This window comes from Mycobacterium sp. PTI7, from assembly GCF_056679845.1.
Genome location: NZ_CM155252.1, coordinates 2,330,325 through 2,444,883, shown reverse-complemented (window position 1 = coordinate 2,444,883; position 114,559 = coordinate 2,330,325). Strand labels below are relative to the sequence as shown.

General features: G+C 70.7%; 106 protein-coding genes, 1 tRNA gene and 1 riboswitch (2 of these 108 only partly in view). Of the genes, 71 read left to right on the top strand and 36 right to left on the bottom strand.

Annotation, left to right across the window (positions count from 1 at the left end):
- Both AC1MEY_RS11795 and sucB read right to left on the bottom strand, forming a co-directional pair.
- A protein-coding gene (locus AC1MEY_RS11795; RefSeq protein ID WP_480231436.1) for a TIGR01777 family oxidoreductase crosses the window boundary here: on the bottom strand, positions 1–235 show its 5' portion. 635 nt of this gene lie to the left of the window's left edge; the window shows 235 of its 870 coding nt (coding positions 1–235); the start codon lies at positions 233–235; the stop codon falls past the left edge of the window.
- Positions 236–272: 37 nt separating this feature from the next.
- Complete coding sequence (sucB, locus tag AC1MEY_RS11790) at positions 273–2,123, bottom strand: 2-oxoglutarate dehydrogenase, E2 component, dihydrolipoamide succinyltransferase (RefSeq protein WP_480230803.1); 1,851 nt, start codon at positions 2,121–2,123, stop codon at positions 273–275.
- 158 nt (positions 2,124–2,281) lie between these two features.
- Here sucB and AC1MEY_RS11785 point away from each other — a divergent pair, with 158 nt between their 5' ends.
- Positions 2,282–2,635 carry an oxidoreductase gene (locus AC1MEY_RS11785; protein WP_480230802.1) on the top strand — a complete coding sequence of 118 codons (354 nt, stop codon included), beginning with the start codon at positions 2,282–2,284 and terminating at the stop codon, positions 2,633–2,635.
- Complete coding sequence (locus AC1MEY_RS11780) at positions 2,632–4,404, top strand: SDR family oxidoreductase (RefSeq protein WP_480230801.1); 1,773 nt, start codon at positions 2,632–2,634, stop codon at positions 4,402–4,404. Before AC1MEY_RS11785 ends, AC1MEY_RS11780 begins: the two co-directional genes overlap by 4 nt.
- 4 nt (positions 4,405–4,408) lie before the next feature.
- Here the strand turns inward: AC1MEY_RS11780 and AC1MEY_RS11775 are convergent, their stop codons facing one another.
- Positions 4,409–5,920 (bottom strand): leucyl aminopeptidase, encoded by a 1,512-nt coding sequence (locus AC1MEY_RS11775; RefSeq protein WP_480230800.1) that lies wholly within the window; start codon positions 5,918–5,920, stop codon positions 4,409–4,411.
- Between the two features lie 28 nt (positions 5,921–5,948).
- On the opposite strand from AC1MEY_RS11775, the gene gcvT reads away from it, so the two are divergent.
- From gcvT to AC1MEY_RS11760, 3 genes are all read left to right on the top strand, one after another.
- Positions 5,949–7,046 carry a glycine cleavage system aminomethyltransferase GcvT gene (gene gcvT / locus AC1MEY_RS11770; RefSeq protein WP_480230799.1) on the top strand — a complete coding sequence of 366 codons (1,098 nt, stop codon included), beginning with the start codon at positions 5,949–5,951 and terminating at the stop codon, positions 7,044–7,046.
- Positions 7,047–7,068: 22 nt separating this feature from the next.
- Positions 7,069–8,175 carry a branched-chain amino acid aminotransferase gene (locus AC1MEY_RS11765; protein ID WP_480230798.1) on the top strand — a complete coding sequence of 369 codons (1,107 nt, stop codon included), beginning with the start codon at positions 7,069–7,071 and terminating at the stop codon, positions 8,173–8,175.
- Positions 8,176–8,180: 5 nt separating this feature from the next.
- A riboswitch (guanidine-III (ykkC-III) riboswitch) is annotated at positions 8,181–8,245 on the top strand.
- A gap of 13 nt (positions 8,246–8,258) precedes the next feature.
- Positions 8,259–8,576, top strand: coding sequence for a DMT family transporter (locus AC1MEY_RS11760; protein ID WP_480230797.1), 318 nt, complete (start codon positions 8,259–8,261; stop codon positions 8,574–8,576).
- Between the two features lie 3 nt (positions 8,577–8,579).
- Here AC1MEY_RS11760 and AC1MEY_RS11755 read toward each other — a convergent pair whose 3' ends face one another.
- The 4 genes from AC1MEY_RS11755 to AC1MEY_RS11740 are packed head-to-tail and all read right to left on the bottom strand — an operon-like array spanning position 8,580 to position 11,588.
- Positions 8,580–9,305, bottom strand: a complete 726-nt coding sequence (locus AC1MEY_RS11755; protein WP_480230796.1) for an adenosylcobinamide-GDP ribazoletransferase — start codon at positions 9,303–9,305, stop codon at positions 8,580–8,582.
- Positions 9,302–10,366: a nicotinate-nucleotide--dimethylbenzimidazole phosphoribosyltransferase gene (gene cobT, locus AC1MEY_RS11750; RefSeq protein WP_480230795.1), complete on the bottom strand. Its 1,065-nt coding sequence runs from the start codon at positions 10,364–10,366 to the stop codon at positions 9,302–9,304. Before cobT ends, AC1MEY_RS11755 begins: the two co-directional genes overlap by 4 nt.
- A complete protein-coding gene (locus AC1MEY_RS11745) occupies positions 10,363–10,905 on the bottom strand; it encodes a bifunctional adenosylcobinamide kinase/adenosylcobinamide-phosphate guanylyltransferase (protein WP_480230794.1) in 543 nt (180 codons plus the stop codon). The genes cobT and AC1MEY_RS11745 overlap by 4 nt, the downstream gene beginning before the upstream one ends.
- Before the next feature lie 5 nt (positions 10,906–10,910).
- Positions 10,911–11,588 carry a DUF3043 domain-containing protein gene (locus AC1MEY_RS11740; RefSeq protein ID WP_480230793.1) on the bottom strand — a complete coding sequence of 226 codons (678 nt, stop codon included), beginning with the start codon at positions 11,586–11,588 and terminating at the stop codon, positions 10,911–10,913.
- Positions 11,589–11,611: 23 nt separating this feature from the next.
- Between AC1MEY_RS11740 and AC1MEY_RS11735 the strand changes: the two genes are divergently transcribed.
- A complete protein-coding gene (locus AC1MEY_RS11735; protein ID WP_480230792.1) occupies positions 11,612–12,676 on the top strand; it encodes a glycerate kinase family protein in 1,065 nt (354 codons plus the stop codon).
- A 58-nt stretch (positions 12,677–12,734) separates the two neighbouring features.
- Positions 12,735–13,091, top strand: a complete 357-nt coding sequence (locus AC1MEY_RS11730; protein WP_480230791.1) for an iron-sulfur cluster assembly accessory protein — start codon at positions 12,735–12,737, stop codon at positions 13,089–13,091.
- Between the two features lie 22 nt (positions 13,092–13,113).
- On the opposite strand, the gene AC1MEY_RS11725 is transcribed toward AC1MEY_RS11730, so the two are convergent.
- Positions 13,114–13,767, bottom strand: a complete 654-nt coding sequence (locus tag AC1MEY_RS11725; RefSeq protein WP_480230790.1) for an Rv0361 family membrane protein — start codon at positions 13,765–13,767, stop codon at positions 13,114–13,116.
- A gap of 106 nt (positions 13,768–13,873) precedes the next feature.
- Here AC1MEY_RS11725 and AC1MEY_RS11720 point away from each other — a divergent pair, with 106 nt between their 5' ends.
- Positions 13,874–14,848, top strand: coding sequence for a carbohydrate kinase family protein (locus AC1MEY_RS11720; protein ID WP_480230789.1), 975 nt, complete (start codon positions 13,874–13,876; stop codon positions 14,846–14,848).
- A gap of 1 nt (position 14,849) precedes the next feature.
- Here the strand turns inward: AC1MEY_RS11720 and asnB are convergent, their stop codons facing one another.
- Positions 14,850–16,805, bottom strand: coding sequence for an asparagine synthase (glutamine-hydrolyzing) (gene asnB / locus AC1MEY_RS11715; RefSeq protein WP_480230788.1), 1,956 nt, complete (start codon positions 16,803–16,805; stop codon positions 14,850–14,852).
- Positions 16,806–16,962: 157 nt separating this feature from the next.
- On the opposite strand from asnB, the gene ctaC reads away from it, so the two are divergent.
- The 4 genes from ctaC to AC1MEY_RS11695 all read left to right on the top strand — a co-directional run bounded on the left by ctaC (position 16,963) and on the right by AC1MEY_RS11695 (position 20,082).
- A complete protein-coding gene (ctaC, locus tag AC1MEY_RS11710; RefSeq protein ID WP_480230787.1) occupies positions 16,963–17,991 on the top strand; it encodes an aa3-type cytochrome oxidase subunit II in 1,029 nt (342 codons plus the stop codon).
- 16 nt (positions 17,992–18,007) lie between these two features.
- Positions 18,008–18,427, top strand: coding sequence for a cytochrome c oxidase subunit 4 (locus AC1MEY_RS11705; RefSeq protein WP_480230786.1), 420 nt, complete (start codon positions 18,008–18,010; stop codon positions 18,425–18,427).
- Between the two features lie 162 nt (positions 18,428–18,589).
- Complete coding sequence (locus tag AC1MEY_RS11700; protein ID WP_480230785.1) at positions 18,590–19,420, top strand: MmpS family transport accessory protein; 831 nt, start codon at positions 18,590–18,592, stop codon at positions 19,418–19,420.
- The gene (locus AC1MEY_RS11695) at positions 19,420–20,082 is read left to right on the top strand and encodes a DUF2561 family protein (protein ID WP_480230784.1); all 663 of its coding nucleotides are present in this window, start codon (positions 19,420–19,422) and stop codon (positions 20,080–20,082) included. The genes AC1MEY_RS11700 and AC1MEY_RS11695 overlap by 1 nt, the downstream gene beginning before the upstream one ends.
- A 242-nt stretch (positions 20,083–20,324) precedes the next feature.
- Here the strand turns inward: AC1MEY_RS11695 and qcrB are convergent, their stop codons facing one another.
- The 4 genes from qcrB to ctaE form a co-directional block, all read right to left on the bottom strand.
- Positions 20,325–22,073, bottom strand: coding sequence for a cytochrome bc1 complex cytochrome b subunit (gene qcrB, locus AC1MEY_RS11690; RefSeq protein ID WP_480230783.1), 1,749 nt, complete (start codon positions 22,071–22,073; stop codon positions 20,325–20,327).
- Positions 22,070–23,188, bottom strand: a complete 1,119-nt coding sequence (gene qcrA, locus AC1MEY_RS11685; RefSeq protein WP_480231435.1) for a cytochrome bc1 complex Rieske iron-sulfur subunit — start codon at positions 23,186–23,188, stop codon at positions 22,070–22,072. The genes qcrB and qcrA overlap by 4 nt, the downstream gene beginning before the upstream one ends.
- A gap of 140 nt (positions 23,189–23,328) precedes the next feature.
- Positions 23,329–24,156 (bottom strand): cytochrome bc1 complex diheme cytochrome c subunit, encoded by an 828-nt coding sequence (qcrC, locus tag AC1MEY_RS11680; RefSeq protein WP_480230782.1) that lies wholly within the window; start codon positions 24,154–24,156, stop codon positions 23,329–23,331.
- 31 nt (positions 24,157–24,187) lie between these two features.
- A complete protein-coding gene (ctaE, locus tag AC1MEY_RS11675) occupies positions 24,188–24,799 on the bottom strand; it encodes an aa3-type cytochrome oxidase subunit III (protein ID WP_480230781.1) in 612 nt (203 codons plus the stop codon).
- Between the two features lie 150 nt (positions 24,800–24,949).
- Between ctaE and trpD the strand changes: the two genes are divergently transcribed.
- Entirely contained in the window at positions 24,950–26,008 is a 1,059-nt protein-coding gene (gene trpD, locus AC1MEY_RS11670) for an anthranilate phosphoribosyltransferase (protein ID WP_480230780.1), read from the top strand.
- 5 nt (positions 26,009–26,013) lie between these two features.
- On the opposite strand, the gene AC1MEY_RS11665 is transcribed toward trpD, so the two are convergent.
- Positions 26,014–27,813, bottom strand: a complete 1,800-nt coding sequence (locus AC1MEY_RS11665) for a DEDD exonuclease domain-containing protein (protein WP_480231434.1) — start codon at positions 27,811–27,813, stop codon at positions 26,014–26,016.
- Between the two features lie 168 nt (positions 27,814–27,981).
- Between AC1MEY_RS11665 and AC1MEY_RS11660 the strand changes: the two genes are divergently transcribed.
- The 4 genes from AC1MEY_RS11660 to AC1MEY_RS11645 all read left to right on the top strand — a co-directional run bounded on the left by AC1MEY_RS11660 (position 27,982) and on the right by AC1MEY_RS11645 (position 31,501).
- Positions 27,982–28,242: a hypothetical protein gene (locus AC1MEY_RS11660; protein ID WP_480231433.1), complete on the top strand. Its 261-nt coding sequence runs from the start codon at positions 27,982–27,984 to the stop codon at positions 28,240–28,242.
- A gap of 171 nt (positions 28,243–28,413) precedes the next feature.
- A complete protein-coding gene (gene ripC / locus AC1MEY_RS11655; RefSeq protein ID WP_480230779.1) occupies positions 28,414–29,541 on the top strand; it encodes a peptidoglycan hydrolase RipC in 1,128 nt (375 codons plus the stop codon).
- A 31-nt stretch (positions 29,542–29,572) separates the two neighbouring features.
- Complete coding sequence (locus tag AC1MEY_RS11650; protein WP_480231432.1) at positions 29,573–30,349, top strand: peptidase; 777 nt, start codon at positions 29,573–29,575, stop codon at positions 30,347–30,349.
- Positions 30,350–30,358: 9 nt separating this feature from the next.
- Positions 30,359–31,501 carry a glycosyltransferase family 4 protein gene (locus tag AC1MEY_RS11645; RefSeq protein WP_480230778.1) on the top strand — a complete coding sequence of 381 codons (1,143 nt, stop codon included), beginning with the start codon at positions 30,359–30,361 and terminating at the stop codon, positions 31,499–31,501.
- Here the strand turns inward: AC1MEY_RS11645 and AC1MEY_RS11640 are convergent.
- Complete coding sequence (locus AC1MEY_RS11640) at positions 31,498–33,306, bottom strand: AMP-dependent synthetase/ligase (protein ID WP_480230777.1); 1,809 nt, start codon at positions 33,304–33,306, stop codon at positions 31,498–31,500. The two genes, AC1MEY_RS11645 and AC1MEY_RS11640, sit on opposite strands and share 4 nt — an antisense overlap.
- 105 nt (positions 33,307–33,411) lie before the next feature.
- Between AC1MEY_RS11640 and AC1MEY_RS11635 the strand changes: the two genes are divergently transcribed.
- From AC1MEY_RS11635 to AC1MEY_RS11615, 5 genes are all read left to right on the top strand, one after another.
- Positions 33,412–33,801 (top strand): polyketide cyclase / dehydrase and lipid transport, encoded by a 390-nt coding sequence (locus AC1MEY_RS11635; protein WP_480230776.1) that lies wholly within the window; start codon positions 33,412–33,414, stop codon positions 33,799–33,801.
- A gap of 83 nt (positions 33,802–33,884) precedes the next feature.
- Positions 33,885–34,322 carry an SRPBCC family protein gene (locus AC1MEY_RS11630; protein WP_480230775.1) on the top strand — a complete coding sequence of 146 codons (438 nt, stop codon included), beginning with the start codon at positions 33,885–33,887 and terminating at the stop codon, positions 34,320–34,322.
- Positions 34,319–35,587 carry an ArsA family ATPase gene (locus AC1MEY_RS11625; protein ID WP_480230774.1) on the top strand — a complete coding sequence of 423 codons (1,269 nt, stop codon included), beginning with the start codon at positions 34,319–34,321 and terminating at the stop codon, positions 35,585–35,587. The genes AC1MEY_RS11630 and AC1MEY_RS11625 overlap by 4 nt, the downstream gene beginning before the upstream one ends.
- A complete protein-coding gene (locus AC1MEY_RS11620) occupies positions 35,584–35,955 on the top strand; it encodes a hypothetical protein (RefSeq protein WP_480230773.1) in 372 nt (123 codons plus the stop codon). The genes AC1MEY_RS11625 and AC1MEY_RS11620 overlap by 4 nt, the downstream gene beginning before the upstream one ends.
- 98 nt (positions 35,956–36,053) lie before the next feature.
- Positions 36,054–36,779: a lysophospholipid acyltransferase family protein gene (locus AC1MEY_RS11615; RefSeq protein ID WP_480230772.1), complete on the top strand. Its 726-nt coding sequence runs from the start codon at positions 36,054–36,056 to the stop codon at positions 36,777–36,779.
- On the opposite strand, the gene AC1MEY_RS11610 is transcribed toward AC1MEY_RS11615, so the two are convergent.
- On the bottom strand, positions 36,776–38,107 hold the full coding sequence (locus AC1MEY_RS11610; RefSeq protein ID WP_480230771.1) for a glycosyltransferase 87 family protein: 1,332 nt from the start codon (positions 38,105–38,107) through the stop codon (positions 36,776–36,778). The genes AC1MEY_RS11615 and AC1MEY_RS11610 overlap by 4 nt on opposite strands.
- A gap of 103 nt (positions 38,108–38,210) precedes the next feature.
- On the opposite strand from AC1MEY_RS11610, the gene AC1MEY_RS11605 reads away from it, so the two are divergent.
- Genes AC1MEY_RS11605 through AC1MEY_RS11595 form a run of 3 tightly spaced genes read left to right on the top strand, consistent with a single transcriptional unit; the run spans position 38,211 to position 41,047 of the window.
- Positions 38,211–39,095: a hypothetical protein gene (locus tag AC1MEY_RS11605; RefSeq protein WP_480230770.1), complete on the top strand. Its 885-nt coding sequence runs from the start codon at positions 38,211–38,213 to the stop codon at positions 39,093–39,095.
- A 4-nt stretch (positions 39,096–39,099) separates the two neighbouring features.
- Positions 39,100–39,606, top strand: a complete 507-nt coding sequence (locus AC1MEY_RS11600) for a polyadenylate-specific 3'-exoribonuclease AS (protein ID WP_480230769.1) — start codon at positions 39,100–39,102, stop codon at positions 39,604–39,606.
- A gap of 52 nt (positions 39,607–39,658) precedes the next feature.
- Complete coding sequence (locus tag AC1MEY_RS11595) at positions 39,659–41,047, top strand: class II 3-deoxy-7-phosphoheptulonate synthase (RefSeq protein ID WP_480230768.1); 1,389 nt, start codon at positions 39,659–39,661, stop codon at positions 41,045–41,047.
- A 9-nt stretch (positions 41,048–41,056) separates the two neighbouring features.
- Here the strand turns inward: AC1MEY_RS11595 and AC1MEY_RS11590 are convergent, their stop codons facing one another.
- Positions 41,057–42,262, bottom strand: a complete 1,206-nt coding sequence (locus AC1MEY_RS11590; RefSeq protein ID WP_480230767.1) for a protein kinase domain-containing protein — start codon at positions 42,260–42,262, stop codon at positions 41,057–41,059.
- Positions 42,263–42,285: 23 nt separating this feature from the next.
- On the opposite strand from AC1MEY_RS11590, the gene AC1MEY_RS11585 reads away from it, so the two are divergent.
- Positions 42,286–42,690, top strand: coding sequence for an Rv2175c family DNA-binding protein (locus AC1MEY_RS11585; protein ID WP_480230766.1), 405 nt, complete (start codon positions 42,286–42,288; stop codon positions 42,688–42,690).
- On the opposite strand, the gene AC1MEY_RS11580 is transcribed toward AC1MEY_RS11585, so the two are convergent.
- From AC1MEY_RS11580 to AC1MEY_RS11565, 4 genes are all read right to left on the bottom strand, one after another.
- Positions 42,661–44,193, bottom strand: a complete 1,533-nt coding sequence (locus tag AC1MEY_RS11580; protein ID WP_480230765.1) for an alpha-(1->6)-mannopyranosyltransferase A — start codon at positions 44,191–44,193, stop codon at positions 42,661–42,663. The two genes, AC1MEY_RS11585 and AC1MEY_RS11580, sit on opposite strands and share 30 nt — an antisense overlap.
- A gap of 5 nt (positions 44,194–44,198) precedes the next feature.
- Positions 44,199–45,263, bottom strand: coding sequence for a bifunctional (2E,6E)-farnesyl/geranyl diphosphate synthase (gene idsA2, locus AC1MEY_RS11575; RefSeq protein ID WP_480231431.1), 1,065 nt, complete (start codon positions 45,261–45,263; stop codon positions 44,199–44,201).
- Positions 45,264–45,366: 103 nt separating this feature from the next.
- Positions 45,367–46,056 carry an LppM family (lipo)protein gene (locus AC1MEY_RS11570; protein ID WP_480230764.1) on the bottom strand — a complete coding sequence of 230 codons (690 nt, stop codon included), beginning with the start codon at positions 46,054–46,056 and terminating at the stop codon, positions 45,367–45,369.
- Positions 46,057–46,092: 36 nt separating this feature from the next.
- Positions 46,093–46,677: a GNAT family N-acetyltransferase gene (locus AC1MEY_RS11565; RefSeq protein ID WP_480230763.1), complete on the bottom strand. Its 585-nt coding sequence runs from the start codon at positions 46,675–46,677 to the stop codon at positions 46,093–46,095.
- Between the two features lie 269 nt (positions 46,678–46,946).
- Here AC1MEY_RS11565 and AC1MEY_RS11560 point away from each other — a divergent pair, with 269 nt between their 5' ends.
- The 19 genes from AC1MEY_RS11560 (at position 46,947) to AC1MEY_RS11470 (ending at position 68,044) form a co-directional block, all read left to right on the top strand.
- Positions 46,947–47,363 (top strand): DUF3040 domain-containing protein, encoded by a 417-nt coding sequence (locus AC1MEY_RS11560; protein WP_480230762.1) that lies wholly within the window; start codon positions 46,947–46,949, stop codon positions 47,361–47,363.
- A gap of 355 nt (positions 47,364–47,718) precedes the next feature.
- Positions 47,719–48,150 (top strand): division/cell wall cluster transcriptional repressor MraZ, encoded by a 432-nt coding sequence (mraZ, locus tag AC1MEY_RS11555; RefSeq protein ID WP_163800082.1) that lies wholly within the window; start codon positions 47,719–47,721, stop codon positions 48,148–48,150.
- Positions 48,125–49,303 carry a 16S rRNA (cytosine(1402)-N(4))-methyltransferase RsmH gene (gene rsmH, locus AC1MEY_RS11550; RefSeq protein ID WP_480230761.1) on the top strand — a complete coding sequence of 393 codons (1,179 nt, stop codon included), beginning with the start codon at positions 48,125–48,127 and terminating at the stop codon, positions 49,301–49,303. Before mraZ ends, rsmH begins: the two co-directional genes overlap by 26 nt.
- On the top strand, positions 49,303–50,373 hold the full coding sequence (gene ftsL, locus AC1MEY_RS11545) for a cell division protein FtsL (protein WP_480230760.1): 1,071 nt from the start codon (positions 49,303–49,305) through the stop codon (positions 50,371–50,373). Before rsmH ends, ftsL begins: the two co-directional genes overlap by 1 nt.
- Complete coding sequence (locus AC1MEY_RS11540; RefSeq protein WP_480230759.1) at positions 50,370–52,280, top strand: peptidoglycan D,D-transpeptidase FtsI family protein; 1,911 nt, start codon at positions 50,370–50,372, stop codon at positions 52,278–52,280. Before ftsL ends, AC1MEY_RS11540 begins: the two co-directional genes overlap by 4 nt.
- Before the next feature lie 43 nt (positions 52,281–52,323).
- Positions 52,324–53,847, top strand: coding sequence for a UDP-N-acetylmuramoyl-L-alanyl-D-glutamate--2,6-diaminopimelate ligase (locus tag AC1MEY_RS11535; protein ID WP_480230758.1), 1,524 nt, complete (start codon positions 52,324–52,326; stop codon positions 53,845–53,847).
- Positions 53,844–55,382, top strand: a complete 1,539-nt coding sequence (locus AC1MEY_RS11530) for a UDP-N-acetylmuramoyl-tripeptide--D-alanyl-D-alanine ligase (protein ID WP_480230757.1) — start codon at positions 53,844–53,846, stop codon at positions 55,380–55,382. The genes AC1MEY_RS11535 and AC1MEY_RS11530 overlap by 4 nt, the downstream gene beginning before the upstream one ends.
- Positions 55,379–56,458 (top strand): phospho-N-acetylmuramoyl-pentapeptide-transferase, encoded by a 1,080-nt coding sequence (mraY, locus tag AC1MEY_RS11525; protein WP_480230756.1) that lies wholly within the window; start codon positions 55,379–55,381, stop codon positions 56,456–56,458. The genes AC1MEY_RS11530 and mraY overlap by 4 nt, the downstream gene beginning before the upstream one ends.
- 158 nt (positions 56,459–56,616) lie before the next feature.
- Entirely contained in the window at positions 56,617–58,251 is a 1,635-nt protein-coding gene (gene ftsW / locus AC1MEY_RS11520; protein WP_480231430.1) for a putative lipid II flippase FtsW, read from the top strand.
- 83 nt (positions 58,252–58,334) lie between these two features.
- Entirely contained in the window at positions 58,335–59,399 is a 1,065-nt protein-coding gene (locus tag AC1MEY_RS11515) for a UDP-N-acetylglucosamine--N-acetylmuramyl-(pentapeptide) pyrophosphoryl-undecaprenol N-acetylglucosamine transferase (protein ID WP_480230755.1), read from the top strand.
- The gene (gene murC, locus AC1MEY_RS11510) at positions 59,396–60,817 is read left to right on the top strand and encodes a UDP-N-acetylmuramate--L-alanine ligase (protein ID WP_480230754.1); all 1,422 of its coding nucleotides are present in this window, start codon (positions 59,396–59,398) and stop codon (positions 60,815–60,817) included. Before AC1MEY_RS11515 ends, murC begins: the two co-directional genes overlap by 4 nt.
- Positions 60,814–61,773, top strand: a complete 960-nt coding sequence (locus AC1MEY_RS11505) for a cell division protein FtsQ/DivIB (protein WP_480230753.1) — start codon at positions 60,814–60,816, stop codon at positions 61,771–61,773. Before murC ends, AC1MEY_RS11505 begins: the two co-directional genes overlap by 4 nt.
- Before the next feature lie 197 nt (positions 61,774–61,970).
- On the top strand, positions 61,971–63,113 hold the full coding sequence (ftsZ, locus tag AC1MEY_RS11500) for a cell division protein FtsZ (RefSeq protein ID WP_480230752.1): 1,143 nt from the start codon (positions 61,971–61,973) through the stop codon (positions 63,111–63,113).
- Between the two features lie 26 nt (positions 63,114–63,139).
- Positions 63,140–63,844 carry a peptidoglycan editing factor PgeF gene (gene pgeF / locus AC1MEY_RS11495; protein ID WP_480230751.1) on the top strand — a complete coding sequence of 235 codons (705 nt, stop codon included), beginning with the start codon at positions 63,140–63,142 and terminating at the stop codon, positions 63,842–63,844.
- A 237-nt stretch (positions 63,845–64,081) separates the two neighbouring features.
- Positions 64,082–64,771: a cell division protein SepF gene (locus AC1MEY_RS11490; protein WP_480230750.1), complete on the top strand. Its 690-nt coding sequence runs from the start codon at positions 64,082–64,084 to the stop codon at positions 64,769–64,771.
- Between the two features lie 119 nt (positions 64,772–64,890).
- Positions 64,891–65,181, top strand: coding sequence for a YggT family protein (locus tag AC1MEY_RS11485; RefSeq protein ID WP_480230749.1), 291 nt, complete (start codon positions 64,891–64,893; stop codon positions 65,179–65,181).
- A 158-nt stretch (positions 65,182–65,339) separates the two neighbouring features.
- Positions 65,340–66,173, top strand: coding sequence for a DivIVA-like cell division protein Wag31 (wag31, locus tag AC1MEY_RS11480; RefSeq protein WP_480230748.1), 834 nt, complete (start codon positions 65,340–65,342; stop codon positions 66,171–66,173).
- 15 nt (positions 66,174–66,188) lie between these two features.
- Entirely contained in the window at positions 66,189–66,635 is a 447-nt protein-coding gene (locus AC1MEY_RS11475) for a hypothetical protein (protein ID WP_480230747.1), read from the top strand.
- Between the two features lie 56 nt (positions 66,636–66,691).
- A complete protein-coding gene (locus tag AC1MEY_RS11470; protein WP_480230746.1) occupies positions 66,692–68,044 on the top strand; it encodes a TIGR01777 family oxidoreductase in 1,353 nt (450 codons plus the stop codon).
- On the opposite strand, the gene AC1MEY_RS11465 is transcribed toward AC1MEY_RS11470, so the two are convergent.
- Genes AC1MEY_RS11465 through AC1MEY_RS11450 form a run of 4 tightly spaced genes read right to left on the bottom strand, consistent with a single transcriptional unit; the run spans position 68,026 to position 72,294 of the window.
- Positions 68,026–68,733, bottom strand: coding sequence for a type 1 glutamine amidotransferase (locus tag AC1MEY_RS11465; RefSeq protein WP_480230745.1), 708 nt, complete (start codon positions 68,731–68,733; stop codon positions 68,026–68,028). The genes AC1MEY_RS11470 and AC1MEY_RS11465 overlap by 19 nt on opposite strands.
- Before the next feature lie 25 nt (positions 68,734–68,758).
- Positions 68,759–69,985, bottom strand: a complete 1,227-nt coding sequence (locus AC1MEY_RS11460; RefSeq protein ID WP_480230744.1) for a serine hydrolase domain-containing protein — start codon at positions 69,983–69,985, stop codon at positions 68,759–68,761.
- A 22-nt stretch (positions 69,986–70,007) separates the two neighbouring features.
- Positions 70,008–70,670, bottom strand: coding sequence for a response regulator (locus tag AC1MEY_RS11455; RefSeq protein WP_480230743.1), 663 nt, complete (start codon positions 70,668–70,670; stop codon positions 70,008–70,010).
- Positions 70,663–72,294 carry a sensor histidine kinase gene (locus AC1MEY_RS11450; RefSeq protein ID WP_480230742.1) on the bottom strand — a complete coding sequence of 544 codons (1,632 nt, stop codon included), beginning with the start codon at positions 72,292–72,294 and terminating at the stop codon, positions 70,663–70,665. The genes AC1MEY_RS11455 and AC1MEY_RS11450 overlap by 8 nt, the downstream gene beginning before the upstream one ends.
- 130 nt (positions 72,295–72,424) lie before the next feature.
- Here AC1MEY_RS11450 and AC1MEY_RS11445 point away from each other — a divergent pair, with 130 nt between their 5' ends.
- The 6 genes from AC1MEY_RS11445 (at position 72,425) to AC1MEY_RS11420 (ending at position 80,234) form a co-directional block, all read left to right on the top strand.
- A complete protein-coding gene (locus AC1MEY_RS11445; RefSeq protein ID WP_480230741.1) occupies positions 72,425–73,405 on the top strand; it encodes a Bug family tripartite tricarboxylate transporter substrate binding protein in 981 nt (326 codons plus the stop codon).
- Positions 73,402–73,914: a tripartite tricarboxylate transporter TctB family protein gene (locus tag AC1MEY_RS11440; protein WP_480230740.1), complete on the top strand. Its 513-nt coding sequence runs from the start codon at positions 73,402–73,404 to the stop codon at positions 73,912–73,914. The genes AC1MEY_RS11445 and AC1MEY_RS11440 overlap by 4 nt, the downstream gene beginning before the upstream one ends.
- On the top strand, positions 73,914–75,452 hold the full coding sequence (locus tag AC1MEY_RS11435; protein WP_480230739.1) for a tripartite tricarboxylate transporter permease: 1,539 nt from the start codon (positions 73,914–73,916) through the stop codon (positions 75,450–75,452). Before AC1MEY_RS11440 ends, AC1MEY_RS11435 begins: the two co-directional genes overlap by 1 nt.
- Positions 75,449–75,838 (top strand): universal stress protein, encoded by a 390-nt coding sequence (locus tag AC1MEY_RS11430; RefSeq protein WP_480230738.1) that lies wholly within the window; start codon positions 75,449–75,451, stop codon positions 75,836–75,838. Before AC1MEY_RS11435 ends, AC1MEY_RS11430 begins: the two co-directional genes overlap by 4 nt.
- Before the next feature lie 910 nt (positions 75,839–76,748).
- The gene (locus AC1MEY_RS11425; protein WP_480230737.1) at positions 76,749–79,325 is read left to right on the top strand and encodes a beta strand repeat-containing protein; all 2,577 of its coding nucleotides are present in this window, start codon (positions 76,749–76,751) and stop codon (positions 79,323–79,325) included.
- A gap of 132 nt (positions 79,326–79,457) precedes the next feature.
- Positions 79,458–80,234: a DUF1206 domain-containing protein gene (locus AC1MEY_RS11420; protein WP_480230736.1), complete on the top strand. Its 777-nt coding sequence runs from the start codon at positions 79,458–79,460 to the stop codon at positions 80,232–80,234.
- On the opposite strand, the gene AC1MEY_RS11415 is transcribed toward AC1MEY_RS11420, so the two are convergent.
- Genes AC1MEY_RS11415 through AC1MEY_RS11405 form a run of 3 tightly spaced genes read right to left on the bottom strand, consistent with a single transcriptional unit; the run spans position 80,197 to position 83,344 of the window.
- Positions 80,197–80,529, bottom strand: coding sequence for a Rieske (2Fe-2S) protein (locus AC1MEY_RS11415; protein ID WP_480230735.1), 333 nt, complete (start codon positions 80,527–80,529; stop codon positions 80,197–80,199). The two genes, AC1MEY_RS11420 and AC1MEY_RS11415, sit on opposite strands and share 38 nt — an antisense overlap.
- Positions 80,526–82,991 (bottom strand): nitrite reductase large subunit NirB, encoded by a 2,466-nt coding sequence (gene nirB / locus AC1MEY_RS11410; protein WP_480230734.1) that lies wholly within the window; start codon positions 82,989–82,991, stop codon positions 80,526–80,528. The genes AC1MEY_RS11415 and nirB overlap by 4 nt, the downstream gene beginning before the upstream one ends.
- Complete coding sequence (locus AC1MEY_RS11405; protein ID WP_480230733.1) at positions 82,991–83,344, bottom strand: molybdopterin oxidoreductase; 354 nt, start codon at positions 83,342–83,344, stop codon at positions 82,991–82,993. Before AC1MEY_RS11405 ends, nirB begins: the two co-directional genes overlap by 1 nt.
- A gap of 164 nt (positions 83,345–83,508) precedes the next feature.
- Between AC1MEY_RS11405 and AC1MEY_RS11400 the strand changes: the two genes are divergently transcribed.
- Together AC1MEY_RS11400 and AC1MEY_RS11395 are read left to right on the top strand one after the other, a co-directional pair.
- Positions 83,509–84,927, top strand: a complete 1,419-nt coding sequence (locus tag AC1MEY_RS11400; RefSeq protein ID WP_480230732.1) for a nitrate/nitrite transporter — start codon at positions 83,509–83,511, stop codon at positions 84,925–84,927.
- 2 nt (positions 84,928–84,929) lie between these two features.
- Entirely contained in the window at positions 84,930–88,901 is a 3,972-nt protein-coding gene (locus AC1MEY_RS11395) for a bifunctional nitrate reductase/sulfite reductase flavoprotein subunit alpha (RefSeq protein WP_480230731.1), read from the top strand.
- A 19-nt stretch (positions 88,902–88,920) separates the two neighbouring features.
- Here the strand turns inward: AC1MEY_RS11395 and AC1MEY_RS11390 are convergent, their stop codons facing one another.
- Together AC1MEY_RS11390 and AC1MEY_RS11385 are read right to left on the bottom strand one after the other, a co-directional pair.
- The gene (locus AC1MEY_RS11390; RefSeq protein WP_480230730.1) at positions 88,921–89,250 is read right to left on the bottom strand and encodes a DUF732 domain-containing protein; all 330 of its coding nucleotides are present in this window, start codon (positions 89,248–89,250) and stop codon (positions 88,921–88,923) included.
- Positions 89,251–89,427: 177 nt separating this feature from the next.
- The gene (locus AC1MEY_RS11385) at positions 89,428–90,861 is read right to left on the bottom strand and encodes an HNH endonuclease signature motif containing protein (RefSeq protein WP_480230729.1); all 1,434 of its coding nucleotides are present in this window, start codon (positions 90,859–90,861) and stop codon (positions 89,428–89,430) included.
- A 189-nt stretch (positions 90,862–91,050) separates the two neighbouring features.
- Between AC1MEY_RS11385 and AC1MEY_RS11380 the strand changes: the two genes are divergently transcribed.
- Together AC1MEY_RS11380 and AC1MEY_RS11375 are read left to right on the top strand one after the other, a co-directional pair.
- A complete protein-coding gene (locus AC1MEY_RS11380) occupies positions 91,051–92,148 on the top strand; it encodes an alpha/beta hydrolase fold domain-containing protein (RefSeq protein ID WP_480230728.1) in 1,098 nt (365 codons plus the stop codon).
- Positions 92,149–92,152: 4 nt separating this feature from the next.
- On the top strand, positions 92,153–93,907 hold the full coding sequence (locus AC1MEY_RS11375) for an MOSC domain-containing protein (RefSeq protein WP_480230727.1): 1,755 nt from the start codon (positions 92,153–92,155) through the stop codon (positions 93,905–93,907).
- A 149-nt stretch (positions 93,908–94,056) separates the two neighbouring features.
- On the opposite strand, the gene AC1MEY_RS11370 is transcribed toward AC1MEY_RS11375, so the two are convergent.
- Positions 94,057–94,542, bottom strand: coding sequence for a hypothetical protein (locus AC1MEY_RS11370; RefSeq protein WP_480230726.1), 486 nt, complete (start codon positions 94,540–94,542; stop codon positions 94,057–94,059).
- Between the two features lie 519 nt (positions 94,543–95,061).
- Between AC1MEY_RS11370 and AC1MEY_RS11365 the strand changes: the two genes are divergently transcribed.
- Positions 95,062–95,313: a hypothetical protein gene (locus AC1MEY_RS11365; RefSeq protein WP_480230725.1), complete on the top strand. Its 252-nt coding sequence runs from the start codon at positions 95,062–95,064 to the stop codon at positions 95,311–95,313.
- Positions 95,314–95,541: 228 nt separating this feature from the next.
- Here the strand turns inward: AC1MEY_RS11365 and AC1MEY_RS11360 are convergent.
- Positions 95,542–95,630 (bottom strand) — tRNA-Leu (locus AC1MEY_RS11360).
- A gap of 75 nt (positions 95,631–95,705) precedes the next feature.
- On the opposite strand from AC1MEY_RS11360, the gene AC1MEY_RS11355 reads away from it, so the two are divergent.
- On the top strand, positions 95,706–97,040 hold the full coding sequence (locus AC1MEY_RS11355) for a M20/M25/M40 family metallo-hydrolase (RefSeq protein WP_480230724.1): 1,335 nt from the start codon (positions 95,706–95,708) through the stop codon (positions 97,038–97,040).
- 26 nt (positions 97,041–97,066) lie between these two features.
- The gene (locus AC1MEY_RS11350; protein ID WP_480230723.1) at positions 97,067–97,594 is read left to right on the top strand and encodes a YbhB/YbcL family Raf kinase inhibitor-like protein; all 528 of its coding nucleotides are present in this window, start codon (positions 97,067–97,069) and stop codon (positions 97,592–97,594) included.
- A gap of 1 nt (position 97,595) precedes the next feature.
- Here AC1MEY_RS11350 and AC1MEY_RS11345 read toward each other — a convergent pair whose 3' ends face one another.
- From AC1MEY_RS11345 to AC1MEY_RS11335, 3 genes are read right to left on the bottom strand one after another with little or no spacing between them, the layout of a single operon-like run.
- Positions 97,596–98,657: a quinone-dependent dihydroorotate dehydrogenase gene (locus AC1MEY_RS11345; protein WP_480230722.1), complete on the bottom strand. Its 1,062-nt coding sequence runs from the start codon at positions 98,655–98,657 to the stop codon at positions 97,596–97,598.
- Complete coding sequence (locus AC1MEY_RS11340; protein WP_480230721.1) at positions 98,657–98,890, bottom strand: DUF5703 family protein; 234 nt, start codon at positions 98,888–98,890, stop codon at positions 98,657–98,659. Before AC1MEY_RS11340 ends, AC1MEY_RS11345 begins: the two co-directional genes overlap by 1 nt.
- Before the next feature lie 17 nt (positions 98,891–98,907).
- On the bottom strand, positions 98,908–99,939 hold the full coding sequence (locus AC1MEY_RS11335; RefSeq protein ID WP_480230720.1) for a YncE family protein: 1,032 nt from the start codon (positions 99,937–99,939) through the stop codon (positions 98,908–98,910).
- A 115-nt stretch (positions 99,940–100,054) separates the two neighbouring features.
- Here AC1MEY_RS11335 and AC1MEY_RS11330 point away from each other — a divergent pair, with 115 nt between their 5' ends.
- From AC1MEY_RS11330 to AC1MEY_RS11285, 10 genes are all read left to right on the top strand, one after another.
- Positions 100,055–100,366: a hypothetical protein gene (locus AC1MEY_RS11330; protein WP_480230719.1), complete on the top strand. Its 312-nt coding sequence runs from the start codon at positions 100,055–100,057 to the stop codon at positions 100,364–100,366.
- A 46-nt stretch (positions 100,367–100,412) separates the two neighbouring features.
- Positions 100,413–101,243 (top strand): undecaprenyl-diphosphate phosphatase, encoded by an 831-nt coding sequence (locus AC1MEY_RS11325; protein ID WP_480231429.1) that lies wholly within the window; start codon positions 100,413–100,415, stop codon positions 101,241–101,243.
- The gene (locus AC1MEY_RS11320) at positions 101,240–101,929 is read left to right on the top strand and encodes a histidine phosphatase family protein (RefSeq protein WP_480230718.1); all 690 of its coding nucleotides are present in this window, start codon (positions 101,240–101,242) and stop codon (positions 101,927–101,929) included. The genes AC1MEY_RS11325 and AC1MEY_RS11320 overlap by 4 nt, the downstream gene beginning before the upstream one ends.
- A 90-nt stretch (positions 101,930–102,019) precedes the next feature.
- Positions 102,020–102,613: a DUF3090 domain-containing protein gene (locus AC1MEY_RS11315; RefSeq protein WP_480230717.1), complete on the top strand. Its 594-nt coding sequence runs from the start codon at positions 102,020–102,022 to the stop codon at positions 102,611–102,613.
- Complete coding sequence (locus AC1MEY_RS11310; RefSeq protein WP_480231428.1) at positions 102,597–103,469, top strand: SCO1664 family protein; 873 nt, start codon at positions 102,597–102,599, stop codon at positions 103,467–103,469. The genes AC1MEY_RS11315 and AC1MEY_RS11310 overlap by 17 nt, the downstream gene beginning before the upstream one ends.
- Positions 103,470–103,529: 60 nt before the next feature.
- A complete protein-coding gene (locus tag AC1MEY_RS11305; RefSeq protein WP_480230716.1) occupies positions 103,530–104,201 on the top strand; it encodes a GNAT family N-acetyltransferase in 672 nt (223 codons plus the stop codon).
- Positions 104,202–104,245: 44 nt separating this feature from the next.
- Positions 104,246–104,965 carry a 3'(2'),5'-bisphosphate nucleotidase CysQ gene (locus AC1MEY_RS11300; protein WP_480231427.1) on the top strand — a complete coding sequence of 240 codons (720 nt, stop codon included), beginning with the start codon at positions 104,246–104,248 and terminating at the stop codon, positions 104,963–104,965.
- A 114-nt stretch (positions 104,966–105,079) separates the two neighbouring features.
- Positions 105,080–106,318, top strand: coding sequence for a cysteine--1-D-myo-inosityl 2-amino-2-deoxy-alpha-D-glucopyranoside ligase (gene mshC / locus AC1MEY_RS11295; RefSeq protein ID WP_480230715.1), 1,239 nt, complete (start codon positions 105,080–105,082; stop codon positions 106,316–106,318).
- A gap of 13 nt (positions 106,319–106,331) precedes the next feature.
- Positions 106,332–107,210 carry an SDR family oxidoreductase gene (locus tag AC1MEY_RS11290; protein WP_480230714.1) on the top strand — a complete coding sequence of 293 codons (879 nt, stop codon included), beginning with the start codon at positions 106,332–106,334 and terminating at the stop codon, positions 107,208–107,210.
- Positions 107,211–107,283: 73 nt separating this feature from the next.
- Entirely contained in the window at positions 107,284–108,255 is a 972-nt protein-coding gene (locus AC1MEY_RS11285; RefSeq protein ID WP_480230713.1) for an acyl-ACP desaturase, read from the top strand.
- On the opposite strand, the gene AC1MEY_RS11280 is transcribed toward AC1MEY_RS11285, so the two are convergent.
- The gene (locus tag AC1MEY_RS11280; RefSeq protein WP_480230712.1) at positions 108,252–109,115 is read right to left on the bottom strand and encodes a PAC2 family protein; all 864 of its coding nucleotides are present in this window, start codon (positions 109,113–109,115) and stop codon (positions 108,252–108,254) included. The genes AC1MEY_RS11285 and AC1MEY_RS11280 overlap by 4 nt on opposite strands.
- Positions 109,116–109,306: 191 nt before the next feature.
- On the opposite strand from AC1MEY_RS11280, the gene metH reads away from it, so the two are divergent.
- From metH to AC1MEY_RS11265, 3 genes are all read left to right on the top strand, one after another.
- The gene (metH, locus tag AC1MEY_RS11275; RefSeq protein WP_480230711.1) at positions 109,307–113,083 is read left to right on the top strand and encodes a methionine synthase; all 3,777 of its coding nucleotides are present in this window, start codon (positions 109,307–109,309) and stop codon (positions 113,081–113,083) included.
- Between the two features lie 14 nt (positions 113,084–113,097).
- The gene (locus tag AC1MEY_RS11270) at positions 113,098–113,778 is read left to right on the top strand and encodes an HAD family hydrolase (RefSeq protein WP_480231426.1); all 681 of its coding nucleotides are present in this window, start codon (positions 113,098–113,100) and stop codon (positions 113,776–113,778) included.
- Between the two features lie 119 nt (positions 113,779–113,897).
- Positions 113,898–114,559, top strand: partial view of a sugar porter family MFS transporter gene (locus tag AC1MEY_RS11265; RefSeq protein ID WP_480230710.1) — the beginning only. Its footprint extends 811 nt past the window's final position; the window shows 662 of its 1,473 coding nt (coding positions 1–662); it begins with the start codon at positions 113,898–113,900; the stop codon falls past the right edge of the window.

Genomic DNA, 114,559 nt, shown 5'->3' with positions numbered 1-114,559 from the left:
GTTCGATCCGGCTGTCGCGCAGGCTCTGCTTGTACGCACCCGACCAGCGCTTGTCGCCGACGCCGACGCCGCACATGTTCACGACGGCGTCGACGTCGCGCAGCACGGCGGGATCGAGATCACCGGTGTCCGGATTCCAGAACACGTCGTCGGAGTGCTTCGGCGGACGCCGAACCAGCCGCAGCACACGGTGATCCGCCGCGCGCAACACCGTGACGAGCGCCGAACCGATCATCCCGGACGAACCGGCGATGGCGATGACCGACACCGGGCTACAGCCCCAGGTCGGCCTCGAAGGCTCCCTCTTCGAGACGTCGCTTGATCGTGGTCAGGAAGCGCCCGGCGTCCGCACCGTCGATGAGGCGGTGGTCGTAGGTCAGCGGCAGGTACGCCACCGACCGGACGCCGATCGACTCGTTGCCGAACTCGTCGACGATCACCCGCGGGCGCTTGACGATCGCGCCGGTCCCCAGCATCGCCGCCTGCGGCGGAACCAGGATCGGGGTGTCGAACAGGGCGCCCTGGCTGCCGATGTTCGTGATCGTGAACGTGCCACCGGACAGCTCGTCGGGCTTCAGGTTGCCCGAGCGGGCCCGCGCCGCGATGTCGCTGATCGCCCGGGCCAGTCCGCCGAGCGACAGGTCACCGGCGTTGTGCACGACCGGCGACAGCAGGCCCTGCTCGGTGTCCACCGCGAAGCCGAGGTGCTCGGCGTCGTAGTAGGTGATCTGCTTGCTGTCCTCGTCGTAGCTCGCGTTGACGTTCGGGTGCGCCTTGAGGGCGTCGACCACCGCGACGGCGAAGAACGGCAGGTACGTCAGGTTGACGCCCTCGCGCTCGGCGAAGCTCGCCTTGGCGCGGGCACGCAACGCGACGATCTTGGTGAGGTCGACCTCGTGGGTCTGGGTGAGCTGCGCCGTGGTCTGCAGCGACTCGCGCGTCTTCTTCGCCGTGATCTGGCGAATCCTGTTGGCCTTCTGCGTGGTTCCGCGCAGGTGCGACATCGACGGGGCGGGTGCCGACGGCTTGGCCGATGCGGCCGATGCGGCCGGTGCGGCGGGGGCCTCGGCCGGGGCGCTCTGTGCGGGCGCCTTCTTGGCCTCGGCTGCGGCGAGGACGTCCTGCTTGCGGACGCGTCCGCCGACGCCGGTGCCCTTCACCGACGCCAGGTCGACGCCGTGCTCGCCGGCCAGCTTCCGGACCAGGGGAGTGACGTAGGGGCTCGCGTCCGACCCCGAGTCCGAATCGCTCGCCGCGGGGGCGGGCGCTTCCTTCGGCTCGGGCTTGGGCTCGTCCTTGGGTTCGGGCTTCGGCTCCGGCTTGGGCTCGGGCTTCGGCTCCGACTTGGGTTCGGGCTTCGACTCGGGCTCGGGCTCGGGCTCGGGCTCGGGCTCGGGCTCCGGCTCGGGCTCCGGCTCCGGTTCGGGCTCGGGTTCCGGCTCGGACTCCGCGGCCGCGCCCTCGGCGCCGATCTTCGCGAGTTCGCCACCCACGGCGACGACGTCGTCCTCCTCGGCGCTGATCGCGACGAGCGTGCCCGCGACGGGCGAGGGGATCTCGGTGTCGACCTTGTCGGTGGACACCTCGACGAGCGGCTCGTCGACCTCCACGCTGTCGCCGACCTTCTTCAGCCAGCGCGTGACGGTGCCCTCGGTGACGGACTCGCCGAGTTCGGGCATCTTGACCGACGTGGCGTCGCCGCCGCCGGACGCGGCGGGCTTCGACTTCTCCGGTTCCGCGGGGGGCTCGCTCTCCTCGGCCGGCTGGGCCTCGGGCTCGGCCTCCTCGGCGGCGGGCTCCTCGGCGGGGGACTCCTCCTCGGCGGGTGCGTCGTCGGCGGCTGCGTCGTCGGAGGAGTCGTCGGACGCGTCGCCGCCGCCCTCGCCTTCCTCACCGATGAGCGCGAGGTCGCCACCGACCTCGACGGTGTCGTCCTCGTTGGCGATGATCTTGGTCAGCACGCCCGCTGCGGGCGAGGGGATCTCGGTGTCGACCTTGTCGGTGGACACCTCGAGGAGGGGTTCGTCGACTTCGACGGTGTCACCCTCTTGCTTGAGCCATCGCGTGACGGTGCCCTCTGTGACGCTCTCACCGAGTGCGGGCATCTGGACGGAGATGGCCATGTCTTGTGACTCCCTCATACGGTCGCGTGCGGCTGTCTTATCTCGCGGCACCCATCCTTCCACGTCCGTGCCCGTCGGTCGTCGTAGACCTGCGGTCTGTCTGCTCTGGCACTATCGATGGTGGTGATGGCACCGCGTGCCGGAAGGAGTCGGTCGAGTTGGGGCTGTTCGACAGGTTGCGACGACGTGGATCGCGCCGTGCGCGCGGCACCGATCCGGCGGCGGACCTCAAGTACATGAAGGAGTGGGTCGCCACCCACACCGGCGTCGAGGCGTTCATCGAACCCCAGACGACAGTCACCGAGTTCACGGCGTGTCTCGTTGCCGCCGACGGTGAGTGGACCCGACGCAGGACCAACGGTCAGGCGGGCGCGCGCCGCCTCAACGAGCAACTCGGCATCCCCGTCTACGACGTGCAGAAGGTCGGCTACCCGCAACGCATGCGCGACTACGACGAGAAGCGCCGCATCGAGCGCAAGCGCGCGGCGCGACGGGAACTCGAGGAGCGATGACCGGGGACCGCCGCGAGTTCACCGCCCGCAGCGCCGACGGCGTGACCCTCGCCTGTCGCGAGGAGGGCGACCCCGAGGGACCGACCGTCGTCCTCGTGCACGGCTGGCCCGACTCGCACGTGCTGTGGGACGGCGTGGTGCCCCTGCTCGCGGACCGCTTCCGCGTGATCCGATACGACAACCGCGGCGTCGGCGGGTCCGGCGCACCGAAGGCCACCTCGGCCCACGCGATGGCCCGCTACGCCGACGACCTCGCCGCCGTGCTCGACGCCGCCTCCCCCGAGGACCCCGTGCACGTCCTCGCCCACGACTGGGGCTCGGTCGGCGTGTGGGAATTCCTCGCCCGCCCGGAGGCGCCGGCCCGCATCGCGTCGTTCACGTCGGTGTCCGGACCGAGCACCGACCACCTCAACCGCTTCGTCATCGACGGCCTGAAGCGGCCCTACCGGCCGCGCCGGTTCGTCCGGGCGCTGACGCAACTGCTGCGGCTCACCTACATGGCCGCCTTCTCCGTACCGGTGCTCGCGCCCGCCCTCGTCCGAGTCGCCTTCCGGGCCGGTGCGATGGAGCGCGTCCTGCGCACGCGCGACGGCATCCCCGCCGACCGGATCCACCACTCCGACACGTTCGCCGCCGACGCCGCGACCAGCATGAAGGTGTACCCCGCCAACTACTTCCGCTCGCTGGCCCGCGGACGCAAGGACCATCGCGTCGACGTGCCCGTGCAGGTGATCGTCAACGCGAAGGACCCCTTCGTCCGGCCCTACCTGTACGACGACGCACAGCGCTGGTGCTCGCGGCTGTGGCGCCGCGACGTCCAGGCCGGGCACTGGGCGCCGATGTCGCACCCGCAGGTGCTCGCGACGGCCGTGGCCGAACTGGCCGACGCCCTGGGCGGCGGCGCCCCGGCCCGCACCCTGCTCCGCGCCGAGGTCGGACGCCGCCGCGGACACTTCGGCGACACGCTCGTCTCGGTCACCGGGGCGGGCAGCGGCATCGGCCGGGCGACCGCGCTGGCGTTCGCACGCGACGGTGCCGACGTGGTCGTGAGCGACATCGACGAGGCAAGCGTGCGGGCCACCGCGGCGGCCGTCGTCGCCGCGGGAGGGACGGCCTACGCGTACGCCCTCGACGTGTCCGACGCCGACGCGGTGGAGGCGTTCGCCCAGCGGGTCTGCGCCGAGCGCGGGGTGCCGGACGTCGTCGTGAACAACGCGGGCATCGGCCACGCGGGTTCGTTCCTCGACACCCCGGCCGACCAGTGGGACCGGGTGCTGGACGTCAACCTCGGCGGCGTGGTGAACGGCTGCCGTGCCTTCGCGCCGCGGCTCGTCGAACGCGGCACCGGCGGCCACGTGGTCAACGTGTCGTCGATGGCGGCCTACGCGCCGATGCAGGCGATGAACGCCTACTGCACGTCGAAGGCCGCGGTGTACATGTTCTCCGACTGCCTGCGCGCCGAATTGTCCTCCGCTGGAATCGGATTGACCACCGTGTGCCCCGGCGTCATCGACACCAACATCGTCCACACCACCCGCATCGACGCTCCGGCAGGCAAGGCGGGCCGGGTCGCGGGCCGACGCAAGCAGCTGGAGTCGATGTTCGCCGCACGGCACTACGGACCCGACAAGGTGGCGGCGGCCATCGTGTCGGCGGTGCGCAAGAACAAGCCGATCCGGCCCGTCGCCCCCGAGGCGTACCTGCTCTACGGGACGTCGCGGATCGCCCCGCAGGCCCTGCGCAGCGTCGCCCGGGCCGGCATCGTCTAGCCGATCAGCCGTTGCGGGCGATGTCCTCGATCGCGGCGAACATCGTGCGCGTCGGCACACCCGTGCCGCCCTTGCCGGTGTAGCCCCAGGGGCCGCCGGTGTTGTACGCCGGGCCCGCGACGTCGAGGTGCGCCCACTGCACGCCCTCGGCCACGAACTCGCGCAGGTAGACCCCCGCGACGAGCATGCCCGCGAAGCGCGAGCCGCTGACGTTCGCGAGGTCCGCGACGGTCGACTTCAGGTCGTCCTTCAGCTCCTCGGGCAGCGGCATCGGCCAGGCGTTCTCGCCGACCCGAGCGGACAGCTCGGCCACCCGGTCGCGGAACTCGTCGCTGCCCATCACGCCCGGGGTCCGCGCGCCGAGCGCGACGGTCTGCGCGCCGGTCAGCGTCGAGGTCTCCATCAGGTAGTCGGGGCCGTCCTCGCAGGCCCGCACGATCCCGTCGGCCAGGATGAGCCGGCCCTCGGCGTCGGTGTTCAGCACCTCGACGGTGATGCCGCCGTACTGGGTGAGCACGTCGCCGGGCCGCTGCGCGGTGGACGACGGCATGTTCTCGGCCATCGGGACGGTCGCGATCACGTCGACCGGCACCTGCTGCTTGGCGGCCAGGACGACGGTCGCGATCACCGCGGCCGCGCCGCCCATGTCGGAGGTCATCTGGTGCATGTTGAGCGCCGGCTTAATCGAGATGCCGCCGGTGTCGAACGTGATGCCCTTGCCGACGAGTGCGACCTTCTTGCCCTTGCCGCGCTTGGCCCCCCTGTAGATGAGCCGCACCAGCCGCGGGGGCCGCGACGAGCCCTTGCCGACGCCGATGATGCCGCCGTAGCCGGCCTTCTCGAGCGCCTTCTCGTCGAGCACCTCCACGTCGAGGCCCACCGACTTGCCCAGCGCGCGTGCCCGTTCGGCGAACTCGGCCGGGAACAGGTGGCTCGGCGGGGTGTTGACGAAGTCGCGGGCCGTGGCGACCGCTGTCGCGATGTCGGTGCCGCGGACGGCCTTGGCCTTCGCGTCCTTCGCGGTGGCGAGCGCCGTGATCTTCGCCAGCGCCGGCTCCTTGGGTGCGGTCTTGTCACTGCGGAAGTCGCTGAACCGGTAGGCGCCCAGGATCAGGCCCTCGACGGCCGTCTCGGTGTCCAGTTCGGCCAGCGCGGTGATCACCGACTCGGTGCCCGACAGGCTGCGCGCGGCGACGCCCGAGGCGCGACGGATGACGTCGGCGGGCCACTCGTCGCGGTTCTTGCCCAGGCCGACGGCGAGCACGCTCGCGACCGGCAGCGACGGCGCGATCACGCGGGTGACCTGCTCGCTGCCGCCCTTGGCGCCCAGCGCCTTGAGCGCGGCCTCGATCTCGCCGACCGCGACGTCGTCCAGGAACGGCGTGGGCAGCACCGTCGCGACGTCGCCGTCGCCGGTGACGACCGGGACGATCAGCACGGCCGAACCCGCTCCGCGCTTGGGCACGCTGGTGGCGACGGTGACGGTGGGGGACTGGTATCTGGGTGCGGTGCTCACGGGGATCAACCCTAGCTAGGCTGCCATCGTGACCGACAACCTGCTGCAGGGGCCGCTCGAGGACCGCCATCGCGAACTCGGCGCCAGTTTCGCCGAATTCGGGGGCTGGCTGATGCCGGTGTCCTACGCGGGCACCGTCACCGAGCACAACGCCACCCGCAACGCCGTCGGGCTGTTCGACGTCAGCCACCTCGGCAAGGCGCTCGTCAAGGGCCCGGGAGCGGCGGCCTACGTGAATTCGGCGTTCACCAACGACCTCAACCGGATCGGGGCGGGCAAGGCGCAGTACACGTTGTGCTGCAACGACTCCGGTGGCGTCATCGACGACCTGATCGCCTACTACGTCTCCGACGAGGAGGTGTTCCTCGTCCCCAACGCCTCCAACACCCCCGCGGTGGTGGCCGCGCTGCAGGAGCACGCGCCCGACGGCCTGGTGATCACCGACGAGCACCGGTCCTTCGCGGTGCTGGCGGTGCAGGGACCGAAGTCGGCCGAGGTGGTCGGCGGGCTCGGGCTGCCCACCGACATGGACTACATGGGCTACGCCGACGCCGAGTACCAGGGCGTGCCGGTCCGCGTCTGCCGCACCGGGTACACCGGCGAACAGGGCTACGAGCTGCTGCCGACGTGGGACCGCGCGGGCATCGTGTTCGACGCCCTCGTCGAGGCGGTCCGCGCCGCGGGCGGCGAACCCGCCGGGCTGGGCGCCCGCGACACGCTGCGCACCGAGATGGGCTACCCGCTGCACGGGCACGAACTGACGCTCGACGTGTCGCCGGTGCAGGCCCGCTGCGGCTGGGCCGTCGGCTGGAAGAAGGACGCGTTCTGGGGGCGCGACGCGCTGCTCGCTGAGAAGGCCGCCGGACCGGCGCGCACGCTGCGCGGCCTCAAGGCCGTGGGCCGGGGCGTGCTGCGGGCCGACATGACCGTGCTCGACGGCGACGCCGCGGTGGGCGTCACGACCTCGGGAACCTTCTCGCCGACACTCAAGGTCGGCATCGCGCTGGCCCTGATCGACACCGCGGCAGGCATCACCGACGGGCAGACGGTCGCCGTCGACGTCCGCGGCAAGCGGCTCGAGTGCGAGGTGGTCGCGCCGCCGTTCGTGACGGCGAAAACTCGCTAGCCACGGGTTATATGATCTCCCCATGACCGATGGCCCCCTCGAGTTCTCGCTTGCCCGAAACGCGACACCGGCGAGCGACGACGTACGAGGCGACATCCTGCGCGAGCCGGGCTTCGGCCGGTTCCACACCGATCACATGGTGTCGATCGACTACACCGCGGGCCGCGGCTGGCACGACGCCGCCGTGCTGCCCTACGGACCCATCGAACTCGACCCCTCGGCGGTCGTCCTGCACTACGCGCAAGAGGTGTTCGAGGGGCTGAAGGCCTACCGCTGGGCGGACGGGTCGATCGTGTCGTTCCGGCCCGACGCCAACGCCACCCGGCTGCGGACGTCCGCGCGTCGGCTCGCGATCCCCGAGCTGCCCGAGGAGGTCTTCCTCGAGTCGCTGCGGCAGCTGATCGCCGTCGACGCCGACTGGGTGCCCGCGGCAGGCGGCGAGGAGTCGCTGTATCTGCGGCCCTTCATCTTCGCCACGGAACCCGGCCTGGGCGTGCGTCCCGCAACGCAGTACCGCTACATGGTGATCGGGTCGCCGGCCGGCGCCTACTTCAAGGGCGGCATCAAGCCGGTGTCGGTGTGGCTCTCCACCGAGTACGTGCGCGCCAGCCCCGGCGGGACGGGTGCCGCCAAGTTCGGCGGCAACTACGCGGCCTCCCTGCTCGCGCAGGCCGAGGCGACCGACCACGGCTGCGACCAGGTGGTGTGGCTCGACGCGATCGAACGCCGCTACGTCGAGGAGATGGGCGGGATGAACCTGTTCTTCGTCTTCGGCAGCGGCGGGTCGGCGCGCCTGGTGACGCCCGAACTGAGCGGCTCGCTGCTGCCCGGCATCACGCGGAACTCGTTGCTGCAGTTGGCCACCGACGCCGGCTTCGCCGTCGAGGAGCGCAAGATCGACGTCGACGAGTGGCGCAAGAAGGCCGACGCCGGCGAGATCACCGAGGTGTTCGCGTGCGGTACCGCCGCCGTGATCACGCCGGTGTCGCACGTGAAGTCCGGCGACGGCGAGTTCACCATCGCCGGCGGCGAACCGGGCGAGGTCACGATGGCGTTGCGCGACACGCTGACCGGCATCCAGCGCGGCACGTTCGCCGACACCCACCGGTGGATGACCCGGCTCGGCTAACCTCGATCTCGTCCCCCTCGGGACACCGGACGAGCGGCACCGTACCCGGCCAGCGACAAGACGGCGCTCCGAGGAGGTGTGCCGTGTCGTGGGCGATCCTGTTCCTGTCCGGAGTGCTCGAGGCCGTGTGGGCCGTCGCGCTCGGCAAGTCCGAGGGGTTCTCGAAGCTCGGGCCGACCGTGGTGTTCGGGATCGGTCTGGTCCTGTCGATGGCGGGCCTGGCCGTCGCGATGCGCGAACTGCCCGTCGCCACCAGCTACGTGGTGTGGGTCGGCATCGGGGCGGTGCTGACGGCGACCTACTCGTTCATCAGCGGTGACGAGGCGGTGTCGGTCGCCAAGGTCGCACTGATCGGGGTGATCACGGCGTCGGTGGTGGGGCTCAAACTCCTGCACGGCTGAGCGTCAGCCGACGGCGAGTCCCAGCGCGGCGACGGTCGTCGTCACCTCGACCGCCGCGCCGAGCACGTCGCCGGTGATCCCGCCGAAGCGCCGCGCGCAGTGCGCGACCAGGACCGCGGCGATCAGCAGCGCGACCGCGACGGCGACCGGTCCCTGCCACGGCAGCGGCGTCGCGAGCGTGGCGGCGGCGAGGAGGGCGGCCACCCACGCCGCCACCACCCAGGTGGGCTGGGTGCCCGCCACCGCGGCGCCGAGCGTGCTGCCCTCGGCGGCGGGCACCGAGGTGCGGCACGCCATCACCGCGGCCACCCGGCCCGCGGCGACCGCCACGACGACGGCGGCGGGCGGCATCGTCGAGAAGGCGAAGGTCTGCGCCGCGACGACGACGACGATCGCGGCCACCCCGAACGGGCCGGCCGTGCCGTCGCGCATCACCGCCAGCGCCCGTGCCGGTGGGCCGTAGCAGCCCAGCCCGTCGGTGGTGTCGGACAGCCCGTCGAGGTGCAGGCCGCGCGTCGCCAGGAGCAGCGCCGTGACCGCGAGCAGCCCCGACAGCGGGCTGCCGTCGCCGAATCCCCGGTCGGCCAACCAGATCACGCCCGCGGCCAGGCCGCCCAGCGCGACGCCGACGACGGGGAGCGCCGTGACGGAACCGCGGCCGAAGGGATGGCTGCTGCGCACCGGCAGCACGGTCGAGAAGGACAGTGCCGAGGCGAGCGGCCCGATCACGGGGCGGGGGCGGCTGCGGCGCGATCGGTGACGGCGGCCTCGGCGAACGTGGCCATCGACGCCAGCGTGGCGACCGCGGCCCGCAGGATCGGCAGCGCGACGGCGGCGCCGGTGCCCTCGCCGAGTCGCATGCCGAGGTCGACGATCGGTTCGAGGCCGAGCCGGGACAGTGCGAGGGTGTGCGCCGGCTCCACCGATCGGTGTCCGGCCTGCCACCACTGCCGCGCGCCCGGCGCCATCCGGTCGGCGGCCAGCGCGGCAGCCGTCACCACGACGCCGTCGAGCAGCACCGGCGTGCGGCGGACCGCAGCCTGGGCGCAGAACCCCGCGATCGCGGCGATGTCGGCGCCGCCGCAGACCCGCAGCAGCGCAACCGGATCGGCCATGACGGGCCGGGCCCGGAACAGCGCGTCGCGGATCGCCGCGGTCTTGCGCATCCAGCCCTCGTCGTCGATCCCGGTGCCGCGGCCGACGACGGCGACGGGCTCGGTGTCGGTCAGCGCGGCGATCAACGTCGTTGCGGGCGTGGTGTTCCCGATGCCCATGTCGCCGGCGATGAGCAGATCGGCGCCGCCGTCGACCTCCTCGTCGGCGATGCGGCGGCCGGCGTGGATGGCAGCGGCGACCTCGTCCTCGGTCAGTGCGTCCTCGACGGCGATGTTGCCGCTGGCGCGCCGCACCTTGTGGGCGCCGACGGCCTCCGAGAGCGGGGTGTCGCAGTCGACGGCCACGTCCACCACCCGCACGCCGGCGCCCGCGAGGTCGGCGAGCACGCTGATCGCGGCGCCACCGGCGTCGAAGTTCGCGACCATCTGCGCCGTCACCTCCGCCGGGAACGCCGACACGCCGGCCGCCGTCACGCCGTGGTCACCGGCGAACACGACCACGCGAGCGCGGGCGAACTGGTGCGGCGGGCACTGTCCCTGGCAGGCCGCGACCCACACCGACAGGTCCTCGAGCCGGCCCAGCGAGCCGGGTGGCTTGGTCAGCGTGTCCTGGCGGGCACGGGCCGCCGCGGCGACGTCGGGATCCGGGACGGCGACCGACGGGAAGGTCGTCACGCCGGCTCCTTGAGGACCAGGGGTTGGCCGGCGACCACCAGGACCACCCGGTCGCAGGAGTGCGCCAGGCGCTGGTTGAGCGTGCCGAGTTCGTCGGTGAATAGCCGTCCCGACGCCGTCGCGGGCACCACGGTCAGTCCGACCTCGGGGCTGACCAGCGCCAGCGGGGCCTCGAACGCCCGGACCGCGTCGAGCAGCGCGTCGAGGTCGTCGGACACCGCGGACGACGGGCCGCCCGTCCAGGCCTCGTGCCGGTCGAGCAGCCACACCAGCCAGTTGCCGACGTCGTCGACGAGTGTGGGCACGGTCGGATCGGCGCGCAGCAGCGCGGTGAGGTCCTGCCCCTCGACCGTCGTCCACTCCGGTGGGCGGCGCAGCCGGTGGGCGGCGATGCGGGTCGACCAGTCCGAGTCGTCGGGTCGCAGCGCCGCGGTGGCGACGTAGCGCACCGCCCGGTCGCTGCCCGCGGCGTCCCCGATCGCGGTCTCCGCGAAGGCCGACTTGCCCGACCGGATACCGCCGAGTGCCAAGAGCCGCACTGCGGTCAGGCGATCTCGTCGCCGCGGTTGACCATGGGGCGCGGCGCCCGCATCCTGCGAATCTGCGATGCCCGGCTGGCGGCGTAGAAGCCGAGCTTCCAGCCGCTCTCGACGTTGTCCGGGTACTTGGCGTCGACGGTCTTGTTGACGCGGCGACCGACGATCACGCCGTCGATCACCATGACCACCACCAGCGCGAGCATGGCGGGCGACAGCAGCCGCTGCACCTCGACCGACGGCACGGCCAGCATGATGAACACCAGGCCGAGTGCTGCGGGCATGAACAGGCCCAGGACGTTGCGGCGGGAGTCGACGACGTCGCGGGCGAGCCGCCGGACCGGGCCCTTGTCGCGGGGCAGGAGATAGGACTCCTCGCCGGACATCATCTTCTCGCGGCGTTCACTCATCGCGGAGCGGCGTGCGGCCTTGTCGGCGCGACGCTCCTCCTTGGAGAGCTTGGGGCCGCCGATCTCCTTGCGGCGCTTGCGGGCCTCCGCGGACGTCATCGGTGCCGGCGCCACGGGCCCACGCCGGCGCGACGCGTCGCGCTTCGGGGTCGGCTTGCCCTTGGGGGCGGTGGTGCGTACGCCGTCGACGAGCACGACGTCCTGGTCGGCGGTTGCGGCGGCTGAACGTGACTCCTCCGGTCGGGAGTCGTCCTTCTTGCGGCCCAGCAGATTCACGCCTCCCAGATTACCCTGCTCGCATGCGCGTGCTGATCGCCCCGGACTGCTTCGGGGACAGCCTGACCGCAGTCGAGGCCGCCGAGTCGATCGCGGCGGGCTGGGCCGCCGCCCGCGCCGCCGACGAGGTGACGCTCGCGCCGCAGTCCGACGGTGGACCGGGGTTCGTCGAGGTCCTCGGGAGCCGGCTCGGCGGGCTGCGCACCGCGCGGGTCAGCGGGCCGCTGTCCGACGAGGTGACTGCCGAGTGGGTGCTCGACGGGTCCGGCACCGCCTACGTCGAGTGCGCGCAGGCCTGCGGGCTCGCGCTCCTCGGCGGACCGCCGACCGTCCGCACCGCGCTCGACGCGCACAGCGGGGGAGTCGGTCAGCTCGTCGGGGCGGCGCTCGACGCCGGGGCAACCCGCATCGTCGTCGGGCTCGGCGGCAGCGGGTGCACCGACGGTGGCCGCGCGCTCGTCGACGCGCTCGGCGGGCTCGCCACCGCGCGCGAACGCCTGGCGGCGGTGGACCTCGTCGTGGCCAGTGACGTCGAACACCCCCTGCTCGGACCGATGGGCGCCGCCGCGGTGTTCGGGCCGCAGAAGGGGGCCGATCCCGACACCGTCGACGTCCTGGAACGGCGACTCGCCGCGTGGGCCGACGAGCTGGCGGCGGTCGCCGGCCGGGACGTCGCCACCGAACCCGGCGCGGGCGCCGCCGGAGGCATCGGCGCGGCCCTGCTCGCGCTCGGCGGTCGGCGCGAGTCGGGAGCCGCCGTGATCGCCGACGTCACCGGACTGGCCGACGACGTGGCCGCCGCGGACCTGGTGATCACCGGCGAGGGCCGGTTCGACCACCAGTCGCTGCACGGCAAGGTGATCAGCGCGCTGACCGGGATGGCGGCCGGCGGAGACGCGTCGGTCCTGGTGCTGGCCGGCCAGGTCACGCTGTCCGACGAGGAACTGTCCGCGGCGGGCGTGCGCGCCGCGCACTCGATCACCGACCACGCCGGATCCGTCGAGCTGGCGATCGGCGACGCGGCCAACCAGCTCGTCGGCCTGAGCCGTCGGACCGCCGCGGAGTGGGACGCGACTGTCGGGGAATAGCGACCCGGCGGGGTACCGTTGAAGAGGACCGACGCATGACGATGCACAGGGAGAAGCAATGACTGTTCAGAACGAAACCGCCACCGAGACCCACGGCGCGACCCTGACCGATGCGGCAGCCGCGAAGGCCAAGGCGCTGCTCGACCAGGAAGGCCGCGACGACCTCGCGCTGCGGATCGCCGTGCAGCCGGGTGGTTGCGCCGGGCTGCGGTACAACCTCTTCTTCGACGATCGCACCCTCGACGGTGACCTGACCGCCGACTTCGGCGGCGTGGGCCTGACCGTCGACCGGATGAGCGCCCCCTACATCCAGGGCGCCACGATCGACTTCGTCGACACCATCGAGAAGCAGGGCTTCACGATCGACAACCCGAACGCCACCGGCTCCTGCGCCTGCGGCGACTCGTTCAACTGATCGGCCGCCCGCACCGGCCGGTCTAGAATTGGCCGGTGCGCGGCAGGTACGAACACACCAGGGTGTCGTCACCCTGAGTCAAGATCTGTGCGATCGCCTGGCGCTCCGCGCCACCCGAGGTCCGCGCCGCCTGCACCTTCATGGTGAACAGCACCTGCGACTGGGTGGGTGACCACGTCACCACCTTGTCGATCGTGTCGACCTCCGCGCTCTTGTACTGACGCCGGAAGGCGTCGCTCGCGAGGTTGGCCAGCGACATGTCGGCCTGCCGGTCCTTGATCTCGTCGAACAGCCCGCACGACGCGTTGCGCGCGATGGTCTCGTCGTCTCCGTTGGTCAGCGCGTCCACGTAATCCTGGATCGCCGCCCTCGCCCGCTCGGGCGAGAGCGCGCCGTCTGCGGCGTCGTCGGAGCGCCCGTTCAGGAGTAGCGTCCCGACCAGCGCGGCGATCACCAGGACCGACAGCACGCCGAGACCGGCGAACAGCAACGGCCGGCGGGACCGCTTCGGATACGGCACCGGCGGAGGCAGCGCGCCCGGGTACTGGCTCGGAACCTGACCCGGGTACGCCTGCGGTGGACCGTACGGCCCGCCCTGCGGCGGAGGCGGTGGGCCGCCCGCCGGTGAATAGGGGTTCTGTTGCGGGGATTCGGGGTACGGAAAGGGTCCAGCCATGGCGTTGTTAGGCTATCGCACCGACCTGCGGCAACCGCGAAACCAATGCGTACGCGGCCCTGGGTACGATTCTTTAGACGTGTTAACCAATTGAGGAGTGCCCTTCGTGACCATCGCGGTGACCGGATCGATCGCAACTGACCACCTGATGAGGTTCCCCGGGAGGTTCGCCGAACAGTTGCTCGCCGAGCACCTGCAGAAGGTCTCACTGAGCTTCCTCGTCGACGACCTGGTCCTGCACCGGGGTGGCGTCGCGGGCAACATGGCCTACGCCATGGGCATCCTGGGCGGCCGTCCGACGCTCGTCGGCGCCGTCGGCACCGACTTCGACGACTACCGCAACTGGCTCGACTCGCACGGCGTCGACACCGGCAGCGTGCACGTCTCCGAGACGGCCTACACCGCGCGCTTCGTCTGCACCACCGACCAGGACATGGCCCAGCTCGCCTCGTTCTACCCGGGCGCGATGGCCGAGGCCCGCAACATCAAGCTCACCGACGTCGTATCACGGGTCGGCACACCGGATCTCGTCATCATCGGCGCCAACGACCCCGAGGCGATGTTCCTGCACACCGAGGAGTGCCGTGCGCTCGGACTGCCCTTCGCGGCCGACCCGTCGCAGCAGTTGGCCTACCTGAACGGCGAGGAGATCAAGCGCCTCATCGGTGGCGCCACCTACCTGTTCAGCAACGACTACGAGTGGGACCTGCTGCTCCAGAAGTCCGGCCTCAGCGAGGCCGAGGTGATGAGCCAGATCGAACTGCGCGTCACGACGCTGGGGGAGAAGGGCGTCGACCTGGTGGGTCGCGACGGCACCTTCCTGCACGTCGACGTGCTGCCCGAGACCCGCAAGGAGGATCCGACCGGCATCGGCGACGCGTTCCGGGCCGGCTTCCTCACCGGCCGCACCGCCGGCCTGAGCCTGCAGCGTGCCGCGGAGCTGGCGTCGCTGGTCGCCACCCTGGTGCTCGAGGCACCCGGACCCCAGGAGTGGTCCTGGGACAAGGACGCCGGCCTCAAGCGCGTGTCGGAGGCCTACGGCGCCGACGCCGCCGAGGAGATCGCGGCCGCGCTCGCCTGACCTAGAGCTGGACGGGGTAGTGGGGTTCCCGGATCTCCGGGACCACACTCTCCTCGATGAAGATCTGGTGCCACAGCATGAAGATCAGCACCGTCCATAGCCGTCGGCTGTGATCGGCGGTGCCGGTGCGGTGGTCGTCGAGCATGCGGCGCACGGCGGCGAGGTCCACGAGACCTCCCGCCTGCGACGCGGCGACCGTGGCGTAGGACCAGTCGAGTAGTTCCCCGGCCTGCAACCAGTGCCGGATCGGCACCGGGAAGCCCAGCTTCGGACGGTTCAGCACGTGCGCGGGCACGATCGGCTCCAAGGCGCGGCGCAACGCGTACTTCGTCGTCGTCCTGGTGATCTTCTGCTCGAACGGCAGCCGCGAGGCCACCGCGAACACCTCGGGATCCAGGAACGGCACGCGCAGTTCCAGTGAATTGGCCATCGTCATCTTGTCGGCCTTCACCAGGATGTCGCCGCGCAGCCACGTGAACAGGTCCACGTGCTGCATCCGCGCCACCGGGTCCCAACCCCGCGACTCCTCGTAGAGCGCCGCGGTGACGTCGGTGTGCGTCCACTCCGGCCGGAACCCCGGCAGCACGGCGCGCAACTGGTCGTCGGAGAAGCTGCGGGCGTTGCCGTAGTAGCGCTCCTCCAGCGTCAGCGAGCCGCGATGCAGCAGACTCTTGCCGCGCAGGCCGTCGGGCAGCGGTCGCGACGCCCTGCCCAGGGATCGGCGCAACGGCCGCGGCAGGCGATCGAACGGCTTGAGCGACAACGGTTCCCGATAGATCGTGTAGCCGCCGAACAGCTCGTCGGCACCCTCGCCGGACAGCACCACCTTGACGTGCTTGCGGGCCTCCCGGGCGATGAAGAACAGCGGAATCAGCGCGGGATCGGCGACGGGTTCGTCCAGGTACCAGACGATCTCGGGCAGCGCCGCCACGAACTCCGCCTGGCTCACCACCTTCGTCACGTGGCGGGCGCCGATGGCCTCCGCCGACGCCACGGCGACGTCGACCTCGGAGAAGCCCTCGCGCTCGAACCCGGTGGTGAAGGTGATCAGCTTCGGGTTGTGCCGCATCGCCAGCGCGGCGATGGCCGTCGAGTCGATGCCGCCGGACAGGAACGCGCCCACGGTCACGTCGGCCCGCATGTGCTTGGCGACGGAGTCCTCGAGGACGGCCGTGATCTCGTCGTAGCGGGCCTGCTCGCCGCCAGGTGTCGAACGGGAGGGAAAGGGCACGGCGTCGAAGCGGGGCGTGAAGTAGCGGGTGACCTCCGGCTCGCCGCCGGGCCGCACCCTGGCGTAGCACCCCGACTCCAGGCGGCGCACGCCGCGCTGCAACGTCTCGGGCTCCGGCACGTACTGCAGCACCGTGTAGTGCTGCACCGCCCGGTCGTCGATGCCGACGTCGATGCCCGCGATCGGCGCCAGGTCCAGCAGGCACTTCTTCTCGCTCGCCAGGATCGTCCCGCCGGTACCCGTCGCCATGTACAGCGGCTTGATGCCGAACGGATCGCGAGCGCAGAACAGCTCGCGCTCCTGGGTGTCCCACAGCGCGAACGCGAACATGCCGCGCAGCCGGCTCAGCGCCGCCGGCCCCCAGTGGTGAAATGCCGCGACGATCGCCTCGCCGTCACCGTCGGTGGCGAACGCCGCGCCGTGCGTGGCGGTCAGCTCGTCGCGCAACTCGAGGTAGTTGTAGATCTCGCCGTTGAAGACCAGGACGTACCGGTCGGGCGTCTCCGGAGGACCCCAGCGCAGCGGCTGATGACTGTGCGCGATGTCGATGATCGACAGCCGGTTGAAGCCGAGCACGACACCCGGCGACGACGCGTCGTCGGCCCACGTTCCTGGCTCGTCGGGACCGCGGTGCCGCATCAGATGCGACGCGCCCGACACGGCGTCGACCAGCCCGTCAGCGACGCCGGCGGACGGATCTGTCAGGTAGGCCAGGAGTCCGCACACGGGTCGAGTATGCCCAATGCCGACCGGTGTCGAGACGCACACCCGGCACATCCGCCGGTCGCTTCGCTCGACGTCACCGGTGTGGTCTACGCTGCGTAGTACACACATCGGACCACCGACCGCCCCGCGGTCAACCGACTCTCAAGGAGGCGCCAACGTGTCCGCTCGCGGCCCGAAGTTGGTGGCGTTGTCCGTCGTTCTGGGCGGGATGACACTCCTGCTCAGCGGCTGCAGTTGGTCGGAGGCGCTCGGCCTCGGGTGGCCCAATGGGATCACGCCCGAAGGCAAGCTGAACCGCGAACTGTGGATCGGTTCGATCATCGCGGCGATCGTCGTCGGCGGCATCGTCTACGTCCTGATCTTCTGGACGAGCGTCTTCCATCGCAAGAAGAAGACCGACACCGAACTGCCCCGCCAGTTCGGCTACAACATGCCGCTCGAGCTGACGCTGACGGTGATCCCGTTCATCATCATCTCCGTCCTCTTCTACTTCACCGTCGTGGTGCAAGAGAAGATGCTGCACAAGGACCCGAACCCCGAGGTCGTCATCGACGTCACGGCGTTCCAGTGGAACTGGAAGTTCGGGTACCAGAAGATCGCCTTCACCGACGGCACCATGACCTACGACGGCGTCGACGACGCCCGCAAGAACGCCATGGTCTCCAAGCCCGAGGGCGTCGACGAGCACGGTGAGGAACTGGTCGGCCCGATCAAGGGCCTGAACCCCGAGGACCGCACCTACCTGAACTTCGACAAGGTCGAGACCATCGGCTCCAGCACCGAGATCCCGATCCTGGTGCTGCCCAAGGACAAGAGCGTCGAATTCCAGATTGCGTCGGCGGACGTCATCCACGGCTTCTGGGTTCCCGAGTTCCTGTTCAAGCGCGACGTCATGCCGAACCCCAAGGCGAACAACTCGGACAACGTCTTCCAGATCAGCAAGATCGAGCAGACGGGCGCCTTCGTCGGGCGCTGCACCGAGATGTGCGGCACGTACCACGCGATGATGAACTTCGAGGTCCGCGTGGTCGAGCCCAACGACTTCAAGGCGTACATGCAGTTCCGCGAGGACAACCCGAACGCGACCAACGCCGATGCCCTGGTGGCCATCGGGTTGCCGCCGACCGCGGTCACCACCAAGCCGTTCGACACCCGTCGCGGTGAACAGGCCCCGCAGGCGAGATAGGTAGGGACGACACCTCATGCACATCGAAGCCAGGCTGTTCGAGTTCCTCACCGCGTTCTTCGCGCTGTGTGCCGTCGGATACGGCGTGCTCACCGGGCTCTACGCCAACGGCGGCATCGAGTGGGCAGGCACCACCGCGTTGGTGCTGACCACCGGACTGTCGCTGATCACCGGGACGTTCTTCCGGTTCGTCGCACGCCGACTCGACACCCGCCCCGAGGACTACGAAGACGCCGAGGTCGCCGATGGCGCCGGCGAGCTGGGCTTCTACAGCCCGCACAGCTGGTGGCCGCTGCTGATCGCGCTGTCGGCATCCGTCACCGCGGTCGGACTGGCCATGTGGTTGCCCTGGCTGATCGTCGCCGGCGTGACCTTCGTGCTGGCGACCGTGTCCGGACTCGTCTTCGAGTACTACGTCGGCCCCGAGAAGCACTGACCCGCACGGGCCGAGGTCACGATACGACCGCCACTCCGGCCATGAGTCGCGTCGCGGAACCTTGCCTCGCATCGGGTTCGGTACTGTTGCCGAGGCACGGTCGATCACGGTGACGTCGCGCCGATTGAGCAGTCGAGACTGACAGGCTGAAAAGGACAGGCGATGAGCGGGCCGAATCCCCCGGAACCAGATTCTCCGGAGCCCAACGAACCGGGTCGTGAGGTACCGCCGCCCACCGGCGAGACCGAGATCTACTCGCGGGCGTACTCGGCACCCGAGGCCGAGCAGTTCACCAGCGGTCCCTACCTGCCGCCGGAGTCGGGTCTCTACGACTACGACTCCTACGACCCGCCCGTCCCGCAGGTGGCCGGCGACCCGCCGAAGTGGCCCTGGGTGGTCGGCGTCGTCGCGATCGTCGCGGCCATCGCACTCGTCGTGTCGGTGACCCTGCTGGTCGCCCGGACGGACAGCACCGATCTCGCGACCCCGGCAACCACCACGTCGAGCCCGCCGGTCCAGGACGAGATCACCACGACCACCACGACGACGACCACCACGACACCGCCGCCTCCGCCGCCGTCGAGCGAGGTGCCGCCACCCCCGCCGCCGCCCACCAGCGAGGTGCCGCCGCCCCCACCGCCGCCCAGCGAGGAGGCGCCCGCGCCGAGTGCCGAGCCGCCGCCCCCGCCGCCACCTCCGCCCGCGCCGGCAGCGCCCGCGGGACCGCGGTTCATCACGTACACCGTGACGGGCACCAAGGCACCGCTGGACCGCATCTCGGTCACCTACACCGACGCGTCGGGCAGGCAGCGCACCCAGCAGAACGTCTACATCCCGTGGTCCCTGACCGTCACACCGATCTCGATGTCGGAGTACGGCTCGGTGCAGGCGTCGAGCCTGCTGCGGCTCTCGAAGCTCAACTGTTCCATCACCACCAGCGACGGGCAGACCATCGCCTCGTCGCAAACCAACGATTGGCAGACCAGCTGCTGATGACCAATGACATCGGTGTCGCGGCACGCACGCGGCTCAACTCGGAATCGCTCGACCAGACCGATCGCATCCTGCTCGGCGTGTGCGCCGCGCTGTGGCTGGCTGCGCTCGGTGCGGGCGTCGCGGCGATCGTCGCGCTGACCAACCTCGGCAGCAGGGGGGCGGAGGCCGGCGGCGACGCCGAGACGCCCTGGCTGCTCTACACCGTCATCGGCGTCTCCGCCGTGGTGATCATCGCCGCGATACCGCTGCTGATCCGGGCGCGTCGCGCGTCGGCGGAGGCCGAACCCGTGGCGGCCGCGCCGTCGGCCGGCCCCGCGGCACGCACCGACCGGTCGGGTGCCGCATTCGGCGACCCCGTCGAGCCGAGCAGCATCCGCGGAGCGGCGGTTCCCGTCATCCGTCGTCAGCCACAGCCGCCGGCGAGCAGCCGGATCGGATTCCCCACCGAGGCGGTCGAACGGATCCTGCTGCGCTGCCCGCTCGTGATCGGCTCGGCGGTCGGGGGAGCGACGGCGCTGATCGGCATCGCCACCTACCTGGTGGCGACCGACCACGACTCGGCGGCGTGGGTGGCGTACGCGCTGGCCGGCCTCGTCACGATCGCGATGCCCGTCGCGCCCGTGTACTTCCTGCGCAAGCTGCGCGCAGTGCTCGCCTGACGCTCGTTCTCCCCGTGCTGCCCGAGTGCCGCTGAGGGCTCCCGACGGCACACTTCGTCTGGAACGACCCGCGACGTCTGCGTGATCGTCGTTCTCGCGGGCCTACCCACCGCCGCGGTGGGGGAGCGGGGGCAGGGGCACCAACGAGATCTGCGCCAGAGTCGTGACCCCCGGAGGGATACGACGCTGACGCAGATGTCGACGTGCAGAAGGGCTAGCCCCGGCGGAGGTTCACCGAGCGGTCAGTGATGACCGTTCGACGAACCGTTGCCGTTGCCATTCGAGCCGTTCCCGTTGGAGCCGTTGCCGTTCGAGTGGCCGTTGGAGTGCCCGTTGCCATTCGAGTGACCGTTGGTAGCCAGGCCGTGCTCGGTGTCCTGGTACTCCTTCAGCGCGGTGAGCGCACGACCCTCCGACGCGTGTGCCGCGTCGGTGATCGCCCGGCTCTCCGACACCGGGTCGGCGAACAGGAAGCCACCGGTACCGGTCGACCCGCCGGAGCCCAGCTTGTTCATGCGCTTGGGCAGCGCGGCACCCTGGTACTCCAGCGGCAGCGGATGGCCGTGGTCGTCGACCGGGCCGAGCGGCTGGTGCAGCTCGACGTAGGCGCCGTGCGGCAGGCGCTTGATGATGCCGGTCTCGATGCCGTGCTCGAGCACTGCGCGGTCGCTGCGCTGCAACGCCACGCACCACCGGTAGGTGATGTAGTAGACGAACGCGGGCAGGACGACCATGCCGATGCGGCCGATCCAGGTGGTCGCGTTCAGCGACACGTGGAACTTCAGCGCGATGATGTCGTTCATGCACATGAAGGTCAGCACGATGTAGAACGCGATCGCCATGGCGCCGATGGCGGTGCGGACCGGTGCGTCACGCGGACGCTGCAGCAGGTTGTGGTGCGCGGTGTCACCGGAGAACTTCTTCTCCAGGAACGGATACATCGTCAGCAGGCCGAGGATCAGGCCCATGAAGACCGCCACCCACACCGACTGCGGGATGGTGTGTCCGAAGGGGTAGAACTCCCACGCCGGCCAGACGCGCGCCAGGCCGTCGGTCCACATCATGTAGAAGTCGGGCTGGCTGCCAGCCGAGATCTGCGACGGCTTGTACGGGCCGAGCACCCAGATCGGGTTGATCTGCAGCAGGCCACCCATGAGGCCGAGGATGCCGACGGTCATGGCGAAGAACGCGCCGGACTTGACCGCGAAGACGGGCATGACGCGGACGCCGACGACGTTGGTCTCGGTGCGGCCGGGGCCGGGGAACTGGGTGTGCTTCTGGAACCACACCAACGCCAGGTGAGCGCCGATGAGCGCCAACATGATTCCCGGGATCAACAGGATGTGCAGGGCATACAACCTCGGGATGATGATCGTGCCGGGGAAGTCACCGCCGAACAGTGCCCAGTGCAGCCAGGTGCCGATGACCGGCATGCCGAGGGTGATCGAGGAGAACGCGGCGCGCAGGCCGGTGCCCGACAGCAGGTCGTCGGGCAGCGAGTAGCCGAAGTAGCCCTCGAACATCGCGAGGATCAGCAGCAGCGAGCCGATGACCCAGTTCGCCTCGCGGGGACGCCGGAACGCTCCGGTGAAGAAGATGCGCGCCAGGTGGACCATGATCGACGCCGCGAACAGGAGGGCCGCCCAGTGGTGGATCTGCCGGACGAACAAGCCACCACGGACCTCGAAGCTGATGTCGAGTGCCGACGCGTACGCCTTCGACATCTGCACGCCGTTCAGCGGTTGGTAGACACCGTGGTAGGTGACCTCTGCCATCGACGGGTCGAAGAACAGGGTCAGCCACACGCCGGTGAGCAGCAGCACGATGAAGCTGTACAGCGCGATCTCACCGAGCAGGAAGGACCAGTGGGTCGGGAAGACCTTGTTCAGCTGACGCCGAACCGCGGCCGAGGGGTGATAGCGGGAGTCGATCGCGTTGCCCTGGGCAGCCGCGATGGCACCGAGCTTGGTTGATCCAGATGTTGGACTCATGAGGTTCGCTCCCAGAAGGCCGGTCCGACGGGTTCGATGAAGTCACCGTTGGCGACGAGATAGCCGTCTTCATCGATGGTAATGGGAAGTTGCGCCAGTGCGCGTGCAGCCGGCCCGAAGATCGGCTTGGCGAAGTGCAACGCGTCGAACTGCGACTGGTGGCACGGGCACAGGATTCGGTAGGTCTGCTGCTCGTACAGCGAGGCCGGGCAGCCCAGGTGCGAGCAGACCTTCGTGTAGGCGAACAGGTCGCCGAAGTTGAAGCTCTCCTGGTCCTTGCGCTTCACGACGCGAGGCATGTCCTCGGGCCGGATGCGGATGAGCATGACGGGGTTCCGCACGCCCATCGCGATCTCGGTGAGGAGGTGCGATGACTCGACGGTGGTGCCGTCGCCGTCGGACTCGCGCCACGGGAACACCGTCTCCATGCCGCCCGCGTCGATGTCCTCGGGGCGCATCTTGACGAACGGCGACTCGCCGGGCAGGCCCGTCGCGCGCGCCATGAAGATGGTCTCGCCCTGGAAACGGGGGGTCCATCCCGACGTCCACAGCACGGCCTTCTTGCCCTCTGCGGTGGGGACGACCGGCTTCCACGGGTTCTTGATCAGGCCGCCGACGAAGGCGATCGCGGTGCCGACGCCGAAGGCGCCCAGACCGATGCCGAGCGACAGCCCGACGAGCTTGCGGCGCTTGATGGTCGAGCCCTCGAGCGCGTCGGTCAGGTTGGCAGCGGCGGTGCGCCGTTCGATCTCGGGGGAGGCGCCGTCGTGGCGGTCCTGGATCGAGATCTCCTCGGGGATGAACTTCTTCTGGTACAGCACCGCGCCGATGCCGATCGCCAGGATCGACAGGCCGAAGGTCACGCCGTACAGCGGGGTGGCGAGGGTGTAGATGCGCTCACCCTCGGACTCGAAGGGCTTGTACTCCCAGGGCCAGAAGAGGAACACCAGGATGAGCGCGAGGCCGGCGACGCCACCCAGCAGCAGCCAGTACGAGACCGCACGCTCGGCGCGCTTCTCGGCCTTGGTGCCCTCGACGGGCCACCGGTTCTCCTTGAAGACGGTCTCGACGCCGTCCATCCGGCCACCGAGGGCGACGAGTTCCTCGCGCGACATCCGCGCCAGTTCGGCGTCGGTCGGCTGGCCGGGGACGCCCAGCTGACCGGGGGCGTCGGTGCCGCGGTCGCTGACCGCGTCCTTGCCCTTGTCCTCGCCCGGAGTGAAGCCGTCGTCGGCGTTGCCGCCGTGCTCGTTGCTCATGCTCGCGATCCGATCCACATCGCCACGGCGATCACGCCGACCATTCCGATGATCCATGCCGCCATGCCCTCGGACGTGGGTCCGAAACCACCGAGGCCGTAGCCGCCGGGGTCGGGCGTCTTGGCGGCCTGGTGCACGTACGCGACGATGTCGCGCTTCTGCTCCGGGGACAGCTGCCGGTCGGAGAACTTCGGCATGTTCTGCGGGCCGGTCAGCATCGCCGTGTAGACCTGCGCGGGCACCTCCGCGGCCTCACCGAGGTCGGGGGCGTACTTGCCCGACGACAGTGCGCCGCCCTTACCGGTGAAGTTGTGGCACGACGCGCAGTTCAGCCGGAACAGGTCGCCACCGCGGGCGACGTCGTTGCCGAGCAGGGAGTCGTGGGCGACCTCGCCGTTGGCGTCGCGGGGGACCACCGGTCCGCCGCCGTTGGCCTGGACGTACGCGCCGATGGCGTCGACCTGGTACGCGTCGTAGATCGGGGTCTTGCGGGGGGCCTGGGCCTCACCGCGCATGGCGGGCATGCGGCCGGTGCCGACCTGGAAGTAGACGGCGGCCTCGCCGGTGCCGATGAGGCTGGGGCCGCGGTCGGGGACACCCTGCAGGTTCGCGCCGTGGCACGTCACGCAGGACGTCTCGAACAGCTGTTTGCCGGTACGCAGCAGGGCCAACTGTGACTCGTCGGCCTGGGCCACCTGCGGCTTGGGCGTCAGGGTGGCGGCGAGGCCACCCGCGACTGCGAGTCCGATCAGCAGCAACAGTGCTGCCGACAGGCGTCGGCGGAACCGACGGCGGGACTTGCTGGTCATCGAACCCCTTCTCATCGCTGCAACTCGTTCGAACAGTCCGACCGGGTCACCGGACGAAGTAGATGACGGCGAACAGGGCGATCCACACGATGTCCACGAAGTGCCAGTAGTACGACACGACGATCGCCGCGGTGGCCTGTGCCGGAGTGAACTTGCTCATCCGGGTGCGCATCAGCAGCAAGATGAACGCGACCAGACCGCCGATGACGTGCAGGCCGTGGAAGCCGGTCGCGAGGTAGAAGACCGTGCCGTACGCGCTGCCCGGGATGGTGGTCCCCTCGGCGACGAGGTGGACGTACTCGTAGCCCTGGCCGAGCACGAAGAACGTGCCCATCGCCAGCGTCAGGGTGTACCAGCGCCGCAGGCCGAAGACGTCGCCGCGCTCGGCCGCGAACACACCCATCTGGCAGGTGAACGAGGACGCGATCAGGACCAGCGTCACGGGCACGGCCAGCCCGAGGTTCAACTCGGTGGGCGCCGGCGGCCAATCGCCACCTGCCTGGGCCCTCGCGGTGAAGTACATCGCGAACAGTCCAGCAAAGAACATGAGTTCACTGGAAAGCCAGACAATGGTGCCGACACTGACCATGTTTGGCCTGTTCAGCGAATGAACTCGCGACGTGATCGCGGTTCCCGAAGTCCCTACAGCACTCGTCACAACTAGAAGTATGACGCTTTGTAGTTGTCGAACTCCACCCGGGTCGGCACATTCGTCACAAACGTGTCGCACCTCCCTCCCCGAGCGGCGATCGGGCCACCGATCGAAGGGCCACGGGACGCCGCCGACGCAGCCACTAGGCTCACCCGCGTGGCATCCGACGATTCCTTCACCTGGCCCCAGATCCTCGGCCGTCTGACGACCGATCAGACGCTCCTCACCGGGCAGGCCGGATGGGCCATGGACCAGATCATGACCGGGGTGGCGACGCCCGCCCAGATCGCCGGATTCGCCGTCTCGATGAAGATGAAGCGGCCGACGTCGGCCGAGGTCTCCGAGCTGGCGGACATCATGCTGCGGCACGCCCGCCGGGTGCCCACCGACGTGATCGGCCGCGAGACGGTCGACGTCGTCGGGACGGGCGGCGACGGCGCCAACACCGTCAACCTGTCGACGATGGCCGCGGTGGTGGTCGCGGCGTGCGGCGTACCGGTCATCAAGCACGGCAACCGGGCCGCGTCGTCGCTGTCGGGCGGGGCGGACACCCTCGAGGCGCTCGGGGTCAAGATCGACCTCGGACCGGACGACGTGGCGCGCAGTGTCGCCGAGGTGGGCATCGGCTTCGCCTTCGCGCCGCAGTTCCACCCGTCCTACCGGCACGCGTCGGTGGTCCGGCGCGAGATCGGCGTGCCGACGGTGTTCAACCTGCTCGGACCGCTCGCCAACCCGGCGTCGCCGCGGGCCGGCCTGATCGGCTGCGCCTGGGGCGACCTCGCGGAGGTGATGGCCGGGGTGTTCGCGCAGCGCGGGTCCAGCGTCCTGGTGGTGCACGGCGACGACGGACTCGACGAGCTGACGACCACCACGACCAGCACGATCTGGCGCGTGCAGGCGGGCACGGTCGAGCGGTTGACGTTCGACCCGGCGGCGTTCGGCTTCCAGCGCGCCCACCTCAGTGAGTTGACCGGCGGCGATGCCGAGGCCAACGCCGCGTCGGTGCGTGAGGTGTTCGGCGGGGCGACCGGCCCGGTCCGCGACGCCGTGGTGCTCAATGCGGCGGGCGCGATGGTGGCGCACGCCGGCCTGTCCAGCGACGCCAAGTGGGTGCCCGCCTGGGAGTCCGGGCTGGCGCGGGCCACCGAGGCGATCGACTCCGGCGCGGCCGAGAAGCTGCTCGGCCGGTGGGCCCGGTTCACCCAGAAGCTCTGAGCGCGTCACGACGCCTGCACGTCCAGTGACCTCGGTCGCGGGGTGACGGTCGACCCGTAACGGTCGTCGTACGGTTCGTCGGCGACCTGCCGCGCGGCGACGCGTGCCGAACGGGCCAGCGCCGACCACGCGGACAGTGCGCCCGCCGCGCCGATCGGGCTGGCATAGCCCTCCTCGGACGCCGTGTCGATGCGGACCACCCGCACGCCCGGTGCCGCCAGCCAGCGTGCGATCAGACCCGTCTCCTCGACGAGCGCCCCGCCCAGCGGTGCGGGCGTCGCCAGGATCGTCTGTGCGCCCGCGGTGATCGCCTCGACCACCGGCATCGGCGGAACCCCCCGCGGGGCGTTCCCCGCGGCGCTCAGCTGCCCAGAGCGCACGACGGCGAGGTGCCAGCCGCCGGCGCCGTCGGGTCGCGCGGCCACCAGCTCGTCGACGGCGACCAGCGCCCGCAGGCGCTGCCCGCGCCACAGCGCGTCGATCGCGGTGGCGGCGTGGTCGCGCAGCCGGGCCGCCGTCTCGTAGCGACCGCGCGCCGCGAGCGCCTCAACCTCGGCGAGGACGTCGACGAGCGGCGTGTGTTCGGCGCCGGCGAGCAGCCGTTCGGCGCGGGCCGGGGCGGGCGCGTAGAGCTCCGCCGTCGCGTCGCGCGGTGCCGGACACGGCGACAGTTCGCGTTCCGGGCAGGACTTTCCGTGCCGGGCGCTCCGCGACAGCCGGGACGCACACGTCCGCACTCCGGTGAAGCGGGCGAGCAGCGCCGCCGTCTCGGCGGCGTCGGCGCGCACGCGGAAGGGCCCCACGATCCGGTCGTGGGTGGGCGAGCGCACCACCGAGAAGCGGGGGAACGGCTCGTCGGTGAGCGCCACCCACCACCATCGGTGCGGGAACTTCGAGCGCCGGTTGTAGGGCGGGGCGTGGGCGGCGAGCAGCCGGAGTTCGCGGACGCCCGCCTCGAGTTCGTGGGCGCACTCGACGTGGTCGACGCCGGACGCGAGCGCCACCATCTCCTTCATCCGGGTGCGCGGGTCGGCGCCGTTGAAGTACTGCTTCACCCGCCGCCGGAGGTCGATCGCGGTGCCGACGTACAGCACCTCGTCCGACGGCCCGCGGAACAGGTACACCCCGGGCCGCGCCGGAAGTCCGGTCGCCAGGTGGCGCTTGCTGCGCTGGGCGGGCGTGACGTCGGGCAGATACGAGCGCAGGTCGGAATAGGTGTGCACGCCCTGGTTGCCGACCCGCTCGATCAGCGCGTGCAGCACGTCGACGGTGGCGCGGGCGTCGTCGAGGGCGCGGTGCGTCGGGGTGGTGGTGGCCCGGAACAGCTGCGCCAGCGCCGACAGCCGCACGCTGGGCGCCTCCTCGCGGGTGAGTACGCGGCGCGCCAGCTTGACGGTGCACAGCACCGGCGGGCGCGGCCAGGCGATGTCGCAGCGCTCGGCCGCGGCCTTGAGGAAGCCGATGTCGAAGCCGGCATTGTGCGCGACGAGCACTGCGCCACGGGCGAATTCGAGGAAGGAGGGCAGAACCGACTCGATCCGCGGGGCGTCGCACACCATGGCCGTGGTGATGCCGGTGAGCGCGACGATCTTCGGTGGGATGGCGCGTCCCGGGTCGACCAGCGTGCCCAGTTCGCCGATCACCCGGCCACCCTTGACCTTCACCGCGCCGATCTCGGTGATCCGGTCGTGGTCGCCGCGGCCGGGTGCGCTGTCGCTCGAGCGCCCGCCGGTGGTCTCGAGGTCGACGACGACGAACGTCGTGTCGTGCAGCGAGAGGCCCGCCCCGCCGTCCTCGAGTTCCATGTCGAGCGCCAGCTGCGCGGGCTCGGCGAGGCGTGGTCGACCCATGGCGGTGAACTTAGGCCCGGTGACTGACACGCGTGTGATTCACACGCCGAACGGCCTTGTCGGTGGCCGCCGTTAGCGTGCGAATCACCGAACGAGAGGAGTGCTGTGATGGCACTGGAAGAGATGCCGGACACCGGCCCAGTCGACCTGCCGGACATCGGCGGCGCCGACCTGCCGGACACCGGCAGCGTGGTGATCGACTGCGACGACTGCGCCGTGCGCGGCCCGGGGTGCCAAGACTGCGTGATCAGTGTTTTGCTGGGAATTCCCGAGACGCTCGACATGGACGAGCAGCGGGCGCTCGAGGTGCTCGCTGACGTGGGGTTGGCACCGCGGCTGCGACTGGTGCCGATCCACCGCCACGGTCAATCGGGAGTTGCCTGAGTGCACGGAACCTGACTTGCAGCGAAAAAATTCCCGTGACTCCTGTTAAATTTGCGTCTTCTGTTGGACAACCCCGATGCCGTTTCGTAACCTGTCTGAGACTTCGTTACCTGTCTGAGACCTTTGGGCAGATCGACCGGCGCAATACGGTAGTTGAAGGACGCATAGAACTTGGCGATCGACCGCACACACCGGCTCACCCGTGGAATCCGTCGACCCATCATCGCCGCACTGGCGGGATTGACTGTCGCGTCAACGCTTTTGGCAGGCGGTGTGCAGGCTGACCCTGCGGCCGATGCCCTGGCGAAGCTGAATCAGCTGTCGCGCGACGCGGAGCAGACCACCGAGGCAATGCACAGCGCCCAGCTCGATCTGGACGGAAAGGTCGCCGCGCAGCAGGTGGCCGACGCGCAGCACGCCGCGGACGCGGCCGCCGCCGACACCGCCAAGGCGCAGCTGGCAACGTTCCAGTCCGCCGTCGACAAGGTTGCTGCAGCGCAGTACATGGGCGGCCGGACCGACGGTCTGGACGCGATGCTGACCGCCGATTCGCCGCAGCGGCTGATCGATCAGCTCGCCGTGCAGCGCGTGATGGCGACCGAGATGTCGGCCCAGATGAAGAACTTCCAGCGGGTCAACCAGGAGGCGGCGCTCACCGAGGCCGCGTCCGCCAAGTCGGCCGCCGAGGCCAAGACCGCCGCCGAGCAGGCCGCGGCCGTCCGCGCCGACCTCCAGAGCAAGCAGAGCAAGCTGCAGGTGCAGATCGCCGTCGTCAAGTCGACGTACACGGCACTGACGCCCGCCCAGCGCGAGGCGCTCGCGGCGATCCCGCCGGCGCCGGCACCCGCACCCGACGCGGTCCCGCCGGGTGACCGCGGCCCCGAGGTCCTGGCCGCGGCACCCGCCCCCAACCTCGCGCCGCCCGAGGCGGCCGTTGTTCCGACGGGCCCCGGCGTCGAGGGATCGACCGCCGTGCAGGCCGCGCTCACCCGGATCGGCTCGCCGTACTCCTGGGGCGCCTCCGGCCCCAACGCCTTCGACTGCTCCGGACTGGTGATGTGGGCGTTCGGCCAGGCCGGCGTCAATCTCCCGCACTCCAGCCAGGCCCTGGCCCGCGGCGGCCAGTCGGTGTCGACCGACCAGATGCAGCCCGGTGACCTGGTCACCTACTACTCGGACGCTTCGCACGTGGGCATCTACATCGGCGACGGCATGATGGTGCACGCCTCGACCTACGGTTCACCGGTCGCGGTCGCGCCCGTGAACAACGCGCCGATCCACAACGTCCGCCGTTACTGAGCCAGCCGGCAACTCGCGGCGCTTCCTCGGCCTGCTGCTCGTCGTAGAGCTGGCCGTCGCGATCGTCCTGCTCGGCCGTCCGCAGCCCGCACCGCCGCCACCGGCACCCGCCGTCGCGGCGGACACGCAGCGCTACGCACTGCGCGACGGCCGCACCGCCGAGGTGATCCCGATGGGCGGTCCGTCGGCCATCGCGCTGACCGACCGCATCCGCCGCGAACTCGACGGCGCCGTCGAGGCCGTCACCGGCTTCTGGGGCGACACGTGGCGGCGGCACGTCGTGATCGTCGTGACCGGGTCGCCCGAGCAGTTCGTCACCCTTGGCGGCGGCCGGGATCTCGGCGGGGACATCGCGGCGGTGACCACGGCCAACTGCGTCGTGTTCGCGCCCGGCGCGGCCGGTCTGAGCGACGCCACCCTGCGCATCGTCCTGCGCCACGAACTGCTGCACTTCGCGGCCCGTCAGCAGACCGCTCCGGATGCGCCGCGCTGGCTCACCGAGGGCGTCGCCGACTACGTCGGGCGGCCACCCGCCGTGCGGCCCGGTCCGGCGGCCGCCGCGGACCTCGCGCGCCTGCCCACCGACGCCGAACTCGACACCGTCGGCGCCACCCGTTCGTCGGCCTACGACAGGGCCTGGTGGTTCGCGAGCTTCGTCGCCGACCGGTACGGCGTCGAGACGCTGCGGCGGCTCTACCTCGCGGCGTGCGGACCCGGACACGTCGACGTGGACACCGCCGTCTCGACCACCCTCGGCGCGGACCTCGGCGCGGTACTGGTCGACTGGCGCCGGTGGCTGGCCGGATAGCCTGACGCCGTGCATCGGGTGCTCCTGGTTACCAACGACTTTCCGCCGCGCCGCGGCGGCATCCAGTCCTACCTGGAGAACCTCGTCGACGGCCTGGTGGCCGGTGGCGACGTCGACCTGACGGTGTACGCACCCACCTGGAAGGGCTGCGAGGAGCACGACCGCCGCGCCGCCGCGTCCGGCTACCGCGTGGTGCGGCATCCCACGACGCTGATGCTGCCCGAGCCGTCCGTCGCGCTACGGATGCGCAGGCTGATCCGCGACCACCGCGTCGACACGGTCTGGTTCGGCGCCGCAGCGCCACTCGCGCTGCTGTCCCCGGTGGCCCGGGCGGCCGGGGCGCGGCGCGTGGTCGCCTCCACCCACGGCCACGAAGTGGGCTGGTCGATGCTTCCGCTGGCGCGAACGGCGTTGCGCCGCATCGGAAACGACGCCGACGTCGTCACCTTCATCAGCAACTACACCCGCGGCAGGTTCGCCTCGGCATTCGGCCCGCACGCCGCACTCGAGCGGCTGGCGCCCGGCGTCGACACCGATCGCTTCGTCCCCGACCCGGCGGCACGGGACCGACTCCGGGAGCGGTACGGCCTCGGCGACCGGCCGGTGGTGCTGTGCCTGTCCCGGCTGGTGCCGCGCAAGGGTCAGGACATGCTGATCCGCGCCCTGCCCGCCGTCCTCGCACGGGTGCCCGACGCGGCGCTGGTGATCGTCGGAGGCGGACCCTACCGGGACCGGTTGCACGCCCTCGCCGAGGATCTCGGGGTGCGCGCGCAGGTGGTGTTCACCGACGGCGTGCCCGCCGACGAACTGCCCGCGCACCACGCGATGGCCGACGTGTTCGCGATGCCGTGCCGGACCCGCGGCGGCGGCCTCGACGTCGAGGGCCTGGGCATCGTCTACCTCGAGGCGTCCGCGACGGGCGTTCCCGTCGTGGCCGGCCGGTCCGGCGGTGCGCCCGAGTCGGTCCGCGACGGCGAGACCGGCGTGGTGGTCGACGGCGAGGACGTCGCCGCGATCGCCACCGCGGTCGGCGACCTGCTCACCGATCGGGCCCGCGCGGCCGCGATGGGTGCGGCGGGCCGCCGGTGGGTGGTCGAGGACTGGCAGTGGACGACCAAGGCGCGCAGGCTCGGCGAACTGCTGGCCGGTTAGCCGCCGGTCTTCGCGTACAGCGCGTCGATGTCGGCGGCGAACTTCTCGGCGACGACCTTCCGCTTCACCTTGAGCGTCGGCGTCAGCTCCCCGGTGTCCTCGGTGAAGTCGACCGCGAGGATGCGGAACTCGCGGATCGCCTCGGCCTTCGACACCGCCTGGTTGGCGTCCTTGACCGCCAGGTCGACCTCCGCCATCAGGTCGGGATCCTCGGCGAGGTCGGCCACCGTGGCGTCGGCCGCCTTGCGGTTGCGTTCCTTCCAGCCGGGGAACGCCTCGGGGTCGATGGTGACGAGCGCGGCGATGAACGGCTGCTGATCGCCGACGCACATCGCCTGGCTGATCAGCGGGTGCGCGCGCATCCGGTCCTCGAGGAGGGCGGGCGCGACGTTCTTGCCGCCCGCGGTCACGATGATCTCCTTCTTGCGGCCGACGATGGTGAGGAAGCCGTCGTCGTCGATCGCGCCCAGGTCACCGGTGTGGAACCATCCGTCGGTGAAGACGGCGTCGGTCTCCTCCTGGTTCTTCCAGTAGCCGCCGAACACGACGCCGCCGGAGACCAGCAGTTCGCCGTCGTCCCCGAGGCGCATCGCGTTGCCGGGCACCAGCTTTCCGACCGAGCCGACCTTGAGGCCGTTCACCCGGTTGACCGTGATCGCGGCGCTGGTCTCGGTGAGCCCGTAGCCCTCGTAGATCGACAGGCCGACGCCGCGGTAGAAGTGGCCGAGGCGTGCGCCGAGCGGCGCGCCGCCGGAGATTGCGGAGTGGCAGTTGCCGCCCAGCGCCGCGCGCAGCTTGCCGTAGACCAGCTTGTCGAACAGTGCGTGCTTGGCGCGCAGCACCAGACCCGCCCCGCCGGCATCCTGGGCCATGCTCCACTCGATCGCGGTGGTGGCCGCACGCTCGAAGATGGCGCCCTTGCCGTCGTTGCGGGCGTTCTGCTCTGCGGTGTTGTAGACCTTCTCGAACACCCGCGGCACCGACACGACGAGCGTCGGCTTGAAGACGCCGAGCGTCGGCACCAGGTTCTTGACGTCGCTGGTGAAGCCGAGCGTGACCTTGTTGGTAAAGGCAGCCACGGTGATCGCGCGCGCCAGGACGTGTGCCAGCGGCAGGAACACCAGCAGCTTCTCGCCCTTGGCCAGCTGGTCGGGGAAGCAGGCCTTGGCGCCGCGGATCTCGTGCAGCAGGTTGGAGTGCGTGAGCTGGCAGCCCTTCGGCCGTCCGGTGGTGCCCGAGGTGTAGATCAGTGTCGCGGGATCCGACGACCTGATGCCGGCCAGCCGGCGGTCGAGTTCGGCGGCGTCGGTGCCCACGCCCGCCGCAGCGAGCCGGTCGAGCGCGCCGCCGTCGGATCCGTCGATCCGCAGCACGGAGCGCAGGTCGGGCAGTTCGGCGCGCAGACCCTCGATGACGTCGGCGTGTGCGTCGGTCTCGGCGAACACCGCGACGGCACCGGAGTCGGCCAGGACGAAGCGCACCTGTTCGGCCGACGACGTCTCGTAGATCGGCACGGTGACGGCGCCGATCGCCAGGATCGCGAAGTCGATGAGCGGCCACTCGTAGCGGGTGGCGGAGATGACCGCGACCCGGTCACCGGGCCGGACGCCGTCGGCGATCAGCCCGAGCGCCGTCGCGCGGACGGTCGCGGCGACCTGCGCGCAGGTGACGTCGGTCCACGACCCGCCGACCAGCCGCTGGGCGATGACGTGGTCCGGGTCGTCGCGCTCGTGGGAGAAGACGACGCCGACGACGTTGTCGTTCTCGGCGACGGTGAATGATGCAGGCTCGCTGAACTCGCGCACGCTCGAGGCCTTTCGGGGGGTGGTTTGCGGCACAGTTTAGTCGCGGCCACCGGGGTGCCGGGTCCGCCTGCCGTCGGGGTGACCGGTGTGTGAAGCTGTGAGGCGATGAACAGCATCCAGATCGCGGACGAGACCTTCGTCTGCGCCGATCCCGCCGACGTCGGCGGGCTGATCGCCGACCCCGCCAACTGGCGTCGCTGGTGGCCGGACCTGCGGTTGACGGTGGTCGAGGACCGCGGCCCGGCGGGGCACCGCTGGACCATCACCGGCGCGCTCACCGGAACCATGGAGGTGTGGCTCGAGGCAGTCATGGACGGCGTGGTGCTGCACTACTTCGTCCATGCCGAGCCGTCCGGCGCCGCGGCGTGGGAGCTGGCGAGGATGGACCTGCCCAAGATGAACCACCGGCGACGGGTGGCGGGCAAGGACATGGCCTTCGAGGTGAAGCGGACGTTGGAGTCGACGCGTCCCGTCGGGGTATCCCGGCTGGCGTGAGAGCGGACCCGGCGGATCGCGCCGGGACCCCGGCGCAGAGCGGGACGGGTATCTTTCGAGGCGAACACCCGGGAAGGGAACACGTGGCGGACAAGACAGCACAGACCATCTACATGGATGCCGATCCAGGCACCGTGATGGACGTCATCGCCGACATCGGCTCCTATCCCGACTGGGTCGGCGAGTACAAGGAGACCGAGGTCCTCGAGGTCGACGAGGAGGGCTTCCCCCGCACCGCCCGGCTGCTGCTCGACGCATCGGTGCTGAGGGACACGATGGTGCTGTCCTACACCTGGCCGCCCGACCACATGTCCGTCACCTGGTCGCTGGTGTCGAGTTCGCTGCTCAAGGCGCTCGACGGCGCATACCGTCTGACGCCCAAGGGATCCGGCACCGACGTCACCTACGAGTTAGCGGTCGACCTCGCGATCCCGATGATCGGTCTGCTGAAGCGCAAGGCGGAACGACGCCTCATCGACACGGCCCTCAAGGACCTCAAGAAGCGAGTCGAGGCTGAGTGACGGCGAGTGGTGTGGCCACGCGGATCAGCCTGTTCGTCGGTAAGGGCGGCGTAGGCAAGTCCACGTTGGCCACGGCCACCGCCGTCTGCGACGCGCGAGGTGGTTCGCGGGTCCTGATCGTCTCCACCGACCAGGCCCACTCCACGGGCGACGTGCTCGGCGTCCCCGTCGCACCGACCGGTGCGCGCACCCCGACCCGGATCCTCACCGACCTCGACACCGGCCGCCCCGACTCCGGCGGCGGGTTCCTCGACGCGCTGGCGCTCGACACCCTGGCCCTGCTCGAGGAGCACTGGCGCGACGTCGCGGGCGTCCTGTCGGGCAAGTTCCCGGAGTCCGACCTCGGCGAGTTCGCGCCCGAGGAACTCTCGGCGCTGCCCGGCATCCAGGAGGTGCTGGGACTGCACGAGGTCGGCGAGCTGGCGGCGTCGGGCGAGTGGGACCACGTGGTCGTGGACTGCGCGTCGACCGCAGACGCCATGCGCATGCTGACGCTGCCCGCGACGTTCGGGCTGTACCTCGAACGCGCCTGGCCGCGCCACCGCAGGTTGTCCCTCGCCTCCGACGACGCCAGGTCTACGGGCGTGATCACGCTCGTCGAGCGGATCGCCGCGGGCACCGAACGTCTGGGGGCGCTGCTGGTCGACGGGACGCGCGTCGGCGCGCACCTGGTGCTCACCCCGGAGCGGGTGGTGGCGGCCGAGGCTGCGCGCACGCTCGGATCACTCGCGCTGATGGGCGTATCGGTCGACGAGTTGATCGTGAACCAGGTTCTGCTGCAGGACGACTCGTTCGAGTACCACAACCTGCCCGAGCATCCCGCGTTCGACTGGTACACCGAGCGCATCGCCGAGCAGCGCGCCGTGCTCGACGAACTGGACACCGCCATCGGCGACGTCGCGCTGGTCCTCGTGCCCCACGTCGCCGGCGAACCCATCGGGCCGAAGGCGCTGGCCGAACTGCTCGACGCGTCGCGACGCCGGGGGAGCGCGCCCCCGCCGCGTCCGCTGTCTCCGGTGGTCGACAGGGAGTCCGGAACCGGTCTCGAGGCGGTGTACCGGCTGCGGCTAGAGTTGCCGCAGGTCGACGCGGCGGGACTCACGCTCGGTCGCGTCGACGACGACCTGATCATCGGCGCGGGCGGCATGCGTCGCCGTGTGCGCCTGGCGTCCGTCCTACGGCGATGCACCGTCGCGGACGCCCAACTGCGCGGCGGCGAGCTGACCGTGCGTTTCCGACCGAACCCGGAGGTGTGGCCGACGTGACGGGACCCCACCCCGACCTGACCGTCGAACTCCGGCGGCTGGCGCAGACCGTGCTGGACCGTCTCGATCCGGCCGTCCGGATGGCCGCCGCGCGGGCCACCGGTGGCGGCGCGGGCTCGTGCGAGCAGGTGTGGTGCCCCGTCTGCGCGATTGCTGCACTGATCAACGGTGAGCAGCACCCGCTGCTGACGATCGTCGCCGAACACAGCGTGGCGTTGCTGGCCGTGGTGCGCGCGATGACCGAGAACGTCGAGGACGCCCCGCGGGCGCACCCCGACATCCCCAGGCAGACACCGCCGCCCGCCGACGAACCGGCGCCGTCCGGCCCGGGCCGTTACCAGCACATCCCGATCGACATCGACGAATAACCGCAATCCGCGCCGTGGCGTGGCCGTGTGGTCGGGTTCTCATTGCGTGGGTAAAGTCGACGCAGGGCACCGTCCGGGCGCCCGCTGCGGGAGGTCCCATGTGGTATTGGCTGTTCAAGTACGTCTTCATGGGACCGCTGCTGCAGCTGCTGGGACGGCCGAAAGTGCAAGGGCTCGAGAACGTTCCGAGTTCGGGCGCCGTCATCCTCGCCAGTAACCACCTCGCCGTCGCCGACAGCTTCTACAAGTGCCTGGTGGTGCGGCGCCGGATCACCTACCTCGCGAAGGCGGAGTACTTCACCGGCTCGGGACTCAAGGGATGGTTTCAGCGCTGGTTCTACACCGCCGCCGGCCAGGTTCCCATCGACCGCACCGACGCCGACGCCGCCCAGGGCGCGCTGACCACCGCCGAGCGGATCCTGAAGTCGGGCAAGGTCCTGGGCATGTACCCCGAGGGCACCCGCTCACCGGACGGGCGGCTGTACAAGGGCAAGACCGGGCTGGCCCGCCTGGCGCTCACCACCGGCGTCCCCGTCATCCCGGTCGCCATGGTCGGCACCGACGACGTGAACCCCCCGGGCAAGAAGATGTGGCGGTTCGGCCGCGTCGAGGTGCGCTTCGGCAAGCCGATGGACTTCACCCGCTTCGAGGGCCTCGCGGGCAACCGGTTCATCGAGCGCGCCGTCATCGACGAGATCGTCTACGAGCTGATGCAGCTGTCGGGTCAGGAGTACGTCGACCTGTACGCCGCCGACGTCAAGGACGCGCTGGAGGGCAAGCCCGCCAAGCCGGCCAGCCGGTTCCCGACCGCCGCCGCCGGCTAGTTCGACGCGGGGACGCGAGCGGCGTCCACCGCCGGCGACCCGTCCGCGAGCCGCGCCGACACCCGGGCGAGCCTGGCGGCCACCGCACCCGCGGCCACGATGACGGCCAGCGCCCACCACAGGTAGGACCCGCCGACCAGCTGACGCCACAGCGGCGCTGCGGTCTCCTCGTGCGGGGTCAGCAGCGTGATCGGGGTCCACACGACCAGCGCCATGCCGGCCGCGCCGATCAGCGCGAGCGTCACGTCGCGGTAGCGGTAGGCCACCACGATCGTCACCAGCAGCGTCGGCAGCACCCACACCCAGTGGTGTGACCACGACACCGGCGACACCACCAGGCCGAACATCGCGACGCAGATCAGCGCGACGACCGGCGCCTCGTCGAACGGTGGGGCCGACGAGCGCGGATCACCCCGGAGCAGCCGGTGCGCCGCCCACGCGGTCACGCCCAGCACCGCGAAGCAGGCCGCCGTCCACAGCAGGAACCGCGAGTCGTCGCCGATGCCGAGACGTGCGAGCATCCCGGCGATGTTCTGGTTGGTGTTGAGCGTCGCGGTGCCGATCCGGTCGGTGTCGTGCACCGTCTCGGTCCAGTACTGCAGCGAGTCCCGCCAGGCCAGCGCGAAGCCGAGCAGCGTGGCGCCGATCGTCGAGGCGGCCGTGACCAGGATGGCCCGGACGTCCCGGCGCATCAGCAGGTACAGCACGAACACCGCGGGCGTGAGCTTGAGCGCGATGCCGATGCCGAGCAGCAGGCCCCGCGGCCACGGGGTGCGGCGGGGGACCAGGTCCGCGATCACCAGGGTCATCAGGACGACGTTGATCTGGCCGAACTCGAAGTTGGCCCGGATGGGCTCGAAGTAGACGACCACCGGCGCCACGATCGCCGCCGCGAGCCACGCGCGGCGCACCCACGGCCTCGACGGCAGCGACGACTGTTCCCACACCCGAAGCCGGGTCAGCACGATCGCCGTCGAGACCACCAGCAGGATCAGCGTGATCGCGGTGATCGCCGCACTCGCGACGGGCAGCGGCAGCCACGCGAACGGCGCGAACACGGTGGCCGCGAGCGGCGGGTACGTGAACGGCAGGTCGAGGCCCGCGACGGTGTGGAAGATGGTCCCGTCGCTGTACAGCGGCGTGCCGTCCAGCCAGGCCCGACCGCCCATCCGGTACACGTCGATGTCGATCCGGTACGGCGTGTGGCCCAGCAGGCGCCAACCGGCCCAGGCGATCCCGGCGACCACGAGGAGCTGGAACGCCCGCCAGGAGGGGGTCGCCCACCGTGCTGTCCGCACTGCCCCGCCGGGCGTCCGCCACTTACTCATGTCGAGGACAGACTATCGGTGCCCGTCGGGGCGGTTGCCCTCTCCCGGCGCGTCGGGGACGAACGGTCCTGCGACGGGGCCGGGTCGGCGTAAGTTCTCGACCGTGCACTTCACGGTCGGTTGGGACAGCCGATTCGACTTCATCACGCGGGATCGCCTGCCGCTGCTCTGCTGTCTGATCGCATTCATCCTCACGTTCTTCGTGACCCGCACGATCGTGCGCTACATCCGCGCGAACGCCGGCAGCGAGGCGCCCCGCAAGTGGTGGCAGCCACGCAACATCTCCGCCGGCGGCGGCCTGCACATCCACCACGTGGTGATCGGCGTGGTGCTGGTGATGCTGTCCGGGGTGACGATGGTGACGCTGGCCGTCAACGGGGGAGTCGCGGAGTTCACGGCCGCCGCCATCGGGTTCGGCGTCGGCGCCGCCCTGGTGCTCGACGAGTTCGCGCTGATCCTGCACCTGCAGGACGTGTACTGGGCCGAGGACGGCCGCACCTCGGTGGACGCGGTGTTCGCGGCCGTCGCGGTCGCCGGCCTGCTGGTGCTCGGGTTCAACCCGCTGTCCTTCTTCGACGTCGGGATCTGGCGCGACGACCACTCGACCGAGGCCAGGGCGACGGTGATCGCGATCGCGGTGGTCACGCTGATGCTCGCGGTGGTCGTCCTGCTCAAGGGCAAGGTGTGGACCGGGCTGATCGGCATGTTCATCACCCCGCTGCTGGTGGTGGGCGCGATCCGGCTGTCCCGGCCGCACGCGCCGTGGGCGCGGTGGCGCTACACGACGCGCCCCCGCAGGATGCACAAGGCGCTCGAGCGCGAACGCACGCTGCGCAGACCCGTCGTGCAGGCCAAGCTGTGGCTGCAGCACGTCGTCGCCGGCGAGCCGCAGTTCCCCGACGACGCCAAGGTCGACGCCGAACTCGATCGCGAGATCCACGCGGCGCCCGCACCCGCGGCGGCGCCGGTCACCCAGGGAGCCAACTGAGGCGATGCGCTTCTTCTACGACACCGAGTTCATCGACGACGGCTACACCATCGAGCTGATCTCCATCGGGGTGGCCGCCGAGGACGGCCGCGAGTACTACGCGGTCTCCACCGAGTTCGACCCCGACCGCGCCGGCAGTTGGGTACGCAAGCACGTGCTGCCGAAGCTGCCGTCGCCGTCGTCGAGCGCGTGGCGGTCACGCCGGCAGATCCGGTCCGACCTCGAGGACTTCTTCGGCATCGACGGCGACGAGCCGATCGAGCTGTGGGCCTGGGTCGGCGCGTACGACCACGTGGTGCTCTGCCAGCTGTGGGGGCCGATGACCGACCTGCCGCCCGCGATACCCCGGTTCACCCGCGAACTGCGGCAGTTCTGGGAGGAGCGCGGCTCGCCGCGCATGCCACCGCGACCCCGCGACGCCCACGACGCGCTGGTCGACGCCAAGCACAACCTGGTGCGCTTCCGGCTCGTGACCGAAGAGGAGGACGGCTCGTGGGCCGCACGGTCCTGAGCTGCGGGTATGGCTGGTAAATCTCGCTCGTCCGCGCTAGTACCATGAACGGGTGAACTGGACAGTCGACGTGCCCATCGACCAGCTGCCGGATCTGCCGCCTCTACCCGGTGACCTGCGGGAACGGCTCGATGCCGCGCTGGCCCGGCCCGCGTTGCAGCAGCCCGGCTGGGATGCCGGCCAGGCGAAGGCCATGCGGACCGTGCTCGAGAGCGTTCCGCCGGTGACCGTGCCCTCGGAGATCGAGCGGCTCAAGGAGCACCTGGCGGCCGTCGCGCGCGGCGAGGCCTTCCTCCTGCAGGGTGGCGACTGCGCGGAGACGTTCGTCGACAACACCGAACCGCACATCAAGGCCAACATCCGCACGCTGCTGCAGATGGCGGTGGTGCTCACCTACGGCGCCAGCATGCCGGTGGTCAAGGTGGCCCGCATCGCCGGCCAGTACGCCAAGCCGCGCTCGTCGGATCTCGACGCGCTGGGACTGCGGTCCTACCGCGGCGACATGGTCAACGGGTTCGCCCCCGACGCCTCGGTGCGCGAGCACGACGCCTCGCGGCTGGTGCGGGCCTACGCCAACGCCAGTGCCGCGATGAACCTGGTGCGTGCGCTGACCTCGTCGGGCATGGCGTCGCTGCAGAAGGTGCACGACTGGAACCGCGAGTTCGTCCGGACCTCGCCCGCCGGTGCGCGCTACGAGGCGCTGGCCGGGGAGATCGACCGCGGGCTGCGCTTCATGAGCGCCTGCGGCGTCGACGACCGCAACCTGCAGACCGCGGAGATCTTCGCCAGCCACGAGGCGCTGGTGCTCGACTACGAGCGGGCCATGCTGCGGATGGACGCCGAGGCCGTCGACGGCCCCAAGCTGTACGACCTGTCGGCGCACTTCCTGTGGATCGGCGAGCGCACCCGGCAGCTCGACGGCGCGCACGTCGCGTTCGCCGAGGTGATCTCCAACCCGATCGGCGTCAAGATCGGCCCGTCCACCTCGCCCGAGCTGGCCGTCGAGTACGTCGAGCGGCTCGACCCGCACAACGTGCCGGGCCGTCTGACGTTCGTCAGCCGGATGGGCAACGGCAAGGTGCGCGACGCGCTGCCGCCGATCATCGAGAAGGTGCAGGCGTCGGGTCACCAGGTGATCTGGCAGTGCGACCCGATGCACGGCAACACCCACGAGTCGTCCACCGGGTACAAGACCCGCCACTTCGACCGCATCGTCGACGAGGTGCAGGGCTTCTTCGAGGTGCACCGCGCGCTGGGCACCCACCCCGGCGGCATCCACGTCGAGATCACCGGCGAGAACGTCACCGAGTGTCTCGGTGGCGCGCAGGACATCTCGGACGCCGACCTCGCCGGCCGCTACGAGACGGCGTGCGACCCGCGGCTCAACACCCAGCAGAGCCTGGAGTTGGCGTTCCTGGTCGCGGAGATGCTGCGCGACTAGCCGTTCCGGCTAGGCGAGCAGGCCGGCCAGGTTGCTGCCGAGCGTCCAGGCGCCCGCGGCGATCAGGCCGGTGAGCACGAGCACCGCGATCACCCAGAACAGCTGGACGCGCCTGCTGCGCTGCCGCGCCCACTCGAACTCGTCGATCTCGATGCCCGCAAACTGGCCTCGCGCCGAACGGGTTCGGGGCTCGGGGTGCTGCCGCTGCGACACCACCTCGGTGGCCGGCTCGTCGTCGGCCCAGTCGTCGGGTCCCCTGGTGAACTGGCGGGTGTGCCGCACCGGCGCGCCGAGCCGGTCGTGGTGCGCGGTGGCGGCGGCGTGCTGCGCCGAGTTGGCGGGTGCGGGCACCCGGAAGGCGGGCAGTCCGAGTTCGTCGGCCACGTCGTCCAGTTCGGCCGCCATGTCCTGCGCGTCGGCGAACCGGTCGGCCGGGTTGCGCGCGGTCGCCCGCGCCACCAGCTCGTCGAACCGGGCGGGCACGCCGCTGATCGCCGCGCTCGGCGGCGGCACGTCGTTGTCCATCCGCTGATAGGCGACGCTGAGGGCGTTGTCACCGGTGAACGGCGTGGCCCCGGTGAGCAATTCGTAGGCGAGGATCCCGACGGCGTATACGTCGCTGCGCGGCCCGGCATCGCCGGTGCCCACCTGCTCGGGGGACAGATAGGCCGCGGTGCCCAGGATGACGCTGGTCGAGGTGATCTTCGCCTCGGCGACGGCGCGGACGAGACCGAAGTCGGCGATCTTGACCTCGCCGTCGTCGGAGATCAGCACGTTCTCGGGCTTCACGTCGCGGTGCACCAGGCCCGCGCGGTGTGCGGCGGCCAGACCGCCCAGGACGGGCGTCAGCACGGCGGCGACGGCGTGCGGCGGCATCGGGCCGCGTTCGCGCAGCAGTTCGCGCAGCGTCCCGCCCTCGACGAGTTCCATGACCAGGAACGGGTGTCGGCCGTCGAAGCCCTGGTCATAGACCGCGACCAGGCCGGGATCCTTCAGGCGGGCGACCGCGCGGGCCTCGCGCTGGAACCGCGTCAGGAACTGCTGGTCGCCGGCATAGCGGGAATCCATCACCTTCAGCGCGACGGGCCGGTCGAGCCGGACGTCGAGCCCGCGGTACACGGTGGACATGCCGCCGGTCGCGATCGGGGTGTCGACGCGGTACCGCCCGTCCAGGATGGCACCGACGAGAGGGTCGATGCGCTGGCTGGACTCCACGCGTGCATCTTAGACTCGGTGCCGTGAGCACCATTCCGGCCGCCGACGACGTCCTCGACCCCGACGAGGCGGTCCTCGACCTACCCGCCGTCGCCTCCCTCCTCCGCATCCCGGTCACCAAGGTGCTGCAGCACCTCAAGGAACGGCACCTGCTCGGCGTCCGCCGCAAGGGCGTCGTCGTCGTGCCGAAGGCCTTCTTCGACACCGACGGGACGGTGGTGAAGTCGCTGCCCGGTCTGCTCGTCGTGCTGCACGACGGCGGCTACCGCGAGACCGAGATCGTGCGGTGGCTGTTCACGCCCGACCCCTCGCTGACCATCACCCGCGACGGCGGCGCCGCACCGCAGGAGAACGCCCGGCCGGTCGACGCGCTGCACAGCCATCAGGCGCGCGAGGTGCTACGGCGCGCCCAAGCCATGGCCTACTGACTCGGGCTCTCGCGCCCGCGACAGCGAGTACCAGGCGGCGACGGCGAGTGCGGTGGCGAGCAGGACGTGCAGCCACGAGTACATGCCGTGTGAGCCATCGGGTTTGAAGATCACCATGATCCACGTGGAGAACCCGGCGATCAGCGCGATGGCGCCGCGGGTCTGCGCCAGCACCGACACCACCGCGAGCGGCCAGGTGTAGTACCAGGGCAGCGCGGCGGGCACGAACAGCACTACCACCAGCATCGCCAGCGCGATGCCCGTCAGTGCCTCCCGGTCGTCGTGGCGGAACCGCCACCACAGCAGCGGCAGCGCGATCGCGATGACCGCGATGCCGATGATGCGGGTGACCTCGAGCACCGCGTAGAAGTTGACGGGCACCACCAGCCCGACGACGGCGTTGACGAGGTTGGCCGCGGCGGTCGGCAGCGTCAGCCAGTTGATGATCTTCACCGAGCCCGCGAGCGCGGTGAGCCAGCCCAGTCCGACGCCGGCGAGCAGCGACACCACCGCGAACACGAGCACGAAGATTGCCGCGGACGCGGCCGTGGCGATCGAGAAGGCGCGGACCGCGCCCAGGTCGCGCCTCGCCTGCAGCCGGTGCATCCACATCCACACCATGAACGGCAGCGCGAGGCCCGCGGTGGCCTTGACCGCAACGGCCAGCGCGATCAGCGACACGCCCCACGCCGGCCGGTCGGCGAGGGTGAGCGCGATCGCCGCCATCATCAGCCCGACCATGAGCATCTCGTTGTGCACGCCACCCATCAGGTGGATGATCACCAGCGGGTTCAGCACGCAGATCCAGAGCGCCGCAGCGCCGTTGGCGCCCAGCCGCCGCGCCACCCGGGGCGCCGCCCAGATCAGCAGGACGAGTCCGGGCAGCATGCACAGCCGCAGCAGCATGGTGCCGGCCACCACGTCCTCGCCGACCACCAGCGTCACGAACTTGGCGACCATGATGAACGCCGGTCCGTACGGCGCGGTGGTGGTCGTCCAGATCGGGCTGACGTTGTCCAGCAGCGAGTTGACGTTGTCGACGGGGCCGACGACGTACGGGTCGAGGCCGTCGCGCAGCAGCGCGCCCTGCGCGAGGTAGGAGTAGGTGTCGCGGCTGAACACCGGCACGCTGAGAAGCAGTGGCGCGAGCCAGAATCCGGTGGTCGCGACCATCGTGTACTCGGAGGCGGTGCGGTCCACCACCCGCCTGCCGAGCCACAGCCAGGAGTACAGCATCACCGCGACGCCGCCCCACAGCAGGATCGACGAGACCACCAGGCCGTGACCGAAGCGGAGCCACGACAGGTGCAGCGACTCCAGGAGCGGATCGTGCAGTCGGGTGCTGCCCGCGCCGAGTCCGCCGAGGGTGATCAGCCACGCGCCGAGGAAGCCGAGCAGCGCGGGCCGGGCCTCCTGCGACCTGGTGAACGCCAGCAGCCGCGACACCCCGCCCGGGGCGTGCGACGCCGCGTCCGCGGTCGGGGGAGACGTGGGGGTGGCCATGGGCGTCAGGCGGTCCGGTTCGACGCCAATCCGGCGAGTTCGGCCAGACCGACCTTGGCGGCATCGTCGATGGGCGCGGCCGCCAGCACCTCGAGGCCGCGGGAGGTGAGTTCGGCGATGTGCGTCTCGACCGCGGCCAGCGCACCCACCGATTCGATGGCCGAGCAGAGGTCGCCCACCTGGGCGTCGGTCAGGTCGGTGCCGACGGACGTGCGGAGCAGCTTGGCGACGACGGGGTCGGTGCGGTCGGCCCGCTCGAGCGCCTCGGCGAGCAGGACGGTGCGTTTGCCGGAGCGCAGGTCGTCACCCGAGGGCTTGCCGGTCACCACCGGATCGCCGAAGACGCCGAGCACGTCGTCGCGCAGCTGGAAGGCCACCCCCAGGTCGGTGCCGACCTCGTGGAAGATCGCCAGCACGTCGGGCCGGTCGGCGGCGGCGGCAGCCCCGAACTGCAGGGGCCGCGACACCGTGTACGACGCGGTCTTGAACGTGTTGACGTTCATCGCCGATGCGACGGTCTCGGCGCGACCCGCTTCGGCGGCGATGTCGAGGTACTGGCCGCCGAGCACCTCGGTGCGGATGTCGGCCCAGACCCGGCGGACGCGTCGGGCCGCATCGGGGGTGAGTCCGGCGTCGGCGATCACGTCGTCGGCCCAGACCAGCGACAGGTCGCCCATGAGGATCGCCGCCGACAGCCCGAACTGCGCGGGCGAGCCGTGCCAGTCCCGGGTGCGGTGCACGTCGGCGAACAGGTGGTGCACCGTCGGCAGGCCGCGGCGGGTGGCCGAGGCGTCGATGACGTCGTCGTGGATCAGCGCGCAGGCGTGCAGCAGTTCGAGGGCGCCGAGCAGGCGCAGCACGTCGGGCCGCAGCGGGTCGCCGACGGTGGCGGGGTCGGCGACGGCGCGCCAGCCCCAGTACGCGAACAGGGGCCGCAGCCGCTTGCCGCCGCGCAGGACGAACTCCTCGAGACCTGCGGTCAGCTCCGCGTAGTCGGCGCCGATGTAGGCCGCATCGCCGCGGCGCTCGCCGAGGTACGCGCTCAGTTCGTCGGTGACCGCCGCCGCCAGTTCGGCGGCTCCGGGCTCTCCGCTGGTGGTCAGGGCATGCCCCTTTCTCGGACCCGGGCACCTCGGGAGTGCCGCTGGGGAGTCATTGAAGAGTAGAGCCTGCTCAGTGCTGCGGGTGCTGTGGGCTGGCGACCACCGGACTGCGGTCGCGGCTCGCCCAGGCGAGCCAGCCGATGATGCCCGCGACCACGAACGCGCCCAGCGACAGCCAGATCGCGGCGCCGGTGAACGACCGCGCGCTCGGGTCGGTGTAGCGGGCCTGGGCGTTCATGGTGCTCACGACGCCGGGCCGCAGCTTCCACTCGACGATCTCCGAGGACACCTGGTCACCGTTGGTGGACGTCACCTCGCCGGGGAAGGAGACGCTCAGCGACACGTCCGCCTCCGGGTCGTTCAGCGACGTCAGGTCGGCGCGGCCCTCGAGGATGACGAGGTCGCCGGCGCGGCGCAGCGAGATGTCGACGCCCGCGGCGTCCCGGTTCATGCCGGCGAGCTGGGGGAGTTCGGCGAACGTCAGGTCGGAGAACACGGCCTGGGACCCGACGTAGTCGTCGCGTTCGTAGGACGAGACGGAGATCTTGTTGCTGAACGGCAGCGTGTTGAGCAGCTGCGGGCCCTTGTCGTCGTCGTCCCGCGGTTGCGCCGCGGCGATGATCTGGCCGGACACCCGGTCGTCGGGGGAGACGGTGATCGACGCGCGGACGCGCACACAGCCCGCGGCGACGGGCACGATGACGACGAGGAGGAGGAGGGCGACGAGTCGCTTGCTTCGCCTGCGGTTGCTCACGAGCACCGGGTCATCGTGCCAGATCGCGTGGCGGGCGGGCGGTCAAAGCGGCAGCGTGCGGCCGAGGATGGCGAAGGGCCGCGGATCTCCGGCGAAGTGGTAGCCGCGGATCACGTCGGTGAAGCCGAGCCGGCGGTAGAGCCGCCAGGCGCGGTTCTCCTCTCCGCTGATCTCCGGTGTCGACAGCAACACGTGGGATTCGTCACGGTCGGCGAGCAGCCGCCGTGCGAGCGCCTCGCCGAGGCCCTGGCCCTGCGCGTCGGGATGGATGTGCAGTTCGGTGAGTTCGAAGTAGCCGTTCATCAGCTCGGTGATCCGGCCGGCGTCGGTTCCGCCGCGCTGCAGCCCCGCGACCACCTGCTGCTGCCACCACTGGTCGGGGGACCCGCAGTAGCCGTAGGCGACGCCGAGGATCGGTGCCGCGGCCAGGGTCTCCGCGGCGTCGTCGGCCGCCTGAACGGCGGCGACGGCCTTCCAGCCCTGCCTGCGGGTGTGTTCCAGCCACATCGAGGCCCGCTGCTCCTCGGTGCCGCGGGGGTAGCGCATGGCGGCGACGTAGACGGTGAGCGCGTCACCGAGGCGTCGTTGCATGTCGGCCGTCGACAGGTCGATCAGGAACGTCGCCAACCTCGTGATGCCCTTCGCGAAAGTGGTGGGCCGGGGCCCCGGCGGGGTGGCCGCCCGGTGTCCGGAGTCAGCCCCATTATCCGCCCGATGCCCGCACGGTCGACGTGGCACCTCGGTCGAATGGGCCTGGTCGTACAATCGAGGATCGAACTAGGTGGTACGGCTCAGATTGACCTCGTATCATGAGTGTTGGGTATCCGCACCGCGGGCACTCACCGTCTCGTACGAGTTCGGACGATCTTTACGGCCGCAGGAATTGGGAGGCACGGATGCCACTCTCCGATCATGAGCAGCGCATGCTCGACCAGATCGAGAGCGCGCTCTATGCCGAGGACCCCAAATTCGCCTCGAGCGTCCGCGGGGGCAACCTGCGGGCACCCTCGGCGCGACGCAGGCTCCAGGGCGGCGTGCTGTTCCTCGTCGGTCTCGCGCTCCTCGTCGCGGGCATCGCGCTCAAGGCCACCTGGGTCGGCAGCCTGCCGGTGCTCTCGGTGGTCGGGTTCATCGTGATGTTCGGCGGCGTCGTCTTCGCGATCACCGGCCCGCGCGTCGCCGGCGGACGCGACAAGTCCGCACCCGAGACCGGTAACGGCTCGGCGCGGCCGCGCAAGGCCAAGGGTGGCGGCGGTGGCGGCTCGTTCACCAGTCGCATGGAGGACCGGTTCCGCAAGCGCTTCGACGAGTAGTCCCACACTCGTCCCAGGGGTAGCTCCACACCAGGAGCTGCCCCTTTTTTCATGCGCGCGACACGCCGCACGGCGGTCCGCCTCACTGTTGGCGACGCCCGACGCCCCACCACCCCCCACACCGCTGCGATGGGCCCCTGAGCTGCTGTTTCGCGCGTCGGCACCGTGACCGCTTCCGGCCGGCCACGTGCTGATTACGGCAAAAGGCGACGTCGGTGGGGGAACGGGGAGACTTCTTCCCATTCGGTGGCGCGTTGTGGGGGATTGTGGGGTAAAGTGGCGGACAACGGAGCGAGTGGTGCTCCGCCTCGGCAGGCAGAAGCAACTCGGGTTCACCCGAGTGGGAGGTGGCGAGATGTTTCTCGGCACCTACACGCCCAAGCTCGACGACAAGGGGCGGCTCACGCTGCCCGCCAAGTTCCGCGACGCGCTGGCAGGGGGGTTGATGGTCACCAAGAGTCAGGACCACAGCCTCGCCGTCTACCCGCGTGCCGAGTTCGAGGCACTCGCGGAACGGCTGACGCAGGCATCGCGGAGCAATCCGGAGGCCAGGGCCTACCTGCGAAACCTCGCCGCGGCGACCGACGAGCAGCATCCGGACGCGCAGGGCCGGATCACGCTCACGGCCGACCACCGTCGGTACGCGGACCTGACCAAGGAGTGCGTGGTCACCGGTTCGATCACGTACCTCGAGATCTGGGATGCACAGGCCTGGCAGGAATACCAGGCCGCACACGAAGAGAACTTCTCCTCGGCCAGCGATGAAACTCTGCGCGACATCATCTGATTCACAGTTCGACCTCGATGCGGCCCGTGCATCGTGGCCTCTGCCCGAACCGACCCTGACGTACTTCCCCGACGCCAGGTTCGCACCCTCGGACAGAGACCTCGATGCAGGGGCACCACATCGCAGACGCCTGAGCGAGGGGAGGGGGTCGATCATGGCCGACCACTCCGACGCCGCCCCCGCCGAATCCGGCCGGGCGCCCCACGTCCCCGTCATGCTGGACCGCTGCGTCGAACTGCTGCTGCCCGCGCTCACCCGGCACGCCGCCGACGGATCCGGCGCAGTCCTGGTCGACGCCACCCTCGGCGCGGGCGGTCACGCCGAGCGCTTCCTCACTGATCTCCCCGGTCTGTCCCTCGTCGGACTCGACCGCGACCCCACCGCCCTCGCGCTCGCCGGAGAGCGGCTCGCCCCGTTCGGCGACCGCGTCCGACTGGTCCGGACCCGCTACGACGGCTACTGGGACGAGCGCACCGAGCCGGTCGTCGACGGCGTCCTGTTCGACCTCGGGGTGTCGTCCATGCAGCTCGACCGCGCCGAGCGCGGCTTCTCCTACTCGCAGGACGCACCGCTCGACATGCGGATGGACCCCGACGCGCCGCTCACCGCCGCCGACGTGGTGAACACCTACGGCGTCCGGGATCTCGCGCGCGTCCTGCGCGAGTTCGGCGACGAACGCTTCGCCTCCCGGATCGCCGCCGAGATCGGTCGCCGGCGCGCCCAGCAGCCGCTGCGGACGACCGGCGAACTGGTCGAGGTGCTCTACACCGCGATCCCCGCGGCGACCCGGCGCACCGGCGGCCACCCCGCGAAGCGGACGTTCCAGGCGCTGCGCACCGTCGTCAACGCCGAACTCGAGTCGCTGCGCGAGGCGCTGCCCGCCGCGCTCGACGCGCTGGCCACCGGCGGCCGCATCGTCGTCATGGCCTACCAGTCGCTCGAGGACAAGATCGTCAAGGGCCTCTTCGCCGACGCGACCGCGTCGCGGACCCCGGCCGGCCTGCCGATGGAGTTGCCCGGCCACGAACCACTCTTCACCGCACTGACGCGCGGCGCCGAGAAGGCGAACGACGTCGAGATCGATCAGAACCCCCGCAGTGCATCGGTTCGGCTCAGGGCCCTGGAACGGGCTGCAGGAAGGGACGTCTCCTAATGGCCAAACGCAAGGAACCGGTGCACTCGAAGAATCCGGGTCGGGGGAACGTGCGGCGAGGCGACGAGCGCCGCCGTCCCTCGGGAGCCACGGCCCGTCGCACCGGCGACGCCCCGACCCGCGGGCCCAGGCCCGCCCGGGATCAGCGTCCCGCACGCACCCCCAAGGGCACGGGCCCGCAGACCAGCCCGATCCCGCGTCCCGTCGAGGCGCCCGGCCGCCCCAAGAACGCGGCGCAGGCCAAGGCCAGGGCCAAGGCGCGCAAGGCCAAGGCGCCGAAGATCGTTCGGCCGCCGTTGCGCGAGCGTCTGCTCGTCCGGCTGTCGTCGATCGAACTCAACCCCCGCGAACTGGTCAGCCGGGTGCCCTTCGTGGTGCTGGTGATCGGCGCACTGGGCATCGGCCTGGGCGTCACGCTGTGGCTGTCCACCGACGCCGCCGAGCGGTCCTACGAACTCGGCCACGCCCGGCAGACCAATCAGGCTCTGATGCAACAGAAGGACGCCCTCGAGCGCGACGTCCTCGAGGCGCAGGCCGCACCGGCCCTGGCCGAGTCCGCGCGCCAGCTCGGCATGATCCCGTCCCGCGACACCGCGCACCTGGTGCAGGACCCGGCCGGCACGTGGATCGTGGTCGGCACGCCCAAGCCCGCGGAGGGCGTCCAGCCGCCGCCGCTCAACATGCCGCTGCCCGAGCCCGGTCCGCCCGCCCCGCCGCCGGCACCCGCGCCCCGCGTCGTGGAACCGCGCGAGCTGACGGTGCGGATGCCCGACCGGCAGGCACTGCCCGGCACCCCCGAGATCCCGGTCGCCGGAACGCCGCTCGCGGCGCCGCAGGCCCCCGGGGCGCCCGTCCCGGCTGCCGCGCCCATCGTGCCCGGCGCCGAACTCCCCGCGCCCGTCGCAGCACCCGTACCGGCCCTCGCGCCCGCACCCGCGCCACTGGCCCCGCCGGTCGCCGACGCCGAACACCTCGCCGTCGCCCAGGCGCCGGCCCTGCCGGGACCGCCCGTCGCCGTCGAGCCACCGCCCGCCGAGGTGGCCGTGCCGGTGCCGGGGGCACCCGCATGAGCTGGGGTGGGAAGCGTCGCACACCGCCCGCGAGCCGGGGTCGCGTCGACCAGCCGCACTCCGCCCGCGCCCGCCGGGTCCGGGAACCGCTGCCCGACAGCGGATCCCGTGGATCGTCCTTCGCGTTCCGGCACCGCGCGGGCAACATCGTCATCGCCCTCGTGCTCGTCGTCGCGGGCGTCCAGCTCTTCATGCTGCAGGTTCCCCGCGCCGAGGGGCTGCGCGCGGAGGCCGCCGGTCAGCTCAAGGTCACCGACATCGACCCGGCGGTCCGCGGCAGCATCGTGGACCGCAACAGCGACAAGCTCGCCTTCACCATCGAGGCCAGGGCGCTGACCTTCCAGCCGGCCAAGATCCAGAAGCAGCTCGCCGACGCCAAGGCCGCCGAGCCGTCGGCACCCGAGCCGTCGAAGCGGCTGGCCGAGATCGCCTCCGGCGTCTCGGGTCTGCTCAACGGCAAGCCCGATGCACCGACGCTGCTCAAGAAGCTCTCGGGCAGGGACTCGTTCGTCTACCTGGCCCGCGCGGTCGATCCCGCGATTGCCGAGGCGATCATGACGAAGTATCCGGAGATCGGCGCCGAGCGCCAGGACATCCGGCAGTACCCCGGCGGCTCGCTGGCCGCCAACATCGTCGGCGGCATCGACTGGGACGGCCACGGCCTGCTCGGCCTCGAGGACTCGCTCGACTCCAAGCTCGCCGGCACCGACGGCGCGGTCACCTACGACCGCGGCTCCGACGGCGTCGTGATCCCGGGCAGCTACCGCAACCGCCACGACGCGGTCGACGGGGCCACCGTCGAGCTGACCATCGACGACGACATCCAGTTCTACGTCCAGCAGCAGGTGCAGCAGGCCAAGAACCTCTCCGGCGCCAAGAACGTCTCCGCGGTCGTACTCGACTCGAAGACCGGTGAGGTGCTGGCCATGTCGAACGACAACACGTTCGACCCGAGTCAGGACCTCGGCAGGCAGGAGGACCGCGAACTGGGCAACCTGTCGGTCACCTCGCCGTTCGAGCCGGGATCGGTCAACAAGATCGTCACCGCGGCGTCGGCCATCGAGTACGGCCTCACCACCCCCGACGAGGTGCTGCAGGTACCCGGCTCCATCGACATGGGCGGCGTCACCGTCCGCGACGCCTGGTCCCACGGCGTGATGCCGTACACCACCACGGGCGTGTTCGGGAAGTCCTCGAACGTCGGCACCCTGATGCTGTCGCAGCGCGTCGGCCCGGAGCGCTGGGCCGAGATGGCCGAGAAGTTCGGGCTGGGCGCCCGCACCGGCGTCGGCCTGCCGGGCGAGAGTTCCGGTCTGGTTCCGCCGATCGACCAGTGGTCGGGCAGCTCGTTCGCGAACCTGCCCATCGGACAGGGTCTTTCGATGACCCTGCTGCAGATGACCGGCATGTACCAGGCCATCGCCAACGACGGTGTCCGCATCCCGCCGCGCATCATCAAGTCGATCGTGGCCGCCGACGGGACCCGCACCGACGAGGACCGGCCCGAGGGCGTCCGCGTCGTGTCCGCCCCGACGGCCGAGGCGGTGCGGAACATGTTGCGCGCCACCATTCAGCGCGACCCGACGGGCGTCCAGCAGGGCACCGGGTGGCAGGCGTCGGTCGAGGGCTACCAGATCGCGGGCAAGACCGGAACCGCCCAGCAGATCAACCCCGGCTGCGGCTGCTACTACGACGACGTCTACTGGATCACCTTCGCCGGCATGGTGCCGTCCAACGATCCGCGCTACGTGGTCGGCGTGATGATGGACAACCCGCATCGCACCGCGGACGGCCAGCCGGGCACGACGTCGGCGCCGCTGTTCCACAACATCGCGTCGTGGCTGCTGCAGCGCGAGAACGTGCCGCTGTCGCCGGACCCCGGTGGCCCGCTGGTACTGCAGGGCTGACGCGGCGGGTCCGACCGCACCGGGCCGGTACTGTGTCAACGCCATGATGTTGCGTCCCTCGCACCCCGTCGGTGCCGATCTCGCGCACCTCGCGGAGTCCCTCCACGCCGACTCGACGTCGACCGGTCCGAACCCCGAGATCACCGGCGTCACGCTGCGCGGCCAGGACGCCCGGCCCGGTGACCTGTTCGCCGCCCTGCCCGGCGCGTCGGTGCACGGCGCCCGGTACGTCGCCGATGCCGTGGGCCGCGGCGCGGTCGCCGTGCTCACCGATCCCGAGGGCGCCGCCCAGATCACCGGCGTCGACGTCCCCGTGCTCGTCCACCCGGCGCCCCGCACGGTGCTCGGCGCGGCCGCGGCCACCGTCTACGGCAACCCCTCCGAACACCTGCGGGTCGTCGGGGTCACCGGCACCTCGGGCAAGACCACCACCACCTATCTCGTCGAGGCCGGGCTGCGCGCCGCGGGGCGGGTCGCGGGGCTGATCGGCACCGTCGGCATCCGCATCGACGGCCGCGACGAGCCCAGCGCGCTCACCACCCCCGAGGCGCCCGACCTGCAGGCCCTGCTCGCCGTGATGCTCGAGCGTGGGGTCGACACCGTGGTGATGGAGGTGTCGAGCCACGCCCTGACCCTCGGGCGGGTCGACGCCGTGCACTTCGCCGTAGGCGGGTTCACCAACCTGTCCCGCGACCACCTCGACTTCCACCCCACGATGGCCGACTACCTCGACGCCAAGGCGCGGCTGTTCGACCCGGCCGCGCCGACGCACGCCGACGCGTCGGTGGTCTGCATCGACGACGACGCCGGCCGGGAGATCGCCCGGCGGTCGGCGGCGCCGGTCACGGTGAGCCTCGACGGCCACGGCGACGGGTGGCGCGCCGAGGACGTGCGCCTCGCCGAGCTCGGCGGCCAGGACTTCGTCGCCGTGGACCCGGCCGGGGCGCGCCACCGGATGCACGTGGCGCTGCCCGGCCGCTACAACGTGGCGAACTGCCTGCTCGCCGTCGCCCTGCTCGATGCCGTCGGCGTGTCCCCGGAGCAGGCCGCCGACGGCTTGCGCGGCGCGAGCGTGCCGGGCCGGCTGCAGCCCATCGACGAGGGGCAGGGCTTCCTCGCGGTCGTCGACTACGCCCACAAGCCGGGCGCGTTGCGCGCGGTGCTCGACACGCTGCGCGAGCAGACGTCGGGCCGGATCGCCGTGGTCATCGGCGCCGGCGGCAACCGCGACCAGGGCAAGCGCGAGCCGATGGGCCGTGTCTCGGCCGAACTCGCCGACCTGGTGGTGGTCACCGACGACAACCCGCGCGACGAGGATCCCGGGCTCATCCGGGCCGCCGTGATGTCGGGCGCGCGTGCCGGTGCCGGCGCCTCGACCGACGTCGTGGAGATCGGTGACCGCGCCGCCGCCATCGAGCACGCCGTGCGGTGGGCGCGCGACGGCGACGTCGTGCTGGTCGCGGGCAAGGGGCACGAGGCGGGACAGACCGCCGGGGGCAGCACCCGTCCGTTCGACGACCGTGACGAACTCGCCTCGGCGCTACGGAAACTGGGGGCGCACCCGTGATCGACCTCTCGCTAGCCCGGATCGCGGAGATCGTCGGCGGCACCGTCGTCGACGTCCCGGCCGCGGAGGCCGACCGGATCCGCGTCACCGGCACCGTCGAGTTCGACTCCCGTGAGGTACGTCCCGGCGGACTGTTCCTCGCGCTGCCCGGTGCGCGCACCGACGGACACGACTTCGCCGCCGCCGCGGTGGCCGCGGGTGCGGTCGCCGTCCTGGCCGCGCGCCCGGTGGGCGTGCCCGCGATCGTGGTGCCGCCCGCGCCGACGGCGGGGGACCGGGACTCCGGCGTCCTCGAACACGACACCGACGGCTCCGGCGCGGCGGTCCTCGCCGCCCTGGCCCGACTGGCCTCGGCGGTGGCCGCGGAGCTGACCGCCACCGGGCTGACGATCGTCGGCGTCACCGGGTCCTCGGGCAAGACCTCCACCAAGGACCTGCTGGCCGCCGTCCTCGAACCGCTCGGCGAGGTGATCGCCCCGCCGGGGTCGTTCAACAACGAACTGGGCCACCCCTGGACGGTGCTGCGCGCGACCCCGTCGACCGACTACCTCATCCTCGAGATGTCGGCGCGCCACCCCGGCAACATCGCCGCGCTGGCGGCCATCGCCCCGCCGTCGATCGGGGTGGTGCTCAACGTCGGCACCGCCCACCTCGGCGAGTTCGGCTCGCGCGACGCCATCGCGGCCACAAAGTCCGAACTGCCGCAAGCGGTTCCATCGTCCGGCGTGGTGATCCTGAACGCCGACGACGCCGCCGTCGCCGCGATGGCCGACGTCACCGCGGCCCGCGTCGTGCGGGTGGCACGCGGTCCCGGCGCCGACGTCTGGGCCGCCGACGTGGCACTCGACGACCTCGCGCGGCCGAGCTTCACCCTGCACGCGGCCGGCGGCGAGGTGCCGGTGCGGCTGGCCGTGCACGGCGATCACCAGGTGTCCAACGCGCTGTGCGCGGCGGCCGTGGCGCTGGAATGCGGCGCGGACCTCGACACGGTGGCGACGGCGCTCGCGGGTGCCGGACCGGTGTCCCGGCGCCGCATGCAGGTGAGCACCCGCGCCGACGGGGTCACCATCGTCAACGACGCCTACAACGCAAATCCCGACTCGATGCGGGCCGGTCTCAAGGCCCTGGCGTGGATGGCCAGGTCGGGGGAGACGACCGGCGGTTCGGCGCGCCGGAGCTGGGCCGTCCTGGGCGAGATGGCCGAACTCGGTGACGACGCGATCGGCGAACATGACAGCATCGGTCGTCTGTCCGTGCGCTTAGATGTGTCACGGCTCGTCGTCGTCGGAACCGGGAGGTCCATGAGCGCCATGCATCACGGGGCCGTCATGGAGGGATCGTGGGGCAGTGAGTCCATGATGGTCCCCGACGCGGACGCCGCGCTGGACCTGCTGCGCTCCGAGCTGCGCGCGGGCGACGTGGTGCTGGTGAAGGCCTCCAACTCGGCCGGGCTCGGCCCGCTCGCCGACGCGCTGGCCGCGGAGGGGCGTCCCGGCGGGCAGGAGCGCAGCGACCGGGGGATGGACTCAGCGTGAGACAGATACTGATCGCCGTCGGCATCGCGCTGGCGGTGTCGATCCTGCTGACCCCGGCGCTGATCCGGCTGTTCACCCGGCAGGGCTTCGGCCAGGAGATCCGCGAGGACGGTCCGCCCAGCCACCAGAAGAAGCGCGGCACCCCGTCGATGGGCGGCGTCGCGATCCTCGCCGGCATCTGGGCGGGCTACCTCGGTACCCACCTCGTCGGGCTGGCGCTCGACGGCCGCGGCCCCTCGGCGTCGGGCCTGCTGGTGCTCGGGCTGGCGACGGCGCTGGGCGCGGTGGGCTTCGTCGACGACCTGATCAAGATCCGCCGGTCGCGCAACCTCGGGCTCAACAAGACCGCCAAGACCGTCGGCCAGCTGACGGCGGCCGTGCTGTTCGGCGTGCTGGCGCTGCAGTTCCGCAACCCCGACGGTCTGACCCCCGGCAGCCCCGAGCTGTCCTACGTCCGCGAGATCGCCACGGTGACGTTCGCCCCGGCGGTCTTCATCCTGTTCGTCGTCGTCCTGGTCAGCGCCTGGTCGAACGCCGTGAACCTCACCGACGGCCTCGACGGGCTCGCCGCCGGCGCGATGGCGATGGTGACCGCCGCCTACGTGATCATCACGTTCTGGCAGTTCCGCAACGCCTGCGCCACCAGCCCTGGACTCGGCTGCTACAACGTGCGCGACCCGCTGGACCTGGCACTCGTCGCCGCGGCCACCGCGGGCGCCTGCATCGGCTTCCTCTGGTGGAACGCCGCGCCGGCCAAGATCTTCATGGGCGACACCGGCTCGCTGGCGCTCGGCGGCATCATCGCCGGCCTGTCGGTCACCAGCCGCACCGAGACGCTGGCGATCGTGCTCGGCGCCCTGTTCGTCGCCGAGGTGACCTCGGTGGTGGTGCAGATCCTCGCGTTCCGCACGACGGGCCGCCGGGTGTTCCGGATGGCGCCGTTCCACCACCACTTCGAACTGGTGGGCTGGGCCGAGACGACGGTGATCATCCGGTTCTGGTTGCTCACCGCGATCGCCTGCGGGCTGGGCGTCGCGCTGTTCTACAGCGAATGGCTGGCAACCGTCGGGGCGTGACGCCTCGCTCGACCCGGCCCATTCCGCGACACGCGCCGGGATGTCCCGCCCATCACCCCTGTGACGGGGGAGGATTTTGGGGTGCAAGGGACAGATGAGTCATGTGATGCGTCCGTGGCTCGTGTGACCCCGGCGTCCGGACCGACCGCGTGAGCGCGCTGCTGACGCGGTTGCGCCTGCGCCGCACGTCCGACGCCGACGCTCCCGCCACCGCGACGGGGCCCCGCCCGCCCGTGGGACCCCGCACCAAGTTCGGCGCCTGGCTCGAACGCCCGATGACGTCGTTTCACCTGATCATCGCCGTGGCAGCGCTGCTGGTCACCCTCGGACTCATCATGGTGCTGTCCGCCTCCGGCGTGCACTCCTACGACGAGGACGGCACGCCCTGGGCCATCTTCGCCAAGCAGGTGCTGTGGACGTGCGTCGGGCTGCTGGCGTTCTACGTGGCCCTGCGCATGCCGATCGCGGTGATGCGGCGGCTCGCGTTCCCCGGCTTCATCGTGACGATCATCCTGCTGGTGCTGGTGCTGATCCCCGGCATCGGCACGCTGTCCAACGGCTCCCGCGGCTGGTTCGTGGTCGCCGGTCTGTCGATGCAGCCGTCGGAGCTGGCGAAGATCGCGTTCGCCATCTGGGGTGCCCACCTGCTGGCCTCGCGGCGGATGGAGCAGGCCTCGCTGCGCGAGATGCTCTTCCCGCTGGTGCCCGCCGCGTTCGTCGCGCTGATGCTCATCGTGCTGCAGCCCGACCTTGGACAGACGGTCTCGCTGGGCATCATCCTGCTGGGCCTGCTCTGGTACGCGGGCCTGCCGCTGAAGGTGTTCCTCAGCTCGCTGCTGGCCGTCGTGATCGCCGCCGGCGTCCTGGCCGTGTCGGCCGGTTACCGCTCGGCGCGCGTCCAGTCCTGGCTCGATCCCGCCGCCGACGCCCAGGGCTCCGGCTACCAGGCCAAGCAGGCACGCTTCGCGCTGGCCAACGGCGGCGTCTTCGGCGACGGGCTGGGCCAGGGCACGGCGAAGTGGAACTATCTGCCCAACGCGCACAACGACTTCATCTTCGCCATCATCGGCGAGGAACTCGGCTTCGTCGGCGCCGCCGGCCTGCTCCTGCTGTTCGGGCTCTTCGCCTACACCGGCATGCGCATCGCCCGCCGCTCGGTGGACCCGTTCCTGCGTCTGCTGACGGCCACCACGACGCTGTGGGTGCTCGGGCAGGCGTTCATCAACATCGGCTACGTCGTGGGTCTGCTGCCCGTGACCGGTCTGCAGCTGCCACTGATATCGGCGGGCGGAACGTCAACGGCCACCACCCTTCTCATGATCGGCATCATCGCCAACGCCGCGCGACACGAACCCGAGGCGGTGGCGGCGCTGCGGTCCGGGCGCGACGACCGGATGAACCGGCTGCTGCGGCTGCCGATGCCGCAGCCGTACGTCCCGTCGCGGCTCGACGCGGTGAAGGACCGGCTGCGCACCCGGCCCGGGTCCGCGGGGGGCAAGACCGCCCCCGGCCGGAAGGCCGCACCGAAGACCCCGGCGAAGGCCAAGGCCGCGGTCCCGGTCAGGGGCAGGCCGAAGACACCGACCAAGGGCGAGGCGAGAGCCGGTGCCAAGGTCCGCGAGAAGGCCCAGGACAAGGCCCAGCGGAAGTCGCGCGGCAAGCCGGCGCGGGACGATCGGAGGCGTACCGCCGAGGCGGGCGACCGTAGGGTGAGCGGCGCAGTGCATCATGGAGGCCGTCAAAGCCAACAGGGCCGTCGGGCCCGCTCACTGGAAGGCCGACCCTACGGGTGACTGACCGCGCCATTCCCGGGAGCGACCGAGGCACATCCGTCGTTCTCGCCGGTGGTGGCACCGCGGGACACATCGAACCCGCCATGGCCGTCGCCGACGCGCTCGTCTCGCTCGACCCGGGCATCAGGATCACGGCCCTCGGCACCTACCGCGGCCTCGAGACCAGGCTCATCCCCGAGCGTGGCTACAGCCTCGAACTGATCACGCCGGTGCCGCTGCCGCGCAAGCCCAGCGGTGACCTCGCCCGGCTGCCCGTGCGGGTCCGCGAGGCGGTCCGGCAGACCCGCGCCGTCCTCGACGCCGTGAACGCCGACGTCGTGATCGGCTTCGGTGGCTACGTGGCGCTGCCCGCCTACCTCGCCGCCCGCGGCGGCGTCCGGGGCCGACGGTCCATCCCGGTGGTCGTGCACGAGGCGAACGCCCGCGCGGGGTGGGCCAACCGGGTGGGTGCGCGGTCGGCGCGCCGCGTGCTGGCCGCCGTCCCCGATCCCGGTCTCGGTCCCGTCGAGGTCGTCGGGGTGCCGGTACGCCACAGCATCACCACGCTGGACCGCGCCGCACTGCGCTCGGAGGCGCGGGCCCACTTCGGCTTCGGCGACGACGACCGCGTGCTGCTGGTGTTCGGCGGATCGCAGGGCGCGCAGTCGATCAACCGCGCGGTGGCCGGAGCGGCGGATGCCCTCGCCGCAGCCGGGGTCTCGGTGCTGCACGCCCACGGCCCGAAGAACGTCCTCGACCTCGCCGACCCGCGGCCGGGTGACCCGCCGTACGTGGCGGTGCCGTACCTGAGCCGGATGGACCTGGCCTATGCCGCGGCCGACCTGGCGATCTGCCGGTCCGGCGCCATGACCGTCGCCGAGGTCAGCGCCATCGGCCTGCCCGCCATCTACGTCCCGCTGCCCATCGGCAACGGCGAACAGCGGCTCAACGCGCTGCCGGTGGTGGGTGCCGGCGGCGGCCTGCTGGTCGACGACGCCGCGCTGACGCCCGCGTTCGTCGCCTCGACGGTGTCCACGATCCTGTCCGACGAGCACAGGCTCGCCGCGATGACGTCGGCGGCCGCGCTCGCCGGCCACCGCGACGCCGCGCTGCGGGTGGCCGAGGTGGCGCTGGCCGTCGCGGCCGAACCGAGGAGGCGACGCCGATGAGCGCACGCGATCTGCCGGAGGTGCTGCGGCGCGTTCACATGGTGGGCATCGGCGGCGCCGGGATGTCGGGGATCGCGCGGATCCTGCTGGACCGCGGCGGCCAGGTGTCCGGCTCGGACGCCAAGGAGTCCCGTGGGCTCGCCGCGCTGCGGGCGCGGGGCGCGCAGGTCCGCGTCGGTCACGATCCGTCGGCCCTGGACATGCTCGAGGGGGGACCGACAGCCGTCGTCAGCACGCACGCCGCCATCCCCAAGACGAATCCCGAACTGGTGGAGGCCCACCGGCGCGGACTCCCCGTCATCATGCGGCCGACCGTGCTGGCGCGGCTGATGGACGGCTACCGCACCGTGATGGTGACCGGCACGCACGGCAAGACGACGACGACGTCGATGGTGATCGTCGCGCTGCAGCACGACGGGTTCGACCCGTCGTTCGCCGTCGGCGGCGACCTGGGCGAGGCCGGGACCAATGCGCACCACGGCAGCGGTGACGTGTTCGTCGCCGAGGCCGACGAGAGTGACGGCTCGCTGCTCGAGTACGGCCCGGACGTCGCGGTGGTCACCAACGTCGAGGCCGACCACCTCGACCACTTCGGCACCCCGGAGGCCTACGCCCAGGTGTTCGACGACTTCGTGGCCCGGCTGAGCCCCGGCGGCGCGCTGGTGGTCTGCGCCGACGATCCCGGTGCCGCGGCGCTCGCCGAGCGGTCCCGGGCCCGTGGCGTCCGGGTGCTGGCCTACGGCTCGGGGGACGACCCGGATCTCGCCGTGTCGCTGCGGGACTGGACGCAGCAGGGCACCGGCGGGGTCGCGACGATCCGGTTCGCGGGGGAGGACGCCGACCGCGGCATGCGGCTCGCGGTCCCGGGCAGGCACATGGCGCTCAACGCGCTCGCGGCGCTGCTCGCCGCGCGGGAGGCGGGCGCCGACACGGGTGCGGTGCTCGACGGGCTGGCCGGCTTCGAGGGCGTGCGGCGCAGGTTCGAGGCGGTCGGCACGGCCGCCGGGGTCCGCGTGTTCGACGACTACGCCCACCATCCGACCGAGGTGCGCGCGACACTCGAGGCGGTCCGCGCCGTGGCGGGCGATTCGCGGTCGATCGTCGTGTTCCAACCGCACCTCTACTCCCGGACGCAGGCCTTCGCCGCGGAGTTCGGCCGGGCGCTCGACCTGGCCGACGAGGTCTTCGTCCTCGACGTGTACGCCGCACGCGAGCAGCCGCTGCCCGGCATCAGCGGGGCGTCGATCACCGAGCATGTGTCGACCCGGTGCCACTACGTGCCCGACTTCTCGACCGTCGCCGCGCGCGTCGCCGCCGCCGCCCATCCCGGGGACGTCGTCGTCACGATGGGTGCGGGTGACGTGACGCTGCTCGGCCAGGAGATCCTGGCGGCCATCGACCAGGCACTGCGCCGATGACCGGCGGGCCCGCCGGGGACGATCCGACGGCGGACGACCCGGTACCCGTCGACGAGACCGAGGGCGCCGCGGCGCCCGGCGCCGATCCCGATGCCGATGCCGATGCCGCCGAGGGCGATCCGGACGCCGAGGACGAGGACTTCGAGGGACCGCGCAGACGCGCCCGCCGCGAACGCGAGGAGCGCCGCGCCGCCCAGGCGCGCGCCACGGCGATCGAGGACGCCCGCCGCGAGGCCAAGCGGCGCGTCGTCGGCAAGCCCGCGCCGGAGGCCAAGGCGCCCGCCCGCGGGCTGATCCGGGGCCTCAAGGCGCTGCTGTGGTCGGCGCTGGTCAGCGTCGTCGTGGTCGGGGCCGGTCTGCTGCTCTACTTCACGCCGATCATGGCGGCGCGGGCGACGGTGATCACCGGGCTGGTGACGGTGACGCCCGCGGAGATCGAGACGGCCGCGGCGGTCCAGCCGGGGACGCCGCTGCTGCAGATCAACACCGACACCGTGGCCGAGCGGGTGGCCACCATCCGCAAGGTGGCCAGCGCCCGCGTGCAGCGCGAGTACCCGTCGACGCTGCGGATCACGATCGTCGAGCGGATGCCCGTGGTGCTCAAGGACTATCCGGACGGCCCGCACCTGTTCGACCGGGACGGCGTCGACTTCGCCACCGCGCCGCCGCCGCCCGGCCTGCCGTACCTCGACACCGAGAACCCGGGGCCCACCGATGCCCCGACCAAGGCGGCGCTACAGGTGCTGCTGTCGCTGCGGCCCGAGGTGTCGGGCCAGGTGAGTCGCATCGCGGCACCGTCGGTCGCGTCGATCACGCTGACGCTGTTCGACGGTCGCGAGGTGATCTGGGGGACCACCGACCGCACCGAGGAGAAGGCGCTCAAGCTGGCCGCGCTGCTGACGCAGCCGGGTCGCACCTACGACGTGTCGAGCCCGGATCTGCCGACCGTCAAGTAGTTCCCGCGCCGCGGGTCGTCGTCGCCTGCCACGAAATACCGACACGCCACGGCGCGCCTGCGCGGATACCCTCCGTACTCGCCCTACCGTTCTGGTCGTACGGATCTACTTGACATAACTCTAAGCCTGTGGTTGAGGTTGAGGGTTTTGCCCGGGAGTCCGGCACCCCATCCAGGCAATCAGGGAGGAAGGCGACGATGACGCCCCCGCACAACTATCTCGCCGTCATCAAGGTGGTCGGCATCGGTGGCGGCGGCGTGAATGCCGTCAACCGAATGATCGAACAGGGCCTCAAGGGCGTCGAGTTCATCGCCATCAACACCGACGCTCAGGCGTTGTTGATGAGCGATGCCGACGTGAAGCTCGACGTCGGCCGCGACTCCACCCGGGGCCTTGGCGCGGGCGCCGATCCCGAGGTCGGACGCAAGGCCGCCGAGGACGCCAAGGACGACATCGAGGAACTGCTCCGCGGTGCCGACATGGTGTTCGTGACCGCAGGCGAGGGTGGTGGCACCGGCACCGGTGGCGCACCCGTCGTCGCGACCATCGCGCGCAAGCTCGGTGCGCTCACGGTCGGCGTCGTCACCCGGCCGTTCTCGTTCGAGGGCAAGCGCCGGTCGAACCAGGCCGAGACGGGCATCACCGCGCTGCGCGAGAGCTGCGACACGCTCATCGTGATCCCCAACGACCGTCTGCTGCAGATGGGCGACGCGGCGGTATCGCTGATGGACGCGTTCCGCAGTGCCGACGAGGTGCTGCTCAACGGCGTGCAGGGCATCACCGACCTGATCACGACGCCCGGCCTGATCAACGTCGACTTCGCCGACGTCAAGGGCGTCATGAGTGGTGCAGGCACCGCGCTCATGGGCATCGGGTCGGCGCGAGGCGACGGACGCGCGCTCAAGGCCGCCGAGATCGCGATCAACTCGCCGCTGCTCGAGCAGTCCATGGAGGGTGCCCAGGGCGTGCTGCTGTCGGTCGCCGGCGGCAGTGACCTCGGCCTGTTCGAGATCAACGAGGCGGCGTCGCTGGTGCAGGACTCCGCGCATCAGGACGCGAACATCATCTTCGGCACGGTGATCGACGACTCGCTCGGCGACGAGGTGCGCGTCACGGTCATCGCGGCGGGCTTCGACGCCACGGGACCGAGCCGCGCGCCGGTGACCGGTCCGGCCGGCCAGGCGATCGCGCCGGGGCGTGCGGGCAAGGTCGGCTCGCCGTTCGGTGAGCCCGCCCATCCCGCCGACACGTCGCTGCACACCAACGGTGCGACGGTCAGCATCGGTGGCGGCGGGGACGACGACGACGACGTCGACGTGCCGCCGTTCATGCGGCACTGAGCCCGACGCACGTCGGTCTCAGTAGCGTGAGCGTCCGCGTCCGCCGGGTCACCACCACGCGTAGGGGTGGGTTCTCGGCACCGCCGTACGACACCTTCAACCTCGGCGACCACGTCGGAGACGATCCCGACGCCGTCGCCGCCAACCGCAGACGGCTGGCGGCGGCGACGGGTCTCGGTCCCGACCGGGTGCGGTGGATGCACCAGGTGCACTCCGACCGGGTCGCGGTCATCGACGGGCCCGGACCCACCGTCGCCGACGTCGATGCGCTGGTGACGACGGAGCCGCGGCTGGCGCTCGCCGTGCTCAGCGCCGACTGCGTCCCGGTCCTGCTGGCCGACGCGCGGGCGGGCGTCGTCGGCGCCGCGCACGCGGGCCGGGTCGGCGCTCGGAACGGCGTGGTGCTCCGCACCGTCGAGGCCATGGTGGAACGCGGCGCCCGCGTCGAGGACATCTCGGTGCTCCTGGGCCCGGCGGTCAGCGGTCGCAACTACGAGGTGCCCGCCCAGGTGGCCGACGAGGTCGAGACTGCGCTGCCGGGCAGTCGCACCACCACGGCCAGGGGCACGCCGGCGCTCGACATCCGCGCCGGCCTGGTGCGCCAACTCTCCGAGGCGGGGGTGCGTGCGATCGACGTCGACCCGCGGTGCACGGTCGAGGATCGAAACCTGTTCAGCCACCGGCGCGGAGCGCCCACGGGCAGGCTCGCCGCACTGGTGTGGATGGAATGACCCCGTCGTGGACGACCGGACGTTTGACGGTCGAGTCCGGACGGGTACTAGTCCTCGGTCAGGCAACGGCTCGGTCCATCGGCGACCTCGAGACGGCGTTTCAACATGGCTGCGCGCGTGCGCGTGTCGGTACCGCCCTCACACCACACCGCCCGCTAACGTCACCTTCATCAGTCACACCAGTCACAACTTCATCACAGACAACACAAACCACAGTCTCGGCGAAGGGTCATCCAGATGAGCACGTTGCATAAGGTCAAGGCCTACTTCGGTATGGCGCCGATGGACGACTACGACGACGAGTACTACGAGGACGACGATCGCACCGCACGTGCGGCGTACCCGCGACGTCCCCGCGAGGAGCGCTTCGAGGAGGAGTCCTACGGCCGCGAGCGCGAGCCGCGTGGCTACGACGAGCGCACCGGCGCAAGGGAATTCGAGCGCGAGTTCGGTCGCGAGATGGATCCCGTGCCCGCCGGCTACCGCGGCGCCGGCTACATGGAGGAGCCCGGCTACCGCGCCGGCATGCGAGGCGGTCCCCGTAGCGAGTTCGCCCAGCCGCGCTTCAACACGCTGCGCGGCGCGACCCGCGGGTCCGCGGCGATGGAGCCGCGCCGGATGGCCGAGCTGTTCGAGGCAGGCAGCCCGCTCGCGAAGATCACCACGCTGCGCCCCAAGGACTACAGCGAGGCCCGCACCATCGGCGAGCGCTTCCGCGACGGCACGCCCGTGATCATGGATCTGGTGTCGATGGACAACGCGGACGCCAAGCGTCTGGTCGACTTCGCCGCCGGGCTGGCGTTCGCCCTGCGCGGATCCTTCGACAAGGTGGCCACCAAGGTCTTCCTGCTGTCGCCGGCCGACGTCGACGTCAGCGCCGAGGAGCGCAGGCGGATCGCCGAGGCGGGTTTCTACTCCTACCAGTAGCCGTGCCGGTTGGTCCGGGGTGACGTCGCCCGCGGCGGGTAGGCTCGGAGCCGAATCCCGTCGCGGTACGCACCGCGTACGTGCACTGTCACACATCTGCCTGGAGTGAGGTCGCCCCCTTGGCGTTGTTCTTCGAGATCCTTGGCTTCGCGCTGTTCGTATTCTGGCTATTGCTCATCGCCAGGGTCGTCGTGGAGTTCATCCGATCCTTCAGCCGGGACTGGCGTCCCAAGGGCTTCACCGTGGTGGTCCTCGAGGTCATCTTGACGTTGACAGATCCGCCCGTGAAGTTGCTCCGGCGACTGATTCCGCAGCTCACGATAGGTGCGATCCGGTTCGACCTGTCGATCATGGTGTTGCTGCTGGTGGCGTTCATCGGAATGCAGCTGGCCTTCGGCGCGGCGGCCTGACCGTCCGGGAGCCGAGTGGTCGAAGACTGAAGATCGCTCTTAATTCCGGCCTCTCGTGCAACCGGCGAGTCTCCTGTGACAGGATGGGCGCCAGTTACTTCCACCATGGCTCTACACTTTGAGACCGGTTGACGGTCCAGACTCCAAGGGGGCAGACGATGCCGCTCACTCCTGCTGACGTTCACAACGTCGCATTCAGCAAGCCACCCATCGGCAAGCGCGGCTACAACGAGGACGAGGTTGACGCCTTCCTCGACCTGGTCGAGAACGAGCTGACCCGCCTGATCGAGGAGAACGCCGACCTCCGCCAGCGTGTCAGCGAGCTTGACTCCGAGGTCGCCTCGGCACGCGCCGGCGGTGGCAACGGGCAGCCCGCCCAGTCGATCCCGCTGTACCAGCAGCCGGAGCCCGAACCGGAGCCCCCGGCGCCCGCGCAGCCCGTGTACGAGGCTCCGCCCGCCGCCGCGCCGGTCCAGGCCGCGCCGCAGAGCGAGGAATCGGCCATGCGTGCGGCCCGCGTCCTCACCCTCGCGCAGGACACCGCAGACCGTCTGACCAGTACCGCGCAGGCGGAGTCCGACAAGCTGCTGTCCGACGCACGGGCGCAGGCCGACCTCATGGTCAGTGAGGCCCGCCAGACGGCGGACACCACGGTCACCGAGGCCAAGCAGCGCGCCGACGCTCTGCTGCTCGACGCGCAGACGCGCTCGGAGACGCAGCTGCGCCAGGCGCAGGAGAAGGCCGACGCCCTCCAGGCCGACGCCGAGCGCAAGCACTCCGAGATCATGGGCACCATCAACCAGCAGCGCACCGTGCTCGAAGGGCGGCTCGAGCAGCTGCGCACCTTCGAGCGCGAGTACCGCACGCGACTGAAGACCTACCTCGAGTCGCAGCTGGAGGAACTCGGACAGCGTGGCTCGGCGGCGCCGGTCGACTCGACCGCCAACACCGACGGCACCCAGTTCAACCAGTTCAACCGGGGCAACAACTAACCGATCGGCTGATCCGTGCTCATCGTTGCGCTCGTCCTTGCCGTCGTGGGCCTCGCAGCCCTCGTCACCGCGGTCGTCACCAGTAACGAACTGATCGCCTGGGTGTGCATCGGCGCCAGCGTCATCGGCGTCGTCCTGCTCATCGTCGACGCCCTGCGGGAACGCTCGCGCGACGGCGGCGCCGTCGCGGACGTCGAGGACGGGCCGGAGGATCGCACCGAGGTGCTGTCCGAGCCCGCCGAGGACTACCCGGACGACGCGACGACGCAGATCCCCACCTACGCCGACGCCGACACGGGTGAGTCCGACACCACGCGGACGACCACCGAGACCGAGGCGATCCCTACGGAGTCGACCCCCACCGAGTCGAGCCCCGCGAAGTCGACCTCGGAGGCCGAGACCACGGCGGTCGCCGTCGAGGACGACCCGGCCGACGACGATCGGCCGCGCACCACCTCCTAGACACGCCGACCGCCGCACGGGCGATCCGGATGGTTCCCTGCAACGAATCAAGGATCGTGGGCATCGAATACGAGAGCGTCGTCGACCATCCGCTGGACGAGGTCTTCGCCTGGCACACCCGGCAGGGCGCGATGCGGCGGCTGGTTCCGCCGTGGCAGCCGATGACGGTGGTCGCCGAGACGCCGTCGCTCGCCGACGGCCAGGCCATCCTCGGCCTTCCCGGCGGACTGCGGTGGATCGCCCAGCACGATCCGGCCGCCTACGACCCGCCGCACCGCTTCGTCGACGCCCTGTCCTCGTCGGGCGTCCGCTCGCTCCCGCCGCGCGTGATCGGCTGGTGGCGCCACACCCACGACTTCGCCGAGGGACCCACGGCGGGAACCACCCGCGTGTCCGACCGGGTCGACACCACCGTGCCCGGCGCGGGACTGCGCTCGACCTTCGTCTACCGGCACCGTCAGCTCGCCGACGACCTCGCCGCACACCGCGACGCGGCCCAGGCCGGCGCGGGCCGGTTGACGATCGCGGTCACCGGCGCGTCCGGTCTCGTCGGGACGGCGCTCACCGCGATGCTCAGCACCGGCGGGCACCGCATCGTCCGGCTGGTCCGGCACGAGCCGACCTCCGACGGTGAACGCCGCTGGAACCCGGCCGACCCGGCACCGGACCTCCTCGACGGCGTCGACGCCGTCGTCCACCTGGCGGGTGAGTCCATCTCCGGCCGGTTCAACGAGGCGCACCGGCGGGCGGTGCGCGGCAGCCGCATCGAGCCGACGCGCAAGCTGGCCGAACTCGCCGCGCGCGACGGCGGCCCGCGCGTGTTCGTCAGCGCGTCCGCCATCGGGTTCTACGGGTACGACCGCGGTGACGTCCAGCTCACCGAGGATGCCGGCCGCGGCGAGGGCTTCCTCGCCGACGTCGTGTCGGACTGGGAGGCAGCCCTGGCCCCCGCCGTCGACGCCGGGGTGCGCGTGGTGCCGGTGCGGACCGGGATCGTGCAGGCCGCCGACGGCGGCACCCTCAAGCTGCTGCGTCCCCTGTTCGCAGCCGGTGTCGGCGGGCGTCTCGGCTCGGGCAAGCAGTGGCTGTCGTGGATCGGCATCGACGATCTGCTCGACGTCTATTACCGCGCGATCTACGACGACCGGCTCGTCGGTCCCGTGAACGCCGTGGCGCCGAACCCGGTGCGCAACGAGGAGTACACGAAGGTGCTGGCCAGTGTCATGCACCGGCCGGCGATCGTGCCGGTGCCGGGCTTCGGCCCGCGGCTGCTCCTCGGTAGGCAGGGAGCGCGCGAGCTGGCCGAGGCCAGCCAGCGGGTGGTGGCGGCCAAGCTCGCGTCGGTGGAGCACCGCTTCCGTCATCCCGACGTCCGCGGCGCGCTGTCACATCAGCTGGGGCACGGCTGAGCGACCACCCGCCTGGTGAACTCGCGGACCAGGTGGCGTAGTCGCGCACCCGCGTCGGCCTGCAGATCGGCCGTGGCGGACCGCAATCGATCCGCGGTGAGCCCCACGGCGTCGAGGTCGGCGCCCCCGTCGGCGGCCAGCCACGTCTCGAGCAGGTCGGTGTCGAGTTCGGGGTGGAACTGCAGCGCCAGCGTCCGGCCGAGCAGGAAGGCCTGCGAGGCGTTGGCCGTGCGCGCGAGTTCCGTGGCGCCGGGCGGGAGTCGCCACGCGTCGAAGTGCCACTGGAACCAGCGGCCGCCGGGGATCAGGTCGGCGTCGTCGGTGTCGATCTCGTACCAGCCGATCTCGGGTACGTCGGCGCGGCCGACGGACCCGCCGTGCGCCTGGGCCAGCAGCTGGCCCCCGAAGCACACCCCGAGCGCCGCGACGCCCGCGTCGGCGGCGTCGCGCAGCATCTGCATCTCGGCCTCGATCCAGCGCTGCCCGCCGTACACCGGCCAGCTCGCCCCCAGCGGGACGACCACGTCGTAGTCGCGCGGATCGGGGAAGGTCACGTCCACGTCGAGGGTGCCGGCGGGCGGAACGACGTCGAACGTCGCGACCTCGTAGCCGGATTCGACGAACGCGTCGCCGAGCATCGCCTCGGTGGCGATGTGTTCATTGCGGATGAAGAGGACCGTGGGAGCCACGGTCAGTCATTCTCGTCCATCGGCGTCATCCCGGCGGCACGGGTGGGGCGTGGCCGGGCGCCAGCTCGGCGCCGAGCCTGCGGAACAGGGTCATGGCGGCGTTGACGTAGTTGCCGGCGTCGTCGAACGCCTCGGGCGCGAAGGTGACGGCGACCGCGATCGCGATCTTCTCGGCCGGCAGGTACGCCATGACGCCGGCCTGCCCGGCGAACATCGGGTTCTGCAGCAGCCAATCGCCGGAGGTGACGATGCCCATGCCGTAGGTGTAGCCGTCGGTCATCGGCGCGCAGGTGGCACACCCGGGCTGCGCCCTGGTCCTGCCGCGCAGATCGGTGGCGACCATCAGGTCGTAGGAGTCGCGGGACAGCAGCGTGCCGGTGCCGATCGCGACGGCCGAGGCGGCCATGTCGTGGATCGTGGTGGTTTGAACGGCGCCGCGGGTGATGGTCCACGACGGATTCCAAAACGTGGACTCCTCGTAGAACGGTGTGCCGCTCGGGATTCCGAGTGCCTGGCGGCGTTCGCCGGTGAAGGCGTGCAGTACCGGCGTCGGGATGTCCGGCGTGGCCGAGTCCGCGGTGGCGGTCAGGCCGAGCGGGCGGAGCACCTGCTCGGAGATCAGCGTGGCGACGTCCTCGCCGGTCGCCTTCTCCAGGGCCAGGCCCAGCAGGACGTAGTTGGTGTGGGCGTAGTTCCAATTGGTCCCCGGTTCGTAGAGCAGCGGCCCGGACGTCGCGTAGGCGAGCAGGTCGTCGGGCGTCCACTGCCGGAACGGGTCGGCCTGCGACGCGTCGTCGAACGCGGTGTTGCCGATGACGTAGTCGCGGTAGCCGGAGGTCATCCGGGCGAGCTGGCGCAGTGTCACCCGGTCGGCGTGCGGCACGTCGGGCAGCCACGTCGACAGCGTGTCGTCGAGCCCGACGGTGCCCTGCTCGGCGAGGCGCAGCAGCAGGGTGGCGACGTAGGAGATGGCCACCGCCCCGTTGCGGAAGTGCATGGCGGGCGTCGCGGGTACGCCGGTCATCGACTCCCCGGTGGCGGCGGTGACGACGTCGCGGCCGTCCTGGGTGACGCGGACGATCACCGCGCGCAGGTGGGAGGTGTCCATCACCTCGTCGACGATGCGCAGCACGGCGTCGGCCCGCGGGTCCGCGGGCGGCGCGGCGGCGGGGGAGTCGCGGGCCGCGGAACCGCAGGACGCCACCAACGTGACGGTGCAGAGCGCGGCCAGCACGCGTCGGGGGTTGCGCATGACCGATCTTGACAGTTCGACGTCACCGCGCGGCGCGGTACCGCCGTTCGGGTCGGCCCGCGCCGTACTGCAGGCGCAGCTCGACGGCCCCGGCGCCCAGGTAGTGCTCGAGGTAGCGGCGCGCGCTGACCCGCGAGATGCCGATCAGCTCAGCGCATTCCGCGGCCGACACCTCGCCCGCGGTGCGCAGCGCGTCGAGCACCAGGCGGCCGGTCTCGGCGCCGAGACCCTTGGGCAGCTGCTCGGTGCGCTGCGCCGCCGAGCCGAACAGCGTGTCGATCAGCGACTGGTCGGCACCGGTGGCGGCCGTGAGTGCGTCGGCGCGGGCGGCGAACGCCTGCAGCTTGCCCTCGAACTGGTCGAACTCGAACGGCTTCATCAGGTAGTCGGCGGCGCCGCCGTCGAGCGCCCCGGCGACCGTGTCGAGTTCGCGTGCCGCGGTGATCATGATGACGCCCACGCGGTCGCCGCCCGACCGCAGCCGCTGCAGGACGTCGAGGCCGGTCATGTCCGGCAGGTGGACGTCGAGCAGCAGCAGGTCGGGGGACAGCGCGACGGCCTGCTCGAGCGCCTCGGCGCCGGTGCGCGCCACCCCGATCGCGCGGAACCCGGGGACGCGTTCGACGAACCGCCGGTGGATCTCGGCCACCATGAAGTCGTCGTCGACCACCAGGACGTCACGCATCGACGGCCACCGCCGTCGAATTCGGGCTGGGCAGGCTGACGTCGAACACCGCACCGCCCGCGGCGCCGTCGGACACCCGGACCGACCCGCCGAGTTGCGCGCTGACCAGCCGCACCAGCGCCAGCCCGATGCCGCGGCCGCCCGGCACCTCGGCCTTCGAGGTGATCCCGCGCGCGAAGATCGTCTCGCGCATGTCCTCGGGTACGCCGGGCCCGGAGTCGGCCACCGAGATGGTCAGGCAGTCGCCGTCGTTCACCGCCACCCGCACCACGGCGCGGCCCGATCCCTCGGAGACGTCGACGGCGTTGTCGATCAGATTGCCCAGCACGGTGATGACGTCGGTGGCGAGCGCGGGATCGAGCGCCGCGAGGTGGCTGCGGTCGTCGATCTGCAACGCCACCCCGCTCTCGGCGGCCAGGGAGGTCTTCGCGATCAGCAGTGCGGCCACCGCGGGGTCGGAGACGTGGCGGGTCACGGCGTCGCTGATCTCCGCACGGCGGCGGGTGAGCGTGCCGACCAGGCTGCGTACGGCGTCGTACTCGCCGAGCTGGACGAGACCGGAGATGGTGTGCAGCTGGTTCGCGAATTCGTGGGTCTGCGCGCGCAACGTGTCGGTGACACTCTTGTGTGACGACAGCTGGCCCTGCATGGAGGCCAGCTCGGTGCTGTCACGCATGGTGGTGACGGTACCGATGCGCTCGCCCCGGGTGCTGGCCGGGCGTCGATTCAGCGCGAGAACCCTTGTCCGCGTGGTGATCACGACGTCGCTGCCCTCGTCCCCGGAGAGCAGGAACCGGGTGACGGCGGGGTCGATGCCGGTCGCGTCGAGGTGCCGGCCCACCGCGTCGCCGCCGACGCCGAGCAACTCCTGGGCGCTGTCGTTGAGCAGGGTGACGACGCCGTCGGGGTTCACGGCGACCACGCCCTCGCGGATGCTGTGCAGCAGGGCCTCGCGGTGGTCGGCCAGGCCGGCGATCTCGGCGACCTCGAGGCCGCGGGTGTGGCGCTTGATCCGCCGCGACAGCAGCCACGACGTCAGCAGGCCGAGCGCCGCCCCGAGTCCGAGGTACACCAGGAGGCGCTCACCCGCTCCGCTGAGCAGCTGCCACGTCGACGGGTACGGCTCGCTGACCGACACCACCGCGAGCACCGCGCCGTCGGTGGACAGGATGGGCACCTGACCGATCAGGGAGTGCACGCCGCCGCCGTCCTGCTCGATCTCGACGTCGCCCGCCCAGGCCCGGCCCTGCACCACCAGGCTGGGCCCGAAGTCGGCGCGCCGGCCCACCCGGGACGGATCCGACGACGCCCGGATCACGCCGTCGGGCGCGGAGATCTCCACCAGCCGGGCGCCCGACAGCGCGACGGCGCGATCGACGTCGGGCGCGAGCACCAGCGAGGCGGAAGGATCGGCGTACCGCTCCCGGACGATCGGCGTCGAGGCCAGGTTTTCCGCGACCGCGATCATCCGCTGCCCGCGCACCTCCCGGAACTCCTGGGTGGACTGCGCCACCGACACTGCGGCGACCGCGCCGAGCACGACGGCGACCACGAGCACCTGGAAGGCCAGGAACTGACCGGCCAGGCTGCGCGCGGTCAGCTTCCGCGGGGCCAACCTGGTCATCGGTCGATTCGATCACGGTCGAGTGGACTCAACGACCACAACTTCCTTTGCGTCCGAAACAGTGACCTGGATCACCTGGGAGGCCCAGTATGGCTGAGCATCACATCCAGTGAAGGGGACGACCGTGTCGATGGTTCGACGAAGTACGAAGTGGCTGGCCGCCGTGGTGCTGCTCGCCATGGTGATGACCGGATGCGGGGTGACGCGTGGCGACGATCCGTCGAGCATGCACCGCCTCCGCATGATGGTCCCCAACAGCCCGGGCGGCGGGTATGACCTGACCGCCCGCACGGCGGTGAAGATCATGGAGGACAAGGACATCACCGGCCGCATCGAGGTGTTCAACGTCATCGGTGCCGGCGGCACGGTGGCGATGGCGCGCCTGATGAACGAACGCGGCAACGGCGACCTGATGATGATGATGGGGCTCGGCGTCGTCGGTGCCACCTACACCAACGGGTCCAACGCGCGGGCGTCGGACGCCACGCCGCTGGCCCGCATGGTGGAGGAGCAGGAGGGGATCCTGGTCCCCGCCGACTCGCCGTTCCGCACCGTGCAGGATCTGGTGGCCGCGTGGAAGGCCGACCCCGCCAAGGTGACCGTCGGCGGCGGGTCGTCCCCCGGTGGACCGGACCACCTGTTCCCGATGGAGACCGCGCGCGCCGCGGGCATCGATCCGCGCAAGGTCAACTACATCGCCTACGACGGCGGCGGCGACCTGCTGACGGCCCTGCTGGGCAAGAAGATCGCCGCGGGCACCTCGGGTCTCGGCGAGTACGTCGACCAGATCGAGGCCGGGTCGGTCCGCGTGCTCGCGGTGTCGGGTGACGAGCGGGTCGAGGGCGTCGACGCCCCCACGCTGCGCGAGGCCGGCATCGATCTGACCTTCACCAACTGGCGTGGAGTACTCGGGCCCCCCGGCATCTCGGGTGAGTCCCGGGCCGCGCTGGTCAAGGTGCTCGAGGAACTGCACGCCACGGACGCATGGAAGGAAGCGCTGGTGAAGAACGGATGGAGCGACGCGTTCGCCACCGGTGAGGAGTTCGATCAGTTCCTCACCGATCAGGACGAGCGGGTGTCGTCGACGCTGACCGAACTGGGTCTGCTGTGAGTGCCCCGGAGCAGGCACCCGAGAAGCGGGTGGACTACGCGCAGTACCTGGTGGTCGCGGTGCTCGCGATCGTCGGCGCGTTCCTCGTCTTCAACGCACTGACCCTGCCGGAGGGGTTCGCGAAGGTGGACCCGGTCGGGCCGAAGTTCTTCCCGATGGTCATCGGCATCGCCGCACTGGTCCTGGCGGTCATCCTGGCCGTGGCGATCCCACGCGGATCCCGCGGCGAGGCCGACGCCGGCGAGGACATCGATCCCGACATGCCGAGTGACTGGAAGACGGTCGGGATGCTCGTCGCGTGCTTCGTCGCGATGATCCTGCTCGTCAACCCGCTCGGGTGGGTCATCACCAGCACGCTGTTCTTCGGCGCCGCGGCAACGATTCTCGGCAGCAAGCACTACGTGCGCAACGTCGGGATCGGACTGATCCTGGCGCTCGCCAGCTTCTACGCGTTCTATTCAGGGCTCGGAATCCCGCTGCCCGCAGGCATCTTGGACGGAATCCTCTAGTGAACAACTTCGACTGGCTCATGCAGGGCTTCGCCGAGGCCGCGACGCCGATGAACCTGCTGTACGCCTGCATCGGCGTGCTCCTGGGCACCGCGGTGGGCGTGCTGCCCGGCATCGGACCCGCCATGACGGTGGCACTGCTACTACCCATCACCTACAACGTCAGCCCCAGTGCGGCGTTCATCATGTTCGCAGGCATCTTCTACGGCGGCATGTACGGCGGGTCGACGACGTCGATCCTGCTGAACACGCCGGGGGAGTCGTCGTCGGTGATCACGGCGATCGAGGGCAACAAGATGGCCAAGGCGGGCCGAGCCGCGCAGGCACTCGCCACGGCGGCCATCGGGTCGTTCGTGGCCGGTGCCATCGGCACCACCCTGCTGGCCCTGTTCGCGCCCGTCATCTCGCGGTTCGCGGTCACCCTCGGCGCCCCGTCGTACCTGGCGATCATGCTGTTCGCGCTCGTCGCCGTCACCGCGGTGCTCGGCAGTTCCAAGCTGCGCGGGGCGATCTCACTGGTGCTGGGCCTGTCCATCGGCATCGTCGGCATCGACTTCCTCACGGGGCAGCCGCGCGCCACGTTCGGCATCCCGCAGCTGTCCGACGGCATCGACATCGTCGTCATCGCGGTGGCCATCTTCGCCCTCGGCGAGGCCCTGTGGGTCGCCGCGCACCTGCGCAGGCGTCCCGCCGACATCATCCCGGTCGGTCGGCCGTGGATGGGCAAGGACGACTTCAAGCGGTCGTGGAAGCCGTGGTTGCGCGGTACCGCGTACGGGTTCCCGTTCGGTGCCCTGCCCGCCGGTGGCGCGGAGCTGCCGACGTTCCTGAGCTACATCACCGAGAAGAAGCTGAGCAAGCACCCCGAGGAGTTCGGCAAGGGCGCGATCGAGGGCGTGGCCGGTCCCGAGGCCGCGAACAACGCGTCCGCGGCGGGCACGCTGGTGCCGATGCTGTCGCTGGGCCTGCCCACCAACGCGACGGCGGCCGTGATGCTCACGGCGTTCGTGTCCTACGGCATCCAGCCCGGCCCGACGCTCTTCGAGAAGGAGCCGCTGCTCATCTGGACGCTCATCGCGAGCCTCTTCATCGGCAACTTCCTGCTCCTGGCGCTCAACCTCCCGTTGGCGCCGCTGTGGGCCAAGCTGCTGCGCACCCCGCGGCCGTACCTGTACGCGGGCATCCTCTTCTTCGCGACGCTCGGAGCGTTCGCGGTGAACCTGCAGCCGCTCGACCTGGCGCTGCTGCTGATCTTCGGGCTGCTGGGTCTGATGATGCGGCGATTCGGTCTGCCGGTCCTGCCGCTAATCATCGGCGTCATCCTGGGCCCCAGGATCGAACGTCAGCTGCGGCAGAGCCTGCAGCTCGGTGGCGGCGAGTGGAGCGGCCTGTTCACCGAGCCGGTGGCGATCGGCACCTACGTGGCGATGGCGATCCTGCTGCTCATCCCGCTGGTGCTCAAGCTGCTGCACCGTGACGAAGAGACGCTGCTGGTGGTCGAGGACGACAAGGATCAGAGAGAGAAGGCCCAGGCATGATCGTGATCGGTTACACCGCAGACAGATACGGGCAGGCGGCGCTTACGCACGGGATCGCGGAGGCCAAGCTGCGCAACACCCGGGTGCTGGTCATCAACTCGACGGCGGGCGACGCCTACACGGACTCCACGTTCGCGACGCCCGAACAGCTGGGCGACGTCCGGGACGCACTCAGCGCGGCGGGCGTGCCGTTCGAGGTGTCCCAGCCGGTGGGCGTCGACGCGGCCACGGAGCTGCTCACGGCGATGGACGGCCACGACGCCGAGTTGCTCGTGATCGGGATCAAGGACCGCAACCCCGTGGGCAAGCTGCTGATGGGCAGCGTGTCGCAGCAGGTGCTGCTCGAGAGCCCCAAGCCCGTCCTCGCCGTCAAGCCCGCGGAGTGACGATGCGCGTCAGGCAACCCCGTTCCGGGACCAGTGCAACACCGCGTCCGCCGCGGTCGAGCGTGCCCGGCCGGCGTTGCCTGACGCGTGTCGAGGAGTTTGCCATGGCAAATTGGACACACACTGGGGGCAATTGCCGCGGTGGTCAAATGACCAATCACGATCACGTTGCGCGCAAATCTTGCGGCACGCACCATTCACGCACCGCACAGCTCTGGTTAGATAAGCCAAACAAAATGGTGTTACCCACTTCGATCCGTCGATAAACCACTCAATCGAGATTGATCGCGATCGGATCCGCCGCCGACGAGGGGCATCGTCGCCGCCGGTGAGAGGCTCTTTTTCCCGGCCGCGACCGCCGTGCGGGACGGTGTCGCGGCCGACCCGGGCGCGAGCGAAGCGCCCGAGCCCGCCGCGACACGCCGGAGCGTCTGGCGCGGCCACCCCGCCCCGTACCGCCGCGTGCAGTGTCAGCGAACAACGTCGACTACAGAGGCATCGCGCGAGCCGCGTCGACGTCGGCTCACGACGCCGGCGTAGGGCCTCGTCCCGCGGAGTTCGGAACGACTGCCGTGCGGCAGGCGCCAACGCGCGCATTCGTTAATCTACGGACCCGTTGACGTGCGATTTCCTCGTCGTGCGAGGCGTCGATCGCCGGGGTGCAACTGAGGACGTCGACCATGTCGTGACGTCGCGTGATTGGACTCACACACGCAATGACGCCAACGTCAGAAATGGTCGTCGCGGCGCGCTCGGCGCAATTCTGGCAAGCCCAGCGAACTGATCTTGTAGCAAACTGTTTTGGTGATCGGAAAAGCGTTCAAAAGGTCTGTTTGCAAATCTCTGGCTATCGACTTTTCCTTGATGTAACTTTTGCTGATCGCGCCACATTCCTAATCAGGGGGTTGTCATGCAACTTGCTCTCCGTTCACCTCTCTCCGCCGGCATCGCGCTGGTTGGAGCAACCGCCATCGCCATCAGCCCGATGGCGCCGCCCGCCCCCAACCTCTCGATCAGTGCCGACTCGATCCGCACGGTGTACGCCGAGTACACGCCCACCGGTCTCGCCGAGGCGCTCGCGACCATCGGCACAGGACTCGGCGTTGCAGGCACCCAGCTGAACCAGGGCCTCGGGCTCACCGGTTCGCAGGCGCTGGTCAACTTCGGCACCGCGGGGTCCACGCTCAACCAGACCCTCGGCGTCGCGGGCACCGGCCTCTCGACGACCACGCTCGCCGCACTGGCCACGATCGCCAGCAATCCGCTGAACCCCGGTGCCTACCCCGCGGCACTAGCGCTCCTGATCGCCGGTACCTCAACGACTTTGGGCACGGCCGCTCAGGGCCTGGGCATCGCGGGCTCGCAGCTGAACTTCGCGCTCGGCTCCCTGGGAACGGGCATCGGCCAGACCCTCGGGACGGCAGGCAGCACGCTGAACCTGGCGCTCGGGACCGCGTTGAGTGAACTCGCACCCGACCTCCTCGCCGCGGTGGGCGTCCTCGCCACCGGCGCGGCCGTCGCCCTCAACAACGCCTTCACCGGTCTGGCGACCGCGGGCACGCAGGCGCTGGCGGGCATCGGTGGCGGGCTCACCACGCTGGTGGCCGGACTCGGCGGGGCGGGCACGGTCGCGCTCGCCGGACTCGGCGCCGCCGGCGGCATCGGTCTTGCCGGTCTGGGTACCACCCTCACCGCCGGTCTGGGCACGTTGGGCGCCGTCGGCGCCTCCGGCCTCGCGACCGCCGGAGCGGCAGGCGCCTCGTTGCTGGGCGGCGGCGTCGCGGCGATCACGGCAATCCTGTCCAACCCGCTCAACCCCGCGAACTACGCAGTCGCGCTCGGCTCCCTGCTCGCCGGCACCTCTACGGCGCTCACGGGCGGGCTTGCCGGACTCGGCGCCACCGGTGCCCTCGGCCTCGCGGGCCTCGGTGGGACTGTGGCCACCGGCCTCGGGACGTTGAACGCGGCGGGCAGCATCGGGCTGGCCTCGCTGGGGCAGGCCGGCGCGTTCGGCCTGGCCGGCGTCGTCGGTGGCGGTGCTCAGGTGATCGCCGGTCTGGGCGCCGCGGGCGCCTCGACCCTGGCCACGATCGGTGGCGTCGGTGCCACGCTGGCCACGGCGATCACCACGGCACTCGGCCTGGTCGTCGGCGGAACCCCGGAGGCGCCGGTCGTGACGACCGCGCTGCGGGTCGCCCCGGAGGACTCGATCTCGACGCTCGCGGTCACGCCCGGTGACCTCGGCGCCGCACTCGAGGTGACGGTCGCCGGAGGCGGGCTCGCCCTTCAGCAGACGCTGTCCGGCATCCAGGCCGCCGGTGCGGTGGGGCTGCAGGGGCTCGGTGTGACCGGTGCCCAGGGTCTGGCCGCCATCGGCGCGACCGGCGCGACCGCCCTCAACGCGGCCACGGTCACGGGCGCGACGGGTCTGCAGGCGATCACCGTCACCGGTGCTCAGGGCCTCGCCGCCATCGGCACGACCGGTGCGACGGGTCTGCAGGCGCTGACGGTGACCGGTGCCACCGGTCTCGCCGCGCTCGGCACCGCGGGTTCCGCGTTCGCCGCAGGCGGACTCGGCGCGCTGGCCGCCATCCTGTCCAACCCGTTCAACCCGGGGAGCTACGCCGCCGCGCTGGCGACCCTCGGCGCCGGAACGTCCACCGCGCTCGCGCAGGGTCTCGCCGGTGCAGGTGCCACGGTCGCGCAGGCCGTGGCCGGTGGCGCGGCCACCGGTGCGCAGGCACTCGCGGGTGGAGTCGCGACCGGTGCGCAGGCGCTCGCGGGTGGCGTCGCCACCGGAGCGCAGGCACTGGCCGGCACCACGGCGACGGGAGCCCAGGCGCTCGCGGGTGCCACGGCGACCGGAGCCCAGGGTCTGGCCTACACGGGCGCGGTCGGGTCGATCGGACTGCAGACCGCGGGCAACGCGGCCTCCACCATCGGCACCACGGCCGAGACGGCGCTGAGCATCCTGGCGGCGCCTGCCGAGACCCAGGGCGCCGTGCAACCGGACACCAGCGACGTCAGCGACACGACGAGCGTCGCACGGTCGGCACGCAGCGCGGCACCCGCGCTGGCCGCCGCACCCGAGGTGTCCGACGCCGAGGAGGCCCCGGCGGCCGAGGCGGCTCCGGCCGCCGAGGTCAGCGCGCCGGTCGCCAAGAAGGCCCCCGCGGCCGAGACGTCCAGTGCGTCGAGCACCACGACGAAGAAGGCGGAGAAGGCGGAGAAGGCGGCGAAGGCCGACACCTCCGACAGCTCCTCGGCCGGCGCGTCGAGCAGCTCGAGCAGCTCGAGCAGCTCGACCGGCAGCACCGGGGCCAACAAGGCCGAGCCGAAGACCAAGGCAGGGTCCTCCAGCACGGGCGGTAGCTCGGGCGGCGGTGCCTCCGAGAGCGGTTCGTCGGCCGGCGGATCCTCCGCCTCCGGTGGCGACTCGGGCGGCAGCTCGGGTGGTTCCGACTCGGGCGGCTCGGATGGCAAGTAGTCACACACGGCGGTAGACGGCGATGGGTCCCTCGTACGCGAGGGGCCCATCGTCGCGTCCGGGTGCGGCTCGTTCTACTTTCACGTCAATACTCGGGTTTGGTGGGTGATCTTGCAGGGGTAACCCCCGGCCATGGTCGACACCAAGGGCGCGGTCCGCAACGCCGCCGACAATGAGTGGTTCGAACGCGCGGCGCGGGCCGGCTTCATCGCCAGCGGCGTCCTACACATCCTCCTCGCGTGGATCATTCTCCGACTGGCGTTCGGCGCCGCGGGCAACGCGGACCAATCCGGCGCGCTCGCGCAGCTCGGCAGTCAGACGGGCGGGGCGATCATGCTGTGGCTCGCCGCCGCAGGTCTCGCGGCCCTGGGCCTGTGGCACCTCGCGGAGGCGGTCGTCGAACGGGACGCCAAGGACAAGGTCAAGGCAGCCGCCGTCGGCGTGGTCAACATCGCGCTCGCGGTGTCGGCGGCACGGTTCGCCATGGGCGGCGGCCAGTCCAGCGGCCAGCAGAACGCCGGCATGAGCGCACAGCTGATGCAATCCGGCTGGGGCAAGGCGGTTCTCATCGTCGTCGCGCTGGTGTTGATCGGCGTCGGCGGCTACCACGTCTACAAGGGCGCCACGAAGCGCTTCGAGAAGGAACTGACCCGCTCGAAGGGTTCGGTGGTGACGCCGGCCGGCGTCATCGGCTACGTCGCCAAGGGCTTGGTGCTCGCGGGTGCCGGGATCCTGGTCATCGTCGCCACGCTCACGTCCGACCCCGCCAAGGCCTCCGGCATCGACGCCGCGGTCAAGACCCTCGGCTCCGCCCCGTTCGGCCGAATCCTCCTGGTGCTCGCGGCGATGGGAATCGCCGCGTACGGCGTCTTCAGCCTGATTCGTGGTCGCTACGCGGACATGTCGTGACGCGGACCTCGCCCTGATCGTCTACCGACGCCTCGTGCGCGCGCACGCTCGGGCCGCCGTTGACCTCCTCGCCCGTGCTGAGGTCGAAGCCGAGACCGTGTAGCGGGCACACCACGACGGCGTCGTCGGTCAGGCCGTCGGCCAGCGGACCGCCCCGGTGCGGACACACCGCGCCCAACGCGCGCAGCGAGCCGTCACGCATCCGGTAGACGGCCACCTGCTCACCGTCGACGGCGAACGTACGGCCCTCGCCAATGGGGATCTGGTCGACGTGGCCCACCACGGCGCTGCTCATCGGACCGGCACCCGGGGCAGCGGCACCAGCGGCAGCGACGTCCTGAACTGCCCCTCCGTCGCCGGCTCCCGACCGTCCTGCCACGGATCGCGGTACGCGGCAACGGACTTCGCCATGTTCGCGTCGAGCTGCTCGGCCAGCCCGTCACTGTCGTCCACCACGATCTCCCGCAGCCGCTCGATGCCGATCCGGGGGACGAAGGCGTAGGTGCGCTCCAGCCAGTTGGCGTTCTCGCGGTAGTACTGCAGGAAGCGGCCGGTCAGCGTCATCACCTCCTCGGGTGAGTCGACGGTGGCCAGCAGGTCGCCCTTGCGGATGTGCGCGCCGGCCGCACCGCCGACGTACATCTCCCAGCGGCCGCCGTCGATCGCCACGACGCCCAGGTCTTTGCACAGCGACTCGGCGCAGTTGCGCGGGCAGCCGGTGACGGCGAGCTTTATCTTGGCCGGGCTCGCCAACCCCTGGAAGCGTTCCTCGATCGCGATGCCCAGCGCCGTCGAGTCGCCGACTCCGAACCGGCAGAAGTCGCTGCCCACACACGTCTTCACGGTGCGGAAGCTCTTGCCGTAGGCGTACCCGGACGGCATGTCGAGGTCCGACCACACTGCGGGCAGATCCTCCTTGCGCACCCCGAGCAGGTCGATGCGCTGCCCGCCGGTCAGCTTGATCATCGGGATCTCGTACTTCTCGGCCACGTCGGCGATCTTGCGCAGCTGCGAGACGTTGGTGACCCCGCCCTTCATCTGCGGCACGACCGAGAACGTGCCGTCGCGCTGGATGTTGGCGTGCACGCGGTCGTTGATGAAGCGGGCGTCCCGCTCGTCGACGAACTCGTCGGCCCACATCGTCTCCAGCAGCGACGCCAGCGCCATCTTGGATCCCGCGTCGGGTTTGCCGTCGGGCGCCAGCGCCGCGAACACCGATGACACCGAGTGCAATCGGAGTTCGCGGATGTGCGTCATCAGGGTCGGCTTGTCGTAGGGCACGGCGGGCACGTACCAGGATGCGGACGGGTCCTCGGTGACCGCGCCGCCGGCGGCCCACTCCACGACCTGCCCGACGAGCTGCTTGCACGAACCGCAGCCCTTGCCCGCCTTGGTCTTCGCCATCACGCCGGGCAGCGAGGTGATGCCGTCGCGGACGCAGCCGACGAGGTCTGCCTTGGAGACGCCGTTGCAATTGCAGACCTGTGCGTCGTCGGCGAGTTCGGCGACGCCTACCCCGACGTCGGGCGTGCCGATGTCGAACATCAGCGACACCCGCTCGTCGGGGAGCGGCAGCCCGCTGTCGAAGGCCTGGGTCAGGAACGACACCTTGGACACGTCGCCGACGAGCGTCGCACCGACGAGCTTCCCGTCCCGGATCACGATCGTCTTGTAGACGCCGTGCCGGGGTTCGGAGTACTGCACGAATTCGTCGTCGTCGAACTCCGGCGCCTTGACGCCCATCGACGCGACGTCGACGCCCGCCACCTTCAGCTTCGTCGCGACGCGGGAGCCGTGATAGGCGGCGGCCACGTCGTGTCCGGTCAGGTGGTCGGCCAGTACCTTGGCCTGCTCCCACAGCGGGGCGACGAGCCCGTACACCTGACCGCGGTGCTGCGCGCACTCGCCGACCACGTACACGTCGTCGTCGTCGACCGACCGCATGTGGTCGTCGGTGACGATCGCACGCTCGACGGTCAGCCCGGCGCGCTGGGCCAGCCCGACGTTGGGCCGGATCCCTGCGGCGATCACCAGCATGTCGCAATCCAGGTGTTGACCGTCGGAGAAGACGATGCCGGTCAATCGGCCGTCCTCGGACACCGTCACCTCGGTGGTGCGCTTGCCGGTGTGCACCCCGATGCCGAGCGCCTCCACCGACTTCCGCAGGATCGCGCCCGCCAGGTCGTCGAGTTGGGCGTTCATCAGCACGGGTCCGGCGTGCACCACGTCGACGGTCAGCCCGCGGTTCTGCAGTCCACGTGCGGCTTCCAGGCCCAGCAGGCCGCCGCCGATGACGACGGCCTTCGTGCGGGTGGCCGCCTCGGTGATCATCGTCGAGGTGTCGTCGAGGGTGCGGAAGCCGTACACCCCGTCGACGAGGGTCTTGTCGTCGGCCCACAGGCCCTTCATCGGCGGGAAGAACGAGCGGCTGCCGGTGGCCAGGATCAGCTTGTCGTACCGCATGCTGGTGCCGTCGTCGGCGTGGACCACGTGCGCGTAGGTGTCGATCCGCACGACGCGGACGCCGGCCCGCAGGTCGATGCGGTTGTCGGCGTACCAGTCGAGGGCGTTGAGGTAGATCTCGGCCGGATCATCGCTGCCCGCAAGCACGTTCGACAGCAGTATGCGGTTGTAGTTGCCGTACGGTTCGTCGCCGAACACGGTGATGTCGAAGGCGTCCCCGCCGCCGCGGGCGAGGATCTCCTCGATGGCGCGGATCCCGGCCATCCCGTTGCCGACGACCACGAGCCGTGGCATCAGACCTCCACCAGGCCGAGGTCCAGCACCAGGGTCCCGGTGCATCCCGCGGGTGCGGCCACCCACAGCTCGAGCACCGTGTCGCCGAGGAGGTCCTCGACCACGCGCAGCGCGACGTGCGTGGCACCCTTCGCGGCAATCGGGAAGTAGCGCATGGGCTTACCGTCCCGCATCAGGACGGCGCTCACCATCTCGTCGCAGCCGTTGCCACCGCGGAAGTACACCGGCTGCGTCACCGCGCCCGCGGGCACGACGTAGCGCAGCGCGGCGTCGATCGGCACCGGTTCGTCGAGCCCCTTCCCGGTGAACTCGTAGGCGCCCTGCAGGAACCGTGGGGTGCTTCCGTCGGTCATGCCCTCAACAGATATGTGTCGATTGTTTCCGCATCGTTTCCTGCGCGAGGCGGCCGTGAATCCCGTTGCGCACGGGGCGTCGGGACGGCACTGTGAGCCACACTTGACATGACGGTCACGGACGCGCAACCGGCGCAACATCGCCCGCGCATAGAACTGTCACCATGAGCAAGCTCTCCCACAGCCGCGACATTCACCACTGGGATTCCGAGGACGTCGACGCGTGGGCGTCGGGCAACGACAAGATCGCCAAGCGCAACCTGATCTGGTCCATCGTGGCCGAGCACGTCGGGTTCTCGATCTGGTCGATCTGGTCGGTGATGGTGCTGTTCATGCCGCAGGACGTGTACGGCATCGACGCGGCGGGCAAGTTCTACCTCGTCGCGGTGCCCACGCTGGTCGGCGCGTTCATGCGCATCCCGTACACGATCGCCCCCGCCCGCTTCGGCGGCCGCAACTGGACGATCGTCAGCGCCCTGCTGCTGCTCATCCCGACGCTGCTCACCCTGTGGGCGATGAAGAACCCCGGCACCAGCTACACCACGTTCATGGTGGTCGCGGCGTTCGCCGGGTTCGGTGGCGGCAACTTCGCGTCGTCGATGACCAACATCAACGCGTTCTACCCGCAGCGGCTCAAGGGCTGGGCGCTCGGCCTCAACGCCGGCGGCGGCAACATCGGCGTGCCGGTCGTCCAGTTGATCGGGCTGCTGGTCATCGCGACCGTCGGCAACACGGCGCCGGAGATCGTCTGCGCCATCTACCTGGTGCTGATCGCGGTGGCGGCGATGGGTGCGGCGTTCTTCATGGACAACCTGCGCAACCAGAAGTCCAACCTCGGTGCACTCGCAGAAGCGCTGCGCTACAGGCACTCCTGGGTGATGAGCTTCCTCTACATCGGTACCTTCGGATCGTTCATCGGCTTCTCGTTCGCGTTCGGCCAGGTGCTGCAGATCAACTTCCTCGCCGGTGGCGACACCGCAGCGCAGGCCGCCCTGCACGCCGCGCAGATCTCGTTCCTCGGCCCGCTGCTCGGGTCGATCTCACGGCCGTTCGGCGGCAAGCTGGCCGACCGCATCGGCGGCGGACGGATCACGCTGTACACCTTCGTCGCGATGATCTTCGCCGCGGGCATCCTGGTCGCGACGGGCATGATGGACGACGCCGCGCCCGGTGCCCCCAGCGGAGCGCACATGACCGGGTTCGTGGTCGGCTTCATCGTCCTGTTCGTGCTGTCCGGCATCGGCAACGGCTCGACGTACAAGATGATCCCGTCGATCTTCGAGGCCAAGGCACAGGACAAGGACGGCTGGACCGCCGACGAGAAGGCCGCGTGGTCGCGGCGCATGTCCGGGGCCCTGATCGGGTTCGCCGGCGCGGTGGGCGCCCTGGGCGGCGTCTTCATCAACGTGGCGCTGCGACTGTCGTACACCGGGGCGGCGAAGTCGGCCACCAATGCGTTCTGGGTCTTCCTGGTGTTCTACGTGGTGTGCGCCGTCGTCACCTGGTTCGTGTTCCTGCGCATGCAATCGGTGCGGACCGTCGCCGGTGAGCACGTGGGCCGGGCACCGGCGCCCGTCGGCTGACGATGCCCGACACGCGCACGGCCTGCTCGTACTGCGGGGTCGGCTGCGGGATCTCGGTCGAGACCCGCGCCGACCCCGACACCGGCGTGCCGGTGATCGCGCGGGTGTCGGGGGACAAGTTGCACCCCACGAACTTCGGCAGGCTGTGCACGAAGGGTGCCACGCACGCGGAGCTGATGCGGGCCGACGAGGGACGGCTGACCACTGCGCTGGTGCGTGCCGGGCGGGACGACGATCTGACTGCCGTCACGGTCGACGACGCCATCGCCGAGGCCGGCCGCAGGCTGCGGGAGATCGTCGACGAGCACGGCCCGGACGCCGTCGCGCTGTACGTGTCCGGTCAGATGTCGCTCGAGTCGCAGTATCTGGCGACCAAGCTCGCCAAGGGGTTCCTTCGGACCAAGTACCTGGAGTCCAACTCGAGGCTGTGCATGGCCAGCGCGGGCACCGGCTACAAGCAATCGCTCGGATCCGACGGACCGCCGGGGTCCTACGCCGACTTCGACGCCGCCAACCTCTTCTTCGTCATCGGCTCGAACATGGCCGACTGCCACCCGATCCTGTTCCTGCGCATGGCCGACCGGCTCAAGGCAGGCGCCAAGCTCATCGTGGTCGATCCGCGCCGCACCGCCACCGCCGACAGGGCCGACCTGTTCCTGCCGATCCGGCCCGGCACGGACCTGGCGCTGCTCAACGGCATCCTGCACCTGCTCGTCGCCAACGGCGACGTCGACGCGGACTTCATCGCCGAGCACACCGAGGGCTGGGACGCGATGCCCGCGTTCCTCGCCGACTACCCCCCGCACGTCGTCGCCGAGATCACGGGTCTGGCCGAGGCGGACATCCGGAGCGCCGCGTCGATGATCGCCGAGGCGGGGGACTGGATGACCTGCTGGGCGGTCGGGCTGAACCAGAGCACACACGGCACCTGGAACACGAACGCGATCTGCAACCTGCACCTGGCGACCGGCACCATCTGTCGGCCCGGGAGCGGCCCCATGTCGCTGACGGGACAGCCGAACGCCATGGGCGGCCGCGAGATGGGGTACATGGGGCCGGGTCTGCCCGGTCAGCGCGCGGTGACCTCGGCAGAGGACCGGGCGTTCGTCGAGGAGCAGTGGGGCTTGGCGCCCGACACGATCAGGACCGAGTTCGGCCCCGGCGCGGTCGACATGTTCGAGCGGCTCGCGGCAGGCGACATCAAGGCGTGCTGGATCATCTGCACCAATCCCGTTGCCACGATGCCGAATCGCGCGACCACCATCGCTGGTCTCCGGAACGCCGAGTTGGTGATCACTCAGGACGCCTACCGCGACACCGCCACCAACGCGTACGCCGACGTGGTGCTGCCCGCGACGCTGTGGGCCGAGTCCGACGCGGTCATGGTCAACTCCGAGCGCAACCTGACCCTGCTGTCGCAGTCGATCCCGGCGCCGGGGGAGACCATGCCCGACTGGGAGCTGATCTGCCGGGTCGCCGAGCATCTCGGCTTCGGCGACGACTTCGACTACAAGTCGAGTGAGGAGATCTTCGACGAGATCCGCCGGTTCACCAACCGGCGGACGGGGTGGGACGTGCGAGGGGCGAGCTACGAGCGGCTGCGTGAGACGCCGCTGCAGTGGCCGGTCGGGCCGGAGTCGCCGGACCGCAACCCGATCCGCTACCTCAACGACGGGGTGAGCCAGGACGAGTTCGTCGACGCCGACGGGCGCAGGCCGCGGTTGGCGTTCGCGACGCCCTCCCGTCGCGCGGTGTTCCTACCGCGGCCGCACGTCGAGGCGGCCGAGCTGCCCGACGACGACTTCCCGGTCGTGCTGAACACCGGTCGCCTGCAACACCAGTGGCACACGATGACGAAGACCGGCAGGGTCGACAAGCTCAACAAGCTCAACCCCGGCCCGTTCGTCGAGGTGAACCCCGAGGACGCCGCCGCGCTCGAAATCGTCGAGGGTGGCCGCGTCGAGCTGACGTCACGCCGCGGCCTGGCGGTGCTGCCCGCGGTGGTGACCGACCGGGTGCGGCCCGGCGACTGCTTCGTGCCCTTCCACTGGAACGACGCCCACGGCGACGACCTCACGATCAACGCGCTGACCAACGACGCCGTCGACCCGATGTCGCTGCAGCCGGAGTTCAAGGTGTGCGCGGTGCGGTTGACGCCGGTCGCGTCCTTCGGGTTGCCCGGTCTGCCCGCGTCGGCGCCCGCCCTGCACGACGACGAGCGGCTGTACCTCACCGGCTTCTTCGCCGGTCTCGAAGAGGGCGTGGTCGGTGTACCGGTGCTGCCCGCGTCGGCGCCGGTGCGCGCCGACGTCCGGCTGTGGCTGGACGGCCTGCTGGCGGGGCGGTATTCGCGCGGCACGGCGGTGGAGCCGGTCGCCGAGGACGGGCCGCTGGTGCTGTGGGCGTCGCAGACGGGTACCGCCGAGGACGTCGCCTCGCGGGTCGCCGGTCGGCTCGGTGGGTCGCGGCTGGTCGCGATGGACCAGGCCACGCCGGCCGACCTGGTGGCGGCGGGCGACGTCGTGATCGTCACGAGCACGTTCGGTGACGGCGGTCCGCCCGACAACGGTGCGGACTTCTGGGACCGGCTCTCGCACCCGGACCAGCCCGCGCTGGACGGGGTGCGCTACGCCGTGCTCGGCATCGGCGACCGCTCCTACGACGACTTCTGCGGGTATGCGAAGTCGTTGGACGGCAGACTCTCCGACCTGGGTGCCACCACGCTGCTCGACCGCGCCGAATGCGAGGCCTACGACGACGAGCCGATGACCCGCTGGACCGACCGCGTCGTGGAGACCGTCGGCTCCGGTGCGGCGTCCGGTGTCGCGCCCGGGGCCGCGCCCGCCCCGGCACCCGCGGCCGCGCCGTTCACCCGCCAGCGACCGCTGCGGGTGCCGTTGAGCCGCAACGTCGCCCTGACCCCACCGGCGGCGGCGAAGGAGGTAAGGCTGTTCGGCTTCGACGTCTCCGAGCACGACGTGACCTATGCCGTCGGCGACGCGCTCGGCGTCTACGTCGACAACGCACCGGAGGTGGTCGACGCGTGGCTGTCCGCCACCGGACTCGTCGGTTCGGAGACCGTGCACGTCGACGGCGCCGACGTCACGCTGCGCGAGGCGCTCGCGAGGTCCTACGACGTGTGCCGGGTGACGCCGAACTTGCTGTCCTTCATCGCCGAGCGGTGCGGTGACCGGGCGGCGGCGCGGACGCTGGCGACGTCGAGTGCGGACCGCGACGCCTGGCTCGAGAGCCGCAACGGCCTCGACGTGGTCGAGGCGTTCGCCGTGCGGGCCGACCCGGCCGAGTGGCTCGACGCGCTGGTACGGCTGGTGCCGCGCTCGTACTCGATCGCGTCGAGCCCGCTGGTGAGTCCGCACGAAATCCAGCTGACCGTGTCGGTGGTGCGGTACCGCAGCCCGGGCGGCGCCCGGCGCGGCGGGGTGTCGTCGACGTTCCTGGCCGACCGCGCCACCCACGCCGAGGTGTTCCTGCAGCCGTCGCCGCACTTCCGGCCGCCCGAGGACGGGGCGACGCCGATGATCATGGTCGGGCCGGGAACCGGCGTGGCGCCGTTCCGCGGCTTCCTGCAGGAGCGCCGCGCGCTCGGCCACGCGGGGCCGAACTGGCTGTTCTTCGGCGACCAGCACCGCGCCGAGAACTACTACTTCCGCGACGATCTCGAGGACATGGTGCGTGACGGTCTGCTGAACCGACTCGATCTGGCGTTCTCCCGCGACCAGGCCGAGCGGGTGTACGTGCAGCACAAGATGGCCGACTACGGCGCCGACGTCTGGCGCTGGCTCGAGGACGGCGCGCACTTCTACGTGTGCGGCGACGCATCGCGGATGGCCAAGGACGTCGACGACGCGCTCACCGCGATCATCCGCCGCCACGGCCGGCTGTCCGACGACGCCGCACGGGACTACAAGCGCGAACTCGTCGCGACCAAACGCTATGTGCGGGACGTCTACTGAGGCCCGTGTACGTGCGGCGTCAGTAGGCGGCGGTCGCGGCGCCGCCGTTGCCGCTCCGGGCCCACGACTCGATGTCCGGCAACACGTCGGGGCACATGTTGGCTCCCGCGGAGTAGACGATGATCCCCGTCTCGTACGGCGCGTACCCGGCGCTCGCGGCGTTGTTCAGCGCCGCCGGGACCGGCGCACCGGACCGCAGCATGCGGCAGGTGAATTTGCCGAGATCGATGACGTCGCTGATCGACTCGTAGTAGACGCCCTCGTCGTCGAGCACCATCACGTAGTCGATCGGATCCGCTGTTGCCGCCGGCGCCAGCGCCAGGCCGCCCGCCGCCACGCTCGTGGCCATTCCTGCCACCGTCAATGCACTGCGGAACATGTCCCACCCCCTGAATCTGCGGTCCCCCGACCGCACGAGTGCACGCTATCGCGAGGGTCCGACACGTCGCCCTGACGGGCACGTGGCAGTGCCGCGCAACGGGTCTCGTTGCGCCGTATGCCGTGTGGGTGTGGGTGTGGGTGTGGGTTAGAAGGGTGGTGGGTTAGCGAGTCGGTGGGCGATGTTGGTGTCGCGTTCGGTGGTGATGCGGCGTTGGTGTTCTTGGGCTCGGGTGCGGGGCCGTTTCGGCATGCGCAGGCCCTTGAGATCGCGGGGGCTCTCCGGCGGTGGTGGGGTGGTGATGGGTGGGGTGCCGGTGGAGGCGGCGAGCTGGGGGAAGAGTGTCGCGCCGAGTGGGGTGGTGGTGTAGGTCAGTCCGGTGGGGCTGGTGAAGGTAATGGTCCCGTCGGGGTGCTGGCTGTCGCTCCACCCGCCGGGGCCGACCCAGAAGGTCTTCATCAGGTGGTGGTGGCGGCAGAACTTCTTGTTGTTGGACGGGTGGGTCGGTCCGTAGGGCCAGGGGATGGTGTGGTCGTCGTCGCAACGCTCAGCGGGGTGGGAGCAGCCGGGCCAGCGGCAGGTGAGGTCGCGGCAGAGCAGGAAGTCGGACAGGCCGCGGGAGGGCCGGTAGCCCGACTCGGCCACCAGGTCGTCGGGCTTCGGCACGGGACGCACCTTGGTGTGGGGGGAGGCGGCGAGGTCGCGGGTGTGGTCGGCGGGCAGGGGTCCGTGGCCGGGGAGGTAGGCGGGGGTGTCCGTGGTGCCGTCGAGGGTGGCCTGGTCGGCGAGGACGTGGATGACGATCTGGTGCCCACCATTCCCACCACCACTGCTAGCGCTGCCGGTGGCGGTGCAGGTGTCGGTGCCGCAGTGGCAGTCGAGGTGGGTGAGGCCGTCGCAGAGGGCGGTGATGGCGTCTGTGCGGCGGCGGTCGAGGCTGCGGGGGTCGGCGGGGCAGACGGTGGTGGCGACGGCGGTGAGGCGTTGGTCGAAGTAGGTGCCGATCTCGGCGGAGACCCGTCCGGTGAGGTCTGAGGTGCCGTGTTGGTCGGGGTGGATGGTGACGTGGTGGTCGTCGCGGCGCTGGCGGGTGAGGCGTTGGGCGTCGGCGTCGAGGTCGGTGACGAGCCAGTCGAGGATTTCGGTGAGTTTCTTCTCGGAGAGGTGGTTCCAGTGGGGTGCGGCGGCGGCGATGCGGGCGTCGATCGCGGCGAGCACCTTCGGGTCCTGAAGTAGCAAGGTGCGGTCGTCGATGGTGGCGATGACGCGGCGGTCGACGTCGCCGGCGAGGAACACCGCCGCCAACCCCGGCAGGCGTTGGATGAGGCAGGTGCCGAGGGTCATGTCGGTGCGGGCGCGGTGGCGGCTGATGCCGAGGGCGGCGGAGACTTCGGCGATGGTGACGTCGAGGTCGTCGACGGTCCACAGGGCGGTGGTGGCGTCGGGGCCGGGGTCGCGGCGGATGGCGAGGGTGCCGGCGGCGATGATCCGTCGTGCGGAGGCGGCGCGTTCGGCGCGCAGGTCTGCGGTCATGGCGGCCAGAAGTGCGGCGTCGCCCATACCGTTCCATTCATCGAACACGTGTTCTATTCTGCCCGCCACGCCGCCCGGACGGGGCCCTCGAAGCCCGATCTGGGGATGAATCGTCAACTGTGGATAACCGCCCCGCGCAACGCCTTCCGCACGCCGAGATGTCACACCCGAGTGCTAGGCCGAGCGCCGCCCGAGAAACGGCTCGCGGCCGCCCGCCGAGGTGTAATTTCGGCGATCATGGAGACTCCCGCCGCCGTCACCCTGCCCGGTCGACTGGGGGATCCCACCCTCGAACTGCGCACCGACCCCCGTTCCGATCCGAAGATGCTGGCACTGTTCGCGCCCTTCGGACTCGACGTCAGGGCGCCGGACCTCCCGGTCGACCGTCAGTCGCCACGCGAGGACCTGCTGGCGACGGCCCTCGCGGTGGAACAGGCCTTCGACGGCGTGTTCGCCGCGCTGCTGTCGGACGTTCCCCAGCCGCAGGGGCTGACGTCGACCACCGAGACCATCACCGGTGTCGACGGCAACCAGATCACCCTCTACGTCGACAGGCCGTCCAACGTCGACGGCCCGCTACCCGGTCTGCTGCACCTGCACGGTGGCGGCATGGCGGTGCTGACCTCGGCGACCAGTGTGGTGTGGCGGCAGAAGCTCGCCGAGCGCGGGTGCGTGGTGGTGGGCGTCGAGTTCCGCAACGCCGCCGGATCGCTTGGCCCGCATCCGTTTCCGGCCGGCCTGAACGACTGCTCGAGCGCACTGGACTGGATGCACGAGCGTCGCGGCGACCTCGGTATCTCGTCCATCGTGGTCACCGGTGAGTCCGGCGGCGGCAACCTGTCGGTGGCGACGGCGCTCAAGGCCAATCGCGACGGCCGGCTCGATCACGTCGACGGCGTCTACGCGCAGGTGCCGTTCGTCTTCGGCGGGTACGACACTCCCGATCCCGCGCTGCCGTCACTCGTCGAGAACGAGGGATACGTCCTCGGGCCCAGCGTCATGACGCTCATGTCGAGCCTCTACGACCCCGACGGCAGGCACGCGAGGAATCCACTCGCCTGGCCCTACTACGCCACCGTCGACGACGTCGCGGGTCTGCCGCCGCACGTCATCACCACCGACGAACTCGACCCCCTGCGCGACGAGGGGCAGGCATACCTGCGCACGCTGCAGAAGGCGGGGGTGCGGGCCACCGGACACGTCTACAACGGCGTACCGCACGCGGGCGAACTGCTCGGCGCCGCAGCACTTCCCGACCTGTTCGACCGCGCCCTGCGCGACGTCGTCACGTTCGCCGAAAGCATGGCCACCAGCACCACCAGCGCCGGGGCCTGACCCCGTGGCCACCCTGGTGTCGCTCAACGTGGGCCTGCCGAAGGACGTCGCGTGGGGCGCCCGCACGGTGTACACCGGCGCGTGGAAGTCGCCGGTCACCGGACCGCGGCTGGTGCGGCGGCTCAACGTCGACGGCGACGGGCAGGGCGACCTCGGGGGACACGGGGGCGAACACCGCGCCGTGCTGGTCTACCAGACGCAGTCCTACCGGCACTGGGAATCGGTCCTCGGGCGAACGACGTTGCCGCTCGGCGCCTTCGGCGAGAACTTCACCGTCGACGGGCTGGCCGACGACGAGGTGTGCATCGGGGACAGGTACCGGATCGGCGGCGCCGTCTTCGAGGTCAGCCAGCCGCGCGTCACGTGCTACCGCGTCGGGCTGCGGCTCGACGAGCCGCGGATGGCCGCCCTGCTCGTCGAGCACCGTCGGCCCGGGTTCTATCTGCGCGTGATCACCGAGGGCGAGGTCGAGGCGGGCCAGACCGTCGAGCAGGTGCACGCGGACCCCGAGCGGATCTCGGTCGCCGAGGTCGACGCGCTGCTGTACCTGCCCGGCCACCCGCGGGAGACCTTGCAGCGGGCGATGCGCGTGGCCGCGCTGAGCCCGGGCTGGCAGGGCTCGCTGCGCAGCATCGCCGAGCAGCCCGCGACCGCGACCGGCAACACGGGTCTGTCGTCGGCGGCCACCAGCCCGCCGCCCGCCTGGCCCGGCTTCCGCTCGCTCGTGGTCCGCCGCATCGACGAGAGCAGCACCAGCGTGTTCTCCGTCGAACTGGCCGCCGAGGACGGCAGCGCACTGCCGACGTGGCGGCCCGGGCAGTCGATCGCGATCCGGGTCCGCCGCCCCAACGGCACGACGGCGATCCGCAACTACTCGCTGTGCAACCGGCCGGGGGCGTCCACCTACCGCATCGGCGTCAAGGAGGAGGCGCACGGCTCGGTCAGTCGCTACCTGCGGGCCACCCTGGCCGTCGGCGACGCGGTCGAGGTCGCCGCGCCGCGGGGCAGCTTCTTCCTCGACGACGGGGACGGGCCGGTGGTGCTGCTGTCGGCGGGGATCGGCGTGACGCCGGTGCTGTCGATGCTGCATCACCTGGCCGAAGCGCCGTCGCCCCGGCGGGTGTGGTGGCTGCACGGCGCGCGCGACGGTGCCGAACACCCCTTCGCCGACGAGGCGCGCCAACTCATCGACGCAATTCCGGGCAGCCGCTCGCTGGTCGCCTACAGCCGTCCCGGACCCGCAGACCACGTCGGCACCGACTTCGCGATCGCAGGCAGGCTGTCCGAGGCGGCCCTGGCGTCGGCGGCCATCCCGGGCGATGCCGACGTCTACGTGTGCGGTCCGGACGCGTTCATGGTGGCCATGGACGCCCTGCTGGTCGCGGCCGGCGTGGAACCGTCCCACATCCACCGCGAACCCTTCGGTCCCGCAGCGGCTTTGACGCCGGGCATCGCCTCGGCGGCGCCGACGACCCCGCACCAGCCGGCGGGTCCGGTGGGCACGGGGCCGGAGGTGTCGTTCTCGCGCAGCGGTCTGACCGCGCCGTGGGGTCCGTCGTATCCCAGCCTGCTCGACTTCGCGGAGGCGTGTGACGTGCCGACCCGATGGTCGTGTCGCACCGGGGTGTGCCACAACTGCGAGACGCCGATGCTCGCCGGCGCGGTGGTGTACGACCCGGAGCCGATCGAGCGGCCCGCCGAGGGCAACGTGCTGCTGTGCTGCAGTCGGCCCGTGGAGGCCGTCGTACTCGACGTATGAACTGAAACTACGTGGTGTCCGAGGGGGGACTTGAACCCCCGCAGAGCTGTCGAATCAGGATGAATAAACGACATTCACGCCGCGGTTTGTGTTAGACAGCAGGTCGCCGTACGCCCACTTCCAGAATCCCTGTCTGTTCGGGTGAGTCATCACCGAGCCTTCATCGCTTGTGCAGTCCCTTTGCCCAGTACGGTCGTGACTTTGTGCCGGTCGATGTCGTCGAGGGTCAGCACCGCTTCGGGTCGGGTGATCCGCTTCATGTCCCCGGCAGTCGGCTGCGGCACCAGCAGCGCCAGTTCGCGCGCCTCATAAACGTCGATGTTCGTATGTATCCACTGGCTCTGCTGGGAGAGTTCGTGGTCGACGCTCACGAACCAGTTCGCCATGAATTCCTGCAGGTAAGGGATCAATGTCCACACCTTGCGCCGGACCAACGCCGACCGCACATCCGGCCGAGTGAATGCGAGCCAGGCCAGTGCTCCGCTGTCGGCGTCGGTGAGCTTCCAGAACGCCCGGCCGTTGTGCGCCAACGGCCGCGTCACGGCGATGTTCTGTCCGAGTTCGCGGGCCAGCCTTCTGTAATCGGGAACAGTGTCGGTGTAGTTCGGAACGGCCTCGAAGTAGTCGTATGGCATGGCCCGCCCCGCCCTTCCAGCGGCTCGCCGCGAACGCTCGTCCATCAACCGCATCCCCTCATCCGGTGGAACCAGTGCGCCGGCCTTATCGACCGTCGTCGAGTCGACCGGCGCCGCGAACCCTCCGACTAGGAATTATGCCGCAGTGGTACGTCAGCCATCCGGTACTCGACCGACCTTGGGTACGAGGTGGCGTTGGACGACGCTAGTCAACTTGTCTCACGCACGGTGTCCAGATGTCAGACGACGGCATCGCGGATAAAGAAATGACACAGCCCGTGAGAATCGACAGCAATATCCGCTCATCCACAGCTTCGCGGGGACCAGCGACCCGCCGGGCACACGGGCGATCGCCAGGGACCCGGAGTGGAGCGCGAACGTGTATTCCGCACGCTTCGACATCGAGCAATGAAGCGGGCACGCAGGCCCGTGGAGTGAGGCAATAGCGCCGACAGTCGCCGACGTCGAGTTCCTGAAACGGCGAATTTCGCTACAACACCAGAAGTTTCAGGTCGGCCAGTGTTCAAGCTCGGGCAGACGAAGGGCAAGGAGAACCGCATGGTGCTGGTAGCGGTGTCGGTGCTGGCCGGGCTGGCTGCTCGGTCCGAGGCTCGCAACGCCGCCGATTTGCTCTTCGCGGCCTGCGGCAGCGGGTATCTGAAGCGGCCCAGCTACGACGCGACGGGATGGTTCAACCGGGCCGTTGAGCGAGCACAGGTACAGACAATCACCCGCATGGTCATCGGCACACATGGGAACGCTCGTCGATGAGTTCCGGCGGCAACGTACTGGTGGTGTCTCTTGATGCTCGGTCACGAGGATCCGAGCGTGACGCTGCGGATCTACGCGGATCTGTGGGGCAGTGACCTCGATGCCGTGGCGATCAGCATGGACGCGAAAACTGCGTCGACGTCCAACGCGTGTCCGAAGGCCCGCTTGGCCGGCCGCCGCTCGCGGGCGAGAAACTGCCGTCTAGCTTCGCGATGAACTGAAACTACGTGGTGTCCGAGGGGGGACTTGAACCCCCACGCCCGTTAATAGGGCACTAGCACCTCAAGCTAGCGCGTCTGCCATTCCGCCACTCGGACAAGAGCGCCTAAGGCTAACCGAAGGGGCACCCCGGACCCAAACCGCCTCGGTGTGATGGTGGTACGAATGGGACTGTGACAGACGCCCCGGAAGCCACCAGCGAGGTCGTCGGCCTCGTCAGCGAGCTGATTCGCTTCGACACGTCGAACACCGGCGAGCTGGCCACCACCAAGGGTGAGGCGGAATGCGCTCGCTGGGTGGCCGCCCGGCTAGAGGAGGTCGGCTACGAGACCGAGTACGTCGAATCGGGCGCACCCGGCCGCGGGAACGTCGTCACCCGACTGCGTGGCGCGGACCCGAGCAGGGGAGCGCTGCTGATCCACGGCCACCTCGACGTCGTCCCCGCCGAGGCCGCCGACTGGAGCGTCCACCCGTTCTCCGGGGCCGTCGAGGACGGCTACGTGTGGGGTCGCGGCGCCATCGACATGAAGAACATGATCGGCATGATGCTCGCGGTGGCGCGCCACCTGAAGCGCTCGGGCACGGTGCCGCCGCGGGACCTGGTCTTCGCGTTCGTCGCCGACGAGGAGGCCGGCGGCAAGTACGGCTGCGGGTGGCTCGTCGAGAACCGCCCCGACCTCTTCGAGGGCGTCACCGAGGCGATCGGCGAGGTCGGCGGGTTCTCGCTCACGGTGCCGCACCGCGACGGCGGCGACAAGCGTCTCTACCTCATCGAGACGGCCGAGAAGGGCATGCGCTGGATGCGGCTCACCGCCCGCGGTCGCGCGGGCCACGGCTCGTTCGTGCACGACGACAACGCCGTCACGACCCTCGCCGGCGCGGTGGACCGCTTGGGCCGCCACCAGTTCCCCGTGGTGCTCACCGACACCGTCGCCCAGTTCCTGGCCGCCGTGGGGGAGGAGACGGGGCACTCCTTCGATCCCGAGTCGCCGGACCTGGACGGCGTGGTCGCCAAGCTGGGTCCGATCGGCCGCATCGTCGGTGCGACGCTGCGTGACTCGGCGAACCCCACGATGCTCGACGCCGGGTACAAGGCCAACGTGATCCCGGGTTCGGCGCAGGCCGTGGTGGACTGCCGGATCCTGCCCGGCCACGCGGCGCAATTCGAGGCCGCCGTCGACGAACTCATCGGACCCAACGTCACCCGCGAGTGGATCACCGACCTGCCCGCCTACGAGACCACGTTCGACGGCGACCTGGTGGACGCGATGAACGCCGCGCTGCTGACCGTGGACCCCGACGCCCGCATCGTGCCCTACATGCTGTCCGGCGGCACCGACGCCAAACACTTTGCCCGCCTGGGCATCCGCTGCTTCGGCTTCATCCCGCTGCGGCTGCCGCCCGATCTCGACTTTGCGGCGCTGTTCCACGGCGTCGACGAACGGGTACCCGTCGAGTCGCTGACGTTCGGCACGGAGGTGCTCAACCACTTCCTGCTGCACTGCTAACCCCGACCGTTCACGAAAGGACGCACATGAGCACGCCGTACGACGCGCTACCCGAACTGCCCAGCTTCACCCTGACGAGCAAGGCCGTCACCGACGGCCAACCACTGGGCAACGAACAGGTCAGCGGAATCATGGGGGCCGGTGGCTCCGACGTGTCGCCGGACCTCGCCTGGTCGGGCTTCCCCGAGGAGACCCGCAGCTTCGCCGTCACCATGTACGACCCCGACGCACCGACAGGGTCGGGTTTCTGGCACTGGGCGGTCGCGAACCTGCCCGCCACCGTCACCGAGCTGCCCGAGGGCGTCGGCGACGGCAGCCACAGCGGCTTCCCCGGCGACGCGATGACGCTGAGCAACGACGCCGGACTCAAGCGCTTCATCGGCGCCGCGCCGCCGCCAGGGCACGGACCGCACCGCTACTTCATCGCCGTGCACGCGGTCGACGTCGAGAAGCTGGACCTGCCGGAGGGGTCGACGCCCGCCTACCTGGGTTTCAACCTGTTCAGCCACGCGATCGCCCGCGCCGTCATCCACGGCACCTACGAGAAGGACTGAGTCAGCGGGTCCCGGAGCCGACGGCGTCCGCGAGGCTGGTGAAGCCGCCCTCGCGGAGCCGTAAGGCCACTCCGTCGTGAATGTGCTTGGCCCACAGGCCGCCGCCGTACACGAAACCGGTGTAGCCCTGCACCAGTGACGCACCCGAGGTGATGCGCTCCCAGGCGTCGTCGGCGGTTTCGATGCCTCCGGCGCTGACCAGGACCAGCCGGTCGCCCACCCGGTCGTACAGCCGTCGCAGGACCTCCACCGATCGCCGGGCCACGGGCGCGCCCGAGACGCCGCCCGCGCCGAGATCGGTCACGCCGGGGGTGCGCAGACCGTCGCGCGAGATGGTCGTGTTGGTGGCCACGATGCCCGCCAGTCCCAGTTCGACGGCGAGGTCGGCGACGGCGTCCACGTCGGCGTCGGAGAGGTCCGGCGCGATCTTCACCAGCACCGGTGCCGAGGTCTCGGCGCGGACCGCCGCGAGGATCGGCCGCAGCGACTCGACCGCCTGCAGGTCCCGCAGCCCCGGTGTGTTCGGCGAGCTGACGTTGACCACCACGAACGCCGCGAGCGGACCGGCCAGCCGGGCACTCTCGGCGTAGTCGGCGACGGCGTCCTCGGGTGCGGTGAGCTTGGTCTTGCCGATGTTGACGCCGATCGGGACGTCGGACCGGTTGTGCTCGAGCCGGGTCGCGAGTGCGCGCACACCCTGGTTGTTGAAGCCCATCCGGTTGAGCAGCGCGCGGTCGTCCGCGAGCCGGAACATCCGCGGCTTCGGATTGCCGGGCTGGGCCCGCGCGGTGACGGTGCCCACCTCGGCATAGCCGAATCCCAGTGCGCCCCAGGTGTTCAGGCCGGTGCCGTTCTTGTCGAAGCCGGCGGCCAGCCCGAGCGGGCCCGGGAATCGCACGCCGAACACCGTCGTCGCCAGGATGGGATCGGCGGGTGCGAGCCTGCCCCGCAGGAAGCGGCGCAGCGGCGGCACAGCGGTGGCCGCACGCAGGGCGGCGAACACCCACGTGTGGATGCGTTCGGGAGCGACGAGGAAGAAGATGCGGCGCAGCAGTCCGTACATCAGGCGCCCGGCTGATCGCCGACGTTCAGCCGGTCGGCGGCCGTCTTCCTGCGGCGCAGCAGCACCCGGCGACTGCCGTCGGTGTAGAGGCGCACCCGGGTCAACTCCCACCCGCGGTACTCGGCCTCGATGGACAGCCGCGTGGACGCCGACACCCGGGTGACGTCCGGCGGCAGCCGCAGCGGCACCCACTCGTAGTCGTCGGACAGGTCGGACTCCCAGCTTGCGGGCATCCGCCCGCGCATCGCCGTCACGAGGCCGACGCCCCGGTGATCACCTGCACGCCCGCGCCGGACCCCGACACCACGTAGAGGGTGTCCGAGTCGTCGTCGTAGGCCAGTGAATTCGGTTGCTGCACGGTTCGATGTCGCACCTTCTCGACGGGGATTCCGGTCGCCAGATCGTAACCAATCACGGTGTTGGCCGCCGTCTCCGACACCCACGCCAGCTTCGAGCCACCGGCCAGGCCGTACGGCGCTCCCGCCACCGGGAAGCGCTGCCGCAGCATGAGCGGATCGGATCCGAACACCAGCAGCTCGTCGCCCCGGGTGTCGGCGACCAGCACGCGGCCCTCCGGGTCCGCGGCGATCGTGGTGGCGCCCTCGCCGGCCCGCAACGAGTGGTCCGAGTCGTCGCCCGAGGCGCTCACCGTGGTCACCGACGTCTGTCCACGGTCCAGCACGACGACGGTATTGCCCTGTGCGGCAAGCGCATCGACGCGGGCGAAGATCTTCAGCCGCGCCGTCACCGACGCGTCGGAGCCGAGCGTGTACACGGCTCCGTCGGCGCTGCCCAGCGCCAGCAGGCCGTCGGCGCGGCGGGTGATCGCGGTGAAGTCGACGTCCGCGGCGCCGTCCACGCGCACCGGGTCCACGACGCCGCCGGCCAGCTCGACGCGCACGTAACCGCCCCGGGTCGACCCGTAGACGGTGCCGTCGCCGTCGCCCGCCAGGGCCGTCACCGGCGCGGGCAGCGCGACGGTACGGGAGGGGCCGCTGCCGGCCATCAGCGTCAGCACCGACCCGGCCGCCGCGTCACCGGTCAACACGACCAGGGTCCGGGTCGACCGGTCGAACGTCGCGGTCCGGCCCGGCCCCGGAAGTGCGCGCACGTCGCCCGCCGGAGGTGCCGCGACCGGCGGCGAATCCGCGGCCGCCGCGGGGGAGATGGTGGGCGGCGGCGCCTCGGACGGACTCGAGGAGCACGCGGCGACGACGACCACCGTCACACCGGCGAACACGGTGTGACGCAGGCGACGGGTGGTGTTTCGGTGGCGGGGCAAGGGGTAGCTCTCGGATCGTGCGGATACGAGGACAGGTCGAGTGTAGGCAAACCCGTGTTCACCGGTTGGTTTCCTCCGGCGTCCCCGAAGGACACCCCGAGCGTAGGGTGCGCTCATGACGCTCGCGGCGGACAGGCACGTGGCCGGCGGTGACTTCGCCATCGAGGACATGTCGACCGGCATCTACGCCAGCGGCTTCGGGTCGGTAGGCGACGGCCGGACCTTCGCCTTCCAGGTGGAGCACCAGACCCTGGTGGTCGAGGTGTACCGGCCGCGACTGACCGGACCGGTGCCACTCGCCGAGGACGTCGTCGCGCGGTCCAGCCGCAGCCTCGCCCACGTCGACACCAGCGACGAACGCAGCCTGGGTGCCGCGGTGCGCGACGCGGTCGCCGACGCCCAACCGGTGCCACGTCCAGCTCGCTGACAGCGAACACGCGGTACGGTCTTCTCCCGTGATCGACGTCGAGGCCATGTCGTGGCTCCAAGTGGTGGTCCTGGCGGTGCTGCAGGGCCTCACCGAGTTCCTGCCCGTGTCGTCCTCCGGGCACCTGGCGATCGCCTCGCAGCTCTTCTTCGACGACGACGCCGGCGCATCGTTCACCGCGGTGACGCAGCTCGGCACCGAGCTGGCCGTCCTGGTGTACTTCGCCCGCGACATCGGCCGCATCCTGACGGCCTGGTTCGGCGGCCTGCGCGACTCGGCGCGCCGCAACGCCGACTACTGGCTCGGCTGGTGGGTGATCATCGGCACCCTGCCCATCTGCGTCCTCGGTCTGCTGTTCAAGGACCAGATCCGCGGCGGCGTCCGCAACCTCTGGATCGTCGCGATCGCGCTGATCGTGTTCTCGGCCGTCATCGCCGCCGCCGAGTACTACGGCAGGCAGGACCGTCGCGTCGAACAGCTGACCTGGAAGGACAGCGTCATCGTCGGCCTCGCCCAGTGCCTCGCCCTGGTGCCTGGCGTCTCCCGCTCCGGCGCCACCATCAGCGCGGGCCTCTTCCTCGGCCAGAACCGCGAGGTCGCCGCGCGATTCGGCTTCCTGCTGGCCATCCCCGCGGTGCTCGCCTCCGGGCTGTTCTCCCTGCCCGACGCGTTCGCGCCCGTTGCCGAGGGCATGAGCGCCACGGGCCTGCAGCTGATCGTGTCGATCGTGATCGCCTTCGTCGTCGGCTACGCCGCCGTCGCCTGGTTCCTGCGGTTCCTGGTGCGCCACGGCATGTACTGGTTCGTCGCCTACCGGGTGGTCCTCGGCGTCGTCGTCCTCATCCTGCTCGGCACCGGCGTCATGGCCGCGCAGTGACAGTCATCCTGCTCCGCCACGGCCGCTCCACCTCCAACACCGCGCACACGCTCGCGGGCCGCTCCGAGGGCGTCGACCTCGACGACAAGGGAGCCGAGCAGGCCGACGCGGTCGTCGGCCGGATCGGCGACCTGCCCGTGCGGGCGATCGTGCGCTCACCGCTGCTGCGCTGCGCCCGCACCGTCGCGCCGCTGGCCGCCGCCCTGGAACTCGAACCTGTCGTCGACGACCGGCTCGTCGAGGTCGACTACGGCGCGTGGACGGGCCGCAAGATCAGCGACCTGGTCAAGGAGCCGCTGTGGGCCACCGTCCAGCAGCAGCCCAGCGCGGCCGTGTTCCCCGACGGCGAAGGGCTCGCGCACGTCCAGAGCCGCGCGGTGGAGGCCGTGCGCGAACACGACCGCACGCTGGCCGAGGAGCACGGCGGCGACGTGCTGTGGGTGGCGTGCACGCACGGTGACGTGATCAAGGCCGTCCTGGCCGACGCGCTCGGGGTCCACCTCGACGGATTCCAGCGCATCACCGCCGACCCCGCCTCGATGAGCGTCATCCGCTACACCGCGATCCGACCGTTCGTGCTGCACGTCAACCACACCGGAACCGGGCTGACGTCGGCGCTGACCCCGAAGCCCGCCGAGGCAGGCGAACCGGTCACCGACGCGGTCGTCGGAGGCACCACCGACTGAGCGCGATCCGGCCCACCGCCCCGCCTCAACACCGCCCACCGCCCCGCCCGAAGTACGGCACCACCCCGCTACCGCTATTTTGGAAGGGCCATGTCCCGCTCGATTCACGTCTTCCGCTCACCCGACCGCTTCGTGGCCGGGACCGTTGGGCAACCAGGGGCGCGCACGTTCTACCTGCAGGCGGTCCACGACACCCGCGTGGTGTCGGTCATGCTCGAGAAGCAGCAGGTCGCCGTGCTCGCCGAGCGCATCTCCGCCCTGCTGCTGGAGATCAACCGCCGCTTCGGCACCCCCATCCCGCCCGACACCGGCGAGGTCGAGGACCTGAGCCCGCTGGTCATGCCCGTCGACGCGGAGTTCCGCGTCGGCACGATGGGACTCGGCTGGGACTCCGAGGCGCAGACCGTCGTCGTGGAACTCCTCGCGGTGTCCGAGACGGAGTTCGACGCGTCGGTGGTCCTCGACGACGCCGAGGACGGCCCGGACGCGGTGCGGGTGTTCCTGTCGCCGGAGTCGGCGCGCGAGTTCGCCACCCGGTCAACCCGGGTGATCTCGGCGGGACGGCCACCGTGCCCGCTGTGCGACGAACCGCTGGACCCGGACGGCCACATCTGCGTCCGCACGAACGGCTACCGACGCGGAGCGTTCGGTGCCGGCGAAGCCGACGATGAACCCGAGTTCTGACGGCGAGGTCGTCCGCAGCGGCGAACTGACCGTCATCGGACGGATCCGCACGGCGAGCAACGCCACGTTCCTGTGCGAGGCGCGCCTCGACGACCGCGAGGTGCACTGCGTCTACAAGCCCGTCGCCGGAGAGGCGCCACTGTGGGACTTCCCCGACGGCACGCTCGCGGGCCGCGAGTACGGTGCCTACCTGGTGTCCGACGCCCTCGGGTGGAACGTCGTGCCGTTCACCGTCGTTCGGGACGGCCCGGCCGGGCCCGGAATGGTCCAGCGGTGGGTCGACCAGCCCGGCGACGCGCTGTCCGACGACGATCTCGACGACGACGCGGATGACGACGACGCGGATGACGACACCGACGATGACGAGGCCCAACCCGCCGGTCCCGACCTGGTCGACCTGGTGCCCGCGGGCAAGATCCCGCCCGGCTACCTGCCCATCTTGCGGGCCTACGATCACCTGGGCGACGAGGTCACGCTCGTGCACGCCGACGACGACCGACTGCGGGCCATGGCGGTGTTCGACGTGCTGATCAACAACGCCGACCGCAAGGGCGGCCACATCCTCGCGGGCGTCGACGGCGGGGTGTACGGCGTCGACCACGGGGTCAGCCTGCATTCGGAGGACAAGCTGCGCACCGTGCTGTGGGGATGGGCCGGCAAGCCCGTCGACGACGAGGCGCTCGCCCGCATCGAGGTGGTGCGCGACCGGCTGTACGGCGATCTCGGCGAGGCGCTGTCCGGTCACGTCACCGACGTCGAGATCGACGCCCTGCACGCGAGAACCGTTGCGCTGCTTCGTGATCCGGTGATGCCCGGTCCGGATCGGCACCGGCCCATCCCGTGGCCGGCGTTCTGAGCGTCGCGTAGACGGCCGAGCGTGGCCGGCGACGTCGCCCGGTGTTCTACGCTGGCGCCCATGACGGATCATGACCGGGCCGCCGCCCGCCGCGAGATCACCGACGCCCTGCTACAGGCGCTCGACCGCAGGCACGAGGTGCTCGACGCGATCGTCGAGGCCGAGGACAAGGCGGCCGCCGTCGCGGCCATCGCCACCCTCCTCGGCACGTCGAAGATCGGCGGCGAGGCGGTGATGGCCATGCAGTTCGACCTGCTGACCCGCGACTCCCGCAGGCGCATCGCCGCCGAACTCGAGGACCTCAACCGCCAGCTGTCGTTCCTGCTCGCCGATCGCCCCGCCAGTTCCGGTGACGACCTGACGCTGCGTCCGTTCTCCGGGACCGAGGACCGCGACCTGTTCGTCGCCAGGACCTCCGACGTGGGCGCCAGCGGTGACGGCTCCGGCGGGCCCGCCGGCAACATCGACGACGAGATCGCCGCCGCCCTGGCGCGGGTCTCCGCCGAGGAGGCGGTGTGGTTCGTCGCGGAGGAGGGGCCGGACAAGGTCGGCATGGTCTTCGGCGAACTCGTCGGCGGCGAGGTGAACGTGCGGGTGTGGGTGCACCCCGAGCACCGGCACCGCGGCTTCGGCACCGCAGCGCTGCGTCGGTCGCGGTCCGAGATGGCGGCGTACTTCCCGGCCGTCCCGATGGTGGTGCGGGCACCGGCCGCTACGCCACCGCCCGCGTGACCGACGCGGCGCTGGCCGCGCAGGTGGCGGATGAAGCCGGCGAGATGCTGGTGGCCCTCCGGGCCGAGGTCGGCTTCCGCGACCCCTACGACCTCGGTGACCTCGGTGACCGGCGCGCCAACACGCTGATCCTCAAGCGGCTGCTCGAGGAGCGGCCCGACGACGCCGTGCTGTCGGAGGAGGCCGCCGACGATCCGGTCCGGCTCCGGTCCGACCGGGTCTGGATCGTGGACCCGGTGGACGGCACCCGCGAATTCTCCACGTCCGGCCGCATCGACTGGGCGGTGCACATCGCGCTCTGGCAGCGCGACGGCGACCCGGAGGGATCACCGTACGGCGGCATCACCGACGCCGTCGTGGGGCTGCCCGGCTCCGGCGTGGTGTACCGCACCGACACGGTCGACGGCCCGCCGCCGCGCGAACCCGGCCCCATCCGCATCGCCACCAGCCGCCACCGGCCCCCGACGCTGCTGTGGTGGCTGCGCGACGTCCTCGACGTCGAACTGGTGGGCATCGGGTCGGCGGGCGCCAAGGCGATGGCAGTGGTCCGCGGCGACGTCGACGCCTACGTGCACGCAGGCGGTCAGTGGGAGTGGGACTCGGCCGCACCGGCCGGCGTGGTCCGCGCCGCCGGCCTGCACGCCTCGCGCATCGACGGGTCGCCGCTGCTCTACAACCGTCCCGACCCGTATCTGCCGGACCTGCTGATGTGCCGGCCGGAGTTCGCCACCCCGATCCTCGAGGCCATCCGCTCCATCTACTGACCCGGCTCGGGAATGGATCGGCCTGCGCCGGTGTCCCTCTCTGTCGAGTCACGAACGTGTCGAGTGACCCACCATCGGGAGGCTGTCCTGAACGCACACCCTAGAGTCGGAGCCATGCAATCGTGGCCCGCGCCGAACGTCCCGGCGCTGCCGGGACGTGGCCCGGAACTACGCCTGTACGACAGCGCCGACCGCCAGATCCGGCCCGTCGCGGCGGGCGAGACCGCCACGATGTACGTCTGCGGCATCACGCCGTACGACGCGACCCACCTGGGCCACGCCGCGACGTACCTGACGTTCGACCTGGTGTACCGGATGTGGCTGGACTCGGGCCGCTCGGTGCACTACGTGCAGAACGTCACCGACGTCGACGACCCGCTGTTCGAGCGCGCCGACCGCGACGGCATCGACTGGCGCGACCTCGGCGCCCGCGAGACCCAGCTGTTCCGCGAGGACATGGCCGCACTCGGCGTCCTACCGCCGCACGACTACGTGGCCGCCACCGACGCGATCGCCGAGGTCATCGAGCTGGTGGAGAAGATGCTCGCCTCGGGCGCCGCGTACGTCCTGGACGACCCGCAGTACCCCGACGTGTACTTCCACGCCGACGCCACCCCGCAGTTCGGCTACGAGTCCGGCTACGACCGCGACACCATGCTGAGGCTGTTCGGCGAGCGGGGCGGCGACCCCGACCGCGCGGGCAAGGCCGACCCGCTCGATGCTCTGCTGTGGCGCGTCGAACGTCCCGGCGAACCCAGCTGGCCGTCACCGTTCGGCCCGGGCCGCCCCGGCTGGCACGTCGAGTGCGCCGCGATCGCCCTGACCCGGCTCGGCACGGACGTCGACGTGCAGGGCGGCGGCAGCGACCTGATCTTCCCGCACCACGAGTTCTCCGCCGCCCACGCCGAATCCGCAACGGGGGAGCGCAGATTCGCCAGGCACTACTCGCACGCCGGGATGATCGGCTGGGACGGCCACAAGATGAGCAAGAGCCGGGGCAACCTGGTGCTCGTCTCACGGCTGCGCGCCGACGGCGTCGAACCCGCCGCCATCCGACTCGGTCTGCTCGCCGGGCACTACCGGGAGGACCGGTCCTGGAGCGACGAGGTCCTCTCCGACGCCCAGGCGCGGCTGCGGCGGTGGCGCGACGCCACCGGACTGGCCGCGGGACCGGACGCCACCGACGTCGTCGCCAGGGTGCGGCAGTACCTCGCCGACGACCTCGACACCCCCAAAGCCATTGCCGCGATTGACGGCTGGACCACCGACGCGCTCGAGTTCGGCGGTCACGACGAGGCGGCCCCGCGGACCGTCGCCGCCGCCGTCGAGGCACTCCTCGGAGTGGCCCTGTAGTACGTTTTCGCGCATGTCACGTGTGCGCGGAAAGGTCGTCCTCATCACCGGCGGAGGCGCGGGGGTCGGCGCCGAGGTGGCCCGCAGGCTGCACGCCAAGGGCGCCAACCTGGTCCTCACCGACGTCGACGAGGACGCACTGGACCGCAAGGCCGCCGAGTTCGGCACCGAACGGGTGCTCACCGTCGTCGCCGACGTCCGCGACCTCGAGTCCATGCAGGCCGCCGCCGAGGTGGCCGTCGAGCGCTTCGGCGGCATCGACGTCGTCGTCGCGAACGCGGGCATCGCGAGCTACGGGTCGGTGCTGCAGGTCGACCCCGAGGCGTTCAGGCGGCTCCTCGAGATCAACGTGCTCGGCGTCTTCCACACCGTGCGTGCCACGCTGCCGTCGATCATCGACCGCCGCGGCTACGTGCTGGTCGTGTCGTCGCTGGCCGCGTTCGCCGCCGCACCGGGGCTGGCGCCGTACAACGCCTCCAAGGCCGCGGTGGAGCAGTTCGCGAACGCGCTGCGCCTGGAGGTCGCCCACCGCGGCGTCGACGTGGGCGTGGCTCACATGTCCTGGATCGACACCGCGATGGTCCGCGACAGCAAGGCCGACATGCCGACGTTCGACGAGATGCTGTCCCGGCTGCCCGGTCCGCTGTCGCGCACGACGTCGGTGGAGCGGTGCGGCGAGTCGTTCGTCAAGGGCATTGAACGTCGTAGGACCCGGATCTACTGCCCCGGCTGGGTGGGTGCGATCCGGTGGCTCAAGCCGCTGCTGTCCACCCGGGTGGGCGAGATCCCGGTCCGCGCGATCGTGCCGGACGTCCTGCCCAGGATGGACGCCGAGGTGGCCGCGCTCGGCCGGTGGACGAGTGCGCACAACAAGGCGCACGAGGAGCGGTAGGCCCCCGCCTCCCCGGTTCAGCCTCCGCGCAGCGGTACCCTCGCCTGACCTGCTAGCCCGATGGTGAGGACCGATGTCGCGACCGCTGACCGACCTGGAACTGCTGCGCGAACTCGAGCCCGTCGCCGAGTCCGGGATGAACCTGCACCTCGCGACCACCAAGGACTGGAATCCGCACGACTACGTGCCGTGGTCGCTGGGCACGCCGGCGCACCGGCCGTGGACGCCCGAGGAGTCCGGGCTCACCGAGATCGCCCGGATCGCGATGATCACCAACCTCCTGACCGAGGACAACCTGCCGTCCTACCACCGGGCGATCGCCGAGCACTTCAGCCTGGACGACGCCTGGGGTGCGTGGGTGAACCGCTGGACGGTGGAGGAGAACCGGCACGGCATCGCACTGCGCGACTACCTGCTGGTCACCCGCGCCGTCGACCCCGACGCCCTCGAGCGGGCCCGCCTGACCCAGGTCACCGCGGGCTTCAGCCCCGGCCAGCAGGGTCAGGGCTCGGTCGCGCCCGAGTCGATGCTCGACGCGCTGGTGTACGTCACGTTCCAGGAGCTGGCGACCCGGGTCTCGCACCGCAACACCGGCCGGGCCTGCAACGAGTCCGTCGCCGACGTGCTGCTCAAGCGGGTCGCCGCCGACGAGAACCTGCACATGATCTTCTACCGGGGGCTGGCCGCCGCGGCGCTGGACCTGGCGCCGGACCGCGCGATGCACTCGATCTGCCGGATCCTGGTGAACTTCCAGATGCCGGGCTTCTCGATCCCCGACTTCCGCCGCAATGCCGTGAAGATCGCGGTCGGCGGGATCTACGACCTGCGGCAGCACCTCGACGAGGTCGTCCTGCCCGTCCTGCGGTACTGGCGCGTGTTCGAGCGCACCGACTTCACCGGCGACGGTGAGCGCAGCCGCGACGAACTGGCCGCGTTCATCGAGCGCATGGAGGACGAGGCCGCCAAGTTCGAGCTGTCGAAGGCGCGCTACCTGGAACGCGACGCGATGCGCGCCGAGCGGGCTGCGGTCAAGGTCGGCCGCTAGCTCCCGCGGTAGCCGGGGCCGCGGCGGCGCAGGTAGCGCTCGAACTCCGCGGCCAGCGCGTCGCCGTCGATCTTGCCGAGCGCCTCGGTCATGTCGACCTCGGCGTCGCCGCGCTCCTCGAGGGACTGCACGTACTCGGCGATCTCCTCGTCGTCGGCGGTCATCTCGGTGACGGCCTGCTCCCACTCCTCGGCGGCCGTCGGCAGGTCGGCGAGCGGCACCTCGACGTCGAGCACGTCCTCCACGCGGCGCAGCAGGGCCACCGTCGCCTTCGGGTTGGGCGGCTGCGACACGTAGTGCGGCACGGCGGCCCAGAAGGTGACGGCGGGGATGCCCGCGGCGACGCAGGCGTCCTGGAACACGCCCGCGATGCCCGTCGGTCCCTCGTACCGGGTCTCCTCGAGCCCGAAGTACTTGGCCGACTCCGGCGAGTAGGCGGCGCCGGACACCGGCACCGGACGCGTGTGCGGCGTGTCGGCGAGCAGCGCGCCGAGGATGACGACGGTGTCGACGTTCAGCTTCTCGGCGATCCGCAGCAGTTCGGCGCAGAAGGTGCGCCAGCGCATGTTGGGTTCCACGCCGTGCATCAGCACGATGTCGCGCTCGCTGCCGGGCGGTCGGCAGTGCGAGATCCGCAGGGAGGGCCAGACCAGCTCGCGGGTGACGCCGTCGATCTGCCGGATCACCGGGCGGTTCACCTGGTAGTCGTAGTACGCCTCGTCGTCGATCTCGACGATGGTCTCGGCCTCCCAGATCGCGTCGAGGTGCTCCAGCGCATCGCTCGCGGCGTCGCCGGCGTCGTTCCACCCCTCGAAGGCCGCGACCACGATCGGCTCGTGGAGTTCGGGCAGGTCTGTCACGAGGCCAGCGTAAGCCCTGTGCCGGACGGGGGAGCGGCACCTGCGGGCGCGACGCGTCGGCCGTTCCGGACGTTGGCGGCACGACGACGTAGACTCGTCTGGTCGAGAGGCGTTGCAACGGCTGCCTGGGGGTCTCACCTCGGTATCCGCCACGCTCGGCAGAGCCAAGGACGCCTTCCGCTACGGAAGGAATGTACGTGACCTCCTCTGAGCCGAAGATCGCCGACACGGCCGCTTTCACGCCGAACGTCCGCCCGGACTGCACCGATGAACTCACTGCAGCCCTGAACCAGCGGATCATGGTGATCGACGGCGCGATGGGCACGGCCATCCAGCGCGACCGCCCGGACGAGGCGGGCTACCGCGGCGACCGGTTCACCGAGTGGCCGACCGCGCTGCAGGGGAACAACGACCTGCTCACGCTCACGCAGCCGCAGATCATCGAGGGCATCCACCGCGAGTACCTCGAGGCCGGCGCCGACATCCTCGAGACCAACACGTTCAACGCGAACGCCGTCTCGCTGTCGGATTACGACATGGCCGACCTCAGCTACGAGCTGAACTTCGCCGGCGCCGCGCTGGCCCGGCGGGCCGCCGACGAGTTCAGCACCCTCGACAAGCCCCGCTACGTCGCGGGCGCGCTCGGACCGACCACGCGCACCGCGTCGATCTCGCCGGACGTCAACGACCCCGGCGCCCGCAACGTCTCCTACGACCAGCTGGTCGCCGCCTACCTCGAGGCCGCCAACGGCCTGGTCGACGGCGGGTCCGACCTGCTCATCATCGAGACCATCTTCGACTCGCTGAACGCGAAGGCCGCGGTGTTCGCGGTCGAGACGCTGTTCGAGCAGCGGGACCGCCGGTGGCCGCTGATCATTTCCGGCACCATCACCGACGCGTCCGGCCGCACGCTGTCCGGTCAGGTCACCGAGGCGTTCTGGAACGCGATCCGGCACGCCAAGCCGCTCGCGGTGGGGCTGAACTGCGCGCTCGGCGCACCGGAGATGAGGCCGTACATCGCGGAGGTGGCGCGCATCGCGGACACCTTCGTCTCCTGCTACCCGAACGCCGGCCTGCCCAACGCCTTCGGCGAGTACGACGAGGACCCGGAGCACCAGGCCGGGTACATCGCCGAGTTCGCCGAGGCCGGTCTGGTCAACCTCGTCGGCGGGTGCTGCGGCACCACGCCGGAGCACATCGCCGAGATCGCCAAGGTCGTCGAGGGCAAGCAGCAGCGCCGGCTGCCGGAGATCCCGGTGGCCACCCGGCTCTCGGGTCTGGAGCCGCTCAACATCACCGACGACTCGCTGTTCGTGAACATCGGCGAGCGCACCAACATCACCGGTTCGGCCCGGTTCCGCAACCTGATCAAGGCCGAGGACTACGACACCGCGCTGTCGGTCGCCCTACAGCAGGTCGAGGTTGGTGCGCAGGTCATCGACATCAACATGGACGAAGGCATGATCGACGGCGTCGCCGCCATGGATCGCTTCACCAAGCTGATCGCGGCCGAGCCGGACATCAGCCGCGTCCCGGTGATGATCGACTCCTCCAAGTGGGAGGTCATCGAGGCGGGCCTGAAGAACGTGCAGGGCAAGCCGATCGTCAACTCGATCTCCATGAAGGAGGGCGAGGAGAAGTTCGTCCGCGAGGCCCGCCTGTGCCGCAAGTACGGCGCCGCCGTCGTCGTGATGGCGTTCGACGAGCAGGGCCAGGCCGACAACCTGGAGCGCCGCAAGGAGATCTGCGGGCGCGCCTACCGGATCCTGACCGAGGAGGTCGGCTTCCCGGCCGAGGACATCATCTTCGACCCGAACTGCTTCGCACTGGCCACCGGCATCGAGGAGCACGCCACCTACGGCATCGACTTCATCGAGGCCTGCGCGTGGATCAAGGAGAACCTGCCCGGGGTCCACATCTCCGGCGGCATCTCCAACGTGTCGTTCTCGTTCCGCGGCAACAACCCGGTCCGCGAGGCCATCCACGCGGTGTTCCTCTACCACGCGATCCGGGCCGGTCTGGACATGGGCATCGTCAACGCGGGCTCGCTGGTGCCCTACGACTCGATCGACGCCGAACTGCGGGACCGCATCGAGGACGTCGTGCTCAACCGTCGCGAGGACGCGGCGGAGCGGCTGCTCGAGATCGCCGAGCGGTTCAACAGCTCCGAGAAGGCCGACGACCCGGTGGCCGCCGAGTGGCGCAGCCTGCCGGTCCGGGAGCGGATCACCCATGCCCTGGTCAAGGGCATCGACGCCAACGTCGACGACGACACCGAGGAACTTCGGGCCGAGATCGCCGCGGCGGGTGGCCGCCCGATCGAGGTGATCGAGGGTCCGCTGATGGACGGCATGAACGTCGTCGGCGACCTCTTCGGCGCGGGCAAGATGTTCCTGCCCCAGGTCGTGAAGTCCGCCCGCGTGATGAAGAAGGCCGTGGCGTACCTGCTGCCCTACATCGAGGCCGAGAAGGCGCAGCCCCTGCCCGGGGCCGCGGTGAAGAAGGACACGAACGGCACGATCATCATGGCGACGGTCAAGGGCGACGTCCACGACATCGGCAAGAACATCGTCGGAGTCGTGCTGCAGTGCAACAACTACGAGGTGATCGACCTCGGCGTGATGGTGCCCGCCCAGAAGATCCTGGACGCGGCCAAGGAGCACGACGCCGACATCATCGGGCTGTCCGGGCTGATCACCCCGTCGCTCGACGAGATGGTCAACTTCGCCGTCGAGATGGAGCGTGCCGGGCTGGAGATCCCGCTGCTCATCGGTGGGGCGACCACCTCGCGTGCGCACACCGCCGTCAAGGTGGCGCCGCGGCGCACCGGCCCGGTCGTGTGGGTCAAGGACGCGTCCCGCTCGGTCCCCGTCGCCGCCGCGCTGCTGGACGACAAGCAGCGGCCGGCGCTGCTGGAGGCCACCGAGGCCGACTACGCGTCGCTGCGCGAACGCCACGCGCAGAAGAACGAGCGCAAGATGCTCACGCTGGAGAAGGCGCGCGCCAACCGCACGCCGGTCGAGTGGGAGGGCTACACGCCGCCCGTGCCCGCCCAGGGCCTCGGCGTGCGGGAGTTCGCCGACTACGACTTCGCCGAACTGCGCGAGTACATCGACTGGCAGCCGTTCTTCAACGCGTGGGAGATGAAGGGCCGATTCCCCGACATCCTCAACAACCCCATCTCCGGCGAGACGGCCCGCAAGCTGTACGAGGACGCCCAGGAGATGCTCGACACGATGATCAAGGAGAAGTGGCTGACCGCCAACGGCGTCATCGGCTTCTTCCCGGCGAACGCGGTCGGCGACGACGTCGAGGTCTACACCGACGAGAGCCGCACCGAGGTGCTGACACGGCTGCACAACCTGCGCCAGCAGGGCGAGCACCGTCCCGGCATCCCGAACCGCTCGCTGGGTGACTTCGTCGCACCCAAGGACACCGGCCTGTCCGACTACGTCGGTGCGTTCGCCGTCACCACCGGACTCGGCATCCACGACAAGATCAACGAGTTCAAGACCGCCAACGACGACTACAACGCGATCCTGCTGGAGTCGCTCGCCGACCGCCTGGCCGAGGCGTTCGCCGAACGGATGCACCAGCGGGTCCGCAAGGAGTTCTGGGGTTTCCAGCCCGACGAGCAACTCGACAACGAGGAGCTGATCGGCGAGAAGTACGTCGGCATCCGCCCGGCTCCCGGCTACCCGGCCTGCCCCGAGCACACCGAGAAGGCGACGCTCTGGGACCTGATGGACGTCAAGGACCGCACCGGCATCGAGCTGACCGAGTCGATGGCGATGTGGCCCGGCGCCGCGGTCAGCGGCTGGTACTTCAGCCACCCGCAGTCGCAGTACTTCGTGGTCGGGCGGATCGCCCAGGACCAGGTCGCCGACTACGCCAGGCGTAAGGGCTGGACGCTCAAGGAGGCCGAGCGCTGGCTGGCCCCCAATCTCGGCTACAACCCGGAGGACTGAGCGTGCAGGCAGTGCTGAAGGCCGTCCTGTGGGACATGGACGGCACGCTCGTCGACTCCGAGAAGCTGTGGGACGTGGCGCTGCACGAGCTGTACCGCAGGCACGGCGGGTCGCTCAGTGCAGAGGTTCGGGAGTCGACGGTGGGCGGGTCCGCCGAGACGGTGATGGCGATCGTCTTCGCCGATCTCGGTCTGGACCCCGAGCCGGGTCGCGTTGCGCGCGAGACCGATTGGCTGCACGAGTACGTGGGCGAACTGTTCGCCCGCGGGCTCCCGTGGCGGCCGGGCGCGCGCGAACTGCTCGAGGGTCTGGCGGCGGACGGGGTGCCGATGGCACTGGTCACCAACACGCGACGCGACCTGACCGATCAGGCGCTCAACAGCATTGGGCGGCAGTTCTTCTCGGCCACCGTCTGCGGTGACGAGGTGGCGCACGGCAAGCCCGCGCCGGACCCCTACCTGCGCGCAGCCGAACTGCTCGGCGTCGATCCGGCGGACTGCCTGGCCATCGAGGACTCCACCACGGGCACCACCGCCGCGGAGGCGGCCGGGTGCGGCGTGCTCGTCGTGCCGATCGACGTGGTGGTCCCGCGTACCTCGCGACGGCACCACGCCGACACCCTCGCGGGCATCTCGGTGACCGACCTGCGCACCATTTACGCCGATCTCGACGCGTCAGCAACGCCCGTCGGCTAAGCCGTTGCGCTAGCTGGCAATTGCGGGGGCGATTCCCACGCGCCGGTGATTCCCGAACACCCGACACTGACCTCCATCAGTGCTTGAATGTGTTACAGGTCACCGCGAAAGGACGTCTCATGGCTGGTCAGGGTCCCCCCGTCGACGATTCCGCGTCGGCAATCACCGACGAGGACTTCTCCTCCGGTCGCACCGCCGTGCGGATCGCCGGTGTCGCCGCCCTCGGCGGTCTGCTGTTCGGCTACGACAGCGCGGTGATCAACGGCGCCGTCGACTCGATCCAGGAGGACTTCGGGATCGGCAACGCCGAGCTGGGCTTCGCCGTCGCATCGGCCCTCCTCGGTGCCGCGGCCGGCGCCATGACCGCGGGCCGCATCGCCGACAAGATCGGCCGCATCGCGGTGATGAAGATCGCCGCGGTGCTGTTCTTCATCAGCGCGTTCGGCACCGGCTTCGCCCACGAGGTGTGGACCGTGGTGCTGTTCCGCATCGTCGGCGGCATCGGCGTCGGCGTGGCGTCGGTGATCGCGCCGGCCTACATCGCCGAGACGTCGCCGCCCGGCATCCGCGGCAGGCTCGGATCGCTGCAGCAGCTGGCGATCGTGTCGGGCATCTTCCTGTCGTTCGCCATCAACTACCTGTTGCAGTGGCTCGCGGGCGGGCCCAACGAGCCGCTGTGGTTCGGCCTCGACGCGTGGCGCTGGATGTTCCTGGTGATGGCCGTCCCGGCGGTGCTGTACGGCTCACTCGCGTTCACCATCCCGGAGTCACCGCGGTATCT

Excerpts from the sequence above, each read along its gene's own strand:
- sucB (WP_480230803.1), bottom strand. The coding sequence starts at position 2,123 with ATGGCCATCTCCGTCCAGATGCCCGCACTCGGTGAGAGCGTCACAGAG.
- AC1MEY_RS11780 (WP_480230801.1), top strand. The coding sequence starts at position 2,632 with ATGACCGGGGACCGCCGCGAGTTCACCGCCCGCAGCGCCGACGGCGTG.
- AC1MEY_RS11765 (WP_480230798.1), top strand. The coding sequence starts at position 7,069 with ATGACCGATGGCCCCCTCGAGTTCTCGCTTGCCCGAAACGCGACACCG.
- AC1MEY_RS11735 (WP_480230792.1), top strand. The coding sequence starts at position 11,612 with ATGCGCGTGCTGATCGCCCCGGACTGCTTCGGGGACAGCCTGACCGCA.
- AC1MEY_RS11730 (WP_480230791.1), top strand. The coding sequence starts at position 12,735 with ATGACTGTTCAGAACGAAACCGCCACCGAGACCCACGGCGCGACCCTG.
- AC1MEY_RS11725 (WP_480230790.1), bottom strand. The coding sequence starts at position 13,767 with ATGGCTGGACCCTTTCCGTACCCCGAATCCCCGCAACAGAACCCCTAT.
- AC1MEY_RS11705 (WP_480230786.1), top strand. The coding sequence starts at position 18,008 with ATGCACATCGAAGCCAGGCTGTTCGAGTTCCTCACCGCGTTCTTCGCG.
- AC1MEY_RS11700 (WP_480230785.1), top strand. The coding sequence starts at position 18,590 with ATGAGCGGGCCGAATCCCCCGGAACCAGATTCTCCGGAGCCCAACGAA.
- AC1MEY_RS11695 (WP_480230784.1), top strand. The coding sequence starts at position 19,420 with ATGACCAATGACATCGGTGTCGCGGCACGCACGCGGCTCAACTCGGAA.
- qcrB (WP_480230783.1), bottom strand. The coding sequence starts at position 22,073 with ATGAGTCCAACATCTGGATCAACCAAGCTCGGTGCCATCGCGGCTGCC.
- qcrA (WP_480231435.1), bottom strand. The coding sequence starts at position 23,188 with ATGTCGCGCGAGGAACTCGTCGCCCTCGGTGGCCGGATGGACGGCGTC.
- qcrC (WP_480230782.1), bottom strand. The coding sequence starts at position 24,156 with ATGAGAAGGGGTTCGATGACCAGCAAGTCCCGCCGTCGGTTCCGCCGA.
- AC1MEY_RS11665 (WP_480231434.1), bottom strand. The coding sequence starts at position 27,813 with ATGGAACTCGAGGACGGCGGGGCGGGCCTCTCGCTGCACGACACGACG.
- AC1MEY_RS11660 (WP_480231433.1), top strand. The coding sequence starts at position 27,982 with ATGCCGGACACCGGCCCAGTCGACCTGCCGGACATCGGCGGCGCCGAC.
- AC1MEY_RS11635 (WP_480230776.1), top strand. The coding sequence starts at position 33,412 with ATGAACAGCATCCAGATCGCGGACGAGACCTTCGTCTGCGCCGATCCC.
- AC1MEY_RS11615 (WP_480230772.1), top strand. The coding sequence starts at position 36,054 with ATGTGGTATTGGCTGTTCAAGTACGTCTTCATGGGACCGCTGCTGCAG.
- AC1MEY_RS11610 (WP_480230771.1), bottom strand. The coding sequence starts at position 38,107 with ATGAGTAAGTGGCGGACGCCCGGCGGGGCAGTGCGGACAGCACGGTGG.
- AC1MEY_RS11600 (WP_480230769.1), top strand. The coding sequence starts at position 39,100 with ATGCGCTTCTTCTACGACACCGAGTTCATCGACGACGGCTACACCATC.
- AC1MEY_RS11580 (WP_480230765.1), bottom strand. The coding sequence starts at position 44,193 with ATGGCCACCCCCACGTCTCCCCCGACCGCGGACGCGGCGTCGCACGCC.
- AC1MEY_RS11560 (WP_480230762.1), top strand. The coding sequence starts at position 46,947 with ATGCCACTCTCCGATCATGAGCAGCGCATGCTCGACCAGATCGAGAGC.
- mraZ (WP_163800082.1), top strand. The coding sequence starts at position 47,719 with ATGTTTCTCGGCACCTACACGCCCAAGCTCGACGACAAGGGGCGGCTC.
- rsmH (WP_480230761.1), top strand. The coding sequence starts at position 48,125 with ATGAAACTCTGCGCGACATCATCTGATTCACAGTTCGACCTCGATGCG.
- ftsL (WP_480230760.1), top strand. The coding sequence starts at position 49,303 with ATGGCCAAACGCAAGGAACCGGTGCACTCGAAGAATCCGGGTCGGGGG.
- AC1MEY_RS11540 (WP_480230759.1), top strand. The coding sequence starts at position 50,370 with ATGAGCTGGGGTGGGAAGCGTCGCACACCGCCCGCGAGCCGGGGTCGC.
- AC1MEY_RS11535 (WP_480230758.1), top strand. The coding sequence starts at position 52,324 with ATGATGTTGCGTCCCTCGCACCCCGTCGGTGCCGATCTCGCGCACCTC.
- AC1MEY_RS11515 (WP_480230755.1), top strand. The coding sequence starts at position 58,335 with ATGGCCGTCGCCGACGCGCTCGTCTCGCTCGACCCGGGCATCAGGATC.
- murC (WP_480230754.1), top strand. The coding sequence starts at position 59,396 with ATGAGCGCACGCGATCTGCCGGAGGTGCTGCGGCGCGTTCACATGGTG.
- AC1MEY_RS11505 (WP_480230753.1), top strand. The coding sequence starts at position 60,814 with ATGACCGGCGGGCCCGCCGGGGACGATCCGACGGCGGACGACCCGGTA.
- ftsZ (WP_480230752.1), top strand. The coding sequence starts at position 61,971 with ATGACGCCCCCGCACAACTATCTCGCCGTCATCAAGGTGGTCGGCATC.
- AC1MEY_RS11490 (WP_480230750.1), top strand. The coding sequence starts at position 64,082 with ATGAGCACGTTGCATAAGGTCAAGGCCTACTTCGGTATGGCGCCGATG.
- wag31 (WP_480230748.1), top strand. The coding sequence starts at position 65,340 with ATGCCGCTCACTCCTGCTGACGTTCACAACGTCGCATTCAGCAAGCCA.
- AC1MEY_RS11460 (WP_480230744.1), bottom strand. The coding sequence starts at position 69,985 with ATGCGCAACCCCCGACGCGTGCTGGCCGCGCTCTGCACCGTCACGTTG.
- AC1MEY_RS11455 (WP_480230743.1), bottom strand. The coding sequence starts at position 70,670 with ATGCGTGACGTCCTGGTGGTCGACGACGACTTCATGGTGGCCGAGATC.
- AC1MEY_RS11450 (WP_480230742.1), bottom strand. The coding sequence starts at position 72,294 with ATGACCAGGTTGGCCCCGCGGAAGCTGACCGCGCGCAGCCTGGCCGGT.
- AC1MEY_RS11445 (WP_480230741.1), top strand. The coding sequence starts at position 72,425 with ATGGTTCGACGAAGTACGAAGTGGCTGGCCGCCGTGGTGCTGCTCGCC.
- AC1MEY_RS11430 (WP_480230738.1), top strand. The coding sequence starts at position 75,449 with ATGATCGTGATCGGTTACACCGCAGACAGATACGGGCAGGCGGCGCTT.
- AC1MEY_RS11425 (WP_480230737.1), top strand. The coding sequence starts at position 76,749 with ATGCAACTTGCTCTCCGTTCACCTCTCTCCGCCGGCATCGCGCTGGTT.
- AC1MEY_RS11420 (WP_480230736.1), top strand. The coding sequence starts at position 79,458 with ATGGTCGACACCAAGGGCGCGGTCCGCAACGCCGCCGACAATGAGTGG.
- AC1MEY_RS11415 (WP_480230735.1), bottom strand. The coding sequence starts at position 80,529 with ATGAGCAGCGCCGTGGTGGGCCACGTCGACCAGATCCCCATTGGCGAG.
- nirB (WP_480230734.1), bottom strand. The coding sequence starts at position 82,991 with ATGCCACGGCTCGTGGTCGTCGGCAACGGGATGGCCGGGATCCGCGCC.
- AC1MEY_RS11405 (WP_480230733.1), bottom strand. The coding sequence starts at position 83,344 with ATGACCGACGGAAGCACCCCACGGTTCCTGCAGGGCGCCTACGAGTTC.
- AC1MEY_RS11400 (WP_480230732.1), top strand. The coding sequence starts at position 83,509 with ATGAGCAAGCTCTCCCACAGCCGCGACATTCACCACTGGGATTCCGAG.
- AC1MEY_RS11395 (WP_480230731.1), top strand. The coding sequence starts at position 84,930 with ATGCCCGACACGCGCACGGCCTGCTCGTACTGCGGGGTCGGCTGCGGG.
- AC1MEY_RS11390 (WP_480230730.1), bottom strand. The coding sequence starts at position 89,250 with ATGGCCACGAGCGTGGCGGCGGGCGGCCTGGCGCTGGCGCCGGCGGCA.
- AC1MEY_RS11380 (WP_480230728.1), top strand. The coding sequence starts at position 91,051 with ATGGAGACTCCCGCCGCCGTCACCCTGCCCGGTCGACTGGGGGATCCC.
- AC1MEY_RS11370 (WP_480230726.1), bottom strand. The coding sequence starts at position 94,542 with ATGCCATACGACTACTTCGAGGCCGTTCCGAACTACACCGACACTGTT.
- AC1MEY_RS11350 (WP_480230723.1), top strand. The coding sequence starts at position 97,067 with ATGAGCACGCCGTACGACGCGCTACCCGAACTGCCCAGCTTCACCCTG.
- AC1MEY_RS11345 (WP_480230722.1), bottom strand. The coding sequence starts at position 98,657 with ATGTACGGACTGCTGCGCCGCATCTTCTTCCTCGTCGCTCCCGAACGC.
- AC1MEY_RS11340 (WP_480230721.1), bottom strand. The coding sequence starts at position 98,890 with ATGCCCGCAAGCTGGGAGTCCGACCTGTCCGACGACTACGAGTGGGTG.
- AC1MEY_RS11330 (WP_480230719.1), top strand. The coding sequence starts at position 100,055 with ATGACGCTCGCGGCGGACAGGCACGTGGCCGGCGGTGACTTCGCCATC.
- AC1MEY_RS11325 (WP_480231429.1), top strand. The coding sequence starts at position 100,413 with ATGTCGTGGCTCCAAGTGGTGGTCCTGGCGGTGCTGCAGGGCCTCACC.
- AC1MEY_RS11315 (WP_480230717.1), top strand. The coding sequence starts at position 102,020 with ATGTCCCGCTCGATTCACGTCTTCCGCTCACCCGACCGCTTCGTGGCC.
- AC1MEY_RS11310 (WP_480231428.1), top strand. The coding sequence starts at position 102,597 with ATGAACCCGAGTTCTGACGGCGAGGTCGTCCGCAGCGGCGAACTGACC.
- AC1MEY_RS11305 (WP_480230716.1), top strand. The coding sequence starts at position 103,530 with ATGACGGATCATGACCGGGCCGCCGCCCGCCGCGAGATCACCGACGCC.
- AC1MEY_RS11300 (WP_480231427.1), top strand. The coding sequence starts at position 104,246 with ATGCTGGTGGCCCTCCGGGCCGAGGTCGGCTTCCGCGACCCCTACGAC.
- mshC (WP_480230715.1), top strand. The coding sequence starts at position 105,080 with ATGCAATCGTGGCCCGCGCCGAACGTCCCGGCGCTGCCGGGACGTGGC.
- AC1MEY_RS11290 (WP_480230714.1), top strand. The coding sequence starts at position 106,332 with ATGTCACGTGTGCGCGGAAAGGTCGTCCTCATCACCGGCGGAGGCGCG.
- AC1MEY_RS11285 (WP_480230713.1), top strand. The coding sequence starts at position 107,284 with ATGTCGCGACCGCTGACCGACCTGGAACTGCTGCGCGAACTCGAGCCC.
- metH (WP_480230711.1), top strand. The coding sequence starts at position 109,307 with ATGTACGTGACCTCCTCTGAGCCGAAGATCGCCGACACGGCCGCTTTC.